This window comes from Prevotella sp. P3-122, assembly GCF_002251365.1.
In the GTDB taxonomy this organism is placed as follows: Bacteria; Bacteroidota; Bacteroidia; order Bacteroidales; family Bacteroidaceae; genus Prevotella.
Genome location: NZ_NPJH01000013.1, coordinates 57,672 through 173,014, shown reverse-complemented (window position 1 = coordinate 173,014; position 115,343 = coordinate 57,672). Strand labels below are relative to the sequence as shown.

Annotated in this window: 81 protein-coding genes and 3 pseudogenes (2 of these 84 cut by a window edge); 58 read left to right on the top strand and 26 right to left on the bottom strand. The window is 48.7% G+C overall.

The features are described from left to right. On the bottom strand, positions 1-54 hold the beginning of the coding sequence (locus CIL02_RS02720; protein WP_141210092.1) for a hypothetical protein. Its footprint begins 1,029 nt before the window's first position; only the first 54 of its 1,083 coding nucleotides appear in the window; the start codon lies at positions 52-54; the stop codon falls past the left edge of the window. Positions 55-406: 352 nt separating this feature from the next. Between CIL02_RS02720 and CIL02_RS02715 the strand changes: the two genes are divergently transcribed. Continuing rightward, positions 407-2,602, top strand: a complete 2,196-nt coding sequence (locus tag CIL02_RS02715) for a helix-turn-helix domain-containing protein (RefSeq protein WP_094398939.1) — start codon at positions 407-409, stop codon at positions 2,600-2,602. On the opposite strand, the gene CIL02_RS02710 is transcribed toward CIL02_RS02715, so the two are convergent. From CIL02_RS02710 to CIL02_RS02660, 11 genes are all read right to left on the bottom strand, one after another. Beyond that, the gene (locus CIL02_RS02710; RefSeq protein ID WP_094398972.1) at positions 2,576-3,538 is read right to left on the bottom strand and encodes an alpha/beta hydrolase; all 963 of its coding nucleotides are present in this window, start codon (positions 3,536-3,538) and stop codon (positions 2,576-2,578) included. The two genes, CIL02_RS02715 and CIL02_RS02710, sit on opposite strands and share 27 nt — an antisense overlap. Before the next feature lie 83 nt (positions 3,539-3,621). Further along, a complete protein-coding gene (locus CIL02_RS02705) occupies positions 3,622-5,178 on the bottom strand; it encodes a calycin-like domain-containing protein (RefSeq protein ID WP_094398938.1) in 1,557 nt (518 codons plus the stop codon). A 51-nt stretch (positions 5,179-5,229) separates the two neighbouring features. After that, the gene (locus CIL02_RS02700; RefSeq protein WP_094398937.1) at positions 5,230-5,976 is read right to left on the bottom strand and encodes a porin family protein; all 747 of its coding nucleotides are present in this window, start codon (positions 5,974-5,976) and stop codon (positions 5,230-5,232) included. Positions 5,977-6,006: 30 nt separating this feature from the next. Beyond that, positions 6,007-7,173: a PCMD domain-containing protein gene (locus CIL02_RS02695; RefSeq protein WP_240513502.1), complete on the bottom strand. Its 1,167-nt coding sequence runs from the start codon at positions 7,171-7,173 to the stop codon at positions 6,007-6,009. A gap of 77 nt (positions 7,174-7,250) precedes the next feature. Continuing rightward, on the bottom strand, positions 7,251-8,021 hold the full coding sequence (nudC, locus tag CIL02_RS02690; RefSeq protein ID WP_094398936.1) for an NAD(+) diphosphatase: 771 nt from the start codon (positions 8,019-8,021) through the stop codon (positions 7,251-7,253). Positions 8,022-8,048: 27 nt separating this feature from the next. Beyond that, positions 8,049-9,803 (bottom strand): bifunctional UDP-sugar hydrolase/5'-nucleotidase, encoded by a 1,755-nt coding sequence (locus CIL02_RS02685; protein ID WP_371588844.1) that lies wholly within the window; start codon positions 9,801-9,803, stop codon positions 8,049-8,051. A gap of 47 nt (positions 9,804-9,850) precedes the next feature. Continuing rightward, positions 9,851-11,368, bottom strand: coding sequence for a PKD-like domain-containing protein (locus CIL02_RS02680; protein WP_094398935.1), 1,518 nt, complete (start codon positions 11,366-11,368; stop codon positions 9,851-9,853). Continuing rightward, the gene (locus CIL02_RS02675; protein WP_094398934.1) at positions 11,365-12,168 is read right to left on the bottom strand and encodes a DUF4843 domain-containing protein; all 804 of its coding nucleotides are present in this window, start codon (positions 12,166-12,168) and stop codon (positions 11,365-11,367) included. The genes CIL02_RS02680 and CIL02_RS02675 overlap by 4 nt, the downstream gene beginning before the upstream one ends. 116 nt (positions 12,169-12,284) lie before the next feature. Beyond that, positions 12,285-13,706 carry a RagB/SusD family nutrient uptake outer membrane protein gene (locus tag CIL02_RS02670; protein ID WP_094398933.1) on the bottom strand — a complete coding sequence of 474 codons (1,422 nt, stop codon included), beginning with the start codon at positions 13,704-13,706 and terminating at the stop codon, positions 12,285-12,287. 33 nt (positions 13,707-13,739) lie between these two features. Next, positions 13,740-16,853, bottom strand: coding sequence for a SusC/RagA family TonB-linked outer membrane protein (locus CIL02_RS02665; RefSeq protein ID WP_094398932.1), 3,114 nt, complete (start codon positions 16,851-16,853; stop codon positions 13,740-13,742). Positions 16,854-17,056: 203 nt separating this feature from the next. Further along, a complete protein-coding gene (locus CIL02_RS02660) occupies positions 17,057-19,054 on the bottom strand; it encodes a hypothetical protein (protein WP_141210091.1) in 1,998 nt (665 codons plus the stop codon). Between the two features lie 326 nt (positions 19,055-19,380). On the opposite strand from CIL02_RS02660, the gene CIL02_RS02655 reads away from it, so the two are divergent. The 4 genes from CIL02_RS02655 (at position 19,381) to CIL02_RS02640 (ending at position 23,026) form a co-directional block, all read left to right on the top strand. Further along, the gene (locus CIL02_RS02655; RefSeq protein WP_094398930.1) at positions 19,381-20,274 is read left to right on the top strand and encodes a YitT family protein; all 894 of its coding nucleotides are present in this window, start codon (positions 19,381-19,383) and stop codon (positions 20,272-20,274) included. 108 nt (positions 20,275-20,382) lie between these two features. After that, positions 20,383-21,519, top strand: coding sequence for an OmpA family protein (locus CIL02_RS02650; protein WP_094398929.1), 1,137 nt, complete (start codon positions 20,383-20,385; stop codon positions 21,517-21,519). A gap of 573 nt (positions 21,520-22,092) precedes the next feature. Beyond that, entirely contained in the window at positions 22,093-22,668 is a 576-nt protein-coding gene (locus CIL02_RS02645; RefSeq protein WP_094398928.1) for a porin family protein, read from the top strand. 157 nt (positions 22,669-22,825) lie between these two features. Beyond that, the gene (locus CIL02_RS02640) at positions 22,826-23,026 is read left to right on the top strand and encodes a hypothetical protein (protein ID WP_094398927.1); all 201 of its coding nucleotides are present in this window, start codon (positions 22,826-22,828) and stop codon (positions 23,024-23,026) included. 119 nt (positions 23,027-23,145) lie between these two features. On the opposite strand, the gene CIL02_RS02635 is transcribed toward CIL02_RS02640, so the two are convergent. Beyond that, a complete protein-coding gene (locus CIL02_RS02635) occupies positions 23,146-27,567 on the bottom strand; it encodes a translocation/assembly module TamB domain-containing protein (protein WP_094398926.1) in 4,422 nt (1,473 codons plus the stop codon). 175 nt (positions 27,568-27,742) lie between these two features. Between CIL02_RS02635 and CIL02_RS02630 the strand changes: the two genes are divergently transcribed. The 7 genes from CIL02_RS02630 (at position 27,743) to CIL02_RS02600 (ending at position 35,115) form a co-directional block, all read left to right on the top strand. Continuing rightward, complete coding sequence (locus CIL02_RS02630) at positions 27,743-29,089, top strand: Na(+)-translocating NADH-quinone reductase subunit A (RefSeq protein WP_094398925.1); 1,347 nt, start codon at positions 27,743-27,745, stop codon at positions 29,087-29,089. 47 nt (positions 29,090-29,136) lie between these two features. Continuing rightward, positions 29,137-30,291: an NADH:ubiquinone reductase (Na(+)-transporting) subunit B gene (locus tag CIL02_RS02625; protein WP_094398924.1), complete on the top strand. Its 1,155-nt coding sequence runs from the start codon at positions 29,137-29,139 to the stop codon at positions 30,289-30,291. A 48-nt stretch (positions 30,292-30,339) separates the two neighbouring features. Continuing rightward, the gene (gene nqrC, locus CIL02_RS02620; protein ID WP_170934986.1) at positions 30,340-31,062 is read left to right on the top strand and encodes an NADH:ubiquinone reductase (Na(+)-transporting) subunit C; all 723 of its coding nucleotides are present in this window, start codon (positions 30,340-30,342) and stop codon (positions 31,060-31,062) included. 17 nt (positions 31,063-31,079) lie between these two features. Then, positions 31,080-31,703, top strand: coding sequence for an NADH:ubiquinone reductase (Na(+)-transporting) subunit D (locus tag CIL02_RS02615; protein ID WP_094398923.1), 624 nt, complete (start codon positions 31,080-31,082; stop codon positions 31,701-31,703). 59 nt (positions 31,704-31,762) lie between these two features. Further along, positions 31,763-32,389: an NADH:ubiquinone reductase (Na(+)-transporting) subunit E gene (gene nqrE, locus CIL02_RS02610; RefSeq protein WP_094398922.1), complete on the top strand. Its 627-nt coding sequence runs from the start codon at positions 31,763-31,765 to the stop codon at positions 32,387-32,389. A gap of 12 nt (positions 32,390-32,401) precedes the next feature. Continuing rightward, positions 32,402-33,667 (top strand): NADH:ubiquinone reductase (Na(+)-transporting) subunit F, encoded by a 1,266-nt coding sequence (gene nqrF / locus CIL02_RS02605; protein WP_094398921.1) that lies wholly within the window; start codon positions 32,402-32,404, stop codon positions 33,665-33,667. Between the two features lie 134 nt (positions 33,668-33,801). Then, on the top strand, positions 33,802-35,115 hold the full coding sequence (locus CIL02_RS02600) for an MATE family efflux transporter (protein WP_094398920.1): 1,314 nt from the start codon (positions 33,802-33,804) through the stop codon (positions 35,113-35,115). Between the two features lie 4 nt (positions 35,116-35,119). On the opposite strand, the gene queC is transcribed toward CIL02_RS02600, so the two are convergent. Beyond that, a complete protein-coding gene (gene queC / locus CIL02_RS02595; RefSeq protein ID WP_094398919.1) occupies positions 35,120-35,773 on the bottom strand; it encodes a 7-cyano-7-deazaguanine synthase QueC in 654 nt (217 codons plus the stop codon). 38 nt (positions 35,774-35,811) lie between these two features. Further along, positions 35,812-37,203 (bottom strand): DNA repair protein RadA, encoded by a 1,392-nt coding sequence (radA, locus tag CIL02_RS02590; RefSeq protein WP_094398968.1) that lies wholly within the window; start codon positions 37,201-37,203, stop codon positions 35,812-35,814. Positions 37,204-37,291: 88 nt separating this feature from the next. Here radA and CIL02_RS02585 point away from each other — a divergent pair, with 88 nt between their 5' ends. The 3 genes from CIL02_RS02585 to fucO are packed head-to-tail and all read left to right on the top strand — an operon-like array spanning position 37,292 to position 41,645. Further along, positions 37,292-38,224, top strand: a complete 933-nt coding sequence (locus tag CIL02_RS02585; RefSeq protein ID WP_094398967.1) for an ABC transporter substrate-binding protein — start codon at positions 37,292-37,294, stop codon at positions 38,222-38,224. A 9-nt stretch (positions 38,225-38,233) separates the two neighbouring features. After that, entirely contained in the window at positions 38,234-40,450 is a 2,217-nt protein-coding gene (locus tag CIL02_RS02580) for a lipopolysaccharide assembly protein LapB (RefSeq protein ID WP_094398918.1), read from the top strand. Between the two features lie 40 nt (positions 40,451-40,490). Beyond that, complete coding sequence (gene fucO, locus CIL02_RS02575) at positions 40,491-41,645, top strand: lactaldehyde reductase (protein ID WP_094398917.1); 1,155 nt, start codon at positions 40,491-40,493, stop codon at positions 41,643-41,645. Between the two features lie 720 nt (positions 41,646-42,365). Here fucO and CIL02_RS02570 read toward each other — a convergent pair. Further along, positions 42,366-42,641 (bottom strand): annotated as a pseudogene (locus CIL02_RS02570) (IS1380 family transposase); the annotation flags it as partial. 378 nt (positions 42,642-43,019) lie between these two features. Between CIL02_RS02570 and CIL02_RS02565 the strand changes: the two are divergent. The 10 genes and pseudogenes from CIL02_RS02565 (at position 43,020) to CIL02_RS02520 (ending at position 51,013) form a co-directional block, all read left to right on the top strand. Next, positions 43,020-43,853, top strand: coding sequence for a hypothetical protein (locus CIL02_RS02565; protein ID WP_206073462.1), 834 nt, complete (start codon positions 43,020-43,022; stop codon positions 43,851-43,853). A gap of 91 nt (positions 43,854-43,944) precedes the next feature. Beyond that, positions 43,945-44,304, top strand: coding sequence for a hypothetical protein (locus CIL02_RS02560; protein ID WP_141210090.1), 360 nt, complete (start codon positions 43,945-43,947; stop codon positions 44,302-44,304). Between the two features lie 161 nt (positions 44,305-44,465). Further along, the gene (locus tag CIL02_RS02555; protein WP_094398914.1) at positions 44,466-44,801 is read left to right on the top strand and encodes a hypothetical protein; all 336 of its coding nucleotides are present in this window, start codon (positions 44,466-44,468) and stop codon (positions 44,799-44,801) included. Beyond that, a complete protein-coding gene (locus CIL02_RS02550) occupies positions 44,782-45,396 on the top strand; it encodes a hypothetical protein (RefSeq protein ID WP_141210089.1) in 615 nt (204 codons plus the stop codon). Before CIL02_RS02555 ends, CIL02_RS02550 begins: the two co-directional genes overlap by 20 nt. A 278-nt stretch (positions 45,397-45,674) precedes the next feature. Beyond that, positions 45,675-45,824: pseudogene (locus CIL02_RS02545) on the top strand (NAD(P)-binding protein); the annotation flags it as partial. A gap of 329 nt (positions 45,825-46,153) precedes the next feature. Then, complete coding sequence (locus CIL02_RS02540) at positions 46,154-47,716, top strand: sensor histidine kinase KdpD (protein ID WP_094398912.1); 1,563 nt, start codon at positions 46,154-46,156, stop codon at positions 47,714-47,716. 54 nt (positions 47,717-47,770) lie between these two features. Continuing rightward, a complete protein-coding gene (locus CIL02_RS02535) occupies positions 47,771-48,469 on the top strand; it encodes a response regulator transcription factor (protein WP_094398911.1) in 699 nt (232 codons plus the stop codon). A gap of 163 nt (positions 48,470-48,632) precedes the next feature. Further along, positions 48,633-49,283, top strand: coding sequence for an endonuclease III (gene nth / locus CIL02_RS02530; RefSeq protein ID WP_094398910.1), 651 nt, complete (start codon positions 48,633-48,635; stop codon positions 49,281-49,283). Between the two features lie 42 nt (positions 49,284-49,325). Further along, positions 49,326-50,036, top strand: a complete 711-nt coding sequence (locus CIL02_RS02525; protein ID WP_094398909.1) for a DUF2461 domain-containing protein — start codon at positions 49,326-49,328, stop codon at positions 50,034-50,036. A gap of 35 nt (positions 50,037-50,071) precedes the next feature. Beyond that, positions 50,072-51,013 (top strand): endonuclease/exonuclease/phosphatase family protein, encoded by a 942-nt coding sequence (locus CIL02_RS02520; RefSeq protein WP_094398908.1) that lies wholly within the window; start codon positions 50,072-50,074, stop codon positions 51,011-51,013. A gap of 48 nt (positions 51,014-51,061) precedes the next feature. Here CIL02_RS02520 and CIL02_RS02515 read toward each other — a convergent pair whose 3' ends face one another. Beyond that, entirely contained in the window at positions 51,062-51,793 is a 732-nt protein-coding gene (locus tag CIL02_RS02515; protein ID WP_141210088.1) for a Type 1 glutamine amidotransferase-like domain-containing protein, read from the bottom strand. Between the two features lie 112 nt (positions 51,794-51,905). Between CIL02_RS02515 and CIL02_RS02510 the strand changes: the two genes are divergently transcribed. The 3 genes from CIL02_RS02510 to CIL02_RS02500 are packed head-to-tail and all read left to right on the top strand — an operon-like array spanning position 51,906 to position 54,929. Next, positions 51,906-53,105 (top strand): acetyl-CoA carboxylase biotin carboxylase subunit family protein, encoded by a 1,200-nt coding sequence (locus CIL02_RS02510; protein WP_094398906.1) that lies wholly within the window; start codon positions 51,906-51,908, stop codon positions 53,103-53,105. A 58-nt stretch (positions 53,106-53,163) separates the two neighbouring features. Beyond that, positions 53,164-53,901 (top strand): esterase family protein, encoded by a 738-nt coding sequence (locus tag CIL02_RS02505; protein ID WP_094398905.1) that lies wholly within the window; start codon positions 53,164-53,166, stop codon positions 53,899-53,901. A gap of 29 nt (positions 53,902-53,930) precedes the next feature. After that, on the top strand, positions 53,931-54,929 hold the full coding sequence (locus CIL02_RS02500) for a glycoside hydrolase family 43 protein (RefSeq protein ID WP_094398904.1): 999 nt from the start codon (positions 53,931-53,933) through the stop codon (positions 54,927-54,929). Positions 54,930-55,053: 124 nt separating this feature from the next. Here the strand turns inward: CIL02_RS02500 and CIL02_RS02495 are convergent, their stop codons facing one another. Beyond that, positions 55,054-56,283 (bottom strand): clostripain-related cysteine peptidase, encoded by a 1,230-nt coding sequence (locus CIL02_RS02495; protein WP_094398903.1) that lies wholly within the window; start codon positions 56,281-56,283, stop codon positions 55,054-55,056. After that, positions 56,283-58,976 (bottom strand): valine--tRNA ligase, encoded by a 2,694-nt coding sequence (locus CIL02_RS02490; RefSeq protein WP_094398902.1) that lies wholly within the window; start codon positions 58,974-58,976, stop codon positions 56,283-56,285. Before CIL02_RS02490 ends, CIL02_RS02495 begins: the two co-directional genes overlap by 1 nt. A gap of 102 nt (positions 58,977-59,078) precedes the next feature. On the opposite strand from CIL02_RS02490, the gene mazG reads away from it, so the two are divergent. From mazG to CIL02_RS02430, 12 genes are all read left to right on the top strand, one after another. After that, on the top strand, positions 59,079-59,930 hold the full coding sequence (gene mazG, locus CIL02_RS02485; RefSeq protein ID WP_094398901.1) for a nucleoside triphosphate pyrophosphohydrolase: 852 nt from the start codon (positions 59,079-59,081) through the stop codon (positions 59,928-59,930). A 73-nt stretch (positions 59,931-60,003) separates the two neighbouring features. Then, positions 60,004-60,570, top strand: a complete 567-nt coding sequence (locus tag CIL02_RS02480) for a hypothetical protein (RefSeq protein WP_094398900.1) — start codon at positions 60,004-60,006, stop codon at positions 60,568-60,570. A gap of 64 nt (positions 60,571-60,634) precedes the next feature. Further along, positions 60,635-61,549, top strand: coding sequence for a ribonuclease Z (locus tag CIL02_RS02475; protein WP_094398899.1), 915 nt, complete (start codon positions 60,635-60,637; stop codon positions 61,547-61,549). Positions 61,550-61,583: 34 nt separating this feature from the next. Further along, the gene (locus CIL02_RS02470) at positions 61,584-64,409 is read left to right on the top strand and encodes a family 43 glycosylhydrolase (protein WP_094398898.1); all 2,826 of its coding nucleotides are present in this window, start codon (positions 61,584-61,586) and stop codon (positions 64,407-64,409) included. A gap of 89 nt (positions 64,410-64,498) precedes the next feature. Then, entirely contained in the window at positions 64,499-66,916 is a 2,418-nt protein-coding gene (locus tag CIL02_RS02465; protein ID WP_240513501.1) for a TonB-dependent receptor, read from the top strand. A 154-nt stretch (positions 66,917-67,070) separates the two neighbouring features. Beyond that, a complete protein-coding gene (locus CIL02_RS02460; RefSeq protein ID WP_094398965.1) occupies positions 67,071-68,132 on the top strand; it encodes a mannose-1-phosphate guanylyltransferase in 1,062 nt (353 codons plus the stop codon). Between the two features lie 136 nt (positions 68,133-68,268). Beyond that, a complete protein-coding gene (locus CIL02_RS02455) occupies positions 68,269-68,772 on the top strand; it encodes an RNA polymerase sigma factor (RefSeq protein ID WP_094398897.1) in 504 nt (167 codons plus the stop codon). A 51-nt stretch (positions 68,773-68,823) separates the two neighbouring features. Then, on the top strand, positions 68,824-69,861 hold the full coding sequence (locus tag CIL02_RS02450) for a FecR family protein (protein WP_094398896.1): 1,038 nt from the start codon (positions 68,824-68,826) through the stop codon (positions 69,859-69,861). A 199-nt stretch (positions 69,862-70,060) separates the two neighbouring features. Then, entirely contained in the window at positions 70,061-73,630 is a 3,570-nt protein-coding gene (locus CIL02_RS02445; RefSeq protein WP_094398895.1) for a SusC/RagA family TonB-linked outer membrane protein, read from the top strand. A gap of 27 nt (positions 73,631-73,657) precedes the next feature. After that, on the top strand, positions 73,658-75,400 hold the full coding sequence (locus tag CIL02_RS02440; RefSeq protein ID WP_094398894.1) for a RagB/SusD family nutrient uptake outer membrane protein: 1,743 nt from the start codon (positions 73,658-73,660) through the stop codon (positions 75,398-75,400). Between the two features lie 18 nt (positions 75,401-75,418). Next, positions 75,419-76,363 carry a putative zinc-binding metallopeptidase gene (locus CIL02_RS02435; protein ID WP_094398893.1) on the top strand — a complete coding sequence of 315 codons (945 nt, stop codon included), beginning with the start codon at positions 75,419-75,421 and terminating at the stop codon, positions 76,361-76,363. A 23-nt stretch (positions 76,364-76,386) separates the two neighbouring features. Further along, entirely contained in the window at positions 76,387-77,724 is a 1,338-nt protein-coding gene (locus tag CIL02_RS02430) for a DUF4302 domain-containing protein (protein WP_094398892.1), read from the top strand. Positions 77,725-78,280: 556 nt separating this feature from the next. On the opposite strand, the pseudogene CIL02_RS16920 reads toward CIL02_RS02430, so the two are convergent. Further along, positions 78,281-78,414, bottom strand: a pseudogene (locus CIL02_RS16920) (IS1380 family transposase); the annotation flags it as partial. A 322-nt stretch (positions 78,415-78,736) separates the two neighbouring features. On the opposite strand from CIL02_RS16920, the gene CIL02_RS02420 reads away from it, so the two are divergent. The 7 genes from CIL02_RS02420 to CIL02_RS02390 all read left to right on the top strand — a co-directional run bounded on the left by CIL02_RS02420 (position 78,737) and on the right by CIL02_RS02390 (position 90,815). Continuing rightward, positions 78,737-81,853, top strand: a complete 3,117-nt coding sequence (locus CIL02_RS02420; protein ID WP_094398890.1) for a TonB-dependent receptor — start codon at positions 78,737-78,739, stop codon at positions 81,851-81,853. A 22-nt stretch (positions 81,854-81,875) separates the two neighbouring features. Beyond that, positions 81,876-83,609: a RagB/SusD family nutrient uptake outer membrane protein gene (locus CIL02_RS02415; RefSeq protein ID WP_094398889.1), complete on the top strand. Its 1,734-nt coding sequence runs from the start codon at positions 81,876-81,878 to the stop codon at positions 83,607-83,609. Between the two features lie 21 nt (positions 83,610-83,630). Further along, positions 83,631-85,133, top strand: coding sequence for a DUF4960 domain-containing protein (locus CIL02_RS02410; RefSeq protein ID WP_094398888.1), 1,503 nt, complete (start codon positions 83,631-83,633; stop codon positions 85,131-85,133). A 4-nt stretch (positions 85,134-85,137) separates the two neighbouring features. Then, complete coding sequence (locus tag CIL02_RS02405) at positions 85,138-86,676, top strand: glycoside hydrolase family 32 protein (protein WP_094398887.1); 1,539 nt, start codon at positions 85,138-85,140, stop codon at positions 86,674-86,676. 40 nt (positions 86,677-86,716) lie between these two features. Continuing rightward, positions 86,717-88,426: a DUF4980 domain-containing protein gene (locus tag CIL02_RS02400; RefSeq protein ID WP_371588827.1), complete on the top strand. Its 1,710-nt coding sequence runs from the start codon at positions 86,717-86,719 to the stop codon at positions 88,424-88,426. Positions 88,427-88,772: 346 nt separating this feature from the next. Then, positions 88,773-89,933, top strand: a complete 1,161-nt coding sequence (locus tag CIL02_RS02395) for an MFS transporter (protein WP_094398885.1) — start codon at positions 88,773-88,775, stop codon at positions 89,931-89,933. Between the two features lie 6 nt (positions 89,934-89,939). Further along, complete coding sequence (locus CIL02_RS02390; RefSeq protein ID WP_094398884.1) at positions 89,940-90,815, top strand: carbohydrate kinase; 876 nt, start codon at positions 89,940-89,942, stop codon at positions 90,813-90,815. Between the two features lie 367 nt (positions 90,816-91,182). On the opposite strand, the gene CIL02_RS02385 is transcribed toward CIL02_RS02390, so the two are convergent. After that, complete coding sequence (locus CIL02_RS02385) at positions 91,183-91,632, bottom strand: hypothetical protein (RefSeq protein ID WP_094398883.1); 450 nt, start codon at positions 91,630-91,632, stop codon at positions 91,183-91,185. A gap of 134 nt (positions 91,633-91,766) precedes the next feature. Here CIL02_RS02385 and CIL02_RS02380 point away from each other — a divergent pair, with 134 nt between their 5' ends. Both CIL02_RS02380 and glgP read left to right on the top strand, forming a co-directional pair. After that, positions 91,767-93,431 (top strand): glycogen/starch synthase, encoded by a 1,665-nt coding sequence (locus CIL02_RS02380; protein ID WP_094398882.1) that lies wholly within the window; start codon positions 91,767-91,769, stop codon positions 93,429-93,431. A gap of 37 nt (positions 93,432-93,468) precedes the next feature. Further along, complete coding sequence (glgP, locus tag CIL02_RS02375) at positions 93,469-96,030, top strand: alpha-glucan family phosphorylase (RefSeq protein ID WP_094398881.1); 2,562 nt, start codon at positions 93,469-93,471, stop codon at positions 96,028-96,030. A gap of 155 nt (positions 96,031-96,185) precedes the next feature. Here glgP and CIL02_RS02370 read toward each other — a convergent pair whose 3' ends face one another. After that, positions 96,186-97,082, bottom strand: a complete 897-nt coding sequence (locus tag CIL02_RS02370) for a hypothetical protein (RefSeq protein WP_094398880.1) — start codon at positions 97,080-97,082, stop codon at positions 96,186-96,188. Positions 97,083-97,127: 45 nt separating this feature from the next. Continuing rightward, on the bottom strand, positions 97,128-97,934 hold the full coding sequence (locus tag CIL02_RS02365; RefSeq protein ID WP_094398879.1) for an MBL fold metallo-hydrolase: 807 nt from the start codon (positions 97,932-97,934) through the stop codon (positions 97,128-97,130). Positions 97,935-98,022: 88 nt separating this feature from the next. Between CIL02_RS02365 and CIL02_RS02360 the strand changes: the two genes are divergently transcribed. Further along, positions 98,023-98,469: a hypothetical protein gene (locus CIL02_RS02360; protein ID WP_141210087.1), complete on the top strand. Its 447-nt coding sequence runs from the start codon at positions 98,023-98,025 to the stop codon at positions 98,467-98,469. Here CIL02_RS02360 and CIL02_RS02355 read toward each other — a convergent pair. Both CIL02_RS02355 and uvrA read right to left on the bottom strand, forming a co-directional pair. Further along, entirely contained in the window at positions 98,436-99,344 is a 909-nt protein-coding gene (locus tag CIL02_RS02355; RefSeq protein ID WP_170934985.1) for a glycosyltransferase, read from the bottom strand. The genes CIL02_RS02360 and CIL02_RS02355 overlap by 34 nt on opposite strands. Then, positions 99,341-102,190 carry an excinuclease ABC subunit UvrA gene (uvrA, locus tag CIL02_RS02350; RefSeq protein ID WP_094398876.1) on the bottom strand — a complete coding sequence of 950 codons (2,850 nt, stop codon included), beginning with the start codon at positions 102,188-102,190 and terminating at the stop codon, positions 99,341-99,343. The genes CIL02_RS02355 and uvrA overlap by 4 nt, the downstream gene beginning before the upstream one ends. A 156-nt stretch (positions 102,191-102,346) precedes the next feature. Between uvrA and CIL02_RS02345 the strand changes: the two genes are divergently transcribed. The 7 genes from CIL02_RS02345 to CIL02_RS02315 all read left to right on the top strand — a co-directional run bounded on the left by CIL02_RS02345 (position 102,347) and on the right by CIL02_RS02315 (position 113,383). Then, positions 102,347-103,150: a polysaccharide biosynthesis/export family protein gene (locus tag CIL02_RS02345; RefSeq protein ID WP_094398875.1), complete on the top strand. Its 804-nt coding sequence runs from the start codon at positions 102,347-102,349 to the stop codon at positions 103,148-103,150. 98 nt (positions 103,151-103,248) lie between these two features. After that, positions 103,249-105,093 (top strand): glutamine--fructose-6-phosphate transaminase (isomerizing), encoded by a 1,845-nt coding sequence (gene glmS, locus CIL02_RS02340; protein ID WP_094398874.1) that lies wholly within the window; start codon positions 103,249-103,251, stop codon positions 105,091-105,093. A 36-nt stretch (positions 105,094-105,129) separates the two neighbouring features. Continuing rightward, positions 105,130-106,962: an amidophosphoribosyltransferase gene (locus tag CIL02_RS02335; RefSeq protein WP_094398873.1), complete on the top strand. Its 1,833-nt coding sequence runs from the start codon at positions 105,130-105,132 to the stop codon at positions 106,960-106,962. Positions 106,963-107,021: 59 nt separating this feature from the next. Beyond that, positions 107,022-108,101 carry a glutamine-hydrolyzing carbamoyl-phosphate synthase small subunit gene (carA, locus tag CIL02_RS02330; RefSeq protein ID WP_094398872.1) on the top strand — a complete coding sequence of 360 codons (1,080 nt, stop codon included), beginning with the start codon at positions 107,022-107,024 and terminating at the stop codon, positions 108,099-108,101. A gap of 18 nt (positions 108,102-108,119) precedes the next feature. After that, entirely contained in the window at positions 108,120-111,347 is a 3,228-nt protein-coding gene (carB, locus tag CIL02_RS02325; protein ID WP_094398871.1) for a carbamoyl-phosphate synthase (glutamine-hydrolyzing) large subunit, read from the top strand. A gap of 204 nt (positions 111,348-111,551) precedes the next feature. After that, entirely contained in the window at positions 111,552-112,589 is a 1,038-nt protein-coding gene (galE, locus tag CIL02_RS02320; RefSeq protein WP_094398870.1) for a UDP-glucose 4-epimerase GalE, read from the top strand. Positions 112,590-112,858: 269 nt separating this feature from the next. After that, a complete protein-coding gene (locus tag CIL02_RS02315; RefSeq protein ID WP_094398869.1) occupies positions 112,859-113,383 on the top strand; it encodes a 30S ribosomal protein S16 in 525 nt (174 codons plus the stop codon). 486 nt (positions 113,384-113,869) lie between these two features. Here CIL02_RS02315 and crcB read toward each other — a convergent pair whose 3' ends face one another. Beyond that, positions 113,870-114,235: a fluoride efflux transporter CrcB gene (crcB, locus tag CIL02_RS02310; protein WP_094398868.1), complete on the bottom strand. Its 366-nt coding sequence runs from the start codon at positions 114,233-114,235 to the stop codon at positions 113,870-113,872. An 833-nt stretch (positions 114,236-115,068) separates the two neighbouring features. Between crcB and CIL02_RS02300 the strand changes: the two genes are divergently transcribed. Next, positions 115,069-115,343, top strand: partial view of a hypothetical protein gene (locus tag CIL02_RS02300; protein WP_094398866.1) — the 5' portion only. It continues 3,292 nt past the right edge of the window; 275 of the gene's 3,567 nt are visible here — the first part of the coding sequence; the start codon lies at positions 115,069-115,071; its stop codon lies beyond the right edge, outside the window.

Sequence of the window (115,343 nt, the reverse complement as noted above, 5' to 3'; positions counted from 1 at the left end):
CATGTGAAGAGCATATTCTGTTTGCCAACGCTCTGCATTCTCCTGAGTGAACACATCTCTGGCACAGAGGCGAGCAGTAACTTCATGCTCTTCATGGTCTCGCTGTCGCTGGAACAAACGAATGCGAGGAACTTGGCTTGCTCATCGCGTATCTTTCCCCATGTTTTTCCATAGAGTCGTTACTTGCTATGTTTTTTTTGTGAAAACTTTTTGGTAAGTCCGCCATTATGGCTATATTTGCAGTACGTTTCTTGGAGGAAAGCTATAAACAGTAGAGCCGGAAAGGTTATAGTAACTTGACTTTTGCAAGTTGAAAGACTTGAATGTTTACTTCATAGAGCGAAGTATATACGAACCTATTGTCAATGACCGATGGGAAAAGTAAACAAATAATTATTGGAAAGAAATGGGAACAGATAACACACAGCTCAGGCAGGCATGGGATTTCATTGAACATACCGGACGCAGCGTTTTCCTAACAGGCAAGGCTGGTACAGGTAAGACCACGTTTCTGAAGACTGTGGTACGCAAGAGCAGCAAGCAGACTATTGTTCTTGCTCCTACCGGCGTGGCTGCCATAAATGCCGGTGGGGTTACAATACATTCGTTTTTCCAACTTCCGTTGTCGCCCTATCTTCCCGGTACCAGCGTCAAGACCATGTTCAGCTTCGGCAAGGAAAAACGAAAGATAATATCCTCGCTCGATATGATAATCATAGACGAGATATCGATGGTGAGATGCGACCTCCTTGATGCCATGGATGCCGTGTTGCGACATTTCCGTGACTGGCGCAAACCCTTTGGCGGAGTACAGCTCCTTATGATAGGTGACCTTGCACAGCTCACACCTGTCGTGACACCCGAAGATGAGGTCGTACTGGGCAATACATATTCAACGCCATACTTCTTTGGCAGCAAGGCTCTGGCAAAGGTCGACTATGTCACCATACAGCTCGAGAAAATATATCGTCAGCAAGACACCACATTCGTCGAACTGTTGAACCGTGTGCGCGAAGGCAACCTCTCTGCCGCAGAACTGGCAAGACTCAACGAACGTTTTATACCATCGTTCACGCCCAAGGCAGAAGACGGATATATACGTCTGACCACTCACAACCGCATGGCAGAGCATCTGAATGATACCGAACTGGCACGCCTGCCGGGACGCTCGTTCACATACGATGCAGAGATAACGGGCAACTTCCCCGAAATCTCCTTCCCTACATCAAGGCAACTCACGTTGAAGGTTGGAGCGCAGGTCATGTTCGTGCGAAACGACCCGACATCAGCACATCAGTATTATAACGGTATGATAGGTAGGGTTGTCTATGCCGACGACTCAGAGATACGTGTGCTTGGAACGGGACAGACTGAGGCAATAGTGGTGGAAAAGCAGGAATGGGAGAACGAAAGGTATACCGTGAACGACAAGACCAAGGAGATAGAGACCGAAGTGCTTGGAGTGTTCAAGCAGTATCCACTGCGACTGGCATGGGCTGTTACTATACACAAAAGCCAGGGACTGACATTCGACCGTGCCATAATAGATGCCGGCAGGTCTTTTGCGCCCGGACAGGTATATGTGGCTCTTAGCAGATGCCGCACGCTCGAAGGTCTTGTGTTGTCATCACAGATAGGGCAGGGTGCCATAATAGGAGATGCCGTCGTGGATAACTATATGGCAGCCCAACAGCAGCAGGCGGAAAGAAGCATTGCCGTATTGCCCGACCTCAAGAATGAATACCATCGTGCCTTGCTTTACGAACTGTTCGACTTCTCCAATATCCTGCGTCTTGAAGAAGCCGTGTTGCGTATACTTGTCGAGTATTTCCCTGCTTCGTTCTCCGACCTTGCCTCGTGCCATCGTATAGCTCTCGACGACTTGCGCAAGAAGATAGTCGACGTATCGCTAAAATGGCAACATGCTATGGCACTGATGTCGACAGACCAGCTCCACGGTGATGCATTCATCGAGCGTGCGCAGAGGAGTGCAGACTATTTCTCCGACAACCTCATTACTGTCCTGACACGTCCTCTTTCGCTTGCACTTGCAGCCAGAACAGACAACAAATATGCACAGAAACGTATGCAGGAGACAGGCGGAGACCTGAAGACAGCGTGGCGTACAAAGGTGTTGCTGTTGCAGTCAATGTCCGATAAGCCTTTCTCTACCGCCGTCTATCTTGACGAAAAGCGAAAGGCAGTGATGGATGCCATTGACGAGGGAAAAGGAAAACCATCAGGCAACAGACAACGTGAACGGAAACCCAAACAGCCAAAGGCTCCCGTTGAGAAAACGTGGGAGAAATCGTACAGGCTCTTCCGTGAAGGCAACGACATAGATACCATAGCAAGCCAGAGAAACCTCACACGCTCTACGATATTAAGCCATCTTGCACGCTACGTGCGTGACGGCATCCTGCATATCTCCGACATTATCGACGAAGAGAAACGACTTATCATCTGCCGTTGTGCTGAGAAAGTGCAGCAAGAATGTAAAGACAAGGGTGAGCCTGTTACGACATCTGCAATAAAGGCTGCTTGCCCCGGCAATGTCACTTACGAGGATATACGGTTAGTCATGGAGTGTTGCGACGTTTAGAAAATCCCTCACCTTTTCGGTATATTCATGTGGATAGTCAAGATACGATGCGGCATGGTGCGTACCCTTGGCAATCCACATTTCCTTTTCCCCTCTTTTCGCATCGTAAAGGCGTTGCATCATGCTGAATGGTACAAAGGTGTCGGCATCGCCATGTATGAACAGCATCGGACGATTGCACTTTGCAACCTGTCTCAACGGTGAGGCCTCGCCGAAGCTCCAGCCGTTGACAAGGCGGCAGAGAATACTTGTTGAGTACAATAGGGGAAACTCGGGAAGTCTGAACTGTTCGGAGAGTTGTCCCGAGAACTCGTCCCACACACTGGTATATCCGCAATCCTCAACGAAGCATCTCACATAGTCTGGCAATGCTTCTCCCGACAGACACATGGTGGTTGCGGCTCCCATTGAAACACCATGTACTACTACAGAGGTTCCATGTGTGGAGTCGGCAAAAGTCCCGGCTGCTATCTCTGTCCACCGCTTAATGTCGAGACGGTCTTTCCATCCCATCTGTATGTTGTCGCCTTCGCTGAGTCCATGGCCGTGCAGGTCGGGAAGAAGGATGTTGAAGCCAAGATCACGATGGTACATCCTACCGAGATAGAGGAACTTTATGCTGCAATCCTTATATCCGTGTACGATGACGGCTGTCCTGCCATGCGCGGAATCGTTACGAAGTAGGATGGCATGATGGCGCTCGCCTGACGGCATGGTTACGAATGTGTCCCTGAGTAGTTTCCTGTTGCGGAGACTGTCTATCCACGGCTTCATGTCGGGTATCTGATGGTATAGGACTTTGTATGCGCTGTCAACGTCGTGCCTGTTGGGGTCGGAGGCAAGAGAGTAGTCAAGCATGTAGACGCTTGCTCCAGCTATCGCGGTGATGATGATGACAACGACAGTTACTGCAGACAAAAGTATTTTTTTTCTCATGATAATTGATATGGGGAAATGAAAATAGGAGGGAACCATTGCGGAACCCTCCTATGCTTGGTATGCCGTTTATGTGAGGATGCCTATCTGACGCTCTTCTTTACGGTTCCGTCAGAATATTTGCGGATTACTACGGGAGCCTTTGCTCCTTGTGGCAACTGTTGTCCATTGATGCCGTAGGTGTTGGTGACCGCTTTGTCTACAGAGGTATTGATGGTATCTACACCAGTATCTTCTTTTACCTTAATGTTTATTGTATATGTTGTGAACGACTTGAGGTCCTCGCTCATAACGAGGATGTTGGCAACATTATCTTCAATAGTGACATTGACGGTCTGCTCCTCGCGGGCCTTAGTGCATACGAAGTCAGACACCACCGGTGTTTTCTCTACCTCTACCTCATAGGCTGTTGTATTTGGATCAAAGTCTGCTATTTCCTTGCCACATACGCTAATGCCATTGATGGTTGAATTGTAGATGAGGCTGAAGTCGTCGATGTAGAGGACGTCAGGGTCTGAGCTGGACTTGCTACCGCCACCGGGAGTAGCGCAGGTAGATATTGTCACAAGCAATGCGCGTGGAGAAACATTGTTGGCATCATATGTCTCGTAGTCAAATGGCAGACTGATGCGCTGCCATACTTCGCCATTGCTCTCAATGGTATTGCTGTATGCCTTGGCTGCAACGTTGTTATAGGTTGTATTGGCATCTTCAGGATCCTGATAGAAGGTTCCGTCGGTAAGGACAGCGCTGACAAGGGCCTGCGGGTTTTTGTTGTTAGCACCGGGATGGAATTTGAGCCATACCACGAGAGAGTCCGGGCGACCTTCTATAATTGAGTAGAATGGGTCGCCATTGCCGTCAACGTCAGTTTTGGACATGTCGATAAAAGAGTGGTTGGCTGTGTTTGAAGCATCCATGTTCCCAGCGTTAAGCCTTCCCGTAGTCAAAGTGCCATTGGCGGAAACAAAGCCTAAAACAGAACATGACTGCAACTTGACTGATTTCGTACCTTCTGTTCCTGGACGTACGTCATCAGAGATGTAGGTATGGGTATTGCCGGCAACAGCAGAGGCAAGGGAACCGCCGCTGCTCATGAAAGAGTGCCACCTGTTAGGCTCGTCGCTGCTATTCTTGTTGTATGTGGCTGTGTGCCAGTCCTCGAAACCGGAGTTGCCCACCTGGGTTGCCGCACTGTTGATGAAGACATTTATCTGTAGTGCTCCAAACGGAATGTCAAGAGATGCCTTGAGAACACCATTAGTGATGGTTCCGTAGAGTGTTATTGGCACAGGACCCAGTGTTGGGCCCATCCACATTTGTGACTCATCGCTGCCACTCGCAATTGTTATGTCCTGAGTTGTCTTCAGTGTAGTAATACCATCAGCGGTCTCGGCGTCAACGCCCTCTACAGTTATAGTTCCTACAGGCATTGGGTAACCTTGCGAGTAGAGTATGAAGTCCTTGAGCTGTAGGGTATACTTGCCGTTGTCCTCAATTGTTGTTACAACCTTCTGCTGTGGGTCAGCAGGGTTGCCGTTTAGGAGTACTGCGAGAGCGCACTCCTGTTCTGTTGTAGTCTGAGCCATAGAGGTGCTGAATGCTATGGCCATAGATAAAAGAGTAAAAATCTTTTTCATGCTGTTAATCCTTTCTTTATGAATGGTTATTTTTGGTTGTATAGTTTTCCTCTATTTGAGTTTATACGTTATTCCGACAGTTCCGAATATGGGGTATAGGGTTTGCTCGATGGTCTTGAATGAGCTTTCGTGTACTCCGGTAAGTCCCCATGTGATATCGCCGTATACTCCCCAGCGCTTGGTAAGCTGCCAGTCGGCTCCTATGTCAATGCCGAATTGCCAGTGGCGCATGTGGTCGCTGAAGTCGTAGGTGCCTCGTGAGCCATCGGTGTTGCCCATCTCTATCTTTGCTCCCGTAGGGTTTCCTTCTCTGAGATAACCGTCATAGACATAGCCTTCGAAAGTGCCTGTGCCAAGGTAGGAGATGTATGGTCCTGCCTTCAGAAGCACGTTGCCTGTGCGTAGGGTAGCCATGACTGGGAGGGTAAGCATCCACTCCTCGCACTTGGTGACGAGCCGTCCTGTGTACATACCCTCAAGGCTCTCGCCTCCCTTCACCATCTCCATGTGGTAGTTCTTCACGGTGGCATCTATGTCCATGGCCTTGTTCTCGATATGGAGGCCTGTCAGCAGTCCCCATTTACCCCACAGGTCTTTCTGCACATCGAGTCCAAACGAGATGTTGGTCTTGAAGGTATACTTGTTGAGCTTCCTGATGGTGTTGGGCATCCCTATAGGTGCCGTTCCGCCAATGTTGTAGCCTATGCGTGCCGTATAGTTAAGGCTGTCTGGAAGGCTGATGGCGTTGGCATAGGTCGTTGCCAGTATAAGCAGTATGGTGGTGAACAGTTTCTTCATTATTATTGGATATTGTAGAGTTGGTGAATATTATTCGACAGTCTCGCAGATTATCTTAACGTTGTCTATGCACAGAGTACTGCCTATGGCTCCCTGGAAGAATGCTCCATCGGCGCTTGACGAGAATACTACGGCAAGGTTGTAGCCGCGGTTCTCAAGCAAGTCGAGGTCGAAATCCTCAAGGTAGCTGAAGTCTACTGTGAACTGTGTCCACTTGTCTGTGGGAACGATATTGGCTGCTATGGCCTTGGCAACGATGAGTGGGCTTGTCTGCACATTGTCACCATTGAGGACTACGGGGTTGCCGTCCTCGTCGTGGTTTCGGTAGAGTATGGCATATACCGACGCCTCGTCAACCTTTCCCTCAACGATTGACTCGTCCTTGTTCTGGAACTTCTCACCCGGTGTGTATTTGTAATAACCGGTGAAGGTCTTCGGCTTCTTGTCGAAAGGCAGTCCGAAGCCCGTTGCCAATCGTGGAGTCTTTAGTGCTATGCTCATGTCGAAGGTGCCGAGGAACAGGTTCCCCGCAGCCAGCGGAAGCTTTACCATTTGGCCAAATGGTCCTGTGCTGCATGTGACGAGCTTTACTCCTTTCCCCTCATATCCCTCATCAAGAACGGTTGACGGGTATGCCTCTGGGCCTGCGCTTCCGTTTGTGAGTCCATAGCCGGCATTGCCTGTTGCCCAGTCGTCGTACATGTTGCCATCCTCGTGCTTCTCGCACCATATATAATACTTGCCCTTGCTGTCAAGGTGATAGTCCTCGAAATTGAATGACAGAGTGTCCTTGCTGGTACGTATTACGGGGATGAATGATACCTTGTAACTTCGGCTCCACTCCTTGTCCTCAGATGTTACGGTGTAGATGACGGGACCTTTGCTGAAGTCATGCACGGAACCGCTGGCAGGACTGATGGTAGCACCATCGGTGATACGGAATGTAGGAGCCAATGACGTGAGATCAGCCTTGCGCCTGACACTGAAACTGATGTTGTCGTCGGTGTAAAGCACCCTCACCAGAGTGTCGGTGGGGTTGTAGAATATGTCTGTGGGATTGTCGACATGCAGACAGGCTTCTATGATGTCGCATTCGGCATTGGGAGCCTCGTCCTTGAAGCATGACGATAATGCTAAAGCGAAAATGGCTGATACGATAAGCTGATGGTGTCTCATATCATAATGTTTCTTTATCATTGATTAGAATTTTTATTATGCAAAGTTAACAGAATAATTCCAAAGATAAAGAATAAAGGGGTGAAACTATGTTAAAGCTATGGGTTTTCCAGCCAGTCGTCAAGAATTTTGCGTGCTATGCTCAGCTTTTCGGGTATCTGGGGCAGATTGTCGCGTCTGAACCATCCGCCGCATGCCAGCTCGCTACGTTGCAGATGAATGTCTCCACTTACGTAGTCGGCATTAAAACCAACCATAAGGCCGCAGGGGAAGGGCCATGGCTGTGAGCCGAAATAGCGCAGGTTGGTAACAGTGAGTCCAGTCTCCTCCATAACCTCACGGTGGACGGCCTCCTCCAATGTCTCACCAGTCTCCACAAATCCTGCCACGAGACCAAAGAAGTTGCCTCGGAAGTTGCGGGCATGTACCAACAACACCTCATCGCCCCGGTGTATGAGTACGATGATGGCTGTGGCAAGCTGTGGCCATACCTCCTTGCCACACTCCGTGCAACGCTTTGATATGTTGGTATGCATCTTCATTGGGGCACCGCATACACCACAGAATTTTGTCGTTGAGTCCCAGTAGAGAAGTTCGTGGCATTTGCCGGCCATAAGATACAACTCATGCGGCAATTTGTAGAACGACTGGCGCAGACCGCACATCTCGTAGCGCGGATCATCGGTAACAGGATTGTCTATGTAGTAGGCTTCAGAACCTATACCATCATCCATATTGCCCACTTTCATGATGTGCGTCCAGGGCTTGACACCTAAGGGAGGAGTGTCGGAAAGTGGTATGGTATATGTCCCGTCATCATTGCGCTGCAGCAGGATGTCGCTTTTGCAGAAGATGAAATAGTATGCCATGGTGATGAGGTCTGATTGTTGTGATTTTTATTTATCCTTTTTCCCGAACAACAGGTCGTAGTCGCGCTTGGCGGCTGGAGCAACGAGGCTGTCGGGCACGAAACGCCAGTTGTTGTTGGCTTTTGGCGTAATGGTTCCGAGCTTTTCTATCTCCTTCATCAGGTAATAGCGTTGGTCTTTCTCGCTACGGTATATGATGCGGCTCTCCAGACTGTCGTGCGGAATACCGGCACCACGGGTCAGCAATTCGCCACCGCCATTGCCACGATAGCTGTTCACGGCCACCTTGTAATATTCGTCCTCGCTGAACGGCCTGCCGTCAGACATGCGAAGTATTCGTACCTTCTCCCCGTCGGGCTTGGTGACGTCTACCTCATAGTCGATGCCTGCCGCGCTGTCGAAGTTGAAGGTCATGTTGCGGAAGTCCCACTTCTCGATATTGTTTCTCTTCTTGCGCTCAATGAGCAGCAGGTGGTCGTCGGCACTGCGCATTGTGTTCACCCATTGGTCGTAGCTCATCTCCAGATGCTTTCTTATCTCGCTACCCTTGAGGCGCATTACGTATAGCTGGTTCTCGTATTTATAGAGGTTGAACATGTCGGAGACGTATACGGGACCTTCGGCTATGGTGGCATTTGATGACAATGGAGCGTTGAAGGAAATATCGGCTCCCGTTATCTGCAACTGCAGGTTGAGAATCAGGTCGGTGAAGGCACTGCTGCCGAAGAAGCATTCCTGCGATGTTATCGTATTGCCAAACTCTCCAATCTTTCGTCCAACGAACCTGTTTACCTCTTCTATGTCGGAGCTGAAATGTGCAATGAAATCCTCGTCTATCGGCTGGTTGGTTACATCCACCAGCTCTCCATGCTTTTCGGTTACCGTCCACTTGCCCTTGTGCTTTTCCATGTTAATGACAGCTTGGGCCACATATCGGGCATTGTTGGCAGGGTCGAGGCATAGTACTTCTCTTCCCTCGTCATTGGTTATTGTTTCTGCGAACGTAGTGTGGTCGTGGCCGAAAAATACCGCATCGAAGCCTGCAACCTTGACAGCAACCTCCAAGGATGCATTTTCCGTGTAAGTGTCGGTGGTTATTCCGCCCTCCTTTCCGCTATGGAACAGTCCGATGATTATGTCGGGATGTTCTTCTTCCTTCAGGGTAGATATTGTTTGGCGGGCGGATGATACCATCTCGTCAAAACGCATGCCGCTCCATAGATTTTCCGTGAGCCAGTTGGGAATAGCCGGGGAAATTAGTCCGACTATTGCAATCTTTGCTCCCTCACGGTTGATGATGGTGTAGGGAAGGAAATAGGGCTTGCCTGTAGCTGTCTCAATGATGTTGGCACCAAGCATGGGGCAGTTCACTTCCGAAGCCCACTTGTCATATACGGCATGCCCGGTCTCTATGTCATGATTGCCAATAGTAGCGGCGTCGTAATTCATATAGTTCATGATTTTCGATGCCACGTTGGGTACCTGCGTATTAATATAGTTGTAATAGTAGCAGGTGGGCTGTCCTTGGAGGATGTCGCCATTTTCAAGCAGTATCACCTTGTCGCCGTACATCTTTCTCTGCGCCTTTATGTATGAGCTTACTCGTGCGAGGGTGCCCTGCTTGGGCTTGCGGGTGATGAAGTCATACGGAAAGAAACTCCCGTGAACGTCTGAGGTCTCTATGATGCGTAACTGCATGGTTTTAGTCTTTGCTTTAATATCCATGCTTGTGGCACTGAACAGCAGTGACACAAGCATGGCAGACATGATGGTTTTTGACATAGCTGTGTTTTTATTTTGTCGTTGCCGGATATATCTTGCTGATAATTCTATTTCTTCTTGTATATCATCCTCACAGGCCGGTAGGCTATGTTGTCATGCTTCTCGAGTATGGTGCCTTTGTCCGTATCGATGATCCATAGGCTACCGTTCTTGCCCTGCTGTGAAGGTTCGTAGAATGCTACGTAAGTACGCTCGTGGTCGGGGCTTATCTCAAATCCTGTAATGATGGCATTGTCGCTGCCTACGGTCTGCAGTACGTCGGCCTTGTTCATCAGCTGCGAAGTGGTGTAGTTCCATCTCATCACCTTGTTGCCGTCAGCATAGAGCATGGAATAGTAGGTCATGTTGGCGATGGCGGGAGTAGTCTCAGATACAGGGCATGTATTGATGTTGGCCATCTTCACTCCTCCGTTGTCGGCAAGCACTGTCTCGGCAGTGTCGAAGTTGTACTTCCAGAAAGAGGTGTTCACAACAACCTTCTGTACCAGTCCTGTTGCCGTCTTTGCTATTACGAGTGCCTGAGGATCATTGGTCTTGGCCTGCTCGTCAGTCATCCTCACGAGTACCATCTTACATAATGTGCGGCCATCGAAATAGTTTTCCGTACCATTGCATTTCTCGCGTGTCAGATGGTAGGTCTTGCTGCAATAATATGGCCCATAGCCATTGTATATCTGTAGCAGGCCGCCAATCTCGTTGTCCCACAACAGCAGCTCGTAGTTATTGCCCGTGCCGTTGTCACGCACAATCATGTTCTGCGCATAGGTGTATTTCAGCTTCGTAGGTTTTACGATAGCACCTTCTGTTGTAGAGAACTCGTATGTGTTGCCGTTCTCACAGAGAATGGGGTAGGCTACTCCCGAAGCGTCCATAGACGGAATGCCCAGAATGGTAGGCTTGAAGTCTGGGAACTCTTTCACAGTTACGATATTCTCCGTTACCATGGTCTTCTCGTTGAGGTAGTATATGGTGGGCACATCACTTGCCGTGCCTGCTCCCTGGCAGGCTATGATAAGGCTTCCGCCGCTCTGGACAATGTCGGCAGGATAGGAAGCCATGTGCTCGTCGGGATTGTTGATCGCAAAGCAGTCGTAATCATAGAACTCGGCTTTCTGTCCGTCCTCAGGCTCCTGCATGAACGAGAGCATGGGCTTGCCCTGTGGGTCGCAGCTCAGTATGGTGATACCCTCCTCGTATGGGGAGTTGACATTGAGCTTGAACGGGAAGAAAGTCTTGCCATCCTCGTTCTCAACTATGAGCCTGCATTGCCAGCTGCCAAGTTCCTTGCCTACAAAGGTGAGTTGTGGCTCATGGCTGTATACCTCCTGTCCAACCTCCCAGGTATAGGTGAGTGGCAGGTTGCCGTTGGTTTGCGAGCAGACGGGTGTGATGGTCAGAGTCTCGTTCTTGTAGATGTTGTAGACGGTCTTTACCGAGGCCTCGTCGATGGTAATCTCGCACAAGGGGCGGTCGCCATTTGTTGTGTCGTCACTGAAACATGCTGTCAGCATGCATGCCGCAAGGGCGGCGAAAAGTATGGTTGTTATATTCTTCCTGAGTGTCATACGCCATAAGGATTAGGGAAATCGAATGGAAAGTCGGGGTATGCAGCCAATATGTCATCGCGGTTGGCCGGGTCGTTGAAGAACTCGTACATCGGCTGGTAAATGTATTTCTTGAAGATTGTGGCATAAACATAAGGGTCGCCGTAAGGTATATGCTCAAGGTTCTCACCATAGGCAGCCACCATCTTCTTATAGGTCTCCGGCTGGATATCGGCAATGGCATGGAAGTACTCCACCATCTTGATGAACTTATACGGATGCCATACACCGAGCTGTGATGTGTTCCACACCTTGTCACCATGTGCGTTGTACCATTCAGGTTGTTCTATGGCATTGTCAAATGTCAGCGTGCGTGTCTGGCTTGCCGAGTCAAGGGTAGGCTTGAAATACTCGTTCTCAGCCAGTGTGAGTTGCAGCTTGTACTTTACGTAGCCGTCGCTATAGTTGCCTTCCAGTCCGTCACGCAGTATCTCTACAGGAATGTAGCCGTTGATAGAGTCGGGCATCACTATGGCCTCGCCAATATTGTACTGCACACCAGCCTTGGCTGTTGTGAGCGCCGGGTCGATGATGAAGCTCACCTTGCGTTGTTCCTTGCTGGTTGGACCCATGATGCGGAAAGGCACATGATAGGTGTACGTCTTTATCTCGATGGGAGTGACGCTGAATGAGTAGGTGAGTGTATCTTTTGTGAAGTATACACCCGAGTCGGCAGAGTCGAATGTCATGTAGTCGGTTTCGCTACATGATATTGCCGCTGCTGCCGTAGCAAGTGCTATTGTTAGTTTCTTGATGTTCATTGTTCTTTCTTTTGTTTTTTAGGGGGTAGGGGGTAGAGGAGATAGATAAGATAGAGGAGATAGAGGGGATAGAGGAGATAGGGGGGTAGCCCCATTCTTTCTTAATCCCTCGTTGCTTAATTCCTATTTTCCTTCTCGGCATCTGGTATTGGTACAACATAGATGCCGTCCTCCGGACGGTAAGTTGTATTGTTGTCGTATGATGATATGGTGAGATTTTGTCTCTTCATGTTGAACCATGTCTGTCCCTCGCCTATATATTCCTTAAAGCGTTCCTTGTTGATGTCGTTGACGGTAAGTGTGGCATTCTCGGTATCGAAAGGCTCAAGGCCGCGGCTTGTCGTTACCTCATCGAAAAGAGCGACTGCCTTTTCGTAATCGGTGTCGAGCAGGCATTCCGCAGCAATGTAGTACATTTCAGGAAGCCTTATCATGTTGATGCCCTGTATGAGGTCTTTCGGACGTGCAGACGCATTGTTATCGAGCTCGTAGATGTCTGTGAACTTCGACAGCCTGTATACCGGCTGTCCACCCTGGTCTACGGATGTGAAATAGGCGTTGGTCCTATAGTCGAGACCGCTCACGCCGTCCTCGTATGTCTCCATGAAGTCGGGACGGATGTCGAGCGAGGAATAAGATATCCTCTGCTGAAGCTTTGTGCTTACCACCGAATAAAAGTTGGAGTAGTAGACACCAAACAGGCATTCCTTCTTTGACAGCACGCCTGCGAGGTCGTTCTGGACTTCTGTTTTTGTTTTCAGCTGTTGCCCGCTTCCATCAATCACTTTCATGGCATATTCCAGAGCCTTACTCTTGTTGCCCATGGTGAGGTATACCCTTGCCATCAGTGCTCTTACGGCATGGATATTCAAGTGTATCTGCCGGTCGGACATGAATGCGGTCTCGTCCCTGTGCGAGTCTTCGTCGGCCAATAGCCTTTCGGCTTCGTTAAGGTCGGCGAGAACATTGTCATAGTTGACTGATAGTTTTTCGAAGTCAGGAATGGCTAACGAGAATTCTTTTTTGTATGGTATGCCGTCGGCATTGGGGTTAACGGTTATTTGCTCTGCGAAGAGCCTCATGAGGTCGAAGTGCATGAATGCCCTCAATGCCAGAGCCTCTCCACGGTAGATGGTGGCAGGGTAGGAGGTGGCGTTTTCAACAAGCGGGCTGTTGATGATGCTATTTACATTGGATATGTTGGCATACATATCCGTCCATACCGAGGCAAAGACGTTTTTAACACGGGTGTCTGTGTAGTTGAATTTGCCAAGCGCGGCAATGGCGTCGTTGCCGTAGCAGTACAGGCTGTTTGCCATTACCTCAAGCGATTGGAAGTACAGTTCCTGACCGTAAAGGGATGTAGAGCGCAGTTGGGCATACACTCCATAAAGAGCATCCTCAACACCCTCGTTGGTAGACAGCATCTCGTCGCGCTTCACCTGACCCTCGGGAGTTATGTCGAGATAGCCATCGCACGATGTCGTGGCTACCAGTGCGCTTATTGCCAATATTATATTTCCTAAAGTTCTTTTCATGTTGGTGCTATATATATAATAATGTGTAATACATTAGAAAGTGAGACTAACGAACATCTCTACGCCCTGGCTGTAGAGGTAGTCTGTGCCTCGTTCTATCTTCACGGTAGACAGTCTGAGGATGTCGGTGAAGTTAAGACCACACCTAAGATTGCGCAGGCTGAGCTTGCGGCATGTCTGGTCGCTGAACTCATAGCTGAGGTTCAGTGAGCCAAGTGTCAGAGTATTTTCCTTCTCAGCGAAGCGGTCTGTCTGTTCCGGGCGTGAGCTGTCGGCTATGTCCTTGTATTTCGCTATGTCTCCGGGTTGCTTCCAACGGTCATCGAATACCCTTTGGTCTGCGTTGTACTTAGGATTGCTTCCTTCTACCTTGCTTACCCTTGTGGTGTTGTATATCCATGCACCGAGCCTCATGTTGAACAAGGCGTAAAGGCTGAAGCCCTTCCAGTAGATGTTGGTGTTAATGGTTCCTGTATATCTTGGTTCCGTATCACCGATGAGCACCTTGTCGGCAGAGTCGTAGACGAAAGTCTTCTCTCCGTTGCGCTTGATGTATATCTCCTTTCCCGTTGCAGGGTCTATGCCGGCAGAACGTACCAGCTTCAGGGCTGTCGTACTCTCGCCTTCTGCATACTGTGGCAGAGGAACAAGCGAAGAGCTGGAGTTCTCTTCGTTTTTGTTGTTAATCTCTTCAAGAGCCTTGTTTATCTTTGTAATCTTGTTGCGGTTCATGTATCCCATTGTTCCCAACTTCCAGTAGAAGTCCTTAGTTCGGATGATGTATCCGTCTATTTGGAATTCAAGACCTCTGTTCTGCATCTCTCCAAGGTTTGCGGTAGCTGTTGTCACACCCGTGGAGGGAGGCATCGATTTGTCGAGAAGCAGGTCTGTGGTGTTGCGGATGTAGGCGTCGACAACGATATTCAGGCGATGGTCAAACATAGAGAGGTCGAGACCGACGTTGTAGTTCATTGTACGTTCCCATGCCAGGTCGATGTTCCCTACAGTCAGCGGCACGGCACCAATGCCGTTCTTGTACTCATAGGTGTTCAGGTATTTGTACATCGTCATTGCCTGATAGGGGCTGAATGTCACCTTGCCGGTATAGCCCATGCTGTAGCGTACTTTCAGGATGTCGAAATGCTTCTTGATGTCTTTCATGAATTTCTCGTTGAGGACGTTCCATCCGGCACCGGCCGACCAGAAGTTTCCCCATCTGTTGTTCTCGCCAAACTGTGATGAGCCTGTTGTGCGCCATGTGGCATCGACGAAATACCTGTTTCGGAACGAGTAGTTTCCTGTAAAGAAAGTACCTACCGTAGCTGTTTCGCCTTGCGAGCCTGATGGCTGCCTGTCGGAAGGGTAGCCTGCCGCATTGCCAATAAACGAAAGCTTGTCGTTGAAGAACCCTATAGCCTCCGTAGTCTCGCTGCGGTTCTTATTGTGGTTTATCTCCCATCCGGCAGACAGGCTGACAAGCGATTTGTCCTTGAACATCTTGTTGTATGTTCCGACAACATTGGCATTGTAGGATGTAGAACGGGTATCGGTTTTAAGCAACTGTCCCTTCTTGGTAAGGTCTGTTTCGTTCTTGTAATACAACGATTTGGGTGAGGTGAAGGTGTCGCCCCATCCGAGAGTGCTAACTATGTTGAGGTGACCGGTTAGACGGAACTGCCTGTTGATGTCCCATCTGAAGTCAGTATTGTTGTTCAGAGTATGCGTTCCGTCCTTTGAATAGCTTCCGAGCTGTGCTTCGTAGAGCGGGTTGTTGAGGTCCCATGCGAGGTCGGTGTTGGCAGTACCGTCATCGTTGTACATTCTGTCGTATGGGTTCATCTGAGTATATTGTGAGAATGAACCATACGGTGTGTCTTTTGTGCTTATTTCAGAATATGTGGTACGGTTGGAAATCTGTATGGCATCCTTGATGAAATAGTCGAGTTTGAAGCCTATGGAGTAGCGTTTGCGGTAGTCGCCTTTCATCACGCCGCGTGTGTCGGCAAATCGTCCGTTGAGTTCATATCTCAGGTTTTCTGCACCTCCGTAGACTCTGAGCGAATGGTCGTGTGAGAAAGCGACACGTGCTGGTTGCGACAGCCAGTCGGAGTTCTGTCCTGCTGCCACCCTTTTGTATCTTTCGTTGTATAGGTTGTCGAGCTCATATTGCAGTGGCAGTCCGGTGGTGGCATCAATGGCTCCCTGGGCATCATATAGTCCTGCCATCTGCTCGTACTTCAGCTTGTCGGCAGCATTGAGTACGTTATAGTCTCCTAACATAGGGAACTGCAGGTCCCCAGTGAAATTATATTGTACCCTGACAGTAGAGTTCTTTATCGGTTTTCGTGTAATGACGATGACGCCATTGGCGGCCTTCGATCCGTAGAGAGCTGTAGCCGAGGCATCCTTGAGCACGTTGATGCTTTCCACCTCGTTCATGTCGAGGTCGTAGAGATCCTGCATTGATATCTCGCTGCCGTCAAGGATGATAGTTGGCTGGTTAACGTCCTGTCCGCTGTTAGAGAAAGAGCTTGTTCCGCGCAGTATCAGCTCCTCAACATGGTTAGGGTTCGAGCCCTGTGAGTTGTTCTGCACTATTGCCATGCCAGGAGTAAGTGCGGCTATGGCGGTAATAATATTGGTGTTGGAAACCATTTTCAGGTCTGCACCCTTAATCTGGGTTACAGAACCTGTAAACGACTCCTTGTTCTTGTTTACAAAACCAGTTACTACAACATCGTTGATGGTCTGCGAGTCTGATTCCAGGAATACGTTCAACTTGTCCAGTCCCTTGCTCTTCGAGCTGAATGTCTGTGTGACAAGTCCGAGATACGATACCCTTATCTCAAAGTCACCGTTGGGGATGCTGATTTTGAATTTTCCGTCAACATCCGACACCGTGCCCGTGAAGAGCTTGTCTCCCTGGTAGATGGAGATGGTTGCTCCAGGCAGTATCTCACCATTTGATTTCTCGTAGACGCAGCCTTGTACAATCTTGATGTCCGACTGCTCTGCTGCCTGTCCGCTCTGTGCTGAAGCCGTGTTATATGGACTGGTGGCGCAGAGAGGAACAAGTCCTGTTGACAGTATGCCAACGAGGAACAGTCTTCTCAATGAGGTTGTCTGTTTTACTGTTTTGTTTGTCATTATTCTGTTTGTTAGATTGTCTTTTAGATGACGAGTAAACAATTTTGTGCCCTAAGCGGGTAGAGACTTTGCCGCTATCACAAGGATGTTTCGGCTTTGCCGTCCCTCAAAAGCGGGTATTTGTTTACTTGATTGAAAATGAGTTCCCTATGCCTGTTCTACGACAACCATAGAGAACTCATTACGGGTATTTATGTATTATGCTACTTTACAAGAACCTTTCGTGTTCCGTTGGCTGTCTTGACGATGACCAGCTTGCCCTTCATGCTGTTGATGTCGGTATCCAACTGGCGTCCCATGATGTCGTAAACAGCTACTTTGCCGTCTGCATTATTTGTTATCGCGCCAACACTGGTGTCGCCCTTCTTGGCTACTACATTGTTATATACTGCCAGACATTTTGTCTCGTTGTTGTTGAAGTTGATGGAGAACAGGCTGAACGATGCGATGCTGATAGTACCGTCTGAGTTGCGTGTGAACGAGATTGGACTTGTCTGACCGTTTACGTCCATAACCTTCCAGTAAAGCTCACCGGGGGAGACAGTCTTGACAAATTTGTCGGAAGCCATCTCTGCCTTGTCCTCGTCGCTGTCTGATACTGTAAATGGTGCACCACCATAGTTCAGGGAGTAGAAGTCTGATGTGATGAACGATGTTACATACGGCTGGTTGTTGTATGCGTTCTCCTCAATCTTCAGTTCGAAGGTCTCTGGATAATCTCCGTCAGCAATCTTCTCGACGGTGGCTGTTACGGTGTATGTTCCTTCCCATACAGGCTTCTCCTCTGCGCTCTTCACAGTGAGCACATTCGACTGGTAGCCGCAGATATATGTGTTCTCTTCTCCATATGCGCCCTTGGCAACAAAGAATGAACTCAGTGAGAATGTTCCGTCCTCGTTGCGTGTTATGGTAAGCGGAGACTTTGCGCCGTTGGCATCCTTGATGCAGTACCATACGGTGTTGTTCTCTGCCGACTTCAGGTAAGCCGAGCCATAGCCGCCGTCCAGGGCAATAGTAGCAGAGTTGGGGTCGTCAGCAGAAGGAGTGAGCTTCAATCCTCCATAGTTCAGCGAGCCTATTTCGTAGCCAAGCATCGAAGTAACGTAGTAGGCGTCTGTCGCTTCAAAGTAAGTAACAACGAAGTCGGACTCCACAGGGAATGCCTCGCCTTCGTCGAAGTTAAGAAAATCGTTAGACTTCAGAGTGTATGTGCCGTCCCATTTTACAGCCTCGGTGTCAGCCTTCTTCACTGCGCTGCCGTTCATCCACCACTGGATGAATTCCGTAGGAGCTTCCTCGTTGCCTGTCTGCTTGCCAATAACAAGAGGATTGGCTGATGGCATAGCCTTCTCTGAAGAGTATGTGAATGTGATGGTTCCCTCGAGCGGATTGTGGCTATACATGTTTACGACATACCAGCCATTGGTCTCGTCTACACACTTGTTGCTGAATGGAATGGTGAGTGTGTTGCCGTCGAAAGTGGCGTCGAGTGTGAATGGAGCTACACCCTCGATGGTGAATGTGGCGGTATAGGTCTTTGCGTTGCCGTTCTGTTCCAGTGTCAATGTATATGTATCAGGAAGAGCAGACTCAGGCTTTGTGCCAAATTCGCCCGCGCCCTTAACAGTCCATTCGCCTGTGATGTCAGCAATCTCAATGTTCTCTGCTTCAACGAGAGTCATTTTCACATTGGTGAACTTTGCCAGTACCTTGCATGTGCCTGCTGCCCAGTCACAGTCACCGATAATGGTGAAGTCAGGAACGGTAATGTTCTTTGTGTCGGGGTCGTAGGTGAAGACAAGAGCTCCGAGCGGTGTCTCGCCAAACGGATACTTGCCGTCTGCCTCAGAGTAGTATATACCACCGGTGAACACTCCGTAGTTGTTGCCGTTGGGGTTTGATACTGCAAAAGCATTCTTCTCGGCGTTGAACATGTTCACTTTCATAGCCTCATTACCTTTTGCGCCGGCAAAACCAGTAATCTGAGCATCATAGATGTTGGCGGCATCCTTGGTGATGACAACCTCGCTCTCGGCAGCGAAGTGCTCCTTGTATGCCTCGCCATCTGCTGTTACCTCAACGGTGGCTGTGAACTTGTATTTGCCGAAGAGATCTGCCATTGATGCTACTGCGGCATTTGCGTTTGTGGAAACAGTCAGCAATAATGCTGCTAAAAAAGTCTGTAAGTAGAGTCTTTTCATGTGCTGTTAAATGTTAGTTACACTTATTTTGATAATTATCCGTTGCAAATATAGTGAATTATAATTTATTGGCAAAGATTTTATACTAATTTTTCGTTTTACTTGTCTTATTTTGCCAAATATGAAACAATCTTGTAGAAAACACCAACTTATAGAACAACACCTTTGTGCCTGCGTCCAAAAAAAATAGGTGGAAATGTTTTGTACTTATTGCGATTTGCATTAACTTTGCATTTGTATAAGGTACAAGGGGCTTAGGCATAGTTTCAGAGTACCAACATAATGATTTGACAACCAAATAAATAAAGAACTAACTAAAACCATCAATGGACAATTCTACGAATGTTGCCAAGTACGCTGTAAAGTTCAGTCATCAGTACAAGGACATGTTCTTCATCACATTTGGCATATTGATGTATGCTTTCGGCTACACCGCGTTCATACTTCCTGAGCATGTAGTTATGGGAGGTGTTGCCGGTATCTCCGCATTGCTTTTCTATGCTTTCAAGCTTCCGCCAGGCATTGCAATATGGGTGCTCAACCTAACCATGCTTGTCATAGCCTACCGCGCATTAAGCAAACAGTTCGTTATCCGTACTGTCATTGGAGTGACTATATTGTCCTCTTTGGTAGGCGTGCTGCAACCTTTATTTGAGCAATACCCTGTCATCACGCCAGGCGAGGACAAGTTCATGCATGTGCTCATAGGAGGTGCGCTTGGTGGAGCGGGATTGGGAATAGTGTTCTCTCACAATGGCTCTACAGGCGGTACAGACATTATCGTGGCGCTCCTCAACAAGTACACGCGGATGAGCTTCGGACGCGCCATGCAGACATGCGACATCTGCATCATCTGTTCCTCTTATTTCCTTTTCCACAGTCTCGAGACTATCGTCTATGGCGTGGCCTTTACGCTTATAGCCAGTTTCGTATGCGATTATGTTGTCAATGGAACAAGGCAGACTGTGCAGTTCATCATTATCTCCAAAAAGTATGATGCTATTGCTGACACCATCAACAACAGCGTTCACCGCGGAGTGACACTCATCAAGGGTACAGGATGGTATTCGAAGAGCGATGTTCAAATACTCATCGTACTCGCAAGGAAGTACGAATCGCAGGATGTATTCAACCTTATAAAACGTATCGACCCCATGGCAATGGTGTCACAATCATTTTGTCAGGGTGTCTTCGGATCGGGATTTGATACGATAAAGTAAAGCCATCATATATAATAATGTGAAAAAGATTGGAGATAATTTGTATTTTTCGTTAAATTTACATATATTTGCAACACAATTGAAATTTCAAACCAACCAAGTTATATTATGCATTACAAAAAAATCTTTCTGACTACAGTAGCCGGACTACTGTTTTCCAGTGTTGCCTTTGCACAGAATAGTGATAAAGGTGAGCTGAAATCTTATAACTTTATAGAAGTGCAGGGTGGAGCACAGATGACTCTTACCGATGCCAAAATGGATAAGCTCATAACCCCTGTGGGCGCTTTCTCTCTAGGCCGCTACTTCACTCCTGGTGTAGGTGCTCGTCTGCACGTGAACGGATGGCAGGCAAAGAGCGGATTTGACGACCTTGGCTACTACAAGTGGAATTATATTACTACAGATTTAGACCTGCTCCTGAATCTGACCAATCTCTTCAGCAAGAACAAGAGTGGCGCTCATCCTCTGAACGTTATCCTGCTCGGTGGTGTCGGACTCACACACGCTTGGGACAACGATGAGGCTCTCGCTATGGCATCAGCCAACCGCGACAGGAACATGCAGCTCGCATGGGACGACAATCGTCTGAGCCACAATATACGTGCCGGTCTCCGTCTTGAGACTAACGTAACAAAGCCTGTAGGCCTGTCACTTGAAATCAATGCAAATAGCCTTGACGACCGTTTCAATTCAAAGATGAACGATGCTGATGACTGGCAGATTTCTGCTTTGCTCGGACTTAGCATCCGCTTCGGTCACAAGTACAAGAAAGCTCCTGTTGTCGTTGAGCCTGTTCCTGTTGTTGAGCCTGAGCCAGCTCCAAAGCCAGAACCAAAGACTTATACTGTTATTGATACCATCTACAAGAAGGTACCTGTAAAGCTCCACGAAGTGAAATTCTACAACATCAGAGAGTCTGACCCAGAGGCTAAGAATGCCATTATGGACCGCATTGCTGACTTCCTCAACACATATCCAGAAGCTACTATTTCTATTGTAGGCTATGCTGACAAGGGTACTGGTACACCAGCTATCAACAAGAAGTATGCTCTACAGCGTGCTGAGACTTTCAAGAACGAGCTTGTAAAGAAATACAACATCGATGCATCTCGCATAGTTACAGATTCTAAGGGTGACACCGTGCAGCCGTTCGAGGAGAATGACAAGAACCGTTGCGTCATCGTTGACGGTTCAGCCGAGAAGACTGTAATGGAAACTAAGAGCCGCACCGTTACAGAATAACTATTTCTGAACAGATAATGTTGTCTGCCTGACTTTTACTACGCAAGAGTCTGCTTACACATTATTATATATATAGCGGGAATGCCTTATCTTTCTGGATATGGCATTCCCGCTTTTTCTTGTTCTCTACAGGAGCCAAATGACCTTTTTAGGGCTCAATGGAAAAATCATGGAGAAGGCCTAAATGAAGGCCTGAGTCAGGCAAAGCTTTGCGTTGGCGGTTGCAAAGCTTTGCGTTGGCGGTTGCAAAGCTTTGCGTTGGCAGTTGCAAAGCTTTGCGTAGGAAGGTGCAATGCTTTGCGTAGGCGGGTGCTGACTTGATCAGTACAATCCTGAATAAGAGAAAAGGGTGGAATGACTCACTATACGGGTCACTGTAGTCACAGGTGGATGTTGTATCCATATTTGACATATCCATATTACAAAATAACATTTTGGGTGGTCACAATGGCTAAAAAGTGTTAAAAATTACCTTTTATAGGAAAAATGTTTAAAAAACCTATTTGATATAAAAGTTTTTCGTGTACTTTTGCAGCAGTTTTTAAAATACCAACCAATAAAATTATTAAAACAATGAAAAAGTTTTTTTTAGGATTAGCAATTTCAGTTATCTCAATTAGTGCAAACGCTCAGGTGTATGTAGGCGGTGGCCTCGGCTTCAGCTCTGTTAAGGAAGCTCATCATGAGGATGTAGATGTTGACACAAAGACAACATTCTCACTCGTTCCTGAGATTGGCTATCAGCTCGACGAGAAGCTCGCTGTAGGTGTTGGCCTTGGCTATTCTCACTCTAAGTATGGTGACTTAAAGGGCGATGCTTTCTCTATTGAGCCATACGCACGTTACACCTTTGCAAAGCTTGGTACTGTAGACCTCTTCATTGAAGGCGGTGTAGGTTATCAGCATACCAAGAATACCGAGGAAATAAAAGATAATGTTGAGGTAAACGAGAAGGAGAACACTTTCTATATTGGCGTTCGTCCAGGTTTCAAGGTTAACCTCAACCAGAAAATTGCTCTCGTTTCACGCGTAGGCTGGTTGGGATGGAAGACCACCAAGCCTGATGTTGACGACTACAAGGGTTCTTCTGAGTTCGGTCTGAACCTCGATGCAACAGCCGTCCAGTTCGGTGTTAACTACACATTCTAATGAACTGTTTCACTACAGTCATTATTTGTATAACCGATAATTTTCAAGGCGGGTTCTAATAAATAGAACCCGCCTTAATCTTAATATAGATTATAATCATTTTCCGACAGACTCTTCGTCCCTGTTCATGCCCTTTTCCCAGAGGTGAGATGGATGAGTGCGCGAGGCTGCCCTGGGTCATAATGCCCTGTATGGCAACTATCGTCCAAACAACAAGCTTACAGGAAGCCTTGGTGTCTTCGAACATTGGAACAATGCTCATGACATGAAGTATAGTAGAAACATGGGCGAGAACAAGGGAATTGTACGTGCATACACCATGTCCTGTCTTTTTGGCTCGGTGAAAAAAACATGGTGAAGGGATTCCTAAATAAAGGTGATTTTCCCACAAACGTTTGTGGGAGCAGTTGTAAAGCTTTGCGTGGTCGGATGCAAAGCTATGCGTATGAGATGGACAAAACTGGCACAGAATCGTGATTATGGTTTAGAGGCAGATGGAGCCGAGTTGTTTGCGGCGGGCATTCCGAGCAGGTCGCGCAGGCTGTTGAAGTCTTTCTTAAGAATGAAGCCGAGTCCCTGAGTATTGAGGCTGTTTCGTGTAAAATATCTGTCGTTTGATTGGTTGTATACTCTCACTGCAAGGTTGCCGTTTGGCAACAGCAGGTATCTGATGTCGAAGTCGCCAATAAAACTCGTTGTAGCATTGGGGTTGTCCCTGTAGCCGAACTCTCCGTTTATGAGCAGCCTGTTGTTGAGCAGTCGTCCGCTGAGCAGTCCCTCGTATTCTGCGTTGTTCCATCCCTCGTCGCCAGTTGAGATGTTCGCTCCGAAATTCCAGTTAGAGTTGTTGATAATGGTTCCGAGTAAGGAGTTTATCTGCTGGCTTACCTGTCCGCTGAGTATGCTCTGCATGGCGAGTGAAGTCTGGCTTTGCCCAGTTCCTCCAGTAGCAGAATTGTTGTTGCCCTGTGAGTAGAAGCGTCCGACGGCCAGGAGGTAGAGAACTTGCTGGTTCATTTCCTCCTCGCTGTTAATGAGGCTGTAAATCATCTGCTTGGCATCGCTGCTCACTGTAGGCAAGTCGAGTCCAAACTCCACTTTTGGAGCGTTTGGGGTACCACTGATGTTCATGAGGCAGTTCACCTTTATGTTGTTGCTGGTGAACGACCGTCCGAGCTGCAGGTCAGAGAGGCTTACGGAGTTGAGGGGATACATAGCCTTGAGGTTGAGCGTCGCATCGTAAGGGTTTCCGCCGAATGCTATGGTTCCTCCAGAGAGGAACTGGAACTCCTTATGCAAGGCGTTCTGAATAGTTAGCTTGTATACTCCTCCCTCGACAAGGTAGTTGCCGAAAAGGTCGAAGTTGCCTTTGTTATAATATGTAGCCCTTATTACTCCCGAGCCGTTGAGGTCGATATAGTCGCCGCTGGTCTGGTCCATTATCAGACGTAGCGTTGCTGAAGGCTGCGTGTGGATGAGGAAGTTGATATGTATGTCTGATGGTATGTCGGCAGGCTTAGCATCAGTGTCAATGAGTGTATTGCCTACAGATGCGGCAATGGAGTCGCGGTCCTTCCATGTTATGAATTCCTGCGACTTTATAGCATCTGGGCTTGCAACATTGTATGTCACTATTGAGCCTTGGTTGGGTGTTATGTCAATATCCATGACGACAAGACCGCTACGTCCCCTGATGCTGCACAGACCAGTGCCGTAGGCTGTGCCATAGAAGGAGCTGCCGTCTGAGCCGTCGAAGTCGTAGACGAGGAGGTTGTTGGTGCGAACGTTTATGTCGTATGTCAGTCTGGAGAGGTGCTGATGGTTGAGCGAGCCCGTAATGATGCCCGTATTGCCGTAGCGGTCAGTTATGGTGTCACCGACAAACCTTATCTCGCCAGGCAAGAGCAGCAGGGAGTCGTTGGTGAGCGTATATTCGGTATTAAGACTGCTGATGTGTACCTTCCCATCCACACGGGCACGCCCGGTCAGCTCTATTGCGTTGAGTGGTCCCCATAGGCGCAGGTTGCCGTTGGCTGAAAGGTCGCAACGGTCCATGAAGCTTCCGCAGAAGCTCTCCATGAATTCTCCTCTGGTGTTGTTGGCCACTATGTCGAGATCTATATAGTTCTTCCTTGGCGATACATATCCGTTTATTATAGTATTGCGGTTGTTCTCATCGGTTGCCTTGGCTGCAATGTCTATCTGCCCTTCGCCGTTGTTCCATTCCACATCAGCAAGTAGTGTACCCATGCGTCCATTCTCGAAAGTGAAGCCGTCGACCTGAAGTTTGGCTGCTGCTGCAGGTTTGCCAAATAGCGCCGTTGCGTACGCCTTGCCCGATGCCTTGCCGCCGAAGTCTACGGAATGGAAATTCACAAGGTTAAGGATATAGGCCACATCTACCTTGTTAAGGTCAATGAGGAGCGAGTCGGTATGGTTGTCGGTAGCCCTTCCGTTTATGCGTATGTGTTGGTCAGCGTGTGCTATTGAGAAATTGTCTACAGCAAGCTGTTTGTTGCTATAAGTAATGGTGGCTCTGCCAATGTTCCATGTTGTATCGGCAAGATGAATTTCCGATGGCAGTATGTCAACTATTGCCTGTGCCTTGCCAGAAATCGCTGTTGCAAATCTTGTATTAGCGTTGAGCAGTCCCTTCAGTCGCATGGAGCTATTGTTGTCGAATGCGAAATTGGTTTGCATGTTGTCGTCTGCCGCTGCGAGACGTATAGAATAGTCAGCCCCGTGTCTCTTGCTTAGCAGCTTGTGTGCCTTCACCTCAGCCTTGAGGGTATCTGCTGGAGTGGTTATGAAGAGAGAGGCATCCGTCCATTGGTTTCCGTCGTAGCTGAACGATGGGAGAGTGGCTGCCAAGGTAAGGTGTTTTGAGCGTGAGTCCATGTTGCCGTAGAGTGACAGCGGGGAGTGTAGTGTTAGTGGTATGCCAAGCAGATGTCGGAGAGGTTCCGTGTCCCTGACCTGTGCCGTAATCTCCAGACGGCTGTCCCTGGCAGCAGCCTGTCTTATAGGAGTGAACTGCTGAATGCTTGGCAATTTGCTGGCGATGATGTTGCATAAGTGATGTGACAGAGACTGGAAATCGAAATCGCCTTTCACCTTCAAGTAGGCAAAATCCGACTCTAAGGCAAGTATACGCCTGCCTTCGGCCTTGCGTGCTGAAAGATTTACGTTACTGATGGTATAGACATCGGTGTTGCCGTTGTCATCGGTCGTTGACATGGCAAAACGTTCCATGGATATTGTTCCCAGGGCATTGGCCGGGGAGTCGCCTGTTGCATTGGCTGTGACAGTTGCTGAGAAGTCTGCCTCTCCCCACCTGTCGGTAAGCTTGAGAGCAGACGGGCGCAGATGGTGGATGTTGGCGATGATGTCGGCCTTGGCAAGCGTACGGCTCAGGGTGCCTGAGACATCAAAGCTGGCGTTAGGGTCATCGCATGCCAATGTTCCGGAAAAGGTGCCCTGTCGGTATTGTCCGTCGAGACTTATGCCTCTGTAGCAGTACTTGTTGTAATCGAACTTGCTGACGAGTCCCTTTGCAGTTATCGACTCTTTTCCACGGGCTATGCAGCCATTGCCCTTGACGTTGGCTGACACTTTTCCGAAATGCTCGTCAGTCAATATCTCCAAGAGATTAATATCCTCCGCATCAAGCTCGAATGACATATTATCGCCATTGAGTCCTGCCCTTAGGTTGGCATCGCCTATGTCCGATGAAACCTTACCGGTTAGCGACATCTGCCTCTTGGCTCCTCCTGCCGTGCCGCTGATGCTTAGTGTCCCGACTTTAGCGGCAAGCTGTCTTGTCTTATCGTCAGAAGATATTGATGCTGCTATATCTGACAATATTGATGACGTAGCCGTAAGTTGCTCTAATACAATGTGCCACGCCGGATTTCTAAAGCCTTTCGTCAGAGCTCCGGTGAGGCTCATCCTGGCATCACCATCGGTAGTTGATAGCGAGAAATTTTCCAATGACATACTGGTGCTCGTACCATAGAGACGTGTCTTTAACTGTAGCTTGCGGTCAAGGGATGACAGTTGCTGTAGCAAGGGCGAGAAGTCGCTTGGGCTTATGATGGTGTTGGAGATAGCAAGACGATATTGTAGCGATGGCAACATCAGATGGCCTTTATCGAAGGAGTAGGTAGCCGACAACTCGTCTGTTTGTATGTTGGTTCCAGGCATAATAAGCTGCAGTTTGTCCACATGAGCGGCCGAGCGGTTGGCAGCCAGTTTCATCTTGAAATCGTCTAAGCGCAGTCCGCTGCTCTCCTTGAAAGCGAATTTCTTGATGTTGATGTTCAGCGAGTCGTCCGTCAGCTTGTTCACAACTATATGGGCACTAATGTCCCCAAGGCTAAGATGTCGGAGTGAGGTTAGTTTGTAGTCGTGGCTGTCGAGCTGGTCGTATCGTAGCTTGCCATGCCTTACGACAAGTGAGCCAATCTCTATGTCGAGAGGCTTATGCGATGTGGTGTCCTTGGAGGCGAGGGCATCAAGAACAAACTGGATGTTCAGCGGTTGTCCTGCGCTGTCCCTATATAAATATGTGTCCATGCCGAACACTTGTGCCGAGGACACCGCCACTCGTCCGTTGGCAAGGTCGGTAAGCGATATCTTTGCTGCAAGACGGGTAGCCTGGAACATCTTCTTGCCGCGCAGGTCGTCAATACGTACACCGTCAATGATTATGCGGTTGAGAAATCCAACGTCGACCCTGGAGATACTGACGTTAGTGTGCAGCTTTGCGGCAATCACGCCTGCTATTTCCTTGCCGATGAATGTCTGGACGGCAGGAATGTTGGTCAGTGTGATAACCGCGATATATATGGCCACCAACGTCCATATAATGATGTTTATGATTGTTTTTAGTCTTTTCATTTGTAAAGGCCGTCTTGCAAAACCGATGCTTTCGGTCGTTAGATGTTGCAAATTTAATAAAAATCCTCGTTGTAGCGTAACAATCAATGGGCTTTTTCGCTTTGTTCTACGTTTTTTTGTTTAAATTTGCAGCGTATTTAGCAGTAAGCATCAAATATATTCGTTATTATTAGTTATGATAAATCTTATTGAGACACACAAGGGATTGGACATTCAGCTTGCCGGCAAGGCCTCGGAGAAAAAGACCAAGCTGGGAGTGGTATCCGATTATGCTCTTGTTCCCGATGACTTCACGGGTATTGTACCGAAAGTGGTTGTTAAGGAAGGCGACCACGTGCTGGCTGGCGACCCGCTGTTTGTGAACAAGAACTTCCCTGAAGTGAGGTTTGCCTCACCTGTGAGTGGAATTGTAGAAGCTGTCGTCCGTGGCGACAGACGCAAAGTTTTGTGCGTAAAGGTAAAGGCTGACAACAGTCAGGAATACCGTGACTTTGGCTCCAAGAACGTTGATAGTCTTGATGGCAATGGCGTAAGAAGCCTGCTGCTTGAGGCAGGACTCTTCGGCTACATCAACCAGCTCCCGTACGCTGTATCAACAACCCCCGACACTACGCCCAAGGCCATCTTTGTCTCTGCATTCAGGGACATGCCTCTTGCTGGCGATTTCGACTTTGAGGTGAAGGGACAAGAGGCAGATTTCCAGACTGGTATCACGGCATTGTCCAAAATCGCCCAGGTGAACGTAGGTATCAGCAGCAAGAGCCAGAACGAGACGCTGAGAAACCTTAAGGATGCAACCGTTACTGCATGGCAGGGACCATGCCCGGCAGCTAACGTAGGAGTTCACGTCAACCATCTGTGCCCGGTAAACAAGGGCGAGGTTGTATGGACTGTCGATCCCGTGGCCGTAATCTTCATTGGCCGACTTCTCAATACCGGCAAGGTAGACCTGCGTCGTACCATAGCCGTTGCTGGTAGCGAGGTCGTTGAGCCGCATTATGTGGATGCCCTTGTGGGTACACCTCTGAAGGCCATACTCGAAGGAAACGTCCGTGAAGGTGCTGTTAGAATAATCAACGGAAATCCTCTCACTGGACGCAAGGACAGCCTCGACGGCTATCTCGGAGCACACACCTCGGAGGTAACTGTCATTCCCGAGGGTGATGATGCCGACGAGATGCTCGGATGGATAATGCCACGCCTTGGCCACTTCTCTGCCAACAGAAGCTATTTCTCATGGCTTCTTGGCAAGCGCGACTATAAGCTCGACGCAAGGGTGAAGGGCGGCAAGCGCAACATGATAATGAGCGGTGAGTACGACAAGGTGCTGCCAATGGACATCTATGGCGAGTATCTCATAAAAGCCATCATAGCAGGCGACATCGACAAGCAGGAGCAGCTCGGTATCTACGAGGTGGCACCAGAGGACTTTGCCGTTGCTGAGTTCGTAGACTCGTCGAAACTCGAGTTGCAGAGTCTCGTCCGCAAGGGCCTTGACACGCTCAGAAAAGAAAACATGTGACAAGTGAACAGTAGTTTAAAGTAATTATTTAACATCAGATATCTAATATGTCATTACGCAAATATCTCGACAAAGTAAAACCAAACTTCGAAGAGGGCGGCAAGCTTCATGCCTTCCGTAGCGTCTTCGATGGTTTCGAGACTTTTCTGTATGTACCGAATGACACGGCAAAGACAGGAGCGCACATCCATGACGCCATCGACTCCAAGCGCATCATGAGCATGGTTGTGATAGCCCTGCTGCCAGCGTTGCTTTTTGGTATGTACAATGTAGGTTATCAGAACTATGCCTGCGCCAACGCTACTGCTACAGCATCGGCCATAGATATGTTCTTATATGGAGCACTTGCCGTGTTGCCCAAGATACTCGTCAGCTACATCGTCGGTCTGGCCATTGAGTTCGCATGGGCACAATGGAAAGGCGAGGAGATACAGGAAGGCTACCTTGTATCGGGCATCATCATCCCGATGATAGTACCAGTAGGCTGCCCTCTGTGGATGCTTGCCATAGCCGTAGCCTTTGCTGTCGTCATTGGCAAGGAGATTTTCGGTGGTACCGGCATGAACATCTTCAATGTTGCCCTTGTAGCGCGTGCGTTCCTCTTCTTCTCTTATCCCACCAAGATGAGCGGCGATACCGTATGGGTTGCCCAGGACACCATATTCGGCCTTGGCAATGCTATTCCTGACGGAGTGACGAGCGCGACACCGCTTGGACAGCTTGCTGCCGGAACCGACGTTACAGCCTCACTGCAGGATATGGTGATAGGTCTTATTCCCGGCAGTATCGGTGAGACCAGCGTTATAGCAATCGCCATCGGAGCCGCTATCCTCTTGTGGACCGGCATTGCAAGCTGGAGAACAATGTTCAGCGTCATCGTTGGTGGTGCTGCCATGGCATGGATATTCCAGCTCACAGGCCAGACACCTATTCAATGGTATGAGCATCTTGTGCTGGGTGGCTTTGCCTTTGGTGCGGTATTTATGGCTACCGACCCTGTGACGAGCGCACGCACGGAGACCGGCAAGTACATTTATGGTCTGCTCATCGGAGCCTTGGCCGTTATCATACGTGTCATGAACCCTGGCTTCCCTGAGGGCATGATGCTCGCCATACTCTTCGGAAACATGATGGCACCGCTGATTGACCACTTCGTAGTAGAGGCCAACATCAGGAAGAGAATGAATCGTATCAAACAATAACGGGTTTATACCATTGAATTCTATTAAAATTATATTTCAGAAGAGAATATGGAAGAAAAGAAACAGGGGCTGAATACCAACTCCAATACATACATTATTATATATAGCGCCATTCTCGTGGTCATCGTGGCTTTCCTTCTGGCTTTCATCTATTCGGCGTTGAAGCCCCAGCAAGATGTCAATGTTGCTCTGGACAAGAAGAAGCAGATATTGGCCGCACTCAACCTCCGCAACCTCGACAATGATGAGGCGACGGCACTTTACAGCGATGTTGTTGTTGCAGACATGATAGTCGATACCGATGCCAATGTTGTTGAAAACGGAGAGAAGGGCGGAGAGAAGGCTGGCTTCAAGCTTAACAGTGCCGACTACAAGGAAGGACGTCTGGCGGTATACGACTGCATGGTAGACGGCCAGCGGAAATATGTCATACCGGTTTATGGTATGGGACTCTGGGGAGCCATATGGGGATATGTCGCACTCGATGCCGACAAGAATACCATTTACGGAGCTTACTTCAACCACGATAGCGAGACGGCGGGCCTTGGTGCAGAAATCAAGGACAGCAAGGCATGGCAGGACCAGTTCAAGGGTAAGAAGCTGTTCTCTGCTGACGGCAACGCTATAGTAATAGCCGTGAAGAAGAAGAGTGACGTCAAGAACCCCGACTCGGAGTGTGATGCCGTTACCGGTGCCACGCTGACATCCGACGGTGTGAGCCTGATGCTTCAGGACTGCTTTGGCAAGTATGTAACATTTTTAAAGAAATAACCATTTCATAATAAGCTATGCAACTGTTTTCAAAAGAGAATAAGGAGGTATTTACCAATCCCCTCAACCTCGACCATCCAATATTGGTGCAGGTGCTCGGCATCTGTTCGGCTCTTGCCGTGACGTCGCAGCTCAAGCCTGCCATCGTCATGGGACTTGCCGTGACGGTGATAACGGCTTTTGCCAATGTCATTATCTCCATTATACGCAACACCATTCCTACACGTATACGTATCGTCGTGCAGCTCGTTGTCGTGGCTGCGCTCGTAACCATTGTCAGCCAGGTGCTCAAGGCCTTCGCCTACGATGTGAGCGTAGAGCTGTCTGTCTACGTAGGACTCATCATCACCAACTGTATTCTTATGGGTCGCCTGGAGGCTTTCGCCATGACCAACCGTCCATGGCCAAGCTTCATCGATGGTGTGAGCAACGGACTGGGCTACGCCATGATACTGGTTATTGTCGGTGGTGTGCGTGAGTTCTTCGGCAGAGGCTCTCTGCTCGGCTTCAAGCTGCTGCCCGACAGCCTTTACGACCTCGGCTACATAGACAACGGCATGATGACAATGCCTGCCATGGCACTCATACTGCTGGGCTGTGTCATCTGGGTACACCGTGCATACTTCTATAAGGAAAAGTAACAACAAGGAACAGAACAGATTGGAGCTAACGCTCATAAATCCTTTAACATACAGATAATATGGATCATACAATCAGCCTATTTTTCAGGTCCATCTTCGTGGACAACATGATATTCGCATTCTTCCTCGGCATGTGCTCGTTCCTTGCTGTGTCGAAGAATGTCAAGACCTCGCTGGGACTTGGACTTGCCGTGACATTCGTGCTCGTGGTGACCGTTCCTGTCGACTACCTTCTGCAAACCAAGATTCTTGGCCCCGACTGTCTCGTAGAGGGCGTAGACCTGTCATATCTCAGCTTCATACTCTTCATTGCCGTCATAGCAGGTATGGTACAGCTTGTGGAGATGATTGTCGAGAGATATTCACCGTCGCTCTATGCAGCCCTTGGCATCTTCCTGCCGCTTATCGCCGTGAACTGCGCCATCATGGGCGCGTCGCTCTTCATGCAGCAGCGCATAGGCCTCGACCCCGCCAACACCCAGTATATCGGAAGCGTATGGGATGCCTTCGTCTTTGCGCTCGGTAGCGGTTTCGGCTGGACACTTGCCATCATTGCCATGGGTGCCATCCGCGAGAAAATGGCATACAGCGATGTGCCTAAACCATTGCAGGGACTCGGCATCACTTTTATTACAGTAGGACTCATGGCCATGGCCATGATGTGTTTCTCAGGTCTTAAAATCTAACATCACACAACAATGCTACAATTCATATTGACAAGTATAGGAGTGTTTCTCGTAACGATATTGCTCCTCGTGATAATTCTGCTCGTAGCCAAGAAATACCTTTCGCCAAGCGGCAATGTAAACATTGTTGTCAATGGCGACCGCACGCTTTCTGTCGGACAGGGTAGCAGCCTTATGACTACGCTCAATGAGAATGGTATCTATCTGCCATCTGCCTGTGGCGGCAAGGCATCGTGCGGACAATGCAAGGTGCAGGTGCTCGAGGGTGGCGGAGAGATACTCGATTCAGAGAAGCCGCATTTCACAAGAAAAGAGATTAAGGACAACTGGAGACTCGGATGCCAGTGCAAGGTGAAGGGTGACATGAAGATACGCGTGCCGGAGAGCGTGCTCGGAGTAAAGGAGTACGAGTGTACGGTGATATCCAACAAGAATGTCGCAACATTCATCAAGGAGTTCAAGGTGCAGCTGCCTAAGGGCGCACACATGGACTTCCTGCCAGGCTCTTATGCTCAGATAAAGATACCTACGTTCAGCATCGACTACGACAAGGACATCGACAAGAGCCTTATCGGTGACGAGTACCTGCCGGCATGGCAGAAATTCGGCCTGTTCCCACTTAAGTGCGTGAATACAGAGCCTACCATCAGGGCTTACTCCATGGCCAACTATCCTGCCGAGGGCGACGTCTTCATGCTTACCGTGCGTATAGCCACACCTCCATTCAAGGCCGACCGCTCAGGATTTATGGATGTTAATCCTGGTATAGCATCGTCATACATCTTCACCCTCAAGCCTGGCGACAAGGTTATCATGAGCGGTCCTTATGGTGACTTCCATCCCAACTTCGACTCCAAGCGTGAGATGATATGGGTAGGTGGTGGTGCCGGTATGGCTCCTCTGCGCGCTCAGATTATGCACATGACGAAGACTCTGCACACCACCGACCGTGAGATGCACTATTTCTATGGTGCCCGCGCGCTCAACGAGGTGTTCTATCTTGACGACTTCCTCGGACTGGAGAAGGAGTTCTCCAACTTCCATTTCCATCTTGCGCTCGACCGTCCTGATCCTGCTGCCGACGCTGCTGGTGTAAAATACACAGCAGGCTTCGTTCATCAGGTCATGTTCAATACATACCTCAAAGACCATGAGGCACCAGAGGATATTGAATACTACATGTGTGGTCCTGGCCCAATGTCGAAGGCCGTTGTGGCCATGCTCGACTCTCTGGGTGTTGAGCCGGAGTCCATTAAGTATGACAACTTCGGCGGATAATCCTTTACCCGCCTGTAATACAAACAGCCCCCTGTCCATTTATTGTTGGCAGGGGGCTTGTATGATTAATGTTGTTGTGTCGGGTGTAGAGTTGTCCGGTAATTGTCGAACCCTCCGTAATAATGTAAGGGCCATTGCATAAAGAGATATTATCACTTGCCATTCCGTCCATCGTCACCAATATCACGGTGCCGCTGCTTGGTCTTGTCGATGTTGCCATAGTCGGCCACATGGGCGATGCCTCGTATATTGGAGCCATAGCCGTTGGCACAATGATGATGAATGTCATCTGCTGGCTGTTCGGTTTCCTGCGAATGGGGACAAGTGGCATGACATCGCAGGCTTACGGACGCGGGGACAGCAAGGAGGCTGCAACTATTCTCTTCCAGGCTATAGCTCTTGGAGCTGCCATAGGCATTTTGTTTGTGTTGTTCCAGCCGTTGTTGCTCAGGCTGTTCCTGTTTTTCATGCGTCCGTCTGACGAAATACGCGCCTTTGCGTCAGTCTATTTTCATGTTTGCGTATTTGGATTGCCGGCCGCACTGGTGATGTACGGGCTTACGGGATGGTTCATAGGCATGCAGGACACACGTACTCCAATGACGGTTTCCATATTCCAGAACATCGTAAATATCATGACCAGCCTGTTGCTAGTCTATGTTTTTGGGATGAAGGTCGAGGGTGTTGCCCTTGGTACTCTTACAGCACAATATTCCGGTTTGCTTCTGGCATTATACATCCTAAGGCGAAAGTACGCTTCCCACTATCAGCTACTATTCTCACAGTTTACTCTCAAGCCGGGTGTTTATTCGTCCTTTAGTTACAAGCATACATTGAACCGCTTTTTCCGTGTCAACAGGGACATCTTCCTGCGCACGCTGTTCCTTGTTGCTGTCAATGCCGCTTTCACGTCTGTAGGGTCACGTCAGGGCGATGTGATATTGGCAGTCAACACCTTGCTGTTTCAGTTTTTCACGCTCTATTCGTATATCATGGATGGTTTCGCCTATGCTGGCGAGGCTATATGCGGAAAATACTACGGGGCAGGCAATGCGCCATCCTTCCATGGCTGCATACGCAGGCTGTTTGCATGGGGTGTCATAATGACCGTCGTCTATACTGCCGCCTACTATTTTGGAGCCAACGACATCCTGCACGTCCTATCCAACGAGCAGACCGTTATCGAGGCTTCGGAACCTTATCTGCTATGGGTGGCCTTGATACCAGTTGCTGGCATGGGGGCTTTTATATGGGATGGCGTCTTTATTGGCATAACGGACAGCCGCGGAATGTTGCTGTCGTGTTTTGTTGCGGCGATTGTCTTTGCCATAATGCTATCCTTGTTCTTCACCACCATGGGCAACCACGCATTATGGTTGGCCCTTTTGTCCTACCTTCTCGCAAGAGGAGTAATGCAGACAATTTTATTTTGGAGGTCTAAGGGCTAAGTCCTTATCCCTCATACTCCGTCGTGTCCTCTATGCCGGCATAGGCAAGGGCCTCTTTTCTTTCCACGCAAGTTCCGCATTTGCCGCAATGTTTCTCGCCACCCTTGTAGCAGCTCCATGTCTCGGCATAGTCTATGCCCAGCTTCTTGCCAATCCTTGCTATGTCGCCTTTAGTAATATTGGTATATGGGGCAACGACCCTCACCCCAACGTATGTTCCGGCATTGGTTGCGCTGTCCATGGCAGAGATAAACTCTGGTCGGCAGTCGGGGTAAATGGTATGGTCGCCGCCATGGTTGGCAATAAGGAGTTTTGTCAGGTTGCGGCTTTCGGCCACGCCTGCTGCCACGGCAAGCATGATGCCATTGCGGAAAGGCACGACCGTCGACTTCATGTTCTCGTCCGCATAATGTCCCTCGGGGATGGCATCGGCCCCCTCCAGTAGCGAGCTGCGGAAATACTTGTGCATGAAGTCAAGCGGTATGGTTATATGCTCTATGCCAAGCCGTTTGCAATGCATCTCGGCGTATGCTATTTCGCGTGCGTTATGGTTGCTGCCGTAGTCGAATGATATGGCGAGCGCAATCTCGTCCCTGCGGTCGTAGAGCAGAGTTGTGGAGTCCATGCCTCCGCTGACAATAATTACAGAATCTTTCATGTTGTTAGTGTTTTATATTTGCTTTCATCCGATAATGGTTATCCGAACAGGCATCTTAGAGCCTCTTCCACCTTGCGCACCGGATGCAGGGTTATATTATATTTCTTGGTGTTCAGCCCCTGGGTGTTCAGGGCAGGAATAATCATGTCCTTGAAGCCAAGCTTCTCGGCCTCGGCAATGCGCTGTGCTATCCTGCTCACGGGACGCACCTCTCCGCTCAGTCCCACTTCGCCGGCCATGCACCATCCCGTCTCTATTGCCGTGTCTACATTGCTCGACAGCACGGCTGCTATGACGCTGAGGTCCATGGCAAGGTCGGTGACGCGCAGTCCTCCGGCAATGTTTATGAAGACATCTTTCTGCACGAGCTTGAAGCCGACCCTCTTCTCGAGCACCGCGAGGAGCATGTTCAGTCGCCGTTGGTCGAAGCCTGTAGCCGAGCGTTGTGGTGTGCCATAGGCAGCCGTGGATACAAGCGCCTGAGTCTCGACAAGGAAAGGCCGGACACCCTCTATGGCCGAGCTTATGGCAATGCCCGACAGTCCGGCATGGTCTTGCGATAGCAGCAGCTCCGAGGGGTTGGACACCTGCCTCAGTCCCTGCTGCTGCATCTCGTAGATGCCCAGCTCCGACGTGCTGCCAAAGCGGTTCTTCGTAGACCTCAGTATGCGGTACATATAGTGGTTGTCGCCCTCAAACTGTATTACCGTGTCCACGATGTGCTCCAGTATCTTCGGTCCCGCCAGCGTGCCCTCCTTCGTTATATGTCCTATCAGGAGCACCGGCACGCCACTTGACTTGGCAAAGCGGAGTAGGGCAGAGGCACACTCCCTGACCTGCGACAGACTGCCGGGCGAGCTGTCAACGTCTGCCGTGGATATGGTCTGAATGGAGTCTATGACGACAAACTCCGGCTTCACGTCGGAGATATGGCGGAAGATGTCGTCAAGGGATGTCTCGCAGAGTATCATCACGTTGTCTGTCAGTTCCTTGCTTATTCTCTCAGCCCTCATCTTCAGCTGGTGGGCACTCTCCTCGCCGCTCACGTAGAGTATTCTCTTCTCCGGCATGTTCAGGATGGTCTGTAGTGTGAGCGTACTCTTGCCTATGCCCGGCTCGCCTCCGAGCAAGACTATGCTGCCCTTTACCAGTCCTCCTCCCAGCACACGGTTCAGCTCCGTGTCGTGGGTGTCTATGCGTGGCTCGTCCTTCGACGAGATGTCGCGCAGCAGCATTGGCCGTGCTCCGCTATGCGACATGGCCTTGTGCACGTTGGCCGCCGCCTGCTTTGCCGCCATGCTGCCAGTCTCGCCCGATATCCTAATCTCGCTAAATGTGTTCCACTGACCGCACGACGGGCACTTGCCCACCCATTTTGCCGACTCCTGTCCGCAGTTGGAACATACGTATGCTATCTTGTCTTTTGCCATAACTTCAATGTTTGCAATCACAAAAGTACGGATAATTTTCATTATTACAAAATAAATGCTTATTTTTGCAGGAAAATCATTTCGTGACATGAGAAAAACTCTTAGGGTATTTACACCTATTTATATATTACTTGCCCTTGCAGGCGTGTTTGCAGCCTGCGACGATACCTATAACGAGAAGCAGATGGCTACCCGCAAGCAGCGTGCAGAGCTGCGCCGTCTCGACTCTTTGGCATTCAAGATAGGCACTACGCCAACCATGGACTGCCTGCCCGTATTTGTAGCCAATGAGAAAGGCTTCTTCGAGAAAGAGGGAGTCGATGTACGGCTCAGGCTTCGCAACTCCCATCTCGACCTCGACACCCTGCTTCGTGGCGGATGGATAGAGGGGGCATTTACCGAGATGGTGAGGGCTGAGAGAATAGTTGACAATGGCGTTAAACTGCGATATGTGGCCGCGACAAATAGCTACTGGCAGCTTGTCAGCAACCGCAATATGCGCATTCGTAAGCTCGACCAACTCTCAGACAAGATGGTTGCCATGACCCGTTTCTCTGCCACCGACTACCTGACAACCCTCGCCGTTGACAGTGCCAAGCCCAAGAATGCCGTCTACCGCATACAGATTAACGACGTGAAGATTAGGCTGCGAATGCTCTACAACAATGAGATTGATGCCGTATGGCTTACAGAGCCGCAGCTGACTGCGGCAAAGCTGTACAAGAACCCTGTGCTCATGGACAGCAGGAAAAAGAATCTCAATCTTGGCGTGCTGGCCGTCAGCGAGAAAGCCCTTGCCGACAAGAACCGCAGCAGGCAGTACGCTGCCTTCATCAAGGCATACAATGCCGCATGCGACTCCATCAACAAGTATGGCATCGCCAGCTACGCACATGTCATAAGCAAGTATATGGGTGCCGACGAAAAGACCATAAAGGCATTGCCCAAGATTACATACACACATGCCAAGGCTCCCCGTGAAAAAGATATAGAGGTTGCCAGAAAGGCGTATAAAAACTAAAATTTCAGCATGACAGAGGATATAAGAAACATACGCAAGTTCATCAACGAAATACCAAACCTCTCGCTTGGCCAAGGCATCTCCCGCATGCGCGAGCTCATACTGATGATGCCGTGGCTGACGGTGTCCGAGCAACTGTCCATGCTCGAGCGCGACTACGCCCTCATGCTCGATGTCCTCCTTAAGGGATATAAGGATGAGAGCAGGCCGCAGATGTACTCCCAGATGCTGTCAAGGTTGCGCGTCATAGCCTGCAACGCCCTGTCGGACGCTGTAACCAGACAAGTGCCCACATTCACTGCTGCCAAGACTAAGGCCAACACCGTCAGCTTCGACAAAGACAGCATCATGGACACTCTACAGGGATTCGTCCAGGACTTGGCAATATTCTTATTATCCTCAAATCCCTCAAACCCCTCGAACCCTTCAAACCCCTCAAACCCCTCAAACCCCTCGAACCCTTCGAACCCTTCGAACCCCTCGAACCCCTCAGACCCTCTCTCCTCACTCCACAAGCACCATCAGGACTATCTCGACAAACTCTTCTCCTACATATTGACGAGTCATAACTGGACAGCAGACGAGGCTGGTTTCATGTCGGAGCTCCTCGCTTCGCCAACCATCGACAGCATGGATGCACAGCTGCTTGTCAGCGCGGTCACGCTCTCCGCTCTTACCGTTCCCGACATCAGCAAGGTGAAATGTCTAACGGACACATATACCGCTACCTCTGACGGCAACGTGCGGCAGCGTGCTTTCGTTGGATGGGTGCTTACGTCATGTGCCAACACCTGCTTTGGCAGTCAGCTAACCGATATCATTAATCCCCTGCTCAAGGACGCAGAGGTCAGAAACGACCTGCTTGAGTTGTCCATGCAACTGTTCTATTCTTCCCAGACAGAGGAGTACAACAGCTATATCACCAACACCATCGTACCCGACATCATGAAGCACTCTGATGTAGGGATGCGCCATCTCGGGCTGGGAGAGAAAGACGATGACACCTCCATAGAGGATATTCTTGATGCCGGTGCCGAGGAAAGGCGCATGGAGGAGATGGAACAGAGCGTCAGGAAGATGATGGACATGGAGAAGTCGGGTATAGACATCTATTTCGGAGGCTTCAAGCAGATGAAGCGTTACCCGTTCTTCTACACCCTTAGCAACTGGTTCATGCCCTTCTATCTCGACCACCCCGCCATTGCCCGTTTAGTTGGCAGCATTAGGCACAAGCAGCTCATGTCCTTGATGCTCGATGCGGGTTCCATGTGCAATTCCGACAAGTACTCGCTCATACATGCCATGAGTAGCGTCTTTGCACGGATGCCGGAGAATGTAGTCGAGCAGATGAACGAGACGGCCGGAGGGGCGATACCCCGTTTTGGACAGCGCAACACTCCTGCCTACATCCGTCGCATATACCTTCAGGACTTGCTCCGCTTCTTTAAGGTTTTCCCGCAGAAACAGGATTTCACCGATGTCTTCACTACTGCACACAACTTCCTTGCATTGCCTCCCTTCGAGGGGATGTTGCATGACGAGGTGCGCAAGTACGCCAACTTCCTCCTGAAGCGTAAGAAGAACCCCACGGCGCTGTTCTCTACCGTTTACGACAATTCCAACCCCGAGGACAACCGCCTCATGGCTCTCATCAGCATCAGGAACGGCAACTACAGTCTTGCCTACGAGCTGTTCTCCGCCATCGCCGACAGCTGCCCCGACGACTACAACGCCGTTAGGGGAGCCGCACAGGCAAGCTTCAGGCTCGGCGACTATGCCATGGCTGAAAAATGGTATGCCCGAACCGTCGCTATGGAGCAGACTGAGAACCTGCGCAGTCAGCTCAACTATAGTGTTTCGATGATACACAACCACCACCTCGACAATGCCGCCAACAACCTCTACCGTCTGTCGTTCGACTATCCTGACAATGCCGACGTGCAGCGTGCCCTGGCCTATGCGCAGATGCTGTCGGGGAAAACTACGCAGGCACTTAAGCTCTATTCCCAGCTGCTTGCCACCGACTCTAACAGCTGCGATAAGCTCAATGCTGCCTATTGCCACATGAGGCAGGGACAATGGCAGGAGGCTGTATCGCTGCTCAAGGCTTTCCTTGCCATGGAAGGCACCAGTGAGGACGACATCCTTGGCGACGATGCCTTGCATAAGGATATGGGAATATGCAAGAGAGACATCATGATGGCTCTCGATCTTGCACGACAATAACGCATCATCATTTTTATTAATCTACTAATATCTAAACTTTATGGTGAACAGATTTATTTTAAACGAAGTGTCTTATTTTGGTCCTGGCGCACGCAAGGAGTTGCCGGGAGTAGTACAGCGTCTCGGCTTCAAGAAAGCTCTTGTCGTAACAGACAAGGGACTTATGAAGTTCGGTGTGGCAAAGATGGTTCTCGACGTTCTCGACGAGGCCGCCATTCCTTATGCCATTTACGATGACGTGAAGCCTAACCCTACAGTAACAAATGTCAAGAATGGTGTCGAGGCATGCAAGCAGGCCGGGGCCGATTTCATCGTAGCCATCGGTGGAGGCTCGTCTATGGATACCGCCAAGGGCATAGGCATTGTATGCAACAACCCCGAGTTTGCCGACGTGGTTTCTCTTGAGGGGGTTGCAGACACAAAGAAGAAGACCGTGCCAATCATTGCGTTGCCGACAACAGCCGGTACGGCTGCCGAAACCACCATCAACTATGTTATCATCGACGAGACAAAACAGAAGAAGATGGTATGCGTAGACCCCAACGACATCCCGTGTGTTGCCATCATCGATGCCGAGCTTATGTACTCGCTGCCAAAGAGCCTTACCGCCGCTACGGGTATGGACGCCATGACCCATGCCATTGAGGGACTCATTACCAAGGGTGCGTGGGAACTTAGCGACATGTTCGAGATCAAGGCCATTGAGATGATACACCGCTATCTGCCATTGGCTGTCAACGAGCCTACCAACCCTGTTGGCCGCGACGGCATGGCTGTTGCACAGTATGTTGCCGGCATGGCATTCTCCAACGTCGGTCTTGGAGTAGACCATGGTATGGCACATCCGCTGAGTGCCCTTCACGACGTGCCTCACGGAGTGGCATGCGCTATGCTCCTGCCTACGGTAATGCGCTTCAACGCCCCCGCTGCCCTACCCAAGTATGTGGACATAGCCAAGGCTGTAGGCGTCTACAAGGAGGGAATGACTCAGGAGGAGGCCGCAGATGCCGCATGCACGGAGATAGAGAACCTCAGCAAGCTTGTGGGCATACCAGCACATCTGTCAGAGCTGGGCATTACAGAGAAAGACATCGACGCTCTTGCCGACCAAGCCATCGAGGATGTCTGCACTCCTGGCAACCCGCGCCCTGTTACACGAGAGGACATTGTTGCCCTATACAAGAAAATACTTTAATCTCTGATCAGCAATCATTCAAGGCGTAGATGCCTGCTTATGCTAATTCTCGCCTGCAAGGGCAAAAACGATTAATCAAAATGGAACTATATTAACGCTTTTGCCCTTGCTTGCTTTTTAATTGTCCTTGTTTTTTAATTGTCCTTGTTTTCCTTTTTCTTTCCTTTCAGCCTTTCCCATAAAGTGTCTGAAAAAGCATTATTATGGATTAGTGGGAAAACATTTCATTTGGACTATTCCTTTGGCTGAGCTCGGTAAAGTCCAACCAAACAAGTTTGTTGGCCTCCGCTCTCGTCTTGTAAAAGAATTGTTATATCGTTACTGACACGTTATTTTACTGGTAAGCCCTTTCCCGTAAACATTTGTGGGAGCGGTTGCAAACAGTTGGCGGTTGCAAAGCTTTGCATTGGCGGTTGCAAAGCTTTGCATTGGTGATTGCAAAGCTTTGCGTTGGCGATTGCAAAGCTTTGCGTTGGCGGATGCAAAGCTTTGCGTCTGAGATGGGCAAATCTGCATTGAGTTAAGTCCTATTCTGGATAAGAGAAGACCTCAAATCCGCAAGCACCCTCTTACGATGACACAAGGCCCCAAAACAATCGACAATGTAGCAAAAGATGGTTCAACGCAAAGAAAATCAGCATAAAGAGACATAAAAACCCCTTACCTCACCATGCGACTTGAGGCAATACGCAGAATCACGACCCTAAGTTGTCGGTGTTATCAAAAGTCATTCTGGAACACATTGGCATAAGCGTTGTTGCATGAATAGATATTGAGCACATACTGCCTTGATTTCTTGATCCACTTTGCTAGCACAGAGATGAACTTAAAGACAAACGCCTTGATGCGGCTTGTTGCTTTGAGTCCGAACTTCTTTGCGTCAAGCCTTTCCATGATATATTTGTAGAAGTTTCGTATGAGTGCTGTAAGCAGAAGAAACACCGTGTTTTCTCCCATGAAGGATTTTGGAAGCCTGTTCCAGCCGAAACCATTGTTCCTCTACACAGTCGCTGCCACAGAAGTAGACACTTGACAAAGAACCCACAATCTCGCGCTTTGATAGCCGTATGACGTACACCTCAGACCCAACACTTTGTCGATAACTGGACCCACAAAACGGGAAAATTGCTCTCTCATATGAAAAATTCCTCCAAAAGGAGAGAGTTTCTCAGATTTTATTGCTACCTTTACCATGTCTGTCGGGTTTGATACATATTTTGATTTGCAACACTAAGATAGGTAAAAAATCTGACATGGCAAAATCCTGAGCCGCTCGGCTATGCCGCTTGCCACAAGCAAGAACTTTTTGTTGCTCAGGTACTTAAAAATAAATTTATAAATAGTGTTGCGGAATTAAGGTTTAGGAGATAATATATGTGCGCATTAAGAATTATCATTCCACTATTGCTTACGTTTTTGTCTTTAAGTGAGATGCAGGCTCAGACAAAGACTCAGGCAGGACAGATAAAAGAGTTTTATGCCTGTTATATGAAAGCTGTCGAGACTTGCAACCAGAAAGAAGAAACGGAGTTGCTACAAGACTTCTTGACACCTGAGATGCAGGAAAAGAAAGGACGTCTGGTACTGGTAACAGACTCTGACCCGCTGCTACGTGCACAAGATGTGTCAGAATATGGCAGACAGAGCTTGGCGTGCAGACATTTGGAAGGCTCATGGTATGAAGTCTCGTACCGATGGGACGAGAGCGACACTGTTGGCATAAAGATACCTGTAAGGGTTAAAACCGACGCAGAAGGAAAAACGCGAATCTGCTACGTTACTCCCTACTGGGGAGGAAGCAGCTATGGCGACAGCCTGCTCGACATAGCTGAACAGTCTGTAGAAGACGGCAAGGATGCGGAAACCTTCGTGGTAACATTCTTCAAGACTTATGCCTACACTTACGTGAAAATGCCATCCACATTAGAGCAGGAGCTCGGACTGTTGCGTCAAACCTACTGTACTGCTGACATGCAGGGAAAATACAATGCTTTATCACAGCAGTATATGGATGATGGCAGTCCGGTGGATCCTTTGATAGGATGTGCTGACTTTGATGCTTTCTGGTACAGCTCGCTAAGGGTAAAACCTTTAGGGAAGAACTGGTTTGAGCTGAGTTACAATGCAGATGCCAATGGCTGGAACGTTCGTGTAAAAGTCATGGTGTCGGAACAGAACGGGAATTGCCGCATTTCAGATTTAAAGTAAATATGTTGTACTATTAATAAAAGATTGTTGCCTGCTTATAAAAGGTAGCAAGCTAATATGAAATAATTCTTATATTTAAAAATCAAAAGAAATGAAAACAATTAGAATGTACAGCGCGAGCTCACAAGGTAACAATGGCAGCGCAGCGAAGGGATCATCCAGCAACCCTTACACCCAAGAAGAATTTAACAGCATGTTAGATGCCGGTACGTGGAATGGCGGCTATGTAGAAGGAATGGGCTACGTATCCAAAGAGGTAGAAGTAAATGGTTCTTCCAGCAGATCTTCCGATTCGGACTCGGATTCTTGGAGCGACCCATGGGGTTCTATTAGTGACCCATGGGGGAACTCTGGAGATGATAGCTCTTCCCTACCATCTGAAGGTAGGGGGGTGGAAACAACAATGGTGGAAGTCAAGGTGGAGGTAACAGTTCAGGAAGTGGTAGTCTAGGAAGTAATACATCTGTAAGCACGAGTGGAAACACTCTTGTTATTGGTACACATATAGAGATATCTGAATATTCACGAAATCTTTTACGCAACCTCAAAGGAGATTACGGAAAGATTATCATTACATCTACTTTCCGTTCTCCAGAACAACAAGCAAAAGCAATGCTAAATAACATAAAAAAAACAGGTATTGATGCCCAACTCAACTTATATGCAAATCCTGGTGATGCAGTGATAAGAGCTTATAATCCTAACTATAGTGATGCAGATAATTTGTCAGCAATGATTGCAGAAATATATAATCAAGGACCAAGAAATGTATCTAAGCACTGCATGACTGCAGAAGAATATAAAACACTCAACATAATGGACATTTCTAGAAATCAAATAAAAAATCCAAGTGGCTTTGTTGCTGAGTTAAAAAACACGTTTCCTAATATTACCTATTTTGATGAAAGTTATAATGGATGCATACATATTGAGATACAGCAACCGTAAACTACTTGCGGTTGTTTTGGCATTAATGAACGTATTTCCTTTATACGCCCAAAAGAATGCTGCCGGCCAAGAAGCTACCGAAAGAGATACTCTGTTTTATTTATGGCATGACGCCACAATTGATGAATACCCCAATCTGATTCCTGAAGACAGTTATATGGAACTGTATATAGAGAATGGTATATTGAAAAAAGGATTCTTTTGGGGTACAACAGATGTTTTCGATAGTGGGCGAGAAGGCTATGAGTGCGGTTTTTTCGTTTTGCCAATGACGGAAATCCGACATGAAAAGGACTCAATACTGTTTAAGTTAATCCCCATCAGGACAGAAAAAGGCGAAACAGAGAACTGTTTTGTTAAGGCACCTGTAGAGCGGCACATCCGTTCATGGCAGGAAGCCATGTCCCGTTATCAAACATGGGATAACATCACTGGAGGTTTGTTCGAAAAGGACTTTCTGTTCAGTATATCCTTTGGTCAAAAACAAAAAAACACGACACCCTATCGTTTCCCAACGGTAGACTCGATATACGTACGCAATCTGAACAATGGTTCTTGGACGAAAAAACTAGTTTTGTTAAAAGAAAATCCGTAATTCCAAAAACAGCAATACACTGGTGCCTCTTAAAATTAACTAAAGTCAAAACACATCACCTTATGCATAACATTTTAGCCTTCTAACCCTGTATGGATTTTGAAATGACAACCTTTGCGTACGATTCTAAATCGGAGCAGATGTGAATATTGGAAAGTTAGTTTTTGCTCAGAAACAAGGCTGATGTGCAACCCGTTTTGACTGAAATATATTAAGAGGCACCAGTGTCTGCAATATTATTAGGTGTGCAAATAGTTCTAGTTTTAATCCAAATGGTTATGAATAAAAAGTATGATTATCTGATTGTTGGCTCTGGATTATTTGGAGCAACATTTACATACTGTGCCAAACAAGCTGGAAAACGCTGCTTAGTGATTGACAAACGTCCTCATGTTGGCGGCAACGTATATTCTGAGAGGATAAAAGGTACAGTTTGGCCTTGGCTGAAAGAAAAATGCAGTAACCATGGCTTGAGGTAAAGTGGTAATTAAAAGCCAAATCTACTAAATGTTAGTTTGATGAATATGCAATATATCCACGGCCTGACCAATGGTTGTACTCTTTTGGGTGCGTATATGGGATTTGTCAAACTCAAAAGATATTATAATATGAAATAATTGATGGTAATTGCTCGTTAATCGTATTATAATTTTATATATGTAATTAAAATAGCAATATCTGTTAACTATAATCAAATTATGAGATTTTGTTAACGGAAAAGTGTTAACGTATTAAGAAATCGGCTATCTTTGCCAACATGAAGAAGAAAACTATTTGGGCAATAGCCATAATAATGGGGCTTTCCTTTGTCATCCTGCTTGGGTTGCAGCTGACATACATACAGGAAATGGCCAATATGAAGAAGGAGCAGTTCGACGAGTCGGTGACCCGCGCACTGTATCAGGCTTCAAGGAACCTGGAGTTGAACCAGACCTTGAAGTATCTTGAGAAGGATGTGAACGAGACAGAGCGCAGGGCATTCCGGGTAGACTCCATGGGTACTCGCTCGGGTGAGCCTGACGGCACCATCCAGCAGTCGCACCAATACTCCGTGACGGGCAAGGACGGCACAGTGTATTCCTCGTTTGAGCTGAAGACCATCGCCACCAGGCCGTCACAGATGCCCAAGGCAATGATATTGCGCTCGGACAAGAACTCCATAACAGAGGCGAGCAAGTCGCTGCAGGAGATTGTCAAGAACCGGTATGTCTACCAGAAGGCACTCCTTGACGAGGTGGTATACAAGATACTGTATCAGGCATCCGAAAAACCACTTAAAGAGCGCATAAACTTCCGAATCCTCGACCAGGACCTGAAGGCGGAACTGATGAACAACGGTATCAACATTCCATACCATTTCACCGTTACCACCCATGACGGAAGAGAGGTATACAGATGTCCCGACTATACAGGCGACGGTGTGGAGTACACCTACTCGCAGGTGCTGTTCAGGAACGACCCTGCCAACAAGATGGGCATAGTGAAGATACACTTCCCCGACATGAGCAGCTACATCTATTCGAGCGTTCGCTTCATGATACCGTCGGTAGTGTTCACTCTGGTTTTGCTCGTTACGTTTATCTTTACTATTGTGGTGATATTCAGACAGAAAAGGTACTCGGAGATAAAGAATGACTTTATCAACAATATGACCCACGAGCTGAAGACTCCTATAGCCAGCATATCCCTTGCTGCCCAGATGCTCAACGACAAGTCTGTCACCAAGAGTCAGCAGATGCTGGGGCATCTCAGTGGGGTGATAAATGACGAGACCAAACGTCTGCGCTTCCTTGTGGAGAAGGTGCTGCAGATGTCGATGTTCGACAAGAAGAAGGCGGTGTTCAAGAAGAAGGAGCTTGACCTTAACGAGATGGTGGAGAACATTGCCAAGTCGTTCACGCTGAGGGTTGAGCATACTGGAGGAAAGATTTATACCGAGATTGAAGCCATTGACTCGGCCATCTTCGTTGATGAGATGCATTTCCAGAACGTTATCTTCAACCTGATGGACAATGCGGTGAAGTACCGCAAGCAGGACAAGCCCATAGACATCTATCTGAGGACATGGAACGACAACGACCACCTGTACCTGTCTGTAAGGGACACTGGTCTCGGCATCAAGAAGGAGAACCTGAAGAAGATATTTGATAAGTTCTATCGTGTGCATACTGGCAATGTCCATGATGCCAAAGGCTTCGGACTCGGACTTGCCTACGTACATAAGGTCGTTGACTTGCACGACGGCGAGATAAAGGTGGAGAGCGAGTATGGCAAAGGCACTACGTTCACCATAAAGCTGCCAGTAATAAAAGACGAATAATGGAGCTTGCTCCAGAGATTAATGAACTAAATATAAACTTAAAACAATACGACTATGGAAGAGAATCTTAAAATTTTGTTGTGCGAGGATGATGAGAACCTCGGCATGTTGCTTCGCGAGTATTTGCAGGCTAAGGGCTTTGAGGCTGTGCTTTGCCCCGATGGTGAGGTTGGCTACAGGGAGTTCCAGAAAGCCAAGTTCGACATTTGCGTGCTTGACGTTATGATGCCCAAGAAGGACGGCTTCGCCCTTGCCCAGGACATCAGACAGCAGAATGCGGAGATGCCTATCATCTTCCTTACTGCCAAGGTGCTTAAAGAGGACATCCTCGAAGGCTTCAAGATTGGTGCCGACGACTACATCACCAAGCCGTTCTCCATGGAGGAGCTGGTATTGCGCATCGAGGCAATCCTGCGCAGGGTAAAGGGCAAGAAGAGCCGCGAGAATACAGTATACCATATCGGCCGCTTCACCTTCGACACACAGAAGCAGCTGCTCACAATCGGCGAGAAGCAGACCAAGCTCACAACGAAGGAGAACGAGCTGCTGGCTCTGCTGTGTGCTCATTCCAATGAGATACTGCAGCGCGACTATGCCCTGAAGACCATCTGGATTGACGACAACTACTTCAATGCAAGGTCTATGGACGTGTATATCACCAAGCTGCGCAAGCATCTGAAGGATGATGACCAGATAGAGATTATCAACATCCACGGACGCGGCTACAAGCTTATTACTCCTGACGAGGATTAATTGTTCTCTGTTGTGGAGTGCCAGGTCGGGTTTCCCGCTTTTACAGCCACCGCCTGTTCTGATTATCATGAACGGCAAGGAAGCGACCTGGCACTCCTTTTTATTGCAATATGCGGAAGATGATGATCATGCTTCCAATTAGATTGCACCACATTTCCGAAGAATGACAAGAAAAGAAAGATATAGGATAGTCCTTGACTATTTCCGTAGCCAGATGCCTGTGGTGACAACAGAGCTTGAGTTTGGAAATGCTTTCCAGCTGTTGTGTGCCACCCTCCTGAGTGCGCAATGTACCGACAAGCGTGTAAACCAGGTCACGCCGGCTCTCTTTGCTGCATACCCCACGGCTAAGGAAATGGCCGCTGCCGAGCCAGAGGATGTCTTGGAGTTTGTCAGAAGCGTGAGCTATCCGAACGCCAAGTCACGGCATCTTGTAGAGATGGCGCGGATGATAGTCGCCGATTTTGGCGGTGAGGTGCCCGATGCTGTCAGCGACCTTGTGAAGTTGCCTGGCGTAGGACGCAAGACGGCAAACGTCATGCAGGCCGTGTGGTTTGGCAGGGCTGCCATGGCCGTTGACACGCATGTCTACAGGGTAAGCCACCGTATGGGACTGGTAGGCAAGGCTGACAATACACCGCTGAAAGTAGAGCAGAAGCTTATGTCCAATATCCCTGCCGACGATGTGCCACGTGCCCACCATTGGCTGCTGTTGCACGGACGGTACGTGTGCAAGAGCGTCAAGCCGAAATGTGGGGAATGTATATTCAACGGTATCTGTCCGAAGATATTGGACGACAGCAAACTATCATAGTGAAGATATTGGACGACAGCAAACTGTCATAGTAACGAGAGAATGGACACAAAAAAGATTATTGGCTTCCTGTCTGATATAGCCAAAAACAATAACCGTCCGTGGTTTGCCGACCACAAGGACGAATACTTAGCCTGCAGGGACTCTTTTGAACAAGGAGTCTGTGAGGCCATCAGCACTATTTCTGCTTTCGACCCCACGGTGTCTCATCTGGAGCCAAAAGACTGCTGCTACAGGTTTTACAGGGACACGCGCTTCTCACCCGACAAGTCTCCATATAAAAGGCATCTTGGCGCGTATATATCTGCCAAGGGCAAGAAAAGCCTGCATGCAGGCTACTATATACACCTTGAGCCAGGTGCCTCATTGCTTGCCGTTGGTGCATACTGGCTGCCAACAAACATACTGACATCATGCCGCAATGAGATAATGGGCAACATCGACGAGTGGCGAAGGTGTGTGGAGAACAAGGAGTTTGTAGAACTGTTCGGCAAACCGGGCGGGGGTGTCTGGACAGACGACCATGTAGACGGAAGGGGCTTTGGCCTGTCCATGCTGAAGACAGCGCCAAAGGATTTCCCACGTGACTATGAGTTCCTGCATTATCTGCGCATGAAAGACTATTGCGCATGGATAACGGTGCCCGACAGCTTCTTTGAGGGAACGGGATGGCTGCCGCGCATGGCCGAGGTATTCAAGACCGCCAAGCCGATGATGGACTTCGTCAATTCTGTTATTGACGACTACGAGTAACCGGTCTAAGAAACTATAACCATACTGTTGCCACCATGCTCTCACTACTGCTTTCCGTACTCTTAACGTTTGTGGAATACAACTGCGAAAACCTCTTCGACTGCCAGCACGACAGCCTGAAGGATGATTTGCAGTTTATGCCAGAGGGTACGCACAAGTGGACTCCCGGCAGGTATTGGAGAAAGCTCAACCATATATCGCAGGCTATACTCTCTTGTGGCGGTGACTCCGCAACGGCAACCATACCAGATTTGATTGCCTTGACCGAGGTGGAGAATGACAGCGTAATGAGAGATCTCACCAAACGCTCACTTCTGCGCAATGCGCATTATGAGTATGTGATGACGTCCTCTCCCGATGTTCGCGGCATAGACGTAGCGCTGGTCTACTCGCCATATTCCTTCAAGCTTCTCACTTCCCATTCCATAGGTGTGAGGATGCCCGAAGGCGTCCGGCCTACGCGCGATATCCTCTACGCAAGCGGACTTGTAATGTCGGGCGATACCTTACATATTTATATTGTACACTCACCAAGCCGTGCAGGCGGCGAGCATCTGACGAAGCCATATCGTATGCTTGTGGCCGAAAGGCTCTGTGCGTCCATAGACTCTCTTCGTGCCGTCTGCCCGGAGGCAAGGATAATCGTGGCAGGCGATTTCAATGACTATAGTAACGACAAGAGTCTGACCCGCATTGCTGGCAACGGTATGGTGGAGGTGTCGCGTGATGTCATTGGACGCAATGGAGCCAAGGGAACATATCGGTATCAGGGAGAGTGGGGGAGTCTCGACCATATATTCGTCAGTGGCAACATCGCAGAACGCATCATGGGGTGCTACATAAATGATGCTCCCTTCCTGCTTGAGGAAGAGAGTAAATATGGCGGAGTAAGGCCAAAACGCTGTTTCAGGGGACCAGTATACATGAATGGCTACAGTGACCATCTGCCACTTGTCGCAACATTCCTGTTTGAATGATACAAGGTGCTTGGGAGCATGTCGTGGGATGATGAAATCCAACCAGCCTTAAACGAAAGGTAGTCCCATGTGCTGGCCGTTGTTTGCGACTTTTCTCATCGTACCGTTCTCGATGATGAAAAACTCGCCATAAATAGTCTCGTTGCCGTTGTTACCGTATAAATATGTACCGTCAGGGAACACGTAGAAGCGGCGACAGTTTATCTTGCTGTCAGGAATTGCTATGTCGTCATAGACCTTTAACCCGTCAACCTTTTGGTCCTTGCACAGATAGTAGTGTGGCAATATCTGCACCTCTGTCAGTCCCAGACCAGGCAGAAATCTTTCATAGTCCTCGTCTACAGCCTCGCCCGGTTCCTCGGGCTGCGCATACACAATTCTCGCACAGTTCATGCTTCCGGCAGATATGCCCAGTACAACCCCGTTGAATTTCTTAATCAGCTTTGGCATGTTGATGTCATGCAGGAAGGCGTTCTGCGTAGGTACATGCCCTCCACCAAGGATAATGAAGTTGGCATCGCTTATCAGCTCTGCAGCCTCTGGTGCTGTCCGCCTGTCAAGCAGGGTGTAGCTCTCAAAAACAAAGTCTACATCCTCAAAAGCCTGCCTCATACATGTGGAACAATGCTCGCTGAACTGGATGTCGTCGGGATGTGTGGTTATGAAGATGCAACGTATAGGATGCAAGAGTTCGTTTCTCAGTTTGTCGAGGAAGCCGTTTGCGGGGTTAATGGCACCGTCCATAGCCACGCTTGGGCTGCTCGTTAGGAAGTATTTCATAGCAAGTTGTTTCTTGATTGTTACTTTTTTACCCAAATTCTTTGCAAAGTTACGTTTTTTTTATTAGTTTTGCAAGCAATCTGGTATTAAACTTAGGGACAAAAGAAATAACATGAAGAATTTTATTTTCATTTCGCCAAATTTTCCAGAGAAATATTGGCAGTTTTGTGACGAATTGCAAAAGAACGGGGTGAGAGTCCTTGGTATTGGTGATGCAGGAAAGGAAGAGCTGAGTGCAGAACTTCAGCGTTCGCTGACAGAGTATTATCATGTTGACAGCATTTCCAACTACGATGAGATGTACCGTGCCGTGGGCTATTACGCCTGGAAGTATGGGCACATTGACTGGATAGAGTCCAACAACGAGTTCTGGCTTGAGGTTGATGCAAGGCTTAGGACCGACTTTAATGTCACTACCGGTGTAAAGCTCGACGGCATAGAGGCATTCAAGGAGAAATCGGAGATGAAGAAGTATTATGCCAAGGGAGGTATTCGTACAGCCAGGCAGATAAAGACCTCTGAGGGGCTGGAGGCTGTGAAGCGGTTCTCCAATGATGCAGGGTATCCACTTTTCGCCAAGCCCGATGTTGGTGTTGGTGCGGGCGGTGCCCATAAGCTTGAGGACGAGGCTGCTCTTGAGGCTTTCTTCCGTGACACTCCCCAGGTTGAGAATTATGTGATAGAGGAATTTGTGACAGGTGACATCTGTACCTACGATGCGGTAATCAATTCCAAGGGTGAGCCTTTGGTAGAGTCTATGTGCGTTTGTCCGCCGAGTATAGCAGATATAGTAAACAACAACCTCGACTCCACCTATTTCGTAGAGAAGAAGATGTCGGAGAACCTTCGTTTCTGGGGTAGGCGGACTGTTGAGGCTTTCGGCGTGAAGTCGAGATTTGTACATCTTGAGTTCTTCCGTCTCAACAAGGCACATCGCGGTCTTGGAGAGGTTGGCGACTTCGTTGCCCTTGAGGTAAACATGCGTCCAGGCGGTGGTTATACACCTGACATGATAAACTATGCGCACAACATCTCCATGTTCAAGATATGGGCAGACATGGTGGCCTTCGACTACCGTACTACACCCGACCCGCATGACGACTACTATTGTGTCTTTGCAGGCCGCCGCGATAACGTAAGATATGTCCTCGACCATAACGCCATGTTGGAGAAGTACAAGGGTGCAATCATGATGAGCCCCCATATAGCAAAGGCTCTTTCGGGCGCAATGGGTGACCAGGCTTATATCGCTCGGTTCAGAACGGCCGAGGAGCGTGATGCTTTCCTCTTCGATGCTTGTAACAGAGCATAACGGACAACCCCGCTTATCACCCCACCTATTATATATATATATTGATAAATTATAGATTATGCATATAGAATATCACAAATGGTGGAGTCAGAACCTCTGCCGGGAGATGGAATATAAAGTGTTTGGTCACGATGGCCAGGCGTTTCTGGCCTTCCCTTGTCAGGATGGCCGCTACTTTGATTGGGAGAACTATGGAATGATAAATGTCCTTGCACCGTTCATAGACAGCGGAAGGGCAAGGATAATATGCGTTGACGGCATCGACTGGGAGACATGGTCCAACAAGGGTGGTGACAAGCGGTGGCGCATAGAGCAGCAAGAAAGATGGTTCAGGTATGTCACGGACGAGCTGTTGCCAAACGTCCGGCACAACGACCAGCAGATGTTTATAACCACCGGTTGCTCCATGGGTGGCTTCCATGCTGCCAACTTCTTCTTCCGCCGTCCCGACCTGTTCAACGGCATGCTTGCCATGAGCGGTCTCTACCATGCCTCTTATGGTTTCGACGGCTACATGGACGGGCTCGTATATGAGAACTCTCCGCAGGACTTCCTGCAGCAGATGCCTTCCGACCATCCTTGGATGCAGGCCTACAGACAAAGCAAGATAGTCTTCTGTGTGGGACAGGGCCGTTGGGAAGACGACCTGCTGTGGAGTACGCGCGAGATGGACCGCATACTGAAGGAGAAGGGAGTCAACAACGCATGGTTCGACTATTGGGGACATGACGTTGACCACGACTGGCCATTCTGGCGCCGTCAGGTTCCTTATTTCTTTGATAAAATCCTGCAATAGTCAGTAAATATTATAACAGACTTTTTTCAATGGGCAGAATGAAGATTATTTTTATTATTGCATTTGCAATAATTTCCACATGTACGTTGGCACAGCGAAATCCAGTTGTGCCAAGGGACAATGTCCCCATAGACTCTATAAGGCTCAGTGATCCCTTTGTACTGGCGGACAGTGCTACCATGACATATTATATGACTGGTACGGGAGGGATGATGTGGAAGAGCAAAGACCTGAAGTTGTGGAGTGGCCCATACCGTGTTGCCGAGACAGATCCTTCGTCGTGGATGGGGCCACGTCCCATGATTTGGGCTGCGGAACTGCATCAGTATCAAGGAAAATACTATTATTTTGCCACGTTCACCAATCAGGAGGTGTTTATCGATACCGTTGCAGGAAGGCCCATAGAGCGTAGGGCGAGCCACATTCTTGTGAGCGACAAGGCCGCAGGACCATTTCGCCCTGTGGGCAAGGAAAATTATCTGCCAGAAGACAAGCCGACTCTTGACGGCACTTTCTGGATAGATTCAGATGGTAAACCATATATGGTATATTGCTGGGAGTGGCTTCAGAACCTCAATGGCACGATTGACAAGATTGAGCTTAAACCAGATCTTAGTGGAAGTGTCGGGGAGGGCAAAACACTGTTTAGGGCAAGCGACTCTCCTTGGAGCAAGGAAAGGGATGCTAATGGAAACATAAAGCCACACATGGTTACAGATGGTCCTTTCCTTTTCCATACCTCTACAGGCAGACTTGGAATGTTGTGGACAAGTTGGGTATTTGATATCTACACTCAAGGTGTCGCATACTCCGAGAACGGCACCCTTGATGGTCCATGGATTCAGGAAAAGGAGCCGATAACTCCTCCGAATTATGGTCACGGAATGATTTTCAAGACATTCGACGGCAGAACACTCCTGTCTTGCCACAGTCACAGGATTGACTCTAAAGGACGTACCATCAGAATTCCTAAGTTTTTCGAAGTAAGTCTTGAAGGTAATAAGCTGACAGTTTTTGATAATCATTGAAACCACTGGTCTGCAATCATCCCCCACTGGCTTAAGAGAAAAAATCACTGAATTACGAGAGGTAATTCAATGAATGATACACATAGCTCATCTCCGCCAAGCAACTATTGCGGAGATGAGTTTTTTAATGTGTGTCCTTATACCATCTTGTTTTCTCCCTTCCCTTTATAGCCACTCTGTTTACGCTTGGGTCAGAGATAGTAAGGCCGGAGAAAGTGTTTACGTCAATGTATTTAGGTGACTGATATACATACAGGTAAGAATACAGCTGAGACGTAGACTTGCAGCTCTTTATGGCAGCAGTAATCTGCTTTCTCACCTTTGCCTTAAGTATGTCATTGTCACCGCACAGACGGTCGGTGTAGTCAGCCATGTCGTAGAACAGCGGCTCGTTGAAACCGTCCAGTATCTGTATGCTGTCTCGCAGAGAGTCTGCCATGGTACACGTAGCGTTTACCTCTCTCATAACAGCAGCCAGTTCTTCCAGCTTACGGCAGTCGATGGCCGATAGTGAGCCGTAGGGGTATCTGAAATTGCTATAGAAGGAGTTGAATGCCGACACCATGCCGCTATAGCTTGGTGTTGGTGTAGCCATGCTGCTCCACATCGACGTATACGGCATTCCCACAGACATTATCTCGCTTGTTGACGCCACGACAAAGTTGGTGACATCCTTCAGTTCGTAGGCTGTTTCCACGTTTGCCATGTAGCAGTTGTCAAACAGTATATACTGCATTTTCATCCCCGCATCGGCAATAGCCTGAGCCAGAGTGGTGACATTAATGGCGAGTGACATGTCGTCTACGCTGCCGAAGAAGCGTGTGGTAGGATAGTTGGCCTTAGGTGTGCCGCTGTGCGCGGTTTTCATTACCTTGGCATTATAAGGGTAGTTCTCCCAGTCTTCCTTGAATGTCCATCCCGAGCCGTGGCTGCCAATGACAAGGGCGTAGTTGAGCGAAGCTGCATGATGCCTGACATCGTTGAGAATGGTTGTGATGCCCTGCGCCGTCGCACCCTCCGTGGTAGGGTATTCCTTAATCGTATTCCTGCTGCATATGCCTTTGTCGTAGGTTACCTCAAACAGTTCGGCCCGGCTGCTGCTGTGTGCCAGATATATAATGAGCCTCGTGTCTCCGAGTCCCTTCTTGGCCTTGATGCCAGCCTCCATGCTGTCGATGTTTGCCAGCAGGTAACTGTATAGTCCGCTTGTTGACTGCGAGCCGCTCCAAGGCATATATACAATAATGGTCTGCTTGGCATAGTCGCTTACATCCTGCCCGTAGTCATCGGAGCAGGATGCAAGTGAGAATGTAATTGCCATTATGACGGCAAATGCTTTTGCTAAATACTTCATTATTTGTTCTTCAGTTCAGCTATGGTTTCTTTCAGAGCGGCTATCTTCTCCTCGGAGTCGCTCTTTTTCTTTCTTTCGAGCGCGACGACCGCCTCCGGGGCATTGGCAACGAATTTCTCGTTGGCCAGTTTCTTGTTGATGCCGGCAAGGAAGCCTTCAAGATGCTTCAGCTGTGCCTCTGCCTTCTCTATCTCTGCAGCCACGTCAATCTTGTCTCCAAGAGGAACGGCATACTCTGTAGTGCCAACCATGAAAGATGATGCCGTACTGTTCTTCTCGCTGACCACGTCTATAGCATCGAGGTTAGCCATCTTGGTAAGCACGCTGTTGAATGCCTCAAGGCTGTTGCTGCCTACAATCTGCAGGGTAAGTGCCTCACGTGGAGAAATGTTCTTCTGGTTGCGTATTGTGCGCACACCTCCTATTATCTGCTTCAGAACTTCTATGTCGGCAACCAGCTTGCTCTCCTCGGCCGTAGGAGCGTCCATCTTGAGCTTATCCCTCATGATAGACTCGCCCTCCTTGCGGTCGTAGATGTTCTGCCACAGCTCTTCCGTGATGAAAGGCATGAACGGATGGAGCATCTTAAGCAGCGTCTCGAAGAAACCCAGGGTGGCATCGTAGGTCTGTTTGTCGAGCGGTTTCTGGTATTCCGGCTTTACCATTTCGAGGTACCAGCTTGAGAACTCATCCCAGAACAGACGGTACACAGCCATCAGTGCCTCTGAAATACGGTATTTCCTGAACAGGTCGTCAATCTCGGCATTGGTCTCCTTGAGCTTGGCCTCGAACCAGCTTACGGCTATCCTGTTAGCCTCGGGCTGCTCAGCTTCTACGGTCTGCCATCCCTTTACCAGTCGGAATGCATTCCATATCTTGTTGTTGAAGTTGCGTCCCTGCTCGCAGAGGCTCTCGTCGAAGAGAATGTCGTTGCCTGCGGGTGCAGAGAGCATCATACCCATGCGCACGCCGTCGGCACCAAACTTCTCGATCAGCTCTATGGGGTCGGGAGAGTTGCCGAGGCTCTTTGACATCTTACGTCCGAGCTTGTCGCGTACGATACCGGTGAAATACACATTCTTGAACGGGAATTTGCCCATGTATTCCTCTCCGGCCATAATCATTCGTGCCACCCAGAAGAAAATGATGTCCGGGGCTGTCACGAGGTCGCTCGTGGGATAATAGTAGTTTATCTCCTCGTTGCCGGGATTGTTGATGCCGTCGAAGAGGGATATAGGCCATAGCCATGACGAGAACCATGTGTCGAGAGCGTCGTCGTCCTGGCGCAGGTCCTCGGCCTTCAGGGCTGGATTGCCGCTCTGCTTGCGTGCCAGCTCGAGAGCCTCCTCTGCTGTCTCAGCCACAACGTATTTCTCCTCTCCATAGTAGTATGCCGGTATGCGGTGTCCCCACCACAGCTGTCGGGAGATACACCAGTCCTGGATGTTCTCTAACCAGTTCTTGTATGTAGTCTTGTACTTTGCGGGATAGAAGTTCATCTCGCCGTTCATCACCGGTGGCAATGCTATGTCGGCAAAGTGCTGCATTCTGAGGAACCACTGCAGCGAGAGTCGTGGCTCTATGACGGTATCAGGATTGCGCTCCGAGTAGCCCACCTTATTATTATAGTCCTCTACGCGCTCCATGAGTCCTGCCTCCTGGAGGTCCTTGGCAATCTGCTTGCGGCAGTCGAAGCGGTCCATGCCCACGTAAAGTGGTGACTGCTCGGATATTGTTCCGTTGGCGTTGAAGATGTCGATGGTCTCCAGATTGTGAGTCTTGCCCAGCATGTAGTCGTTAGGGTCGTGGGCGGGTGTCACCTTCAGGCATCCCGTACCGAACTCAATGTCTACGTAGCGGTCCTCGATGACGGGGATGACGCGTCCTACGAGAGGCACTATCACCTTCTTGCCCTTGAGCCATTGGTTCTTCGGGTCCTTGGGGTTTATGCACATGGCGGTATCGCCCATGATGGTTTCCGGGCGTGTTGTTGCCACAACGGCATAGTAGCCCTTCTCGTCCTTGTGGATGATGTTTCCCTCGCCGGCGTTCTCTACGTCAGAGCAGTCGCACTCGGGGGCGACATAGTATTTCAGGTTGTAGAGCTTCGACTGCTCGTCCATGTATACAACCTCCTCGTTGCTGAGTGCCGTCTGAGCCTTCGGGTCCCAGTTGACCATGCGGAGACTGCGGTATATAAGTCCTTTGTTGTACAGGTCTACGAATACCTTGATAACGCTCTTAGAGCGTGTCTCGTCCATGGTAAATGCCGTGCGGTCCCAGTCGCATGATGCTCCGAGGCGTCGCAGCTGCTTGAGTATGATGCCCCCGTGCTCGTGCGTCCAGTCCCATGCGTGCTTGAGGAATTCGTCGCGTGTCAGGTCGTGCTTTTTGATGCCCTGCTCTGCGAGACGCCTCACTACCTTTGCCTCGGTGGCAATAGAAGCATGGTCGGTGCCGGGCACCCAGCAAGCGTTCTTGCCCTCCATGCGTGCCCTGCGCACAAGGATGTCCTGTATGGTGTTGTTGAGCATGTGTCCCATGTGGAGCACACCGGTCACGTTAGGTGGAGGAATAACTATGGTGTATGGTTCTCTACCATCGGGTTTGCTGCTGAATAGCTTGTTGTCAAGCCAGTACTGATACCATTTCGACTCCACGGCTTGTGGGTCATACTTGCTTTGTAGTTCCATGTGTTTATCTTCGCTTTTACAATATTTCTATTAAAAACGCTGCAAAATTACGAAATTTCCGATGAAAAATAGTATCTTTGCACAAATATTACATAATTTATCATGCATACACGCGAGGAAAAGTTGATGGCGTTCGGACGGATGCTCGATGTCATTGACACATTAAGGACCGAATGTCCATGGGACCGCAAGCAGACCAATGAGTCGCTCAGGCCCAACACCATAGAGGAAGTTTATGAGCTTGCTGATGCCCTTGAGAAGGATGACTTCCATAACATCTGCAAGGAGCTTGGCGACGTGTTGCTCCATGTCTGCTTCTATGCGAGGATTGGAAGCGAGCAGAGCCAGTTCGATATTGCCGATGTCTGCAATAGCCTTACCGACAAGCTTATCTTCCGTCATCCTCATGTCTATCATCCATCACAGGTAGGTGTTGCTGATCCTAAGCCCTTGCCTTATGGCCAGGACGAGGCACAAGCAGACGGCTCAGAGGTGACAACGGCCCAGCAGGTGATACAGAACTGGGAGCAGATAAAGCTCAAGGAGAAAGACGGCAACAAGTCTACGCTCGCCGGCGTGCCCTCAGCGTTGCCCTCTCTGATAAAGGCCTACCGCATACAGGACAAGGCACGCAACGTCGGCTTCGACTGGGAGGACAAGGGTGATGTCTGGGCAAAGGTTCGTGAGGAACTTGATGAATTGGAGAGTGAGTTGCGGCGCGAGGATAAGGACAAGTCTACCGCCGAGCTTGGCGACTTCCTGTTTAGCGTCATCAACGCTGCCCGGCTCTATAAGCTCAATCCCGACAACGCGCTTGAGCATACCAACCAGAAGTTCATCCGCCGCTTCAACTACATCGAGGCAAAGGCAAATGAGGAAGGCCGCAGAGTAAAGGACCTGACCCTTGCCGAGATGGACAAACTGTGGAACGAGGCAAAGACGCAAGAAGTTTAGCATATAGTGAAGAGGAGATAAGAGGAGATAAGAGAACCCCTTTGCCCTTCGACCTTCACCCTTACCAAGAAATATGAAACAGCTTAAGTATATATTTTTGTTTATCATAGCCCCGTTCGTCATAGCGGGATGTGGCGGCAAGTCCAGTCAGAAGGCGGACGATGTCAGCCAAGATACAATAGCCGTAGTAGAGACTGTTCCCGACAGCACCATCTATGGCGTAGTAGGTGACGGCACAGCCATGCACACTCTCCAGCTCATAACCGATGTTGGCGATACCCTGTCGTTCATGCTTACCGATGCCGACGACAATTCTACGATTGTCCTTGGCGGTATGCTTGCCGGTGACCGCGTGGCTGTCATGGCTTACGAGGAAGACAACGGGCAAGTGGCTAAGAGCGTCATCAACATCACCTCGCTGCTAGGCAAGTGGAGCAGCATCGACAAGAGCTTCGAGATCAGGGAAGGTGGAGTGGTGGAGTCGGCCATCAAGGCAGAGGCCAATCCGTGGACTTCATGGAAGCTCTGCAACGGACGCATCATCCTCAACACCGATACCTTCCTGATAGATGTCCTTGGTCCCGACTCACTCTACCTTGAGAACGACAACGGCATCTTCGCATACAAGAGGGTTAGGTAAGGTTTCTGAATAACCCCTTTAACCCCTTTAACCCCATAACCCTTTACCCGCCCCCTAACCTTCCATGGAACCTTTCAAAGTACATATCCTCGGTTGTGGCAGCGCAATGCCCACCGCCAAGCATTATCCCTCATCGCAAGTGGTGGAGCTGAGGGACAAGGTGTTCATGATAGACTGCGGCGAGGGTGCCCAGATGCAGTTGCGCGCCTCACGCATCCGCTTCACCAAGGTAAGCGCGCTGTTCATATCCCATCTGCATGGCGACCATTGCTTCGGCATCATGGGGCTTATCTCCACGTTCGGAATGCTTGGCCGCACGGCTCCCTTCCATGTCTATGCCCCTGCCGACTTTGAGCCAGTGCTCAATTCCCTGATGCAGATGTTTTGTGCGGGATTGGGCTATGACGTAGTCTTTCATCCCGTTGACACCACCCAAAAGGCTATTGTCTACGAGGACCGTAGCCTCACCGTGGAGACCATCCCATTGAACCATCGTGTGCCCTGTTGCGGTTATCTCTTCCGTGAGAAGCAGGGCAACAGTCACATCCGTCGTGACATGATCGATTTCTACGGCATCCCTCTCTCTCAGCTTAACAATATCCGTGCTGGAGCCACATGGGTGACCGCTGATGGCGAGGAGATAGCCAACGACCGTCTCACCTTGCCTGCCGACCCTGCCCGCAGCTATGCCTATTGCAGCGACACCTGCTATATGCCTCAGCTGCACACCATGCTCTCTGGTGTCGACTTGCTATATCATGAGAGCACCTACGATGCCTCGTCAGTAGAGCGTGCGCGTATATATTATCACAGCACGGCAGCACAGGCGGCGCAGGTGGCAAGGGACGCACAGGTGAAAAGGCTCGTCCTTGGACATTTCAGCGCACGCTATGACGACGAGAGCCTGTTGCTCGATGAGGCAAAGACAATCTTCCCTGACACCATTCTGGCCCATGAAGGCCTTATAATAAACGTTTAAGCAGACAAGGTAACTCACTATACCATATTTTATTATGAAAGCTCTTACACTCGCTACACTACTGACCATTACTGCTGCCTCTGCCACAGCTCAGAACCCAACGAGAGAGGAATACCGCCATTCACCTGTCACAGGCACGGAATGGAATGCTGCCGCAAACCTCAACCCCATTATTCCCGGCTATTTCGCTGACCCCACGATAAGGAAGTTCGGCGCCACATATTATATATATGCCACAACCGACGGCACGGGCAACGGCTACGGACCTGCCCAGGTGTGGGTGAGCAAGGATTTTGTCAATTGGAGGAACTACGTCATGAACTGGCCTACAACAGAGGTGGTGTGGGCACCCGACGTAGTGAGGCAGCCAAACGGCAAATACCGCTATTACTATTGCGAGCCGTGCAATATCAATATCGGAGAGAGCGACTCGCCAGTAGGACCGTGGCAGAACATACTTGGCAAGGACGATGCCGTGATGGTACCCGACAGATACATACATAATGTCATCACCCTCGACCCTATGCTTTTCGAGGATGACGACAAGAGCCAGTACCTTTATTTTACCACCTGGGGTATTTTCGACGGCTTCGGCTGTGGAGTGGCGAAGCTCAAGGATGGAGAGTTTGATGTCAACGCCTTGCCTGCCAGCATAAAAAGGGATGCCCGCCGGTGGCACGAGGACAGGCCGTTCCCGATAGCGGCAGACTCCTTCTTCTGTGAGAAACGCCTTATTCCCAATACCGAGCTGAAGGATGTCTTCGAGGCACCGTTCGTATTCAAGCGCAACGGCATATACTATCTCACCTATTCCTCCGGCAGCTGCCATACCGACACCTACCGCGTGCAGTATGCCACTTCTACCGAAGGTCCTATGGGGCCCTTCACCTATCGTGGAGAGATACTAACCACCAACGAGAACGAGACTGTCAATGGCCCCGGCCATCATTCCATACTTAATATAGGTGACAACTACTATATCGTTTATCACCGCCATAACAATCCCAAGTCCGTTCATGGCTTCAACCGTCAGGTGTGTGTCGACCGCCTTTCTTTCGACGCCGCTGGCAATATACTCCCAGTCGTGCCTACGCACAACGGAATTGGTGTGGACTTCCTCAAGCCTTCTCGACAAAAAAATCTTGCTTTTGGCGCAAAGGTTACGGCATCGTCCTATTACGATGAGTGGTTTAAGCCGGAATATGCCGTTGATGACAACAACGCCACGTTGTGGAAAGCCCGACATACAAACTGGGACACACCGTCGGGAAAGCGCGGTGACGAGTGGCTGCAGATAGACTTGGGGAAGGTGCGGAAGATAAGCGAGATATGGACGCAGTTTGAATATCCCACCTTCTTCTATCAGTATCTCATCGAGACATCCGAAGACGGAAAGACATGGAGCCTGTTTGCCGACCGTACAGGCAACGTCATGCAAGGCTCGCCGATGGTCGACAGCCACAGCTGCAAGGCAAGGTACGTCAGGCTGACCATCACCGACACCCAGAAGAACGGGCACATGCCTGCCGTATGGAACATCAAGGTGTGGAACAAGGCTCCGCAGTTGCCGGAAATAAATGTTGGCACCAACGATGCCTATCCCGGCATGCACCGTAAGGACGTACAGCCCGATGAGAGGCTCGCCTCGCCCATCTCCATTAATGCGGACGAGATAGCCGGTAATGCCGACAAGCCGTTTGACATCAGCGCGATACCTGGCTTCAAGGCCAACAAGCCCATACGCATGAGGGTGAAGGATGGACGCTGGGCGATGTTCTTCAATGGCACCCAGCATCTTGAGAGTGACAAGCCGCTGCCTGCCGCCTTCAGGTATAATTCTCCCTATACCATATCAGCATGGGTGATGTCAACAAAGACCGGGCCTGTGTCGACAGTAGCCTCCCTCTCGTCCTCAAGGGCAGATCTGGGCACCACCGCCTTCCGTCTTGGCACCGACCCTGCGGCGGGACTTGTCAACCATAATGGCTCCTTCGAGAGCTGCGGAGCACCTGATGCCATACGTGAGGGCGTGGGCAGATGGCAGTTCTGGACTGTTACCTTCGACGGATGGATGGAGCGTGTCTATTGCGACGGCAAGCTTGTCATCGCAAAAAACAATTTCATAATGGTCCGCCCGGAAGGAAAAGTTACAATAGGATCTGACGGTGCCGGGACAAACAATTTCTCCGGCTATATCCACTCGCTCACCATATCGCCAACATCTGTTTCGGAAGAGGATATATTAAGAATGTATGAGTCGACAAAGGCAGCATCAATGCCCTCGCTGGGTGATGATGACTTCGAGGAAATAGACCCTGACAGCAAGTTCGTGCTTTCGCCAGACATGAGGATTGGTTTCGAGAAGACAGAGCCTTTCGTGCTCTCGGCACAGACGGAGGCTTTCAACGACAGTCCTCTCGAAAATGGAGGCGAGGCATACATGGATGTAGAGGGCGACTTCGTAGCCATGGTTACCGTCGACGACATGGAGGGACTGTCCGGCCACAGCGTCAAGGGCTTCAACGAGTGTGGACTGCTCTTAAAGGCCGGTGGTACATACTATCAGCTTGGAGCCTTCCCGCTCTACAACTGCGGCAACATGCTCACTATGCTCAGCAGTGCTGGCCGTCCGCAATACCCCAACTACAAAGGCTACTCCTTCGACCGCTATATGCACTTCGAGCGTCGTGGCAACCAGCTCTACGCACGCACAAGCCCTGACGGAAAGACGTGGGAGAACATGCCTGGCTCGCCCATAACCCTCTCTGAGACCATCATTTCCGTGGGAGCATACCAGACCACCTACTCCACAAATAAGTCCTGGGCAAAATTGCGCGACTTCACCATCTACACAAAATGAACAATGGCCCTTCAGAGGGGGAAATCCTAACAAATGAGGATTGTGCGCTCTGGTGTAAAATCATACCTTTGCACCAAAAATACAAAAGCATGAGAATACACATCCTTACGGCCTTCATTATGGCCACCATTACGTCATCAGCCACCCCGTCAACCGAGCAAGCCGTAACCCAGACCACAGCTCTTGACTCGTCACGCGTCTACGACATTGATGAGGTGACGGTAGTCAGGCAGTCAAAAGACCGCTTCCTGCTGCGCCGCCAGCCCATAAGCTCTACCATGCTCTCTGCTGCTGAGCTGGATGCTGCCCACGTCACCGACCTGCGTGGAGCGGCCACTTTCGTCCCCAACTTTGTCATGCCCAAATACGGCTCACGCTACACCTCGGCCATGTATGTGCGCGGTATCGGCTCACGTGTCAATTCCCCTGCTGTCGGAATATATTCCGACGGGATGCCGCTCATAGGAAAGTCGGCTTTCAACACCCGTTTCCACGATATCGCCCGCATCTATGTCATGCGCGGGCCACAGGGCACTCTCTACGGGCTGAATACCGAGGGAGGACTTGTGCGCATATATACCCGCAATCCGCTCACTGACCCCGGGACGGAGATTAGGGTAGGGGCGGGGACATATTCCAGCGCCGATGTCGATGTCACTACACGCCATCGTCTTTCCGACAAGGTCGGAATGTCACTAAGCGCGTTCTATTCCGCCGACGGTGGTTTCCTTACCAACAGCACCCTGGGGACCGATGCCGACAAGTCGCAGGAGGCTGGAGCACGCATGAAGTGGGTCATTGCTCCCACGGCAAACTCCTACGTCAACATCCTTGCCGACTACCAGTATACCCATCAGAACGCTTTCCCGTACGGCGAGCTAAACACATCCAACGGCCATCTGTCCGACCCCTCGACAAACCACGACGGCAAGTACCGCCGCAACATACTTAACGCTGCCGTCGAGGCTGGCTGCAAGCTCGGCGACATGAGCCTCGTCTCCACCACCTCCTACCAGCATCTCTACGACTTCATGACCATGGACATCGACTATATGCCGCAGGACTTCATGCTTATGACAGAACGCCAGAGGCAGAACGCGATAACGCAGGAGCTGGTGTTGAAAAACAACGACAGGGGGATGTGGAGATGGACAACAGGCATTTTCGGCAGTCAGCAATGGCTGCATACCAATGCTCCGGTATATTTCAACAGTGACATGGACCGTTTCCTTTCCGAGAACATCCGCAAGCCTATGTATGCCGCCATGCTCAACTCCTTCACACAGAGGTTCGTAGGTCAGGGTATGCCCTACGAGGCCGCACAGCAGGCTGCCGCCACTGCCATAGAGCGGGCAGGGGGAGTGTGTGTCGATGCCGACATGAATGATGTCCCCGGGATCTTCGACACTCCCACTCTCAATCTCGGTCTCTTCCATGAGACAACGCTTCTGCTCAGCAGCCGCCTCACTGCGACTCTCGGCCTGCGCTACGACTGGAACCGCACGGACATAGACTATCAGACCAGTGCGGCTATGGACTGCGCAGTCAGCGTAATGGGACGCACCGAGACCATACGCATCGCCTCGTCGCTCTCCGACAATGCCCACCGCTCTTGGGGACAGCTGTTGCCGAAGCTCGCCCTTGCGTATACCATCGACGGCAACAACAGCAACCTCTATGCCACCATAGCAAAAGGCTACCGTGCCGGGGGCTTCAACATACAGATGTTCTCCGACATACTGCAGACGGAGCTGAGCAGCCATAGCAACAGCCGCCAGAGCATAGACATAGAACACACCGAACAGGATTACCAGAACATCATCAGCACCATATCCTACGAGTCTGAGACAAGCTGGAACTATGAGTTGGGCACACACCTCAACCTCCCCTCTGGACGCATCCGGATAGACGCCGCCGCCTACCTCATGCAGGTACGCAACCAGCAGCTCTCCGTGATGGCCGGCACCTACGGCTTCGGACGCATGATGGTGAATGCCGGACGTTCCACGAGCTATGGCCTTGAGGTGTCGCTGCGCGGCCACGCCCTCTCAGACAGGTTGACGTATTCGGCAAGCTACGGCTTCACCCACGCCACCTTCCGCCATTACACCGACAGCCTGCAGACTGCCGACGGCGTCAAGGCCGTTGACTACCGTGGCCGCCACGTACCCTTCGTGCCACAGCACACCTTCGCCTGTACCGCCGACTGGCTCATACCTCTGTCCTTAGCTCCCCTGCGCTCGCTTACTGTAGGCGCCAGCGTGTCAGGACAAGGACGCACATGGTGGGACGAGGCCAACACCGTAAGCCAGAAGGCATACGCAACGCTCGGCTCGCACCTGCTCCTCGACTTCGGCAGGGTTACTGTCGACATCTGGGGCACCAATCTTACCAACTCGCGCCATGCCACATTCGCCGTGGGCAGCCAGGCTACAGGCGCCACACGATGGTTCGCACAGAAGTCACAACCCATAAGGTTCGGGGCCGACCTCAGAGTAAGACTATAGCCCACGGGCAACAGCCTCCCTGCCTACAATAGATTTATACGTCAAAACAATATACCCGCAAAAAATCATCGCTTTTTTTTGCGGGTATTCATATTTTTTATGCTACCTTTGCAAACAGGTATGATATTTTATGAATTATAATACATTTCAGCTAATGGCAAAGATAACCAATCATCTTGTGATAATGGCTGGCGGAGTTGGCAGCCGTTTCTGGCCTATGAGCACAGAAGAGAAACCCAAGCAGTTTATTGACGTGCTCGGCGTGGGCCGCTCACTCATGCAGCTCACCTACGACCGTTTCGAGGGTATCTGCGACCCGGAGAACGTGTGGGTGGTCACCAACCGCAAGTATGCGGACATTGTCCACCAGCAGCTCCCGGAGATACCCGTCGGGAACATCCTGCTCGAACCCTGCCGCCGCAACACCGCGCCATGCATAGCCTACGTCAGCTGGCGCATAAAGAAGAAAGACCCAAAGGCCAACATCGTCGTAACGCCAAGCGATCACCTTGTGGCCAATCCGCAGGAATTCCGGAGAGTGATAACACAGTGCCTGAAGTTCACTGGCGAGACCGACGCCATAGTCACCCTTGGTATGAAGCCCACACGCCCCGAGACAGGCTACGGCTACATACAGGCCGACCTCAGTACCAGCTCGCCACGCAACAAGGAGATATTCCGTGTGGACAGGTTCCGCGAGAAGCCAAACCTGGAGACTGCGCAGAAGTACATCCAGGAGAGCAATTTCTTCTGGAACGCGGGCATCTTCCTCTGGAACGTGGAGACCATCGTCAACGCCTTCCGTGTCTACCAGCCATCGCTCAGCAAGGTCTTCGAGGGTATGCTCGACATCCTTGGCACACCGCAAGAGCAGGAAACCGTAGACCGCCTGTACCCCGAATGTGAGAACATCTCCGTAGACTATGCCATCATGGAGAAGGCCGAGGAGATATTCGTCTGCCCTGCCGACTTCGGATGGAGCGACCTCGGCACCTGGGGCTCCCTGCACGAGCAGACACCACGCGACCTCTACGGCAACGCATGCATAGGCCAAAACATAAAAATGATAGAAAGCCACAACTGCATAATCCATGCCACGGGACAGAAAAAAGTCGTAGTACAGGGACTCGACGGATACATCGTAGCAGAGAAAGACGGCACACTGCTCATCTGCAAGCTCAGCGAGGAGCAGAGAATAAGACAGTTCCAGGAATAGAAGTTTATTCTGTTTAGGGGGTGTTCTATAGGGGGGATAGTCTGGCCATAAGAACACTCCCTAAAATGATATAACTAAGTCGAAGGTCAAAGGTCAAAGATTGTAGCCCCCTAATTCACAATTCGTAATTCAGTAAATGGACAAACGCCAGTTCGAGATTGTTTTCCGACAGCAATATTCATCCTTATATCATGTAGCTCTCCGGTACCTTCAGGACGGAGAGCTTGCCAAGGATATGGTTAGCGAAGCCTTCATGGCAGCATGGTGCAGGCGTGACGATATTGATGGTACAAAACTCGAAAACTATCTGCGAGCCTGCGTAAGAAACAAGTGCCTCTCGCAGCTTGCCAAACCGCAGCCAAGCACTACCGCTATTGACAAGCAACTCGTCGCACTAATGGCCGATGACAACGACTCAGAGTGGTTGTTGCGCGAGCAAAGGCTTACTGCCATGGAGAAGGCTGTCAGCAACTTGTCACCGCGAAGCAGGCATGTGCTTGAGAGATGCTATTATCAGCATCAAACCTATAGACAAGTGGCCGACGAGCTTGGCATAACCACTGATGGAGTTAAAAAGCACATTACTAAAAGCATGGCTGTGTTGAGAAACTGTTTTAACATTATTAAAGAGAAAAAGTAGTGCCCGATTTGTATCATTTATAGTCATTATATAAAGTGTGTTTTGAAAATAATGGAAGAAATCAGTACTTTTGACGTTAATGAGACAGTCCCTGACAGCTCATTGCCTAATGATACAGAGCAAGACTTGCTCCTCGAGTTTTTCTTGAGACGCGACAATCCCTGTCCCAATATTGATGAGGAATGGCAGAAGTTCAGTCAGCTCATAGACAATGGAAAGTCATCCTCACGCCGCTATACTCCTGTATGGTGGCTGTGTGGAGCTGTGGCCGCTTGTTTAGCCGTTATGTTCGTAATGTCGTATCATTCCAATATTACTCATCCTTCAGGGAAAGAGGTACTTGCAGCTATTGATAACGATAGTAATGTTACGATGAAACGTGGTGATGACGAGCCTCTTGTGGTTGAGGAAAATGTTTTGGCTTTTGGCAAGGGTTCTTCACTGCATGGCAATAATAATTCTAAAGTAGTGATAAAGACCCCTCGCGGACATGAATGCGAGCTCACTCTTTCCGATGGTACAACAGTTTGGCTCAATGGCGAGAGCTCATTGGAGTTTCCGCAGTCGTTTACAGGAAAGGAGCGTAGAGTGCGAATGACAGGTGAGGCATATTTTGATGTTGCCAAAGATGCCCGCCATCCTTTTATTGTTGACAACGATTTCTTCTCGACAAGGGTTCTTGGTACCTCTTTCCTCATGAGGGCATATTCTCGGAACGATGCCAGCGTTACACTTGTTGAGGGCAGTGTCAACATGCAAAGTGATGATTCCCGTGAATACAGGCTTCAGCCAGGCATGATGGCTCAGTTGGGTGCAAACGGCTTCGATATTACGAGCGTCGACACCTATCCTGTAATTCAGCGCCGTGCAGGCTATCTGTATTTTGATAATGAGCCATTGCTGAACATTATGGTAGAGCTGGGCCGATGGTACAACAAGACGGTTGTATTCGAGAACGAGGCGGCCATGCAGATACGCCTGCATTTCGTAGCAGAGCGTGTGCAGACCATAGAGGAGGTTGTTGAGGCGCTGAATGAGATGGACGGTTTCGTAGTAGAACTTTCCGATGCAGAGATAACAGTAAGATGACATCAGCCTTTTTTTCATCCAGCGTTGATGACATCTCTTTGACTAAAACGACAGTAATAATTTGGTATATCTATACAAAACGATTATTATTTGAGATTTTTTATAGAAAAGTGGTACCCATTCCGCAAAAGTTGTGTCTATAGTGTAAAGCGTACCCCCGACGCAACAAACATTTTTCATTCAAATAATAATCTTTCGTATGGACAAACGCAAAACCTACAGGATGATTTTCTGTCTTTGCCTGTTTCTCTTCTTTCAGGTGACAGACGTCTTGGCGCAAGGAAAAAAGATTTCGTTGCGCTGCAACAACATTCCGTTGCCTACAGCCCTTAACAGGGTGGAACAGCAGTCGGGCTATTTCAAGATTCACTACAGTTACAGTGATGTTAGCAACTACAGGGTAACAGCTGACATTAAGGATAAGGAAGCCCCCGAGGCCGTTATGCAGCTCCTTGGAGGTCTGCCTTTCCAGATGAATGTTAAGGGAAAGTTTATTCAGGTAAAGAAGGGAGAGGCCGTCCAGTTAACTCATGATGCCAATGTTGCCAAGGGTAAGCTTATGGATACCAACGGCGAACCGCTCATAGGAGCATCGGTTAAAGTTGTCGGAACACATAATGCCACCGTTACCGACATAAACGGTTGCTACGAGCTGCAAGACGTAAGCCCCACCGACGTGCTCGAATATTCATATATCGGTATGAAGCCCTACAAGCGCAAGGCTGGAAGCAAGCCAGTGAGCATCATTCTCGAAAGCGACATCAACACCATTAGTGACGTTGTCGTGACAGGTATACAGAAGATGGACAAACGACTGTTCACCGGTTCCACAACATGGATAGACGCACAGGACGCAAAGCTCGACGGTGTACCCGACATTAGCCGCTCGCTCGAAGGACGTGCTGCAGGTGTGTCCGTACAGAACGTGACGGGTACATTCGGTACCGCCCCACGCATTCAGGTACGCGGCGCAACCTCTATTTATGGCAACAGCCAGCCGCTGTGGATAGTAGACGGTGTGGTTCAAGACAATGTGATAGAGGTAAACACCGACGAGCTGTCGTCGGGTAATGCCGAGACACTCCTTTCGTCAGCCATAGCCGGACTCAATGCCGACGATATAGAGAGTTTCCAGATACTTCGTGACGGCTCCGCGACATCTATATATGGTGCACGTGCCATGGCGGGCGTTATCGTCATCAACACCAAGAAAGGCCACACTGGAAAGACCAACATAAACTACACAGGCGAGTTTACCATGCGTCTGAAGCCCAGCTATGACAACTTCAATATCATGAACTCGCAGGAGCAGATGTCCGTTTATCAGGAACTGCAGAAGAAAGGCTATCTTAACCCTGCCGATGTGGTCAACGCATCCAAGAGCGGTGTATACGGCACGCTTGCAAAGCTTGTCGCTTCGGGCGAGGTTGAGAATACCGATGCAGGACGTAACGCATGGCTCAGACAACAGGAATACAGAAACACCGACTGGTTTGACCTGCTCTTCAGCAACAGCATCATGCAGAACCATTCGGTAAGCATCTCCACAGGAACGGAAAAGAGCCAGCACTATGCCTCCATAAGCCTTATGGACGATCCGGGATGGTACAAGCAGAGCAGGGTGAAGAGATATACCGCAAACCTCAACTCGACATTCAATTTCTCGCAGAAGCTCAAGGTACAGCTCATAGCCAACGCCTCGTCTAGAGCGCAGAAGGCACCTGGCACCAACAATTCGGAAATGAACATCGTAAGCGGAGAAGTGACACGCGACTTCGACATCAACCCTTACTCCTTCGCACTCAACACCTCACGCGTGCTCGACCCGACAGAGTCCTACACACGCAACTATGCCGCCTTCAACATCTTCAACGAACTTGCCAACAATTATATTGACCTTAACACACACGAGTTCAAGATGCAGGGACAGGTAACCTATAATCCTATCGAAGGTCTCGAGCTCAATGCAGTAGGTGCTGTAAAGCGTTCCTCGTTTGCCTCGGAACACAATGTGACCGAAGACTCAAATGAGGCAAACGCATACAGAGCCATGGATAACACACTTATCAGAGATACCAACCCTTATCTCTGGACCGACCCTACCAATCCTTATGCAGTGCCAGTCTCAGTGTTGCCATACGGTGGTATCTACCAGCGTAGCGACTATCGCATGACATCATGGGACTTCCGTGCCACTGCCGCCTACAACAAGATTTTTGCCGACACACACATCATGAACCTCTTTGCCGGACTGGAAAGCAATGAGCTGAAACGTGACAAGACCTGGGTGCGCACCTATGGACGCATCTACGGCTTTGGCAACATTGCCAACTACGACCCGACGGTATTTGACAAGCTGAAGCAGGAAGGCGGTGACTACTTCACCGTCAGCAAGGCTATGGAAAGAACGGCTGCCTTTTTCGGCAATGCCACCTATTCTTATAAGGGGCGTTACATCGTGAACGGTACGCTGCGCTATGAAGGAACCAATACCCTTGGCAAGGACCGCACGAGCCGCTGGCTGCCTACATGGAACGTGTCGGGTGCATGGAACGCTCACGAGGAGAAATGGTTCGACAGCCTGAAGCCATGGATGTCGCACTTTACACTGAAAGGTTCCTATTCGCTCACTGCCGACCGCGGACCGTATAACATCAGCAACTCAAGTGCCATCATCAACAGTCTCGTGACATGGCGTCCAGACGGAGCTGACCAGGAGACAGCACTCGGCATAACCGAACTTGGCAACTCGGAACTTACCTACGAGAAGAAGCACGAGCTGAGCCTTACTGCCGACATGGGCTTCCTGAACAACCGCATCAACATGGAAGTGAGCTGGTATCGCCGTAATAACTACGATCTCATAGGTGCCATCACCGTACAGGGCGTTGGTGGCGAGCTCGACAAGTTTGGTAACATTGCCGACATGAAGTCTGGTGGCTTTGAACTCTCTCTTTCCACCAAGAACATCAAACTCAAGGATTTCGAGTGGAACACCACGTTCCTCTACTCCCACCAATATAATAAGGTGAAGAACCTGAAGAACACCTCGCGCATCATCGACCTTGTGCATGGCAATGGCTTTGCACTCGAAGGCTATCCTGTACGCTCCATCTTCTCCATTCCTTTCAACAAGCTAAATGGTGAAGGTATACCAACATTCAACGTCGCCGAAGGCAAGACAACCATCGACGGCATCAACTTCCAGGAGTATGCTGACCTCAGCTGGCTGAAGTACGAGGGCTCTTCAGACCCTACCGACTACGGCTCGCTTGAAAACACCTTCAAGTACAAAGGTCTGCGCCTGAGTGTCTTCATCGTATACTCATTCGGCAACGTAGTGCGTCTTGACCCTGTCTTCTCCAACACCTACAACGACCTTGTGGCGACACCTCGCGAGTTCAACAACCGTTGGTCGTCGGCAGGTGAGGAAAATCGCACATCGGTACCGGTGATACCGTCAGTACGCCAGAACTTCCTGAACCCCAACCTCTCCATTGCCTACAACGCATATAACTATAGCAGTGAGCGCATTGCCAAGGGCGACTTCGTACGCATGAAGGAGATATCTCTCGACTATACCTTGCCAAAGAAGTGGCTCATGCCACTCGGCATCAACTCGGTAAACCTGAAGCTGCAGGCAACAAACCTCTTCCTCATCTATGCCGACAAGAAACTCAACGGCATGGACCCCGAATTCTTCAACACTGGCGGTGTGGCATCACCCATGCCCAAGCAATATACGTTTACCGTCAGATTAGGTTTCTAACAATATTCGAACATAAACAGAACAACAATGAAAACACTATATAAACATCTTTGTGCCTGCTCCGTGCTTGCTATGTCGCTCACGGCTTGCAACGACTTTCTGGATGCTACGCCCGACAGCCGTATCAATGTAGACAACGAAGAGAAGGTGCAGGCCATGCTCGCTACAGCCTACCCACAGGCATCATTTGTAAGAGTGACCGAGCTTGCCTCCGACAATGCCGACGATATCAATGGCGATCTCAACGGCAATTATGACCGCTTCTCAGAACAGTGCTACCGCTGGCAGCCTGTTACGGAAAGCGATAATGAGAACACGGCCATGATATGGCAGGACTACTATTCTGCCATAGCATCCGCCAACCACGCCTTGGCTGCCATAGAGAAGATGGGCGGTGCCACCACCGAGAAACTGAAGGCGCTGAAGGGCGAGGCTCTGCTTTGCCGTGCATACGCACACTTCGTCCTGACCAACATCTTCTGCATGAACTACTCTAAGCAGTTCAGCAACACAGACCCCGGTATTCCATACACTACCGAGCCAGAGACAACACTCGACCCGAAGTACGACCGAGGCACCGTTGCCCACGACTACGAGATGATAGAGAAAGACCTCCTCGAAGGCATGTCGCTTATGAGCGACGCCATCTATTCCGTGCCACGCTATCACTTCAACTCCAAGGCCGCCTACACATTCGCCTCACGCTTCTACCTCTTCTACCAGAAGCCTGAAAAGGTCATAGAATATGCCACCAAGGCTCTTGGCAGCAACCCGCAGGAAGTAATGCGCGACTACGACGCAATGAAGGATATGCCTACCGACAACATGCAGCCACGCTCCATGCAGTATGCCTCGGCAAAGGAAAAGGCCAACTTCCTTCTGTTGCCGGTATATTCTACCGACCAGTTCTATTTCAGCGGATATACCATCATGGGCTCAAGGTTCAACAACAACAGCTACATCGGACAGGCCGAACAGTTCTTCGCCACACCTTGGGAACCAGACAACGCCACGGCAAGGGAGTCACAGCAGATGTTCCGCTTCTACTGGTTCTACAGTCAGTCAAAGAACCTCTTCTGTCTGCCCAAGCAGCCTGTGTACTATGAGCAGTATGGCACCACCAACAACACAGGCTACTATCGTACAGTGGTCGTAGCCCTCAAGGCGGAAGAGGCGTTGCTCAACCGTGCCGAAGCCTATGCACTGTTGGGAAAATACGACGAGGCTCTTGCAGACATGACCATGTGGACAAAGAACTTCGTCTCCGATAAGGTGAAGTACAATACCTATAAGTACGACGAAAACTGGAACTACATCTATGACGAGCAGCAGATAGAAAACGAGATAACGATGGCTTCCATACGCAAGTGGGTTGCCAAGTATGACTACTACCGTCCTGAAAGACCTCTGCCTCGCAAACACCTCAACCCCGACTGGGTGACTCTTGAGGAAGGCAGCGACAAGGAGAACATCATCCAGTGTGTGCTCTTGCTTCGCCGTCTGGAGTTCCTGCACGAAGGCATGCGGTGGTTCGACATCAAGCGCTACGGCATAAAGATATACCGTCGTGAGATTAACACATCAATGAACATGCTTGCTCTTACAGACAGCATGGAGTACCGTGACCCGCGACAGGCCATACAGTTGCCGTTCGAGGTGCAGGGAGCAGGACTCGTGCCTAACGCACGTCCTACTGCCGACGAAGAGAAGGCAGAGCTAAATACATGGTCGGCAAGCATGGCAGACCGCATACTATACCTAACCAAGTAAAGACAAGGAGAACATAATATGACAAACATAAAGAATATTCTACGGTTGATGGTTCTGGCTGCTGTTGCCTTTACCATGCAGTCATGCTCTGACGAGCCAGACGTAGACTACGGCATCAGCGTGATAAAGGACACGCAGACTCCACAGAACGACCTCGACAAGTGGCTCTACGAAAACTACGTGAAGCCATACAACATAGAACTGCGCTACCGCTGGGAGGACAACGAGACAAGCATGAACTACATACTCGTGCCTCCTACATACAAGAATGCGGTGCGCATGGCAACCCTGCTGAAATATATTTGTTTCGACTCTTTCGACGAGGTGACAGGAAGCAAGAAATTTATCCACGACAACTTCCCGAAACTCGTACACCTCGTAGGCAACCCGGGATGGAACACCAACAGCTCCATGACGCTCGGCTCGTCGGAAGGTGGCTACAAGATTAACCTCTGGTACGTCAACCACCTGGGCGACGTGGTATACGAGAACTGGGTGCCTAAGGACAGCGTGATACGCGACCGTACGGAGCTGAACAAGATTTTCTTCCATACCATAATCCATGAGTTCGGGCACACCTTCCATCAGAAAGTCGCCTATTCTACGGAGTTCAACCAGATTACCGGCAACAACTATCTCGGTGGTATGTACACCTCTGAGTTTGCAAGCCCCGACGACCCGCAGATACAGGCGCTTGGCTTCGTGACGGCCTACGCGGCCTACAGCGCCGACGAAGACTTTGCCGAGACATTCTCGACGTATGTGTGCAGCACCAAGGACGAATTCCAGGCCTTGACAGACCGGGCAGGCAACAGCGGCAGCGGAAAGATTACGGCCAAGCTGCGCTTGGTGAAGGAGTATTTCTCCAAGAACTGGAACCTTGACATCGACGCGCTGCGCGATGCCGTTCAGGAACGCGAGGCAAAGGTGAAAGAGGTGAACTTCGATGATATCAGTATGTAAACTATCGTAAACAGAAAACACTTATGAAAAAGATATTCAATATATTGGCATGGGGAACAATGGCGGCATCTATGCTTACATCGTGCCAGATGATGGAGGACGACGTGTTTGACATTGACCCTGCAACACGTCAGGACAACTGGATGGCAGACTACCGGAGGGTGTTCAACAACAATGAATATGGCTGGGCTCTCTATACCGACAATCCTACCTACGGCAGACATCCGGGTGTGTATACGTATGCGGTAAGATTCGACCAGGACTACTGCACCTTCTACAACTCGCTGTCTACACGACGCATACCCAACGTGTCGACACTCGACAGCATACAGAGCACTTACTCGTTCAAGATGGACAACGGCATAGTACTCTCGTTCGATACCTACAACGGATTCTTCCACTACTATGCCGACCAGTCGCAGTATTTCGCACAGGACCTGCAGGCCGACTTCGAGTTCTGTCTCGACCGATACTCTGAAAACGAAGATACCATCTTCGGACGCGGAAAGACCAAGCAGCTGCCGTTCATGATGATAAAGATGAAAATGCCTGGCGATGAATACCAGAGGCTCAGCGACGAGATTACGGCTACGTATTCGCCCTACGACTGTGCCTTCGTATGTGCCGGCGATACCGTGCAGGCACGGTTCCTCAGCGGCTACCAGAACTTCATGCTTATCTATCCCGACAAGGAAGACGGGCCAAAGGTGGAACATCTCTATTCGTACGGAAACCTCGTCGACGGCATCTACCTGCTCGAGAACATAGAGTACAAAGGACATATAATAAAAGAGATGAAGCTGACGGAGGAGAAAGACGGATATGTAGACCACCTTACAGGTGCCCGCATCATACCGAGACCCTATGCCGACTACTTCGTCGATGACGCCGACAGCTACGACGACCGTTTCTTCGGCTACAGCTGTCTCGGTACATACACACAGGGCGAGTGGGACAAAATGAGGACGGCCCTGAACAACAGTAAATACAAGCCGACAAACCTGTACAGCATCACATTCAACCCCGACGGCAAAGGAAAAACTGTCCTTACGGTCAATATGTGGTACGGCAACGGTGAAATACACTTCCCGTTCGAGATAAAGAAAATGGGAATGGACAGAATAGCGCTGAAATATACAGGCACAGAACATTCTGGACTTGGCTACACCATCTATGACCTTGGCTTCAAGTATGTCATCGACGCCATAGCCACAACCGACGAATGGCGTACATACAAGATTGTGCCAACGAGCGGCACGTCAATGTCACCATCCGAATTCCAGCTCGTGGACGAAAGCAATCCAGAGAACAGCATACTCTTCAAGAGATACTTCAGATATTACTATAGCTTCTGGGATTAACAGCAGTTTGTTGTATTGGATTAAACACAATCATGAAAATGAAAAGGATAACACCAGACTATTGCTTATAGGTAACTCAGATTGTTACTTAGGGTAACACTTCAATTGTATAGAAACAATTGGCTAACCAACAGCCGGTCGCAACAGTGGTAGCGTCCGGCTGTTTATAGTTTTCTAGCCTTATCCTTCGGACAGTCGCCGTTTGTTACGGCTCTGTAGAAAAACATGGGAAAGGATTCAAAATGAAGGCCACTTTCAAAGCAAACGTTTGCAGGAGCAGATGCAAAGCTTTGCGTTGGCGTTTGCAAAGCTTTGCGTTGGCAGTTGCAAAGCTTTGCGTTGGCGGTTGCAAAGTTTTGCGTTCACCACCAGTCCGTCGCAATGCCCTTTGCCCCGTCATAGGTGGTTGTTGGTTATCTAAACCCAAAATCCATGTAATCTGTCACATCGGCTTGTTTTTGCTCCTGGACTGCAGCGTAACAAAGCATCACTGCCTGACATACGAAAACTAATTCTTAAATCCGCGGCCACCCTTATAAAAAAACACAAAAACAATATAACCATACAGCTCACAATAATACTAAGGGTAGAATCTATGACGGATGAGTGATTTGAGTCAAATTGTTCCATAATCGAAATTATTCCACCAAAAGGAGTGGGCTTCCCTGTTTTTATTACTATTTTTGCCATGTCTGCTGGGGTGTTATATATTTTTTGATTTGCAGCACTATGAAAGTTAAAAACGAAATATGTCTCAATGCTTAACGGTAATGTTGCATAATATGACAATCCATCAAATCCCTCAAACCTTAGTCCTCCGACCTCCGCCCTTTGACCTCCGCCCTTTGACCTCCGCCCTTTGACCTCCGCCCTTTGATAAATTTCGTTCGTTTCCTATAAAATTTGATACATAGAAACAAAATTTGCATCAGATGAACGTTTTTTTAGCTATATTTGTAGTCGTCACATTTATCTTTGCAGCAGTTTTCTTAAACTTTCACTAAAATCCTAAATGAAGCATTTACAAAAATTTATCGCAAGTGCGCTATTGGCAATGGTCAGTACCATTATGTGCGCACAGAAGATTGAGGTTAGCGGAACTGTTGTCGACCCGAATGGCGAGACTATCATCGGTGCCTCAATTATGGAGAAGGGAACGACGAACGGTACAGTTACCGATTTTGACGGAAACTTCAAGTTGACAACTGCAAGCGGAGCCAAGATTGTAGTAAGCTACATCGGCTTCATGACTCAGGAGCTGAACGCGGAGCCCACGATGAAAATCGTGCTCAAGGAAGATGCCCAGAGCCTTCAGGAGGTGGTGGTGACCGGTTACACCACACAGCGCAAGGCTGACCTGACTGGTTCGGTGGCTGTTGTGCAGACAAAGGACCTCAAGACTTCTTCCGACAGCGACCCCATGAGGGCGTTGCAGGGAAAGGTGGCTGGTATGACCGTTACCACCGATGGCTCGCCTTCAGGAACGGGTACCGTGCGCATCCGTGGTATCGGCTCGTTCAACTCTTCTCAAGACCCACTCTTCGTTATCGACGGTGTGCCCACAACTGCCACCCTCAACTCTCTTAACATGAACGACATCGAGAGCATGCAGGTGTTGAAGGATGCCGCCTCGGCTTCTATCTATGGTTCGCGCGCCGCCAACGGTGTTATCATCATTACTACGCGCAAGGGAAAGAAGGGCGAAAAGGTGAAGATCGACTTCTCTGCCAACCTCACTGCACAGTTCTACACATCGCAGTCGACAATGGACTTGTGTAATTCGGCAGAGTATGCAACCGCAATGGCTCAGGCAGCACTAAACGATGGTCTCGACCCGGTAGCTTACGCAAGCAACTATGGTCTTAACCTCAATGCCACACAAGGTATCGGTATCAAGGCATACGACCCTAAGACCGGTCAGTATAACAACTACACCGTGAATGGTCTGTATGACGGATTTATCAACTCCAAGAAGACCATGCGTTTCAGCGATACCGACTGGCTCGACGCTATCTCACGCACTGGTTTCTCACAGAGCTACGACTTGTCTATATCCAATGCTACCGACAAGTATTCAGCCCTTATGTCGTTGGGTTACAAGAAGAACAATGGTATCTTGAAATATACCGATTTCGAGAACTTCTCTGGACGTGTGAACACCAGCTATAATATCAACAAGCTTGTCACCATCGGAGAGAACCTTACCATAAGCTACACGAACCAGGTGAACAGCTTCCCAATGGAGAATGCACTTAAGATGTCGCCTACAGTGCCTGTATATGAGGAAGACAACGAGACATTCGCTGGTCCTGTGGGTGGTATGAGCGACCGTCAGAACCCATTGCGTGAACTCTATCACAACCGCGACAACAGACTGAAGGTATGGCGTGTGTTCGGAAATGCCTATATCGACATCAAACCAATCGAAGGACTCGTGTTGCGCTCAAACTTCGGTATCGACTACGACCAGGGCTTCATCCACTCGGTGAATTACACCTTCCACTCAGATGTGGTGAACAACTCAACTCCAAGCACCACTCTCAGTGAGGCAAACGATATGAAGTGGACATGGTCAAACACCGCCAACTACAACTTCACATTGTGGAAAGACCATCATTTCGGTGTGCTCCTCGGTATGGAGATGCACCATCAGGGCCGTGACGAGTTCTCTTCTTATGCCGAAATGTTCGACCTTGAGACATATAAATATATGTGGCCAGACGCAGCTACAGGTACTGAGCGTGCAACAGGTATTGCCAGTGGCTACAACCTCGTGTCTTTCTTCGGCAAGGCAGACTACAACTGGAAAGACCTTGTCCTTGCATCGTTCACCATACGTCGTGACGGTAGCTCCCGCTTCGGACGCAACAATCGCTATGGTACATTCCCCGCAGCAACCCTTGGTTATCGTCTTTCGCAGAACCTGAAGAAAGACTGGCTCGACGACTTGAAGATTCGTCTCTCTTGGGGTGAAACAGGTAACCAGGCCATATCCAACAATGCCCGCTATGGTCTTTATATTGCCGACTATGGCAACGACCGCGTCACTTCTACCGCCTACGACCTCTATCTTCAGGGCTCTGGTATCTTCCCCTCAGGATTCCGCGCCATCCAGACTGAGAATCCTAACTTGAAGTGGGAGACCACCATCCAGTATAACGCCGGTATCGACTTCGCCCTGTTCAACAACGAGCTCTACGGTACTGCCGATATCTATCTCAAGAAAGTTGAGGACATGCTTATCCAGCCTGCTTATCTCGCATCGCTCGGTGAAGGCGGCGCATCATGGAGCAATGGTCCTTCTCTTGAAAACTGGGGTATGGAGTTCACGGCCGGATATCGCCACACTACAGCTTACGGACTAGGTTACAATATCAGCGGAAATCTCGACTTCTTCCGTAACCGCGTGACTTATCTGCCCGAGACAACAACCGGTTCTTACGTACATACCACCACAGAGAACCTCGTTCAGGCAAAGAAGCCTTATGGCTCAATCGTAGGATATGTTGTTGACGGACTCTATCAGAACCGTGAGGAGGTGCTTGCATGCGGTCAGGAGAACGCACGCGTCGGAGGTCTGAAGTATGCCGACCTCAATGGTGACGGACGTATCAATGCCGACGACCAGACATGGATCTTCAATCCGGTGCCAAACTTCTCTTGGGGTCTGAATGTATCACTCAACTACAAGGATTTCGACCTCTCAATGTTCTTCCAGGGTGTTTGCGGTGTTGACATCTACAACAACCAGAAGTTCCAGACCGACTTCTACAGTATCACCGATGCAGGTAGCAACAAGGGTAACCGTATGCTTCAGGCATGGACACAGGACAACACCTCTTCCACTATCCCAGCTCTTACCACCAACAATACCGGTGACGAAGGTCGTGCCTCTACATATTATGTTGAGCATGGTTCATGGTTGAAGTTGCGCTCACTGCAGATTGGTTATAACATGCCGTCGAGTCTGCTTAAGAAAGTCAATATGACAAGCGCACGTTTCTATGTATCTGGACAGAACATCTTCACTCTCAAGTCTGATGGATTTACAGTTTCTGACCCTGAGAACCCCAATTGGGCATATCCACATGCCACATCAGTGTCATTCGGTCTTCAGCTTGGTTTTTAATAACATATAATAATTTTAAGCAATGAAAAAGATATTCCAATATATACTTGTGGCAGTATCATTATTCTCTGTCACATCATGCGACAGCTTTATCGAGGTAGAGCCCGAGGGAGTTATCGATGAGCAGCTCGCTATGGAGAATCCCGACAAGATGGTCACTGCAGCCTATTCAATGCTCGGTGACTGCTGGTACACCTATCCGTTTAACCTCTGGCCATACGGCGACGTGGCAAGTGACGACTGTCTCAAGGGTGGTTCGGGAACGACCGACACAGGCTATCATCCCATGGAGATATGGTCAACCCTAACATCCACTCCTGGTGAATTTGATGAACTTTGGTATCGTCTATATTGCGCCATCTCACGCTGCAACCGTGCACTCGTTTCTGTAGCTGAATATGGTGAGGACAAACTTGGTGCCGAGACTGCAAAGCAGCGAGATGCTGAGGTCCGTTTCTTGCGTGCTCACTTCTATTTCAAGCTTTTGACAATGTTCCGTCAGATTCCTTGGATCGACGAGGAAGTGTATAAGAACAATGCACAGGAGCAGACCCGCAACGACGAGTTTACTTATGAGCAGCTCTTCCAGAAGGTTATCGATGACTTCAAGGTTGCCTACGACGTTCTTCCCGCAGAGCAGCAGGATGGAGGACGTGTCAACAAGATTGCTGCTGCAAGTTATCTCGCAAAGTGCTACCTCACTCTCGCTTGGGGTGACGGTTATGAGGCAACCAACGGTGTAAGCCACATTAACCAGGATTATATGAATAAGGTGGTGGAATATACCGATGTTGTGAAATCGTCAAAGTATGGTTATCTTGAGGACTTCGGTGACATCTTCCTGCCTGAGTACAAAAACTCTAAGGAAAGCATCTTTGCAGTACAGTGCTCCGACTATAAGGATGACAACACCACCTTCGGACGTGCTAACTGGAGCAACATGCTCAACGGTTGCTGGGGTATATGGTCATGCGGATGGGACTTCCACAAACCTTCTCAGAACCTCGTAAGCGCATTTAAGACAAAGGACGGTCTGCCTGATTTCGATAACTTCGACAAGACTATCGACTATCCTATAAATGGTGTTCCTACAGCACAGAAGTGGGATCCGCGCCTCTTCCACACAGTTGGTATGCCTACATTCCCCTATAAGTATGAGGAGTCTTACACCCTTACCAAGGACAACTCACGTACACCGAATACCTATGGCTACTATACCTCACTGAAGGAAGTGCCGCAGCGCTCAAAGGGTGAGACTTACAATAGCCCATGGCAGGCTTTTGATATGAACGACTATGTCTTCCGTTATTCTGACGTGATGCTGATGCGTGCCGAGGCTCTTATCGAGACTGGACAACTCGCAGAGGCTCGCACTATCATCAACGACATCCGCCAACGTGCCAAGAACTCAGTGGTAAAGCACATACAATATGCTGCTGACCAGTGCGAAATCGCTCTCTATCCCGACACATATTTCAAGGATAAGGAGACAGCACGCAAGTGTCTGCAGTGGGAGCGCCGCCTTGAGTTGGCTATGGAGAACGGCCGCTACTTCGACCTTCGTCGCTGGGGTATCGCCTCAAAGACTCTGAACGCATACTTCGAGACTGAGAAGAACGACGTTTACGACGGACAGACCTACGCACAGTATCTCAAGGATGCCCACTATACTCCAGGCAAGAACGAGTTCTATCCCGTGCCTTACAACCAGTTGTATTATGTTCCAGGACTCTATTCTCAGAACAAAGGTTATTAATTCAACAAAAGAGCAATACTTATGAAAAAGTTATCGATAATATTAATGACACTCATTGCATGTGTCATAACATCATGTCAGGACAACGAATTCGACCGCAGTGCGATGATTGTTGCTACACCTGACGCAGCAAATATTAACGGACAGCTTCAGGGCGACGACTATGTATGGTCGTGGCCCCAGCAGTCGGCCGACATTTCGATGAACGTTACCGTTTATCGCAATGGAACTCTTGCTTCTTCGGAGACCGTAAGCGGCACAAGCTATGCTCACAAGAACATCCCGACAAATGAGTCATACGAATATGTATTCAAGTTCACCGATGGTACAAACTTCTCTAAGGGTGTGGTGAAGACCTATACCCGTGAGGGAGCCTCAAGTATCTCGGGCATACAGATGCACCAGGTGGATAAGGCCGGAGGCTACGACGCGGTAGTGGAATGGAATAAGCCTGCCGATGCCTCAAGCGTCCAGTTTACCGCTACCAATGGCAAGCAGACAATATCTGAGACACTCTCTGCCAACAACACCATGTACACCATTCAAAATGTGGTTACAGGCGACACATGGACAGTAACACTCGTAGCTGTTAATGAAAAAGGTACATCTCTCGCATCAACCGCTTCGCTGAGAATTGGTAAGACTGCCATCGGTTTCCTCAGTGTTTACGACACTCCAGAGGAACTCGTTGAGAATGGTGATGACGACGAGGCTTCTGCATGGCTTTGGTTGCATGAGACATATCCATCAGCACAGTTCCTTCCGTTCTCTTCTATCAAGTCTGCTGATGATGTTGAGCCTTTCCGCGTACTGTTCTGGTTGCGCGACCTTGAAGGAGTTAGTGAGGGCGACGTTTGGACTATGCCTGATGTGGTAAATGGTGCAACTCCCGTAATCACCGAATGGTACAAGAACGGCGGAAGCTTGCTGCTTTGGAGTCACGCCACTGTATATGCCGGCTATCTCGGACGTATCAACCTCGACGACATGAAGGGCAACGACCATGCATTCGGATTTGGCATCGGTGGTATTAACAACGATGTATGGAGCATGGCAGTACAGCTTCATCCGGGCAGCCGCTTCACCAAGGACCACTCCGGTCATCCCATTTACAAGGGTCTTGAGGTGACAAGCAACGATCGTACAAAGCTCATTGCTTTCAAGGGTCCAGGTTGGACAGAAGACCATAACTGTCTCTACTTCAATCTCCCGTCGCTTTACACCGGTATTGGCAATCAAGAGGAAGCTTGCTATACACAGCTCACACAGACCTATGGTATCTATCCTCTCGGAACATGGGATTCACAAATTGACTGGGTATCTCAGATGAATGTTTGGGAAGCTCAGCAGGGCAACACCGATTTCAAGGGCACATTGCTCTGCATTGGTAACGGTGGTTGCGAGTTCTCAATGAAGAATCTGGATGGCACACCCGACAAGAGTGCTCATCCAAAGAACAACATCTATCAGGACAATGTCCTCACTTTGGCAAAGAACTCACTTGAATATCTAAAGACCAGATAATTGTATGAAGATACGTAAAAGCATTATAATGTTGGTAGCCGCTGCAATGGCGGCTACCTTCACCGGTTGTTCTGACGACGATTTCCAACAGGATTACAATCCGATTATTGACAATCCTCAAACGGAAGAGCCAACACCAGAAGAACCTGGTGAAGAAGTAACCAGCAGTCGCAACGAAAAATATCGTCCGCAGATACATTACACCCCAGCCAAAAACTGGATTAACGATCCCAACGGAATGATATATATAGATGGCACGTATCATCTCTATTATCAGTATAACCCTCAGGGCAATGGTTGGGGCAACCTCAGCTGGGGACATGCCACTTCTACCGACATGCTTCATTGGGAAGAGCAGCCAGTAGCTCTCCAGCCAGATGCTCTTGGTATGATTTTCTCCGGTTCTGCCGTATGTGACAAGGACAACACTGCAGGCTTTGGTGCTAATACCCTTGTTGCCATTTACACCTCTGCCGATGCTGCCCAGCAGCAGTCTATTGCCTATAGCAAGGATGATGGAAAGACATTTACCACGTATGAAGGCAATCCCGTAATCAAGAACAATGACGACAACCTCCGCGACCCGAAGGTGTTCTGGCATGAGGAAAGCAAGAAATGGATAATGTCACTTGCCAAGGGTTGGAAGAAAGGTATGGAAATCTGGAGTTCTTCCGATTTGAAGAACTGGACTAAGGAGAGTGAGTTCCTTGTAGAACTTGACGGACGTCCCAGCTTCCAGTGGGAATGTCCCGACCTCATTCCGTTTGACTACAATGGACAGCGCAAGTGGGTGATGCTCATCAGTGTAAATCCCTGTGGTCCTGTAATCGGTTCTGGAATGATGTATTTCGTAGGTGACTTCGACGGAAAGAAGTTCACACCTGATAATTTGAACTATCCGCTTTGGTTGGATTATGGTATGGATTTCTATGCTGGTGTTACTTGGAACAACACTGGTGACAGACATCTTCTGATTAGTTGGATGAACAACTGGCAATATGCCGATCGTGTACCTTGCGACCCATGGAGATCGGCCATGTCTTTGCCTCGCGAACTGAAACTCGTGGAGCATAATGGCACTCCGCATCTTGCATGCCCTGTGATAAGTGAAATCAGTGATATTGCTGATGATTGGAATGATGTGACATCTTCGTTTGACGCAAAGGATGCCTATCAGCTTCATCTCGAAATGGACCTTAGTGCCAACAGTACTATCACATTGAGTAACGCGCAAGGCGAAAAGTATTCTATTGATGTGAATGTTTCTACCCAGTCGCTTTCTGTACATAGAAATGCTTCTACTGGTGTTGCATCATTTGCCCCGACATTCTCTATTCCGACCATGAATGCTCCGTTGAATGCCACAGGCAACAAACTCTCTCTTGACTTCTATGTAGATCAGTCATCAGTTGAGTTGATTGCTTCCGACGGACTTACCTCAGTAACAAATCTCGTATTCCCACAGGCATTATATAACACACTTTCAGTTAGTGGTGCCAATTATGAGGCAAAGGTGAGAAACCTGCGTCGTGTGTGGAAATAAATTACCATTATATTTATAAATACCTTAATTGAATAACAATATGAAGATAATTAAAACAATGGTTTGCTTAGGCGCTTTTATGCTGGCGCTTGGCACACAAGCCCAGGTGGCTAAAAAAATCCTTGGCGAAAGACATGCTATGATCAAGTTGGAACAGGGTAAGAAATATCTCCTGTTGCCTGTTGAAGAGAAAGAAGAACATGCACACATCAGAGTGGTGCGCAATAATCAATTGGTAAAGACAATCAATTGCCGTCTTGCCGTTAACAATGTCGATTATTTCGTGCCTTATGAGATTGGTGAGGGTGAACTCTTTGACATCACCTTCAACGGAAATATGCGCTCTACAGGGGCAATTAATGACTTTACCTGCTGGAAACGCATGACTTATTCTGATACTTTTGACACTAAGAATGTTGAGAAGCATCGTCCTCTTTATCATCACACTCCGCAGTATGGATGGATGAACGACCCCAACGGAATGTTCTACAAGGATGGTGTATGGCATCTATGCTACCAGTTCAATCCTTATGGTTCACAGTGGGAAAACCTCTCATGGGGACATTCCACAAGCACCGACCTCATAAATTGGAAAACAGAACCTACAGCTTTGGAACCCGATGCCTTGGGTATGATGTTCAGCGGATGTTGTGTTGTTGATAAGAATAACACCGCAGGTTTTGGCAAGGATGCTATTGTTGCCCTCTACACTACTGCCGGCGCACGTCAGACTCAGTCGTTGGCATATAGCACCGATGGTGGCAAGACCTTCACAAAATATGCCGATAACCCCATCATCACTTCCAATGTGCCTGATTTCCGTGATCCGCACGTCTTCTGGAATGCAGAAGCTGGATTCTGGAATATGATTCTTGCAGCTGGTCAGCAGATGAGCATCTATTCGTCTAAGGACCTTAAGGAGTGGAAGCACGAGAGTGATTTCGGTGCTGAGTATGGTAATCATGTTGGTGTATGGGAGTGTCCCGACCTTATGAAGATGAATGTGAAGGGAACAAATAAGGATAAGTGGACGCTCATTTGCAACATCAACCCCGGTGGTCCTTTCGGTGGTTCTGCCACCCAGTATTTCATCGGTCAGTTTGATGGACATAAGTTTACCTGTGAGGACGAACCCTCTGAGACTAAGTGGATGGATTACGGCAAGGATCACTATGCTACCATTACATTCGACAATGCTCCCGAGGGCAGACATGTAGGTATCGCTTGGATGAGCAACTGGCAGTACGCCAACCAGGTTCCTACAAAGCAGTATCGTTCTGCCAATTCTATCGTTCGCGATTTTGGACTCTTTGAATATAAGGGTGAGACCTATTGCAGTATCACTCCAGCCAAGGAGATGTTGGCAGCGCGTGGTGCCCGTGTGAGCCAGCCTACCGAGGCTTGCGAGATTGTCGTTACCGTTAAGGGTGACGCCCAGATCACCTTGCGCAATGCCAAGGGCGAGAGGGTAGTGATGACCTACGACGATGAGGAAGAGACATTCGACATGGACCGTCGCCGCAGTGGCAATATCTCATTCAGCGACGCTTTCCCCGTTGCGACGTCTTCTCCCACCTATGGCAAGGTGCGTCAGCTTCGCATTTTCGTTGACCGTTGCAGTGTTGAGGCCTTCGATGGCGACGGAAAGATGTGCATGACCAACCTTGTATTCCCGAGCACTCCTTATGACAAAATCATAGTGAAAGGCAAGGCGAAGGCTGCAATATATAAGATTAAGACCCAAAATTGATACAAAATATCAGAAATATGTTGCATTGAACGAATTTTATTCGTCTCTGCAACATATTTTAAAGCCTACATAATTAAATGACTGTAATTTTGCACTCAGAAAACAGAAACAGACAAGAGAGTCTTGTTGATTGTTTTTGCATAAGCTCAATATTAGTAAGGTTTTTAGTTATTGATTTAGGTTTTATTTTAGGTTTTATTTAGGTTTTGGTTAGATTTATTTCGGTTTTTGATTAGATTTATTTATGATTTGGTCTTTTTGGGTAGGGAGATTGTTTTTCAGGACAACATATCAAAAAGAGTGAACAATAAAAACATTAATAAAATAGAATAAATAACATTGTATAATGAGTAATACAAATAAGATGGCAATCGTACCCGTGATGCTTTGCTTCTTCGCCATGGGTTTCGTCGATTTGGTCGGCATTGCCTCTAACTACGTCAAAGAAGACCTTCAACTAAGCGACTCCGTAGCGAATGTACTGCCGTCGTTGGTATTCTTTTGGTTCCTGATATTCTCGGTTCCCACAGGAATGTTGATGAACCGCATAGGCCGCAAGAAGACGGTCCTTCTCTCCCTGATAGTGACAGTTGTATCACTTCTGTTGCCATTGTTTGGTGAGAACTTCCCCCTCATGCTAGTGTCCTTCTCTCTTCTGGGCATCGGCAACGCCTTAATGCAGACATCCCTCAATCCCCTGGTGTCTTCAGTAATCCAGGGCAACCTTGCCTCTACGTTGACCTTCGGCCAGTTTGTCAAGGCGATCGCCTCTTTCCTGGCTCCTTATATTGCGATGTGGGGTGCGCTTGCCACCATCCCGAGTTTCGGCATGGGCTGGCGTATCCTTTTCCCCATATACATGGTGATAGGCATCCTTGCCTCACTTCTTCTAGCCTCCACTCCTATCAACGAGCCGGCTCCCGAGGGCAAGGCATCCTCTTTTGTTGACTGTGTTAAGTTGCTCTCCCGCCCCATCGTCCTTCTTTCCTTCATAGGCATCATGTGCCATGTTGGAATAGACGTTGGTACCAACACCACCGCCCCGAAGATATTGATGGAGCGCCACGAGATGACCCTCAACGATGCTGCATTCGCCACCTCGTTGTATTTCATATTCCGTACTATAGGCTGCCTTACCGGTTCGTTTTTCCTCCGTGTCCTGAGCAACCGCCTGTTCTTCATCATCAGTGTCGTGATGATGGCCCTTGCGATGCTGGGTCTTGGTTTCGGCACATCCAAGAGCGTGTTGTATGTAGCGATAGCCCTTGTAGGCTACGGCAACTCCAACATATTCTCTTTGGTGTTCAGCCAGGCCTTGCTTTCCGACCAAAGCAGGCAGAACGAGATTTCGGGCCTTATGATAATGGGTCTGTTCGGCGGCACAGTGTTCCCGTTGTTCATGGGCTTCGCCAGCGATGCCATGGGCCAGGCCGGTGCAGTTGCCGTTATGGCACTGGGAGTCGTGTATCTCTTCACTTATATATCAAGGATAAAATCTTCTAAATAACATATTATGAACAATAAAATAATCGTAGGTCTTGGCGAGGCACTTTGGGACTGCCTCCCCGAAGGCCGCAAGATTGGCGGTGCTCCCGCCAACTTCGCCTATCATGCGTCCCAGTTTGGTTTTGACTCTTATGCAGTGAGTGCCGTAGGCAACGACCCACTTGGTGACGAGACCATCGCCGCTTTGGAGTCCAACGGTTTGAATCTAGTCATGCCCCGTGTTGACTTCCCTACAGGGCAGGTACAGGTTAGTCTTGACGCGGAAGGAGTTGCCACCTACGACATCAAGGAAGGTTCGGCATGGGACAACATCCCGTTTACCCCCGAGATAGAGTCTCTTGCCAAGCAGTGCCAGGCAGTATGCTTCGGTTCACTTGCCCAGCGCAATGAGGTGTCTCGTGAGACGATCTACCGTTTCCTCGACGCCACCCCTAAGGACTGCATGCGTATCTTCGACATCAACCTTCGTCAGAACTTCTACTCGAAGGAGATTATCCAGGAGTCACTTCAGCGTGCGAATGTGATGAAGATCAACGACGAGGAGTTGGTTATCCTCGGTCGGATGTTCGGTTATCCGGGGATGGACTTCGAGAACAAGTGCTGGCTCATCCTGGGCAAGTACAACCTCGACATGCTCGTGTTGACCTGCGGAGTCAACGGCAGCTATGTATTCTCTAAGGGTGCTATGTCATATCTTGAGACTCCAAAGGTAAAGGTTGCCGACACTGTAGGTGCCGGAGACTCGTTCACTGGTTCGTTTGTCGCTTCCATACTCTCTGGCAAGCCAATAGCAGAGGCACACCGCATCGGAGTGAACGTCAGCGCCTATGTATGTACTCAGAACGGCGCCATGCCAGTCATTCCCGATAATCTGAAGGAATAGTAAATACTATATATAATAATATGTGACTCATCCGAAATATGGTGTGATGTCTTATATAATACTATCTTAGAGAGAGTCTGATATATTGTTATAGTCTACGATAATGTTTGCACCACTGATAAGGTTAATAACCTTACGGCTGCAAGGTTATTAACCTTACGGGCGAAAGGTTATTAACCTTATTGGCGTTGAAAGTAATATATACAGACTATGCAACAATAAGGGTTGACTTGAAATGCTTGATGAACCGGAAATATAAGTTCTTAGAACTTAAAAGATTTATGCTGTGTGTCCAATGTGCTTTGTTCTGGATACACTGCTTTCTTGTGGCTTAACATACAATAAGCGATGATACATCCGGGTGTGTCTATTTCCTAATATCCTTTTTGAATATGAGTTTCTGAGGAAGTTTTACCCATTTGCGGTTTCGTGCCAGTTTTATAGTGCTTCCTGATTCCTGAAGCAGAATATAAGTTGTATCGTTGAGCATTTGGAGCGTAGCTTTTAGGTCCTCGCTGCCATAATCGTTGATAATGGAGAGGGAAGCCTTGCCGTCGGAGGTGATAGTGGCATTGGTAATCAGCCATTTTCTGGAGTCTTTGTTGTCACCGAGGTATCCTGGTATCTCCCCAAATATCTCTTGCTGTGGCACTATAATGGAGCTGTTTTCCAGATCCATGTGAATGTATATGTCGTATTGGCTATTGTAAATTTTTCCCACGAAATGCCGTGGAGCCTGGTCGCCTCTTACTGACGACTGTGCGTATACTGTAATTGTGGAGAGCAAACAGATGATATAGATAATTATACGTTTCATATATTTGGTGTTTTTGGTTGCAAAGATACTTGTTTATATCAAGAAAACAAGTGTTTTTTTAAAAATATGCAAGTTTATATTGGTAATTTAGAATTTTTATAGTATCTTTGCCGCCGTTATATTAATATATAGTAATGGGTAATAGTAAATTGTTTCCTGACTTCATATTCGAATCAAGTTGGGAAGTATGTAATAAAGTAGGTGGAATATACACTGTACTTTCAACAAGGGCGAATACGTTGCAATCAAAGTTGCATGATAAGGTTGTTTTTATAGGCCCTGATTGCTGGGGAGAAAAAAAATGTCCGTATTTTATAGAGGACAAGACTCTTTTTGCTGATTGGCAAAAGGCTGTGCTTACCTCAGACCTTAAGGTAAAGGTTGGCAGATGGACAATCCCTGGAAATCCTATAGCGATACTCGTTGATTTTGCAAACTACTATTCACAGAAAGACAAGATTTATAGCCGTTTATGGGAACTGTTTGGTGTAGACAGTCTTCATGGGTATGGTGACTACGACGAGGCCTCGATGTTCTCATATGCTGCCGCACTTGTCGTTGAGAGTTTCTACAACTATTATCTTGATTCATCACAGAAGGTTATCTATCACGGCAATGAGTGGATGACAGGACTTGGCCTGCTTTATATAAGGCATCATGTTCCTGCCATTGCTACTATATTCACCACTCACGCAACAAGTATCGGCAGGAGTATAGCTGGAAATAACAAGCCGCTTTATGACTATCTGCCTGCCTACAATGGCGACCAGATGGCTGGCGAGCTCAACATGCAGAGCAAGCATTCGATAGAGAAGCAAACTGCTTTTAATGTTGACTGTTTCACCACAGTTAGCGATATTACAGCCCGTGAGTGTGCCGAGCTGATGGACAAGCCGGTGGATGTTGTTCTGCCAAATGGTTTTGAGAATGATTTCGTTCCCCGTGGTGCTGATTTTACACGCAGACGTAAAGCTGCCCGACAGAAGCTTCTGAAGGTTGCCAGCTGTCTTACCGGTACTGTCATTGGCGATGATGCCATGATAGTTGCTACCAGTGGACGCTATGAGTTCAGAAATAAAGGTATCGATGTGTTCATCGAGGCTATGAACAGATTGCGTTTTGAGCAGGGATTAGAAAAAGAGGTTGTAGCTTTCATAGAGGTTCCTGCCTGGGTAGGTGATGCACGTGCAGACCTTAAGGAGCGTATGGACAAAGGATCTTTTGATGGTCCTATGGAGTATCCGATGCTTACTCATTGGCTCAATAATATGGGCGAGGACAAAGTTCTTGGCATGATGAGATATCTGGGTATGGAGAATGCACCTTCCGATAAGGTAAAACTCGTCTTTATTCCTTGTTATCTGACAGGTGACGACGGCATCCTCGACCTTACATATTATGATGTTGTTCTTGGTAACGACCTCTGTGTATATCCATCCTATTATGAGCCCTGGGGTTATACCCCTCTTGAGGCTGTTGCTTTCAAGGTTCCATGTATCACTACCGATTTGGCTGGCTTTGGTCTCTGGGCAAACGGCGTAAAGGGTGGAATCTCTACCATAGAGGATGGCGTGGAGGTTATACACCGTACGGACTACAACTACAGCGAGGTGGTCGACAGAATTAAGGACACAGTCTGCCGCTATGCCTCCTTCGGCGCCGCAGAGGTGAAGAAGGCGCGCGCCAACGCTGAGAAACTCTCGAAGAAGGCTTTGTGGGATAAGTTTATCGCCTATTATCTTGAGGCTTATGACTTTGCACTGCGTTCCTCAGAGAATCGTAACAAATTAGAGAGATAAAATAAATTATTATAACTATTCAATAAAGATTGAATTTATGAAGATTAAATCAGATTATGCAAATGCTCCACAATGGAAGGAGTTAACCATTAAGTCGAGACTTCCAGAAGAGCTGAAGTGTCTTGACGAGTTGGCACATAACATGTGGTGGGCTTGGAACTACGAGGCCCGTGACCTGTTCCGTGACATCGATCCTAAGCTTTACAGTGCTGTCAAGCACAATCCTGTGATGCTTCTCGAGCGTCTCGGCTACGAGCGCAAGGAGGAGATTGTTAACGATAAGGCAATGATGAAGCGCATTCAGGCTGTTTACAAGTCATTCAAGGACTATATGAATGTAAAGCCTGACGCTACTCGCCCGTCTGTGGCATATTTCTGTATGGAGTATGGTATCCACTCTGCTCTGAAGATTTACTCTGGTGGTCTTGGAATGCTTGCCGGTGACTATGTTAAAGAGGCTTCCGACAGCAATGTTGACATGTGCGCTATCGGTTTCCTTTATCGTTTTGGCTATTTCACACAGACTCTGAGCATGGATGGTCAGCAGATTGCCAAGTATGAGGCTCAGAACTTCAACTCTATTCCTGTAGAGCGTGTTCTCGATGCTGAGGGTAATCCTGTAGTCGTAGACGTTCCATATACAAATTATCAAGTTCACGCCTCTGTATGGGTTGCCAATGTTGGTCGTGTTAAGCTCTATCTGCTTGATACAGACAACGATTTGAACTCTGAGTTTGACAAGCCTATCACTCACTCACTTTATGGTGGCGACTGGGAGAACCGTCTGAAGCAGGAGATTTTGCTTGGTATAGGTGGTATGCAGCTGTTGAAGAAACTCGGCATCAAGAAGGATATCTACCATTGCAACGAGGGTCATGCTGCCCTTTGCAATCTCCAGCGTCTGTGCGACTACGTAGAGAGTGGTCTTTCGTTCAACGAGGCTATGGAGCTCGTACGTGCATCCTCACTTTATACTGTTCACACTCCAGTACCAGCTGGTCACGACTATTTTGACGAGGGTCTCTTCGGCAAGTACATGGGTGGCTATCCTGCTAAGTTGGGTATCTCTTGGGACGAGTTTATCGGCATGGGCCGTCAGAACCCCGATGATCATTCTGAGCGTTTCTGCATGTCTACATTCGCTTGCAACACCTGCCAGGAGGTTAATGGTGTGTCTAAGCTCCACGGATGGGTTTCTCAGAAGATGTTCGCTCCAATCTGGAACGGCTACTATCCTGAGGAGAATCACGTTGGCTATGTTACCAATGGCGTTCACTTCCCAACATGGGCAGCAACAGAGTGGAAGCAGCTTTACGGCAAGTATTTCGACAAGAACTTCATGTCTGACCAGAGCAACCAGAATATCTGGGAGGCCATCTATAATGTAGATGACGAGGAGATATGGAAGACTCGTAAGGGCCTGAAGCAAAAGCTCGTAGACTATATCCGTGTACAATTCCGTGAGACCTGGCTCAAGAATCAGGGAGATCCTTCACGCGTAGTTTCTCTGCTTGAGAGCATCGACAGCAATGCCCTTATCATTGGTTTCTGCCGTCGTTTTGCTACCTACAAGCGTGCTCACCTGCTCTTTACCGACCTCGACCGTCTGTCTAAGATTGTCAACAACCCTGAGCGTCCAGTGAAGTTCCTCTTTGCCGGTAAGGCTCACCCCGCAGACGGTGCAGGACAGGGTCTTATCAAGAAGATATACGAAATTAGCCAGCGTCCTGAGTTCCTTGGTAAGATTATCTTCCTCGAGGATTATGACTTCATGCTTGCACGCCGTCTTGTTTCTGGTGTGGATATCTGGATGAATACTCCTACCCGTCCTCTGGAGGCTTCTGGTACGTCAGGCGAGAAGGCAGAGATGAACGGTGTTGTAAACCTTTCAGTACTTGACGGATGGTGGCTTGAGGGCTACCGCGAGGGTGCTGGATGGGCACTTACAGAGAAGCGTACATACCAGAACCAGGGTCATCAGGATCAGCTCGATGCTGCTACTATCTACTCTCTGCTTGAGAATGAGATTATTCCAATGTTCTACAACAAGAACAAGAAGGGTTACAGCGAGGAGTGGATACAAGTTATCAAGAAGTCTATCGCAACCATAGCACCTCACTACACCATGAAGCGTCAGCTCGATGACTATTACGATCGCTTCTACTGCAAGGAGGCTGCCCGCTTCAAGAAGCTTTCTGCCGACAACAACCGTCTGGCAAAGGATATTGCACAGTGGAAGGAAACCGTAGCAGAGCGTTGGGACTCAATCAAGGTTGTTTCCAAGGAGAATCCTATCCTCGACAATGCTGCTGAGACAGGTGTTACATACAAGCTGCGTTACGTTATCGACGAGCAGGGTCTGAACGATGCTGTAGGCTTGGAGCTTGTTGTATTGTCGAACGTACGTGATGGTGGTGACCGTGAGGTACACAACGTATATCCTTTTGATATGGTTGGTCATGAGGGCAACCTCTATACCTTCGAGGCTAATGTTGAACCATATGCAGCTGGTTCTTACCGTTGCTGCGTTCGTATGTTCCCGAAGAATGAGAACCTGCCACACCGTCAGGACTTCTGCTACGTTAAGTGGCTCGACTAATAATAGAATAGCAGCTACTTGCAGACATAAGCAAGTAGTAAAAAATAGCAGGGAGCGTGACACCATGATGGGTTACGCTCCCTGTTTTGTATAATTTGTTCGATAAGGGTTTATATGTTATGGTGAAAGTACTGGAAATAGAGGCATTTCGGAATTCAGAATGACACGGTAGTTTCTTCAAGCCAGTCTGGATCGGCTGTCATACTGATATTGAAGTCTTTCGATGGGGTGGTGGTGGAGTTGAAGAAATTTCCCTGGTATCGGGTAATTTTGTTTTTGCTTATTCCAACGTCCACAAATTTGCGTTCAGCTATTGTGCTCTCGTTGGCATCCTGAGCTGTTATAGTCATCGTTATGGGCTTTTCCGGGGCGTGTGGAAAAGTATACACATCATAAACATGCACATCGGGAGCAACATTGCGGTACTCGGTCTGCCTGCTGTCCACGCACCCAATGCCTGTCAGCCCGTCGAGTGTTGATGAACCGCCTGTATAATAGAATTTTAGGCGTGCAACTTCTGTAGGGATGGTGTCTGTTATGTCGAGTCTGAACATTCCTACAACCCTTTCGAGAGTAATCTCAACGGGCGAGTTTGTCTCATGAACCTCAAAGAGGGAGTCTGCATAGTGGAAAGTGTCTGTGATTTTTCCGTTGAAAGTGATTTTCCGCAAGTTGGTTGTCGTTGCAGATGACTCTCCCGAATGAGCTACCACCATTAGGGTGTATATACCAGTTGGGACATTAAGGTTGAAATTGCCAAAGTCGCTGTCTGTTGACTTTTGGTTTACATAGTACGCTCGCTCACCATTCTGGTATAGAGCGAGGTTTATTCGTGTGCACAGTTCTTCTATTGGTTGCATGGCCCTGGTGGTTTTAGCCGAATTTTCCTCGTATTCTGCATTTCCCACTCCTGATATGTGAATGGTGATATTGGACGTTGGTGTATTCACGCCGTTGTCATCACCTGACAGTGTCTCATCAAGTACAACTTTCTCGCATGAAGTTGTTAGTATCAGAGCTGTTAGAAGCAATGCCTGTTTTACTCTTTTCATGTTTGCGTGTATTAAAAAGTTTTGGTTTCTTGTGAAATTGTCACGTCATGGCTTCAGCTCGTAGATACCAGTAGGAGTCTTCCGTTTTAGAATGTCCAGACTAAAGTCAACGCCAGCAATTATCCCATAGCTTTGCAGCACCTGCTCTACTGTCTTTTTTGCCAGTTCCGGATGATTGTTCTCGTCGCTAAGGTGGCACAGCCATGCATGTTTCAACTTGCTTGTGGCGTTCTCTGCTATTGCCTTTCCACAGTCAGTATTGCTCAGGTGTCCTCGTGGTCCGAGGATACGTCCTTTAAGATGCTGTGAATATGGTCCGTTCTTGAGCATTTCCTCATCGTGGTTCGCCTCGATTACAAGGTATTGTGCCTCAGCGATGACTGTTTTTATCTCGTCTGTGATTATGCCTATGTCTGTCATAAGGCAGAAGCATACACCCTGAGCAACAATCTTGTAACCCACATTGTCCGTACTGTCATGCGGTACCTCGAAAGGTGTTATCTCAAAGTCTCCAAGGCGAAAAGTCTGTCCTTTCTCTATGACTTTCTGCAGACTCTGAGCAATCTTGTGCTTTACGCACCAGTTGCCATATATCCCCTTGTGTACTTTCTCCGTAGTATATACAGGAAGTTGGAAGTCTCTGCTCAGGCTTCCAACAGACATCACATGGTCAGCGTGGTCGTGCGTAATAAGTATGTTGTTTATCTTGGAAAGGGGAATGCCATATTCACGGAGGTGCTTTCTCAGCGTTCTAACGCCAATTCCTGCATCAATAAGTAGTCCTTCATTCTCCGTGAACAATAAGCAGCTGTTGCCACTGCTTCCGCTTCCAAAGGATATGAATTGTAGCATTTTTGTTCTATGTTTTCTACAAAAGTACACAAAAGGTTTGATATTACAAAATTATTTCCTTACCTTTGTCGTAATTTAAGATTTTTATATGAAACAAGCCTTTTTGCCATACTTTGCGGCAATGTTGTTGACGTTGCTCGGCTCGTGCAGCCATTCTGACGATTTTGCTCCATGGGAGCAGGCTGTGGAGTCTTTTTCCGTAGCTTATTTCAACTGGGACTATCCGAAGGCTGCATCTTATGCCACAGATAGTTCCTTGCCTTGGCTGAGCTATGCTGGCTCACAAGTGACGCAAGATGACTTGGAACTGATCAACACAAAAACAGAACTCGCAACAGTAGAGGTAATGCCTGATGCGGTTATTGTGAATGACTCGTGTGTTGTGGCAACAGTTTTGGTTCGCAATTTTCTGGAGATGGACAGCATTGATCGGCAACCCGTGTTGCGCGAGGAGGCGACATTCTGTTTGGAAATATTAGGGAACAATGGTCGTTGGGCTGTTCATCTTACGTCATTACCGAGGAGTGAAAGGTAACAGCCAAGTTTCAGTAGGCTTAGCATGCGCAATGATGGACAGTTGCCGCAGAGTTGCTTTTTCCATGTTTCTGAACGCTGCTTGTACAAGAAGATCATAAGTGAGTCCAGTCTCAGCTTGCGTAGTCTGAAAGCAATGCTGTGGAGTTTTGAATATTGTCCGATGCGTTCCCTATATATATATAATGTGTTGACAGATTGTATTGTTTTGCTGACAAAAGCTTCATTATCCTCGTATGACTTGTAGACAACAGGGTTGTCAATGTGTAGAACCGTGCATCCAGCCTTTTCTGCCTGTTTGCCGAATACTACATCTTCGTAACCATATCCGGTCATGTCGGCCGGAAAAGGATTATTCAGCAATATGTCTTTATGAACGAGAAAGTTTACGGTACGGAATGAGCGGTATGGATGTTTATTGCGTTGCAGTGGCGTATGATTTTTCTCACAGCCCAGTTCGTATTTTGCTCTAAGATTGGCTTTTGCCGTTTCTGCTCCGACCTCAGTCTTCCATCCTCCGCATACAATGTCGGCATCATTGGCATGAAGTATGTATGTCTTCAGGAAATCCTGGTTGTTTATGTCAACCCCCGCGTCAATGAACAGTACTTTGTCATATTTAGCTTCTCTCGCAAGCATGTTGCGCACGGGAGCCCTCCCAACGTTTTCCTTCAGACGTATTAACCGACAACCTTCCTGATTGCCAATAATGTTGAGTTGTCTGATAACCTCCGCATTGTCTGATGCGTCATCAGCAATCAGTATCTCGAAGTCAAGAGACGTTTCCCTACGTGCTTGCTCCAGCAGTTTGCTGACAGTCTGGCTGCAGTCGTCGTTTCTTGTCGGAATGGCTATGGAAAGATTCTTATCGTTCATGAGCCTATTTTCTCTTTGATGTATTGTCCTGTAATGCTCTGCTTGCATTCCGCTAAGCTCTCTGGTGTGCCCTCGAACACTATCTGTCCTCCCTTGTCTCCGCCTTCCGGCCCAAGGTCAATTATCCAATCGGCACATTTTATCACCTCCATGTTGTGCTCAATGACCACAATAGAGTGGCCTCTTTCAATTAGTGCGTCAAATGCACGGAGCAACTTGCTGATGTCATGGAAATGTAGTCCCGTTGTTGGTTCATCAAAGATGAATAAGGTAGGGTCCTGCTTCTCCTGTCCGATGAAGTAGGCGAGCTTAACTCTTTGGTTTTCTCCTCCCGACATGGTTGACGAGTTTTGCCCGAGTTTGATATAGCCTAGTCCTACATCCTCAAGTGGACGAAGTCTGTCTGTAATAGTTCTCTGAAGTGATGTCTTTTTGCCTTTTGCGTCTTCGTCAAAGAATGCTATAGCCTCGCTGACGGTCATGTTGAGCACGTCGTTGATGTTCTTGCCCTTGTATCTCACATCGAGCACGTCGTGCTTGAATCTTTCTCCGTGGCATGCCTCACATTCAAGTACGATGTCGGCCATGAACTGCATCTCTACCGTTATGGTTCCAGCACCCTTACATTCCTCGCAACGTCCTCCCTCTGTATTGAAGGAGAAGTGCTGGGCGGAGAATCCCAGTTGCTTGGCCAAGGGCTGTTCGGCAAATAGCGAGCGTATGCTGTCGTATGCCTTTACGTATGTAGCAGGGTTTGAGCGTGTGCTCTTGCCAATTGGATTTTGGTCAACGAACTCTACGTGTGCTATGCTTGCGACGTCACCCTCCATTCCTATATACTCGCCAGGGGCGTCGGCCACCTCGTCAAGTTGCCGTTTCATGGCGGGATATAGTATGCCCTTTATGAGCGATGACTTTCCTGAGCCCGAGACTCCCGTAATAACTGTTAGAATATTAAGTGGTATATTGGCGTTTATTCCCTTGAGGTTGTTCATCCTGCATCCCTTAAGCAGCAGGCTCCTGTTCCATTGTCTTCGTGACGTTGGGATTACTATCTGGTCGGTGCCGTTAAGGTAGTCAACAGTATGGCTTATCCCTTTGGCTGGCAGCCCGTCCATTGTGTTGGTTGGTGGGACACCCTGATACACAATCTCACCCCCGTGGCTGCCTGCATCTGGACCAACGTCGATAATCATGTCGGCAGCCCTCATGATATCCTCGTCGTGCTCAACAACCATTACCGTGTTGCCTATCGACTGCAAGTCCCTTAGCACCCCAATGAGCCTTTCCGTATCGCGGCTGTGCAGTCCGATGCTTGGCTCGTCAAGAATGTATAGCGAGCCTACAAGCGAGCTGCCCAACGATGTCGTAAGGTTTATGCGCTGGCTCTCTCCACCCGATAGGGTATTGGAGCTGCGGTTCAGAGTCAGATATCCTAGGCCAACCTCGTTGAGGAAATGAAGTCTGCTGCGTATCTCTGTGAGCAGGCGTTTGGCAATAGCCTCGTCGTGACTGTCGAGCTTTAGGTTGTTGAACCAGTTGTCCAGTGCCGATACTGGCATTTCAACTAGGTCGGTAATTGACATTCCATTTATCTTCACCCATGTTGCCTCCTTCTTCAGACGTGCGCCGTGACAGTCAGGACATGTTGTCTTACCACGGTATCTGCTCATCATCACACGGTATTGTATCTTGTACATGTTGTCCTTGACCATCTGGAAGAATGCGTCTATGCTCACCTGTTCAGTCAGGTCGCGGTACTTGTCGGAGGGAAGTCCGTGCCAGAGCATGTCCTTCTCCTTGCGTGTCAGCTCGTAGTATGGCTTGAAGATGGGAAAGTTGTCTATTGCCGCGCGTCGGCAGAACTCTTCCTGCCATTCCTTCATTTTCTCTCCATGCCAGCATTGCACGCATCCGTTATAAACGCTTAGGGCTGTATTGGGAATGACGAGCTTCTCGTCAATGCCCATGATTTTGCCAAATCCCTCACACGTCGGACATGCTCCAAGAGGAGAGTTGAATGAGAACATGTTGTCGTTTGGCTCCTCGAATGAGATGCCGTCAGCCTCGTATCTGGTAGAGAAGTCATAGCTTATGTCTGACGGGAGGAATGTCAGCCTGCAACTGCCATGTCCCTCATACATGGCGGTCTCTGCGGAGTCCGTCAGTCGTGATATGGTATCCTTGTCGTCATCCACGGATAAACGGTCAATGACCAGCCATCCCGAGAAGTCCTTCGCCTGGTCGGTTACTTGCCCTTGGCTCATCTCTTCCAAGTAGTCCTCTATGCGTACAATGTCAGCTCCGGCAAGTATACGCATGTAACCCTCTTTAATATATGTGTCGAGCTGGTCTTTCAGCGACCGTTCCTCTCCAATGTGGATAGGTGCGAGTACCATGAACTTAGTGCCTTTGGAGTATTGGCGTGTGCAGCCAATAATATCTTCTATCGTGTTTTTCTTCACTATCTCGCCGGATATGGGAGAGATGGTCTTTCCGATGCGTGCGAACAGAAGGCGCATATACTCGTATATCTCCGTGCTTGTGCCCACGGTTGAGCGTGGGTTGCGAGCCGTTACTTTCTGCTCTATAGCAATAGCAGGAGGTAAGCCTTTCATAAAGTCGCATTCCGGCTTCCTCATCCTTCCAAGAAACTGTCTGGCGTAAGCGGACAGAGACTCCACGTACCGGCGTTGTCCCTCGGCATACAATGTGTCGAATGCCAACGATGACTTGCCAGAGCCGGAGACTCCCGTTACAACAATAAACTTGTTACGTGGTATCTTCAGGCTGATATTTTTCAGATTGTTGACGCGTGCGCCCTTTATTTCAATGAACTTCTCCATGTCGTTATAGTGTTTCCAATCTACAAAGTTAGAAATAAAAATTCAACTTGCAAACTAATTATGCGGAATTCAAAAGAAAAATCATCAAACGTTTGCTATATTCGAAAATTAATGTTACTTTTGCATCGCTTATTCTTAGATAACATATACTCAATCATGAAGAAGATAATTATACCGATTGTATTCGCATCATTGCTGGTGCTGGCCCTTAGCGGATGTACAGGAAGCAAGAAAGTCGCATACTTCCAAAATGCTGACGTCGTAGAACTTGAAAATAATGCTGGGCTCTACGATGCCAAGATAATGCCTAAGGACATGCTTACCATTACCGTCAGCACAACAGAACCCGCAGCGGCTACTCCATTCAATCTCTCTGTCTCCAACACACTTAGCGTTACAGGTCAGCTTTCTCAGGGAGCAGGCTCACTTCAAGGCTATCTGGTAGACAATGATGGCTACATCAACTTCCCTGTTGTTGGTAAGATTAAGGTGGGAGGCTTGACCAAGACACAGTGTCAGGACGTTATATGTGAGAAGGTGAGACCATATCTTGCATCTACAGAGAACCCCATCGTTACCGTAAGGATGTCGAGCTTTAGGGTAACAGTCATTGGTGAGGTCGGAAGCCCGAAGGTTATACCTGTGTCGACAGAGAAGATGAGTGTCTTAGAAGCTATTGCATCAGCAGGTGACCTGACCATCTATGGTAAGCGCGACAACGTTATGCTTATACGTGAGGATGCTACTGGTAAAAAGACTGTTCATAGACTGAATCTTAACGACATCAATATCATCACTTCACCTTATTATTATGTGCAGCAGAATGATATTATCTATGTGGAGCCAAACAACGTAAAGGCTAAGAACTCTGCTATTGGTAGCTCGACCACTATCTGGTTCTCGTTCATTGGTATTGTTACTAGTATCGCCTCATTGTTGGTTAACATTCTTCGTGACTAAAAGTAAATATTTAACAACATGAATATGAAAAATTGAAAGATTTGAGACGCTGGTTTGTTTGCGTATCTGTCTTTCAATTTTTTTTAATATATAATTATATGTGTGGAATTGTAGGATATATCGGTAATAGGGAAGCTTTCCCAATATTGGTTAAGGGACTAAAGCGTTTGGAGTACAGAGGTTATGATAGTGCCGGTGTCGCATTGATAAGCGAAGGTAATAACCTTAATGTGTATAAGACCAAAGGTAAGGTTGCTGACCTTGAGGCTTATTGTGCTGACAAGGATATAACCGGTTCGGTTGGAATAGCTCATACAAGGTGGGCTACACATGGTGAGCCATCAAGTGTCAACGCACATCCACATTATTCTGAGTCGAAGAATCTGGCCATTATCCACAATGGCATCATTGAGAATTATGCTGATCTGAAGAAGAAGTTGCAGGAAAACGGTGTAGTCTTCAGATCTGATACCGATACCGAGGTGCTCGTGCAGCTTGTTGAATATATACAGAACAAGAAGGAAGTTGACTTGCTGACAGCCGTGCAGGTGGCATTGCATCAGGTTATTGGAGCATACGCAGTAGCCCTGCTTGACAAGAACAATCCCAGACAAATTATTGCTGCGAGGAAGCAAAGCCCGCTTGTGGTGGGAATTGGTGAAAACGAGTTCTTTTTGGGCTCTGATGCAAGTCCTATTGTTGAGTATACAGACAAGGTAGTTTACCTTGAGGATGGCAATATCGCCGTGATGGCGCCAGGCGAGGAATTGAAGGTTGTAGATGTCTTCAACGAGAAGCAGAACGCAGAGGTGAAGAAAGTCAACCTTAATCTTGGTCAGATAGAAAAGGGAGGCTATCCGCACTTCATGCTAAAGGAGATTTTCGAGCAGCCCGAATGCCTCAAGACATGTATGCTTGGCCGTATCAACTCCGAGGGTAGCCATGTCACTCTGTCTGCTGTTCTCGACTACCGCAAGCAGCTTATCTCTGCTAAGCGGATAATCATTGTTGCCTGTGGTACTAGCTGGCATGCCGGACTTATAGGCAAGCAGATGATAGAGAACCTATGTCGCATACCCGTTGAGGTTGAGTATGCCTCCGAGTTCCGCTATCGTAATCCTGTTGTTGGAACAGGCGATGTTGTAATAGCCATCTCCCAAAGTGGTGAGACCGCCGACACCCTTGCTGCCGTGAAACTTGCCAAAGAGAAAGGAGCCTTTATATATGGAATCTGCAATGCCGTTGGCTCGAGCATTCCACGCGCAACGGACACAGGCTCGTACATACATGTAGGACCAGAGATTGGTGTCGCCTCCACAAAAGCATTCACAGGGCAGGTGACCGTGCTCACCATGCTTGCCCTGGCATTGGGCAACGTTATGGGAACAGTCTCTCACGATGACTATATAAGTATTGTGAAAGGGTTGCAGGCAATTCCTGACAAGATACGTGAGGTTCTCAAGCTCAATGAGCGTATTGCAGACCTCAGCCGTACATTTACCTACGCACGCAATTTCCTGTACCTTGGACGTGGCTTCAGCTACCCCGTCGCACTTGAGGGCGCATTGAAGCTCAAGGAGATAAGCTACATTCATGCTGAGGGCTACCCAGCAGCAGAGATGAAGCATGGGCCTATTGCACTGATCGACTCCGATATGCCTGTTGTCGTTATTGCCACGCATAATGACCTTTACGAGAAGGTGCTATCCAATATACAGGAAATCAAGGCACGCAAGGGTAGGGTTATAGCACTTGTATCGAAAGGTGACGATACCATATCCAAGTTGGCCGACGAGGTTATTGAGCTGCCCGACACACTCGAGTGTCTTGAGCCCCTCATAGCCACTATACCTTTACAGTTGATGGCATACCATGTTGCCGTATGCAAGGGCAAGGACGTTGACCAGCCGCGTAATCTTGCGAAAAGCGTAACCGTGGAATAAATAATAAGGTGATAAATAAAAATAGGATAATAAAACATGTTAGAGGAAATTCATGAGGACTGTGGCGTGGCACTCATCCGACTGCTAAAGCCGCTCGATTACTATGAGAAGAAATACGGAACAAGGTATTTCGGACTGAACAAGCTCTATCTGATGATGGAAAAACAGCATAACCGCGGACAGGAAGGTGCTGGTATCTCGTGTGTCAAGCTCGGCACAGAGCCAGGCAATGAGTACATGTTCCGTGAGCGTGCAGAAGGGTCAAATGCCATCACCGAGATTTTTTCCAAAGTCCAAGGAAGCTTTATTGGTGAGTTATATATGGGCCACCTCCGGTATTCAACTACCGGAAAGAGTGGCCTTTCTTATGTCCACCCGTTTCTCCGACGCAACAATTGGCGTGCCAAGAATCTTTGTCTTTGTGGCAATTTCAATATGACCAATATTGAGGAGGTCTTTGAGACACTTACCGAGCAGGGACAATGCCCGCGTATCTACAGCGACTCCTATATTATGCTTGAGCTCATGGGACATAGGCTCGACCGTGAGGTGGAGCGCAATTTCGTTGCTGCCAAGGCCATGGAGATGACGGGCACGGACATAACAACTTACATAGAGGACCATGTGAAGATGAGCAATGTGCTGAAGACTACTATGTGCCACTTTGACGGAGGCTATGTAGTCTGTGGCATCACAGGTTCTGGAGAGATGTTCTCCATGCGTGACCCTTGGGGCATACGTCCTGCCTTCTATTACATGAATGAGGACTTCGTGGTTCTTGCCAGCGAGCGTCCTGTCCTTCAGACCACATTCGACCTTGAGTGTGACGATATCTGTGAGTTGCAGCCCGGACAGTCGCTCATAGTAAACAAGGCTGGAGAGTGTTCCCTCCAGCAGATTATCGAGCCAAAAGAGATTAAGGCCTGCTCGTTCGAGCGCATATACTTCAGCCGTGGCTCTGACAGGGATATATACAAGGAACGCAAGAAACTCGGTGAGCAGCTTACTCCGGCTGTCCTTAGCGCGGTGGACAACGATACTGCTCATACCGTATTCTCGTTCATACCAAACACTGCGGAGGTGGCGTTCTATGGTCTGCTGCATGGCTTCAAGCAGCATCTGAACGAGCAGAAGATTCAGAAGATAGCAAGCCTTGGTCATACGCCGACGGCAGAAGAGCTGTCGGACATTCTCAACGAGTACGTGCGCTCAGAGAAGGTGGCATGGAAGGATATCAAGTTGCGCACCTTCATTACCGAGGGCAACTCCCGCAACGACCTTGCCTCACATGTCTACGACATAACTTACGAGAGTCTTGAGCCTGGTGTAGACAACCTTGTCGTTATCGACGACAGCATAGTCCGTGGTACTACGCTTAAGGAGAGTATTCTCCGTATTCTCGACCGTCTGCATCCTAAGAAGATTGTAATAGTGAGTTCGGCCCCGCAGATACGCTATCCCGACTATTACGGTATCGACATGCCGCGTCTGGAGGAGTTCTGTGTGTTCCGTGCAACCATTGCGCTTCTTAAGGAGCGTGGTTTGGAGCATGTCATTACTGAGGTATATGAGAAGTGTCTTGCTGAACTCCAGAAGTCCAAGGAGGAGATGCACAACGCCGTGCGTGAGATTTACAAGCCGTTTGGTGTAGAGGAAATCAATGCGAAGATAGTCGAGATGCTTAGGCCGGAAGGGGTTCAGACTCCCATTCAACTGGTCTTCCAGTCCATAGATGGACTGCGTACTGCCATCCCTAATCATCGTGGCGACTGGTATTTCACCGGCCATTTCCCAACACCGGGAGGCACACGCCTGTGCAACAAGGCGTTTGTGAACTATTACGAGAATGTCTATTCTGCAAACAAATAAAGTATGCGTGGAAATGTACACACGCATTTCCTGTAAACAGTTAACACATCAAAGTATATATGAAAAATGTAACACTCGTCCTTAGCGACGGAACTAAGTTTCATGGCAAGAGTTTCGGCTACGATGCTCCTGTTGCTGGAGAAGTGGTATTCAATACTGCCATGATGGGTTACCCCGAGAGCCTTACCGATCCTTCCTATGCCGGTCAGCTCATGACCCTTACCTATCCGCTGGTAGGCAACTACGGCGTGCCGCCATTCACATTCGGAGACGACCAGCTCCCAACGTTCATGGAGAGCGATAAGATTTATGCAAGTGCCATAATCGTTTCGGACTATAGCGAGGAGTACTCGCATTGGAATGCCTGTGAGAGTCTTGCCGAATGGCTTAAGCGCGAGCATGTGCCCGGCATTACGGGCATAGACACACGGCAGCTTACAAAGGTGCTGCGTGAGCATGGTGTGATGATGGGAAAGATACTCTTCGACGACCAGCCCTACAATATTCCAGAGGCCGACTATGAGGGAGTGAACTTTGTTGATAAGGTCAGCTGCAAGGAAATCATTAAATATAATGAAGGTGCCGGAAAGAAAGTCGTGCTTGTCGACTGTGGCGTTAAGGCCAATATAATACGCTGCCTTGTCAACCGTGGCGTTGAAGTAGTCAGGGTTCCGTGGAACTACGACTATACGTCAATGGAGTTCGACGGACTGTTCCTGGCCAACGGCCCTGGCGACCCAGACATGTGTCAGGATGCTGTAGACATCATAAGAAAACAGATGAGCAGCAGCCGCAAGCCCATCTGTGGTATCTGCATGGGCAATCAGCTGCTGGCAAAGGCTGGTGGAGCAACCATTTACAAGCTTAAGTACGGTCATCGTTCTCACAATCAGCCAGTACGCATGGTGGGCACGGACAAGTGCTTTGTCACAAGCCAGAACCATGGCTATGCCGTTGACTCAAGGACGCTGGGCAGCGACTGGGAGGAGCTGTTCGTAAACATGAACGATGGCTCCAACGAGGGTATCAGGCATAAGTCCAATCCTTGGTTCTCAAGCCAGTTCCACCCAGAGGCATGCGCGGGTCCTGTCGACACGGAGTTTATGTTCGACAAGTTTATCAATGAGTTGAAGGGTTAACGAATCACACTTACGACAATGAAAGACAATAACATAAAGAAAGTATTGCTCCTCGGTTCAGGAGCGTTGAAGATTGGTGAGGCCGGTGAGTTCGACTATTCTGGCTCGCAGGCTCTCAAGGCATTGCGCGAAGAGGGTGTGCAGACGGTGCTCATTAACCCGAACATCGCAACAGTACAGACAAGCGAGGGTGTGGCCGACCAGATTTATTTTCTCCCCGTGCAGCCCCACTTTGTAGAGAAAGTCATTCAGAAGGAGAGACCCGACGGCATCTTGCTGTCGTTCGGCGGCCAGACCGCCCTCAACTGCGGTGTTGAGCTTCATAAGAGTGGCGTCCTTGACAAGTATGGCGTGAGGGTGCTTGGTACTCCTGTTCAGGCCATCATGGACACCGAGGACCGCGAACTCTTCGTAGAGCGTCTTAACGAGATTGATGTCAAGACCATCAAGAGCGAGGCTTGCGAGACCATTGAGCAGGCGCGTAAGGCAGCGGCAGAGCTGGGCTATCCGGTAATCCTGCGTGCAGCCTATGCTCTCGGTGGACTTGGTAGTGGCTTTTGTGATAACGAGGAAGAACTGGACAAGCTTGCAGAGAAGGCTTTCTCCTTCTCCCCTCAGGTGCTTGTCGAGAAGAGCCTTAAAGGATGGAAAGAGATAGAGTACGAGGTAGTGCGCGACCGCTATGACAACTGTATTACCGTCTGCAACATGGAGAATTTCGACCCGCTCGGTATACATACTGGTGAGAGCATCGTCATTGCGCCTTCTCAGACACTCACAAACAGCGAGTACCACAAGCTGCGCGCGCTGGCAATAAAGATTATCCGCCATATCGGTATTGTCGGAGAATGTAACGTCCAGTATGCCTTCGACCCGAAGAGCGAGGACTATAGGGTTATCGAGGTCAACGCCCGTCTGTCGCGCTCATCAGCTCTTGCATCCAAGGCTACAGGCTATCCGCTTGCTTTCGTGGCTGCAAAGTTGGGAATGGGCTACGGACTGTTTGAGCTGAAGAATTCCGTTACACGCACCACCAGCGCATTCTTCGAGCCTGCCCTCGACTACGTGGTCTGCAAGATTCCACGTTGGGATCTTTCCAAGTTCCGTGGTGTAGACAAGGAGCTTGGCTCGAGCATGAAGTCTGTAGGAGAGGTGATGGCCATCGGACGCAATTTCGAGGAGGCTCTGCAGAAGGGACTCCGAATGATTGGTCAGGGCATGCACGGCTTCGTGGAGAACAAGGAACTGGAGATACCCGACATAGATGCAGCACTGCGCGAGCCTACCGACAAGCGTGTCTTCGTCATCTCCAAGGCCATGCACAAGGACTATACCATCGACCAGATACACGACCTGACGAAGATTGACAAGTGGTTCCTGCAGAAACTGAAGCATATCATAGACATTGACGAGAAGCTGAAGGCTTGCACCAGCATCAACGTACTGGATAAGGAGCTGTTGCGTGAGGCCAAGGTATATGGATTCACTGACTTCCAGATAGCACGTGCCGTGGGACTCGAGAGGGAACTCGGAAACATGCACAAGGCCACCCTTGTGGTAAGGAATATCAGAAAGGGCTATGGCATCTTGCCTGTCGTCAAGCAGATTGACACCCTTGCCGCAGAGTATCCTGCCCAGACCAATTATCTGTATGTCACATATGCAGGCGTTGCAAGCGATGTCTCTTTTAGCGAGGACAAGAAGTCGGTCGTTGTGCTTGGCTCAGGCGCATACCGCATAGGCTCCAGCGTAGAGTTCGACTGGTGTGGAGTGCAGGCGCTTAATACCATACGCAGGCAGGGCTACCGCTCGATAATGATTAACTACAATCCCGAGACAGTGTCTACCGACTACGACATGTGCGACAGGCTCTATTTCGACGAGCTGACCTTCGAGCGTGTCATGGACATCATAGACATGGAGAAACCGTTCGGTGTAATTGTCTCTACGGGTGGACAGATACCTAACAACCTTGCCATGTGGCTCGATGCGGAGCATGTGCCCATTCTTGGTACGGCAGCATCAGATATCGACAACGCCGAGGACCGTGCCAAGTTCTCGTCAATGCTTACCCGCAACGGCATCAATCAGCCGGAATGGAGCGCGCTGACCACAATGCAGGACATCGACAACTTTGTCGAAAGGGTAGGCTTCCCTGTCCTCGTCCGTCCGTCATACGTTCTCTCCGGTGCTGCCATGAACGTATGCTCCAACCGTGACGAGCTTGAGAAATTCCTGAAGCTCGCAGCCAATGTCAGCGCCGAGCATCCTGTGGTGGTGAGCAAGTTCATTGAGCATGCCAAGGAAATAGAGATGGATGCTGTAGCACGCAATGGCGAGATAATGGCCTATGCCATCTCCGAGCATATAGAGTTTGCTGGTGTTCATTCGGGTGACGCTACTATACAGTTCCCGCCACAGAAGATATATGTTGAGACCGTAAGGCGTATCAAGAGGGTGAGCAGGCAGATAGCTGCAGCGCTGCATATCAACGGACCATTCAATATCCAGTTCATGGCCCGTGACAACGATATCCTCGTTATAGAGTGCAACCTCCGCGCCTCTCGCTCGTTCCCATTCGTAAGCAAGGTGCTGAAGCTCAATCTTATTGACCTTGCTACGAAGATTATGCTTGGCGTGCCAGTAGAGAAACCGTCGAAGAACCTCTTCGACCTCGACTATGTCGGCATCAAGGCAAGCCAGTTCTCGTTCAATCGTCTGCAGAAGGCCGACCCTGTACTGGGCGTTGATATGAGCTCTACCGGTGAGGTGGGTTGTCTGGGTGATGACACCAATCAGGCACTGCTTAAGAGCATGCTCTCCGTAGGACACCGCATACCGAAGCATACCGTACTCCTGTCAACGGGCGGAGCAAAGCAGAAGGCCGACATGCTCGGTGCGGCACGCATGCTTGCTGACAACGGCTACGAGATCTATGCAACAGGAGGCACTCACCGCTACCTCCAGGAGAATGGCATCGACAATACTCTTGTCTACTGGCCAAGCGAGGAAGGCATGCAGCCGCAGGCTCTCGACATGCTCCATGAGCACAAGATTGATATGGTGGTAAACATTCCCAAGAACCTTACGGCTTCCGAGCTTACCAACGGATATAAGATTAGGCGTGCTGCCATTGACCTAAATGTTCCGCTGATAACCAACAGCCGCCTTGCATCTGCATTCATCAACGCCTTCTGTACCATTGATATCGATGATATTGATATCAAGGCATGGTCAGAGTATTGATGTAATATAACATCATCATAATTACAAAAGGAGCGGACAGTATAAATGGCCGCTCCTTTTGTTTGTCCAACAGGTCAAAATAGGTATAAAAGAGTGGCAGGCAAAAAAAAATCTTACTTTATTTGGTTATTGTCGAATTTAATTTGTAACTTTGCGGATATAAACCGAGAACTGACATATTATTACTCATAAACATATTATCAAATGAAACAGACTATTCTTGTCACTGGTGGAACTGGTTTTATCGGTTCACACACTACTGTGGAACTCATTGAGGCTGGTTATGACGTCGTAATCGTTGATGACCTGTCTAATTCGAAAATTGAGGTGCTCGATGGTATTGAGAAAATTACTGGTGTTAGACCGGCATTTGAGAAAGTTGACCTTAGAGACAAAGATGCAGCCGAGGCTGTATTCCAGAAGTACCCGAAAATCTCTGGTATCATCCATTTCGCAGCCAGCAAGGCTGTAGGTGAGAGTGTACAGAAACCACTGCTTTACTATCGCAACAATATCGTTTCGCTCATCAATCTGCTCGAGCTTATGCCGCAGTACGATGTCAAGGGTATCATATTCTCAAGCTCATGCACCGTTTACGGACAGCCAAAGCCTGAGAACCTGCCTGTTACAGAGCTGGCTCCTCATCAGAAGGCTACCTCTCCCTATGGAAACACCAAGGAGATTAACGAGCAGATTATCTATGACTATATACATAGCGGCGCAAACATCAAGAGTATCGTGCTCAGATACTTCAACCCTATCGGCGCACACCCCTCAGCACTCATCGGTGAGTTGCCAAACGGTGTTCCAAACAACCTCATTCCTTTCGTAACCCAGACCGCTATGGGTATCCGCAAGGAACTTACCATCTTCGGTAACGACTATAACACTCCTGACGGAACATGCATCCGTGACTATATCTATGTGGTAGACCTTGCTAAGGCACACGTTGCTGCCATGGCACGCGTCCTCGACCAGGATACAGACCAGATAGAGTATTTCAATGTCGGTACAGGTCATGGAAACTCTACAAAGGAGATTGTTGATGCATTCGAGAAAGCTACCGGCGTAAAGCTCAACTGGAAGTATGGCCCACGCCGTGAGGGTGATATCGAGAAAATCTGGGGTAATGTCGACAAGGCCAACAATGTCCTTGGCTGGAAGGCCGATACACCTCTTGAGGATGTGCTTGCAAGTGCATGGAAATGGCAGGTTAAGCTGCGCGAGGACGGAGTAATGTAATCCGTCATTCTGACAAGACTTATAAGGTGGAAATTATTTATCCCCACCTTAAACTTTACGGTTTTGTCTTATAGGCATACCGTATATTTGTGTTTGTGTTGTTGTTATCCCTCGACGTGAGTCGGGGGATAATTTTTGGTTAATAAAAATTAAACGTTTATATTTAACAGGCTTTTATACACACAGTCAGACAAAAAAGTCGTACCTTTGCACAGCCTTCACGAGATGGAGGTATAAAATTCAAACCTAATTATAGTTATATTTAAAAAATGGCAACAAAAATCAGATTGCAACGCGGCGGTCGTAAGAACTATGCTTTCTATAGCATTGTTATCGCCGATGCACGAGCACCACGAGATGGTAGATTTACTGAGAAGATTGGTACTTACAATCCAAACACCAATCCTGCAACCGTAGATTTGAATTTCGACCGTGCTCTCTATTGGGTAGAGAACGGCGCACAGCCAACAGACACAGTACGTAACATTCTCCGTGGTGAGGGTGTCTACATGATGAAGCACCTCCGTGGCGGCGTTAAGAAAGGCGCTTTCGACGAGTCTGCTGTTCAGACAAAGTTCGATGCATGGAAGGCTGGCAAAGAGCAGAAGCTCAATGCTGTAAAGGAGTCTACTGCTAAGCAGAAGAAGGAACTGGCTGCTAAGGAGCTTGAGGCTGAGAAGAAGATTAATGAGGCTATCGCCCAGAAGGTCGCTGAGAAGAAGGCTGCCGCCGCTGCTGCTAAGGCAGAGGCAGAGGCTGCTCCAGCTACAGAGGAGGCACCAGCCGAGGCTTAATCTTCCTTATAAATGGTGTTCTATACGATATCTTATCTTTGATAATAGATAAACCATTTAAGTATAATAATGGGGTAGGGAACTGGTTTCCTACCCCATATTTTTTTTCTTTACGTAATTACACAAAGATTTCGGCTCAGTGGAAAATTCATAGGGAAGGGATTCCTAAATGAAGGCGCCTTTTCCTGTTCAACAGGAAAGTCCTGTGTCAGCAGAAGAATTTACAATATCGATAACGAAGACAAAAACCAAGATAAACATTTGATTAAGAATACACCTTTGGCTTCGGCTCGGCATAGTCCAACCAAACAAGTTTGTTGGCCTCTGTCTCTGACGTGTACAAACGTTTGTCGCAGGCCAATGCATTGCGTGGACAATTGCAAAGCTTTGCGTTGGCACTTGCAAAGCTTTGCGTTGGCGGATGCAAAGCTTTGCGTGAGCAGTTGCAATGTCAAAGAGGCTGAGCCAGGCGACGATGATGGGGTGTTATGATGAGAAATTACATATTTTTGCCCCGACGAATGTTGCTGCGAGTCCTGCGGCTATGCTAAGAAATATATATGCGAGACATAGTATGTGTTGGTTACTGCGAAGCATTGTCAGAGCTTCATTGCTGAACGTTGAGAAGGTGGTGAAACCTCCGCATACCCCGACCACCAGCAATAGGCGGAGCTCGGGCGACAGGCTGTGACGCGCAATCCATGTGCCAAGTAGTCCTATGAGGAAGCATCCGATGATGTTTACTGCGAATGTTCCCCATGGGAAAACAGCGGAGCCGAGCCATTTGCTAATAAGGTATCTAAGCATGCTGCCCGTACCGCCCCCTACGAATATCAATATCATCTGTTTCATGTTTCTTTTGTTTCTTTTTATGTCGTTTTTCACTACTGTCCACTTTTACGGGACAGTAGTGTAAATATATCTCAATATCTATATGCTAAAGACAAGAATCCTTAGTTCTGTATTGTGTCTGTTGTTATTATCTATTGTCTCTGATTTTCATTGTTATTTCTCTATATGACTTTTTGCCTTCAATATAGTCTGCGTAGAGTTCTTCCTCGTTTTTACCTTTGAGGAAGTGGCATTTGCCACACAATCTGCAATTGTTCAGGCATTGCCACTCATTGCGAACGAATTCCAGGCGTTCTTCTCTTGTAGACGATTCAATATTTGGAGGAGTCATTCTTTTGATAAATTATATGTTAATCTCTATGATGATACATTTCGGACCTATTCTTGCTCAACCAGTCTGTTTGATAGACATGTTGACAATTTGTCAACTTTAAGTAAGTCTAGGACATAGGAGCTAAGTTCAATTTGTTTATTTCTTTATACCAGCAAAGGTATTAATAATATTCTAATATTCAATCATATTTCCACAAAAAAATAATTAAAAGATGATAGCTGGCTTCTGTTATGCAATGCTGAATAATTAGATGATTTTGTACATGCGCCATATAACTCCCATCCATAGGTTCATAGCTTACACTATAAAAAATAGCTCATTCTTTGAGAGTGCAACGCTACCTTAAATAAAAGAACCGTGGCGAGGCCACAGGTTGTAACAAGTTTTAACACTGTCATTGCTGATGTCTTATTAATAATAAGTAACTTTGCACCGCTACTTACAATCAAAATATGCAAATAATCACTTACGTACAACATTAATATTAAAGGAATACGCAATGAAAAAAACTCTTACTCTGACTGCGGTGTTGGCACTATGCTCTCTATGGAGCGCTGCCGCCACTATTATCCCAAAAGCTACGACAACGACACCCTACAAGTCGTGCTACGAACGCGTCACCGATGCCCTGCATCAGCGACAGGCGCGCCGCGCCGCTAAAGCAGGCATCATGGCTGCTGCCACTGATGGCGCTATCAAACTCGATGGTGCCGACGGAGCGACCACATTTGGCTGGCTCAGCAGACCTGACGGCGTGGAGTGGTACTATGCCGC

Bases quoted from the DNA above. Each gene is read 5' to 3' on its own strand.
- CIL02_RS02715 (WP_094398939.1), top strand. From the start codon at position 407: ATGGGAACAGATAACACACAGCTCAGGCAGGCATGGGATTTCATTGAA.
- CIL02_RS02710 (WP_094398972.1), bottom strand. From the start codon at position 3,538: ATGAGAAAAAAAATACTTTTGTCTGCAGTAACTGTCGTTGTCATCATC.
- CIL02_RS02705 (WP_094398938.1), bottom strand. From the start codon at position 5,178: ATGAAAAAGATTTTTACTCTTTTATCTATGGCCATAGCATTCAGCACC.
- CIL02_RS02700 (WP_094398937.1), bottom strand. From the start codon at position 5,976: ATGAAGAAACTGTTCACCACCATACTGCTTATACTGGCAACGACCTAT.
- CIL02_RS02695 (WP_240513502.1), bottom strand. From the start codon at position 7,173: ATGATAAAGAAACATTATGATATGAGACACCATCAGCTTATCGTATCA.
- nudC (WP_094398936.1), bottom strand. From the start codon at position 8,021: ATGGCATACTATTTCATCTTCTGCAAAAGCGACATCCTGCTGCAGCGC.
- CIL02_RS02685 (WP_371588844.1), bottom strand. From the start codon at position 9,803: ATGTCAAAAACCATCATGTCTGCCATGCTTGTGTCACTGCTGTTCAGT.
- CIL02_RS02680 (WP_094398935.1), bottom strand. From the start codon at position 11,368: ATGACACTCAGGAAGAATATAACAACCATACTTTTCGCCGCCCTTGCG.
- CIL02_RS02675 (WP_094398934.1), bottom strand. From the start codon at position 12,168: ATGAACATCAAGAAACTAACAATAGCACTTGCTACGGCAGCAGCGGCA.
- CIL02_RS02670 (WP_094398933.1), bottom strand. From the start codon at position 13,706: ATGAAAAGAACTTTAGGAAATATAATATTGGCAATAAGCGCACTGGTA.
- CIL02_RS02665 (WP_094398932.1), bottom strand. From the start codon at position 16,853: ATGACAAACAAAACAGTAAAACAGACAACCTCATTGAGAAGACTGTTC.
- CIL02_RS02660 (WP_141210091.1), bottom strand. From the start codon at position 19,054: ATGAAAAGACTCTACTTACAGACTTTTTTAGCAGCATTATTGCTGACT.
- CIL02_RS02655 (WP_094398930.1), top strand. From the start codon at position 19,381: ATGGACAATTCTACGAATGTTGCCAAGTACGCTGTAAAGTTCAGTCAT.
- CIL02_RS02650 (WP_094398929.1), top strand. From the start codon at position 20,383: ATGCATTACAAAAAAATCTTTCTGACTACAGTAGCCGGACTACTGTTT.
- CIL02_RS02645 (WP_094398928.1), top strand. From the start codon at position 22,093: ATGAAAAAGTTTTTTTTAGGATTAGCAATTTCAGTTATCTCAATTAGT.
- CIL02_RS02635 (WP_094398926.1), bottom strand. From the start codon at position 27,567: ATGAAAAGACTAAAAACAATCATAAACATCATTATATGGACGTTGGTG.
- CIL02_RS02630 (WP_094398925.1), top strand. From the start codon at position 27,743: ATGATAAATCTTATTGAGACACACAAGGGATTGGACATTCAGCTTGCC.
- CIL02_RS02625 (WP_094398924.1), top strand. From the start codon at position 29,137: ATGTCATTACGCAAATATCTCGACAAAGTAAAACCAAACTTCGAAGAG.
- nqrC (WP_170934986.1), top strand. From the start codon at position 30,340: ATGGAAGAAAAGAAACAGGGGCTGAATACCAACTCCAATACATACATT.
- CIL02_RS02615 (WP_094398923.1), top strand. From the start codon at position 31,080: ATGCAACTGTTTTCAAAAGAGAATAAGGAGGTATTTACCAATCCCCTC.
- nqrE (WP_094398922.1), top strand. From the start codon at position 31,763: ATGGATCATACAATCAGCCTATTTTTCAGGTCCATCTTCGTGGACAAC.
- nqrF (WP_094398921.1), top strand. From the start codon at position 32,402: ATGCTACAATTCATATTGACAAGTATAGGAGTGTTTCTCGTAACGATA.
- queC (WP_094398919.1), bottom strand. From the start codon at position 35,773: ATGAAAGATTCTGTAATTATTGTCAGCGGAGGCATGGACTCCACAACT.
- radA (WP_094398968.1), bottom strand. From the start codon at position 37,203: ATGGCAAAAGACAAGATAGCATACGTATGTTCCAACTGCGGACAGGAG.
- CIL02_RS02585 (WP_094398967.1), top strand. From the start codon at position 37,292: ATGAGAAAAACTCTTAGGGTATTTACACCTATTTATATATTACTTGCC.
- CIL02_RS02580 (WP_094398918.1), top strand. From the start codon at position 38,234: ATGACAGAGGATATAAGAAACATACGCAAGTTCATCAACGAAATACCA.
- fucO (WP_094398917.1), top strand. From the start codon at position 40,491: ATGGTGAACAGATTTATTTTAAACGAAGTGTCTTATTTTGGTCCTGGC.
- CIL02_RS02565 (WP_206073462.1), top strand. From the start codon at position 43,020: ATGTGCGCATTAAGAATTATCATTCCACTATTGCTTACGTTTTTGTCT.
- CIL02_RS02560 (WP_141210090.1), top strand. From the start codon at position 43,945: ATGAAAACAATTAGAATGTACAGCGCGAGCTCACAAGGTAACAATGGC.
- CIL02_RS02555 (WP_094398914.1), top strand. From the start codon at position 44,466: ATGCTAAATAACATAAAAAAAACAGGTATTGATGCCCAACTCAACTTA.
- CIL02_RS02540 (WP_094398912.1), top strand. From the start codon at position 46,154: ATGAAGAAGAAAACTATTTGGGCAATAGCCATAATAATGGGGCTTTCC.
- CIL02_RS02535 (WP_094398911.1), top strand. From the start codon at position 47,771: ATGGAAGAGAATCTTAAAATTTTGTTGTGCGAGGATGATGAGAACCTC.
- nth (WP_094398910.1), top strand. From the start codon at position 48,633: ATGACAAGAAAAGAAAGATATAGGATAGTCCTTGACTATTTCCGTAGC.
- CIL02_RS02525 (WP_094398909.1), top strand. From the start codon at position 49,326: ATGGACACAAAAAAGATTATTGGCTTCCTGTCTGATATAGCCAAAAAC.
- CIL02_RS02520 (WP_094398908.1), top strand. From the start codon at position 50,072: ATGCTCTCACTACTGCTTTCCGTACTCTTAACGTTTGTGGAATACAAC.
- CIL02_RS02515 (WP_141210088.1), bottom strand. From the start codon at position 51,793: ATGAAATACTTCCTAACGAGCAGCCCAAGCGTGGCTATGGACGGTGCC.
- CIL02_RS02510 (WP_094398906.1), top strand. From the start codon at position 51,906: ATGAAGAATTTTATTTTCATTTCGCCAAATTTTCCAGAGAAATATTGG.
- CIL02_RS02505 (WP_094398905.1), top strand. From the start codon at position 53,164: ATGCATATAGAATATCACAAATGGTGGAGTCAGAACCTCTGCCGGGAG.
- CIL02_RS02500 (WP_094398904.1), top strand. From the start codon at position 53,931: ATGGGCAGAATGAAGATTATTTTTATTATTGCATTTGCAATAATTTCC.
- CIL02_RS02495 (WP_094398903.1), bottom strand. From the start codon at position 56,283: ATGAAGTATTTAGCAAAAGCATTTGCCGTCATAATGGCAATTACATTC.
- CIL02_RS02490 (WP_094398902.1), bottom strand. From the start codon at position 58,976: ATGGAACTACAAAGCAAGTATGACCCACAAGCCGTGGAGTCGAAATGG.
- mazG (WP_094398901.1), top strand. From the start codon at position 59,079: ATGCATACACGCGAGGAAAAGTTGATGGCGTTCGGACGGATGCTCGAT.
- CIL02_RS02480 (WP_094398900.1), top strand. From the start codon at position 60,004: ATGAAACAGCTTAAGTATATATTTTTGTTTATCATAGCCCCGTTCGTC.
- CIL02_RS02475 (WP_094398899.1), top strand. From the start codon at position 60,635: ATGGAACCTTTCAAAGTACATATCCTCGGTTGTGGCAGCGCAATGCCC.
- CIL02_RS02470 (WP_094398898.1), top strand. From the start codon at position 61,584: ATGAAAGCTCTTACACTCGCTACACTACTGACCATTACTGCTGCCTCT.
- CIL02_RS02465 (WP_240513501.1), top strand. From the start codon at position 64,499: ATGAGAATACACATCCTTACGGCCTTCATTATGGCCACCATTACGTCA.
- CIL02_RS02460 (WP_094398965.1), top strand. From the start codon at position 67,071: ATGGCAAAGATAACCAATCATCTTGTGATAATGGCTGGCGGAGTTGGC.
- CIL02_RS02455 (WP_094398897.1), top strand. From the start codon at position 68,269: ATGGACAAACGCCAGTTCGAGATTGTTTTCCGACAGCAATATTCATCC.
- CIL02_RS02450 (WP_094398896.1), top strand. From the start codon at position 68,824: ATGGAAGAAATCAGTACTTTTGACGTTAATGAGACAGTCCCTGACAGC.
- CIL02_RS02445 (WP_094398895.1), top strand. From the start codon at position 70,061: ATGGACAAACGCAAAACCTACAGGATGATTTTCTGTCTTTGCCTGTTT.
- CIL02_RS02440 (WP_094398894.1), top strand. From the start codon at position 73,658: ATGAAAACACTATATAAACATCTTTGTGCCTGCTCCGTGCTTGCTATG.
- CIL02_RS02435 (WP_094398893.1), top strand. From the start codon at position 75,419: ATGACAAACATAAAGAATATTCTACGGTTGATGGTTCTGGCTGCTGTT.
- CIL02_RS02430 (WP_094398892.1), top strand. From the start codon at position 76,387: ATGAAAAAGATATTCAATATATTGGCATGGGGAACAATGGCGGCATCT.
- CIL02_RS02420 (WP_094398890.1), top strand. From the start codon at position 78,737: ATGAAGCATTTACAAAAATTTATCGCAAGTGCGCTATTGGCAATGGTC.
- CIL02_RS02415 (WP_094398889.1), top strand. From the start codon at position 81,876: ATGAAAAAGATATTCCAATATATACTTGTGGCAGTATCATTATTCTCT.
- CIL02_RS02410 (WP_094398888.1), top strand. From the start codon at position 83,631: ATGAAAAAGTTATCGATAATATTAATGACACTCATTGCATGTGTCATA.
- CIL02_RS02405 (WP_094398887.1), top strand. From the start codon at position 85,138: ATGAAGATACGTAAAAGCATTATAATGTTGGTAGCCGCTGCAATGGCG.
- CIL02_RS02400 (WP_371588827.1), top strand. From the start codon at position 86,717: ATGAAGATAATTAAAACAATGGTTTGCTTAGGCGCTTTTATGCTGGCG.
- CIL02_RS02395 (WP_094398885.1), top strand. From the start codon at position 88,773: ATGAGTAATACAAATAAGATGGCAATCGTACCCGTGATGCTTTGCTTC.
- CIL02_RS02390 (WP_094398884.1), top strand. From the start codon at position 89,940: ATGAACAATAAAATAATCGTAGGTCTTGGCGAGGCACTTTGGGACTGC.
- CIL02_RS02385 (WP_094398883.1), bottom strand. From the start codon at position 91,632: ATGAAACGTATAATTATCTATATCATCTGTTTGCTCTCCACAATTACA.
- CIL02_RS02380 (WP_094398882.1), top strand. From the start codon at position 91,767: ATGGGTAATAGTAAATTGTTTCCTGACTTCATATTCGAATCAAGTTGG.
- glgP (WP_094398881.1), top strand. From the start codon at position 93,469: ATGAAGATTAAATCAGATTATGCAAATGCTCCACAATGGAAGGAGTTA.
- CIL02_RS02370 (WP_094398880.1), bottom strand. From the start codon at position 97,082: ATGAAAAGAGTAAAACAGGCATTGCTTCTAACAGCTCTGATACTAACA.
- CIL02_RS02365 (WP_094398879.1), bottom strand. From the start codon at position 97,934: ATGCTACAATTCATATCCTTTGGAAGCGGAAGCAGTGGCAACAGCTGC.
- CIL02_RS02360 (WP_141210087.1), top strand. From the start codon at position 98,023: ATGAAACAAGCCTTTTTGCCATACTTTGCGGCAATGTTGTTGACGTTG.
- CIL02_RS02355 (WP_170934985.1), bottom strand. From the start codon at position 99,344: ATGAACGATAAGAATCTTTCCATAGCCATTCCGACAAGAAACGACGAC.
- uvrA (WP_094398876.1), bottom strand. From the start codon at position 102,190: ATGGAGAAGTTCATTGAAATAAAGGGCGCACGCGTCAACAATCTGAAA.
- CIL02_RS02345 (WP_094398875.1), top strand. From the start codon at position 102,347: ATGAAGAAGATAATTATACCGATTGTATTCGCATCATTGCTGGTGCTG.
- glmS (WP_094398874.1), top strand. From the start codon at position 103,249: ATGTGTGGAATTGTAGGATATATCGGTAATAGGGAAGCTTTCCCAATA.
- CIL02_RS02335 (WP_094398873.1), top strand. From the start codon at position 105,130: ATGTTAGAGGAAATTCATGAGGACTGTGGCGTGGCACTCATCCGACTG.
- carA (WP_094398872.1), top strand. From the start codon at position 107,022: ATGAAAAATGTAACACTCGTCCTTAGCGACGGAACTAAGTTTCATGGC.
- carB (WP_094398871.1), top strand. From the start codon at position 108,120: ATGAAAGACAATAACATAAAGAAAGTATTGCTCCTCGGTTCAGGAGCG.
- galE (WP_094398870.1), top strand. From the start codon at position 111,552: ATGAAACAGACTATTCTTGTCACTGGTGGAACTGGTTTTATCGGTTCA.
- CIL02_RS02315 (WP_094398869.1), top strand. From the start codon at position 112,859: ATGGCAACAAAAATCAGATTGCAACGCGGCGGTCGTAAGAACTATGCT.
- crcB (WP_094398868.1), bottom strand. From the start codon at position 114,235: ATGAAACAGATGATATTGATATTCGTAGGGGGCGGTACGGGCAGCATG.